Origin of the sequence: Mesorhizobium sp. WSM4906, assembly GCF_029674625.1 — a bacterium.
Taxonomy (GTDB): Bacteria; Pseudomonadota; Alphaproteobacteria; order Rhizobiales; family Rhizobiaceae; genus Mesorhizobium.
Map to the genome: position 1 here is coordinate 4,749,704 of NZ_CP121355.1, position 114,439 is coordinate 4,864,142.

A 114,439-nucleotide genomic window follows, 5' to 3' on the forward strand; every position below is an offset into this window, starting at 1 on the left:
ACGACGGTGTCGTAGCCGCCGCTCTTCGACAAGATGAAGTCCTGCGCGGCGGCGGCATTGGCTGCGGCGTGGACCTCGTCATTGCTCGCATCGGCGCGGCCGACACGGATGTTGTCCTCGATCGAGCGGTTGAGCAGGCCGGCGTCCTGGAAGACGGTGGCGATCGAGTGGCGCAGCGACTTGCGGGTCACCGTGCGGGTGTCGATGCCGTCGATCAGGATGCGGCCGCTGGCCGGCGTGAAGACGCGCTGCAGAAGGTTGATGAGCGTCGTCTTGCCGGCGCCGGTCGGGCCGACGATGGCGACCGTCTTGCCGGCCGGAACCTCGAAGGACACGTCCTCGATGCCGTGGCCCGAGTTGGCGAACTCGAAGCTGACGTTCTCGAAGCGCACATGGCCGGTGACGTTGGTAAGCTCGCGCAGGCCATCGGGCTCGGCGGCGTCGGCGGCTGAGTCCTCGAGGCGATAGAAGTCCTCGAGCTTGGCGCGCGCCTCCGATATCTGGTTGGCGAAGGCCGACATCTGGTCGAGGCGGGCGATCAAAAGCGTGGCGAAGCCGGTGAAAGCGATCACGTCGCCGACGCGCAGCTGGCCGTGGGTGACCAGATAGGCGCCGATCAGGAGCACGATCATCATCGAGATGGTCGAGGACAGCCGATGCAGCGCATTGGCGACCGCCCACCAGTCGAGCACGGGGTTCTGCGCGTCGAGCAGATTTTTGACGTAGCGCTTCAGCGTCGCGGTCTCGTGGCCGATGCGGTTGTAGCTCTGCAGCACGGCGACGTTGCTGACGGAGTCGGTCACATGGGCGAACACGGTGTGATAGTGGCGCTCGACGGCCGCCTGCCCCGCCTTGGTGCGGCGCATGACGAGCCGGCCGATGCCGAGATAAAGCGCGCCGAGGCCGAGCAGCACCATCGACATGCGGATGTCCATGGAAAGCGCGGTCGGGATCAGCAATGCCAGCGCGACGGCCGTCGACAGATGCTGACGCATGAATTCGAGCCAAAGGCTGAACAGCGTCTCGACGGCGCGCAGCAGCGTGTGTAGCGAATTGGAGGTGCCGCGCTGGTGGTGCCAGGCGAGCGGCATGGTGATGACGCGCTCGAAGGACTCGCAGAGCACTTCCGAACGGCGGGCATGGGCAAAACGGTCGGCGCCGCGCGCCACGAGCACGAAGGCGACGATGTTGAAGGCGCCAAGCGCGGCCCAGACGGCAAGCGTGGAGAACACCGAGCCGTGGCTCGAGATGGCGTCGATCACCCGGCCGAACAGGATCGGCTCGACGATGGCGATCATGGCAAGAGCGATGTTGGCGCCGCAGATGACCGCGACGCGCTTCTTGTCGGCTGCCAGATAACCCAGCGCTCTCAAGTAGATCTGCAGAAGTGTCACTTCAGCTACTCCGCCAAACTCTTTAGTCGTGCTCAATCCCGGTTTTGTGCACTGCACCATTTTTTGACACGTACCGGTTAACGCGTCGCAAAACAATGCCCGTCTATCGCTTCCGTTCCCATTTAGCGAACAAAAGATGACGACGGTGCGAAATCTGGCGTGATCACCTAACGGTTTGAGATAAAAGGTGAAATGTGAGCCTTGCGGCAAAATAATGGCACGTGCCCCGCACTGCCACATTTTTAATCACAAGGCGCTTGCTTAGCCGGTTCTAAAGGAGCCCGGGACACGCGGTGCAGGATCATCGCCAAGTAAAACGCCGAGCTTGGCCGCGCATCCCATAGGATGCGCGGCCTGTCAGCCAAGCCGTTGATTTTACGCAGGTATCTTGACGACGACCTCGGTCTTCTCGCCGGCCTTCGGCTCGAAAGATCCCGATTTCGTCTTCGAACCATTGACTTCGAGCGAGATCGACTTGGTCTTTTTGTCGCGGGTGACGCGAACCTTGATTTCGCCATCGAACATCTTGAGCGTGGCGGCGTAGCCATCCCAGTGTCCAGGCAGCTTCGGCCTAAACGTGATCTGCTTGCCGCGCCGCTCGATGCCAAGGATGCCCTCCACCGCGGCGCGATAAAGCCAGCCGGCCGAGCCCGTGTACCAGGTCCAGCCGCCGCGGCCGCCTTTTCCTTCGCCGGCGTAGATATCGGCCGCCACCACGTAGGGCTCGACGCGGTAGTGCTCGGCCGCCGCTTCGTCCGATGCATGGTTGACCGGGTTCAGCATCGAGAAGCAGCGATAGGCCTCGTCGGTGCGCCCCATCTCGGCCAGCGCGATGACGAACCAGGTCGCGGCGTGCGTGTATTGGCCGCCATTCTCGCGCACGCCCGGCGGATAGCTCTTGATGTAGCCGGGATCGTTGTGGCTGTTCGAGAAGGGCGGCGTGAACAGCTTGACGATCTTGAGCTCGTCATCGACGAGCATCTTCGTCGCCTGTTCCATGGCCGTGGTCGATCGCGCCGGATCCCCCTCGCCCGAAAGCACGCTCCAGGACTGGGCGATGGAGTCGATCTTGCACTCGTCCGAGTTGTGAGAGCCGAGCGGCGTGCCGTCGTCGAAGCTGCCGCGCCGATACCACTGGCCGTCCCAGGCCGTGCTTTCCAGCGCCCGCTTCAGGAGGTCCGCGTGCTTCGTCCAGGCCTGGGCGCGCTTGCCGTCACCCTGCCCCTTGGCGACGGGGGCGAAGTCGCCCAGCGTCTTCAAGAGGAACCAGCCCAGCCACACGCTCTCGCCCTTGCCGCCCTCGCCGACACGGTTCATGCCGTCGTTCCAGTCACCGCCGAGGATCAGCGGCAGGCCGGCCGGGCTGCTGCGCTTGATGGCGAGATCGAGCGCCCTTGCGCAGTGGTCGTAGAGCGAGGCGGTGGTCTTGGTGATCTCGGGCGTGAAGAAGGCGTCGTGCTCGCCCTCGCCGAGCTCCTGCCCGTCGATGAAGGGGATCTGCTCCTTGAGGATCGCAGAATCGCCCGTCACCTCCACGTAGCGGGCGGTGGCGTGCGCCAGCCAAACCACGTCGTCGGAGATCATGGTGCGCACGCCGGCATCGGTGCGCGGCAGCCACCAGTGCTGCACGTCGCCTTCCGGAAACTGCCGGCGAGCGGCATTGAGGATCTGGTCGCGCGCCAGCTTCGGATCGTGCGCCAGCAAGGCCAGCGTGTCCTGCAGCTGGTCGCGGAAGCCGAAGGCTCCGCTCGCCTGGTAGAAGGCCGAGCGCGCGCGGATGCGGCAGGCCAGGCTCTGGTAGGGCAGCCAGTGGTTGACCATGGCGTTGAGCGCCTTGTCCGGCGTCTCGACCTGAATAGTGTCGAGGAAGCCGCGCCAGACGCGTTCGTTGTCGGCCAGACGCTGGTCGAAATCCTTGCCGCGATGGGTTTGGACCAAGGCGCTCGCCTCGGCGGCGGTCGCCGCATCGCCGAGCAGCCAGAATAGCGTCACGTCGCCGCTGGCCGGGATGTCGATGTCGCTGGCGATCACCGCGCACGGATCGTCGCCCGCCTCGACCCGGCCGGACAAGCCGACCCCGCCAAGCACGGCCTGCGGATATTCGGTCGTGCCGTGCCTGCCGATGAACTCTGCGCGGTCGGCGGTCACCGAATGGACCGGCGCCGTCGCGGCAAGGAAGGCCACCCGCTCGCCGAAGTCGAGCCCATAGGGGTTCTGGGCCAGCATGGCGCCGGTCGCCGCGTCCCGCGTCGGCACGATGGTCGCCGCTGTGCGCGAGCGATGGCCGCCGAGCACCCACTCGGCAAAGGCATAGACGCGCAGCCTTGCTGGTGCCGAACCGGTGTTCTGGATGCGCAGCCGGGTGATCTTCACCGGATCCACCGGGTCGACCACCTGCGTCAGGTCCATCGACAGCGGCCCGCGCTTCGAGCGGAAGGTGGAGAAGCCCTGGCCGTGCCAGGTCTCGTAGATCATCGAAGGGTCGCGCACCACCGCGGCCATCGGCGAGAACGCCTTGCCGCTCAACTGATCGTGGATATAGAAGCCCTCGCCCGGCCGGTTCGACACCGGATCGTTCGACCACGGCGTCAGCTGATAGTCGCGGCTGTTGCGGCTCCAGGTGAAGCCCGCGCCTTCGGCCGAAACATGGAAGCCGAAGGAAGCGTTGGAGATGACGTTGATCCAGGGCTGCGGCGTCGTGCGGCGCCCAGTCAGCCGCGTCACATAGTGGCGGCCGTCGCCGTCGAAGCCGCCGAAGCCGTTCCAGAGGCTGAGGCCGGTGCCGTCGGCGGCGATATCGGCGCCCTGGCTTGCCGGCGCCGGCTCAGGCAAAGGCGGCGACAGCTGGCGGGCCGGAGCGCCTTCCGCCTGCAGCAAGGCGTCGCGAGCCTGCAATGCCGCCGTCTCGGCCCGCTCGAGCTGGTCGAAGATGGTGCCGTTGCGGGTGTGGAGCGCGACGCGCGCGACCGACAGCAGGGTCTTGTAGGTCGGCTCGTCCATCAGATCGCGGCGCACCGCGAAGATGTGCTGGCGAGGCCCTAGCTCGCGTCCGCGCAGGCGGCTGTTCTCGCACAGCGTCTCCACCGCGCGCTGCAGGTCCTGCACATAGGAAGACGCCTGCTCGTTGACGACGACGAAGTCGATCATCATGCCGCGGGCGCGCATATATTCCTGGAAGCGCAGCGCCTGGGCGACGATCTCGAGGTCGGCGACGTCGCCGATGCGCACGAGGAAAATCGGGAAGTCGCCCGAGATGCTGGTCGGCCAGAGGCTCGACTGGCGGCCAAGGCCCGAGGCGATCGATTCCGCGGGCAGGCGCAGGAACGGATCGGGATAGATGAGGTAACGCGCCAGCTTCTGCACGTTGGCCGCATCTGTCAGGCTGAGGCCGAGATGGCGCGTCTGCACCTGGCTGCGCGTCCAGGCGAGCATCGCCTGGCGAGCGAAGCTCTCCTGATGGTCGAGGCGGCCGATCGCCTCGTCGAGCTCGCCGCGATTGGCGCCGACGACGGTCCAGAAGGTCAGCGAGATCTTCTTGTTCGCCGGCACGCGCACCTGGCGGCGCAGCGCCGCGACCGGATCGAGCGTGAAACCCTGGCCGCCGCCGAGTCTGACGCCGGGATCGAAAGCGACGGCGTTGGCGATGGTACGGCCGCGGCCGATGAAGGCGCGCCGGTCGGTTTCGGCCTCGGCATCGCGCGACGGACCCGACGGATCGGTGACGAAATGCACCATGGTGAGGTCGGGCTCGCTCTTCTCGCGCTTGCGCCTAGTGGCGAAGATCGCGCCGTTGTTTGGCGCGATCTCGGTCTCGACGAACATCTTCGAGAACGCCGGATGGGCGTTGTCCGAGGCTTCGTTGCCCAGCACCAGTTCGGCGAAGGACGTCACCTCGATGTGCCGGTCGGTTGGACCGTCATTGTAGAGCGTGATGCGGCGGCCTTCGCCGTTGCCTTCGGAAATGACGATGCATTCGACTTCTGAGCGCAGAGACCCAACCGACTTGGTGAAGCTCGCCTTGTCGTCGGCAAACAGCGTCTGGACGCGCTCGTTCTCAGCCCGCTTCGGCTCGGCGGTGGCCGACCACCAGTCGCCGGTCGCGGTGTCGCGCAGGAAGATGTAGGAGCCGAGGCGATCCTCGCTCGGATCCGGCTGCCAGCGGGTGACGGCAAGCTCGCCGAAGCGGCTGTAGCCGGAACCGGTGGCGGTGACCATGACCGAGTAGCGGCCATTGGACATGACGCTGGTCGCGCGCAGCGCCTTGATCGGATCGAGGATGATGCGGGTGTCCGGGCTCTCGGTCTCGGTTTCGTCCTTGGCGCGCTCGTCGGCCTCGGTCCTGACGGTGGCGGTCGGGATGTCGCGCGGCGCCTTCTCCTGCAGGAGCAGCTCGGCCGATTCGATCACCGGATCGCTGTGGAAGCGCTCGCGCAGCCGGCCCTCGAAGATGGCATCCGCCACGGCAGCGATCGACATGCCGGAATGGTGCGCCATGTAGTTCTGGACGACGGCGTGATCGGTGCCTTCCGGCACGCGCTGTGGCGTGAAATCGACCGCGTCGTAGTAGCCGTGGCGGCCCATGGCGCCGATCGCGCGCAGCCGCATCAGGTTCTGCACCGCCTCGCGCGGGTTGAACTGCGCCGCCAGGATGGTGGCGTAAGGAGCGATCACGGTGTTCTGGCCGAGGCCGCGCTTCAGGCCGAGCCCTGGCACGCCGAAATTGGTGTACTGGTAGGTGAGCTCGCGGTCGCGGGCATTGTAGGCCGCTTCCGAGATGCCCCAGGGCACGTTCTTCGAGCGCGCATACTGCATCTGGCGCTTGATGATGAGCTTGCTGGTCTGGTTGAGGATGGAGCCGTGCGGCTCCTTCATCACCAGCGGCGGCATCAAATATTCGAACATCGAGCCCGACCAGGACATCAGCGCGCCCTTGAAGCCGATCTCGACGATCGGCCGGCCGAGCCGGAACCAGTGCTCCGTCGGCAGGTCGCCCTTGGCGATGGCGAACAGGCTGGTCAGCCGCGCCTCGGAAGCGAGCAGGTCGTAGCAGCTCTCGTCGAGCTGGTGCTCCTCGACGCGGTAGCCGATCGACAGAAGCTTGCGCTCCTGCCGCATCAGGAAGGAGAAATCCATCTCGAAGGCGTAGCGGCGGCAGCGTCCGCGCAGCGCGAGCAGCTTGGTGCGCAGCGCCGAGACCGCGCTTTCGTCATTGTGCGAATCGTGCACATGCGCCTCGCAGGTCGCCTCCAGCCGAGCCGCCCAGTCGGCGATGACGTCGCTCTTCGGCGACGCCGCCTCGGTGTGGATCGCAGTGGCGAGCTTACGGATCTCGCCGGCGAGCACGGCGAGGTTGATTGTGCGGATCGAGGCCATCTCGGGCTGCGCCTTGATGGTCATCACCGCGCGGCGCATGCCGTCTAGCCGATCGGCGAGACGCTGGCGCAGTGGCCTCAGCTGCCGGCGGTCGTCGGGCAGTTCCTCCAGGCTCTCGTCGAGGATGGTGACGGTGTCGAGGATGCCCTCGAAATCGCCCTGCAGGTGGACGGACGGCGCCTCGGCCCATTCGGCGCACGCCGCGGCCACCGCGACCAGATGGCCGGCAAGATTGCCGCTGTCGACCGCCGAGATATAGAGCGGATAAAGCGGCTTCAGCGTCGTCGTGTCGTACCAGTTGTAGAGATGCCCGCGATCGCGCGGCATGTTCTCGATGGTCGTCATCGTGGCGTCGATGCGGGTGATGGCATCCGCCAGACTGATCCAGCCGAAGTCGCGCGCCGACACCACCGAGAGCAGATAAACGCCGATATTGGTCGGCGAGGTGCGCGGCGCCACCACCGGCGCTGGGCTTTCCTGGAAATTGTCGGGCGGCAGATGATGATGCTCCGCCGTCACGAAGGTCTCGAAATAGTGCCAGGTGCGGCGCGCCACGGTGCGCAGCGCATGGATGTCGGACGCCGAAATGCGCAGCCGGTCCTCGGTCTCGGCGGAGCGGCTGATCCAGCAGGCAACCGCCGGCGAGCCGATCCAGAAAATGGCGAAAAAGAAGGCGACGAACGCGCCGGTGGAATCGGCGAGCACCGGAATGGCAAGGCCGATGACGCCGATGATCACGGCGCCGTACATCATGCTGTAATAGGCACCCAGATCGCTGCCGCCGCTCTTATGCGCCTGCGAGGCGGTGCGCCACTCCAGGAGGTTCTGGCGGCTGACGAAGAGCCGGTAGAGCGTGCGGATGATGGCGTCGCCCATCATCCAGGCAAGATGCGCCATCAGCAGCACCTTCAGCGCCACCAGCGCCGTGCCGAAGACGGTGTCGCGCGCTAGCGCCGAGAAGTGGCCGCGCGGCGTCTGGTCGCCGCTCTTCGGCAGGATGCCGTTCACGATGTCGAAGGTAGGGGCCATGAACAGGCTGAGGATCAACAGCGCCTGCCACTGCGCGGCCTGGGTGAAAGGCAGCAGCGTCCAGCCGGCGACGCAGGCCATCACCCAGAAGATCGGGGTGAGCGAGCGGCGGAGGTTATCGACCATCTTCCAGCGCGACAGCGCGGGCACGCCGGAGCGCGGGTCGAACATGAAGCCGAGCAATTGCCAGTCGCCGCGCGCCCAGCGGTGGTGGCGCGAAGCGTCGACGGAGTAGCGGGTCGGATAGTCCTCGACCAGCTCGACGTCGGTGACGAGCGCGGCGCGCGCCAAGGCGCCTTCGAGCAGATCGTGGCTGAGGATGGTGTTTTCCTCGATGCGGTTCTTCAGCGCCGTCTCGAAGGCATCGATATGGTAGAGGCCCTTGCCGGTGAAGGAGCCGTCGCCGAAGACGTCCTGGTAGACGTCGGAGACGGCGAAAACGTATGGGTCGAGGCCGCGATTGGCCGAGAAGACGCGCTGGAAGAAGGAGGCGTCGTCGCCGCTGGTGAGCGAGGCGGTGATGCGCGGCTGCAGGATGGTGTAGCCGGCGGTGACGACGCGCTTGGCCGGGTCGAAATGCGGACGGTTCAGCGGATGCGCGAGCTTGCCGACCAGCGTCGAGACCGCGTCGCGCGTGGTACGCGTGTCGGCGTCGAGCGTCATCACATAGGTGACCTTTTCCGGCAGCGGCACGTCGAGCGGCAGGAAGGTGGTGTCGCTGTCGCCGCGCAGCAGCAGGTTGAGCTCGTGCAGCTTGCCGCGCTTGCGCTCCCAGCCCATCCAGCAGCCTTGCGCCTGATTGTAGAGGCGGCGGCGGTGCAGGAGGTAGAAGCGCGGCGCGCCTTCGGACGGGTAGCGGGCGTTCAGCCTGGCGATCTCGTCGCGGGCATATTGCAGGATCTCGATGTCGGCTGCGTCGATCTCGGTCTTGGAATCCGGCCAGTCGGACAAGAGCGCGAAATGGATTTCTTCCGCCGTGTTGGCGAGGTGATGCACCTCGATGTTGCGGATGTTTTCCTCGACGTCGTCGCGCGAGCCGATCAGCGAGGGCACCACGACCAGGGTGCGCGCCTCGGCAGGGATGCCGTGCTTGAAGTCATAGCCGACAAGCCTTGTCGGCTTCAGGAACAGCGAGACGACGGTGTTGAAGAAGGCCAGCGCGCCTTCGCTGGCGGGCACGGCAAACAGCGCCAGCATCAGCGTGATCGACGGCACGGAGAGGCCGAGATTGGCAAGCGCCTTGCCCGAAAGGAGGAGCAGCAGCGCTGTCAAAAGGAAAACCGGCACGACAATGCCGAGCCAGCCGGTGGCCGCGAAGGCCCGCTTGAACGTCACATAGAACGGAGCCCGGTAGCCGATTGCCTCTTCCAGCTCTTGCCGACGCGGCCCGACCAGGAAAAAGCCGACATCGGTATGCACAGCGGGATCGGCAGTCTCCGGCACGCCGGACGCATCGGTGACCCCAGGGGTGTGGCCCGCAAGCTCGATCGCCTTTTCGGCGACGCGGTATTCGGAGAGGTCGGAGCGGCGCGCAAGCTGCTCGATCGCGGTGCGGTACTGGTCGCGCGAGAAGAAATCGAGCGCGGCGAAATCGGTGCGTTCGCGCAGCAGCGTGTCGATACGGCTGACGCCTTCGAACCAGACCGTCCAGTCGACGTCGTTGATGAGGCGCAGGCCGCGGATGATGTTGCCGGTGGTGACGTTGCCGCTGGAGAGCGTCTGATGCTCGGAGATGATGATCTCCTCGGCGTCTGAGCCCGTCTTCTCCAGTTCGCCCTCGAGCCATTCCAGCGCGCGGCCGGCGTTCTGCGAGCCGTCGCGCAGGCGATAGAGGAGCTGGGTGGCGAAAGTCGTGTCCTGCGCATGCGCGGCGTAGGTCGACAGGATCCTGGTCCGATCGGCATTGTCGTCGGTCGCGAGCACGCGATCGGCGACCTCGTTGGCTATATGGCGCATCTTACGTGTGCGCTCGACCCGCACCGCGATACGGCGCAGGTTTTCGATCAGCACGAAGCGCAGCAGCGACGGCAGCGCCCAGAGCTCGCCGATCTTCAGCGGCTCGACCGACTGGAAGCCCTCGACGATCGCCTTGAACATGGTCGCCGAGACGGCGCTGTCGGAATGCTCGACATAGCTCCAGGCGACGGCGAAGGCGCGCGGCAACGCGGTGCCGTCGGCAAGCTTGAGCGTCGGCAACTGGCGGTAGAAACGGCGCGGCAGGTCGCGCTTGACCTGAAAGATGGTCTCCTCGACCAGATAATTGTTGTCGAGCAGCCATTGCGCCGCCGGCGTGATCGTCTCGCCCTTGGCCTGGGCGGCATTGGTCGAGCGGTAGACTTCGAGAATCCTCCTGGCGCTGTCGCGGATGCGGGCCTGGAATTCGAACGGCGAGAGCCCGAACAGGTCCCTGACCTCGCCCTTGGCCAGCGCGGCACCAAGCACGCGCAGCCGGTCTTCAGGCAGGAAATTGGAGCGTATCGGCGCTTCCGTGACGGTCGGGAGGCCGGTGCTTGTCTGTTCGATCTTGGTGGGGTTCGTCTGAATGTTCATTGATTATTCCGTAAGGCGGGCGCGATGCGGCGTCACCGCCACGGCAATGGCCCTAAAACCGGTTCAAATGCAATTGGTTGCATGTCAGGTTCGGCCGAAAGTTTTTTTGCGCTCCATGACAGGGGCGTCCCCTTTCGACAACTCAAGGGCGAACGCCCCACGCTTCCTTGCCCGGGTTCGATCAGGGGAAGGATTCAGGCTTTTTCGTGATACATGCAAGGGGCCGGGCGATATTTCGCCGACGCCGCGATCATGTTTGGCAACAGCCGTTAACCGTTGGCGGCCAGACCCAGGAGCCTGATGACGAAGACATGCCCCTGCCCTTCAGGCTCGAGGCGCAGTTCCGGGTTCGTCCGAGCGAGGATGAGCGCATCGAGCGGTCCCAACAACGAGACGCTATCCATCGGGACTTTGATGCTGCCGCCAACCGGCAAAACAATCGTCGTGCCGTCGCCCGGCACGATTTCCACCTGACCTTGGAGCGGCAAGCGCTCGACCGCATGACTGAAGCGCCCGCGCCGGGTCATGACGTTGAGATCGGTGATCGGGCCGCCGATCAGGGCGGCACCGGTCCGCACGTCGCCCGGAAAGGAAAGCGGCGCCGAAGCTGCCGTCAGCCGCGCCGGCGGCCGGCCGGCGATGTCGAGCACGATGCCGTCCCCTTCCAGCACCGCTAGCGTGCGATCGACCCCGACAAAGCTGGAGAACGGCCCACCGGTCTCGACGCGCGCCATCGAGATGCGCCAGTCGAAATCGTCGAGACCGGCGCCGTCGGGCGAGATGGCAATCTCGGCAGTCGTGCCGCCGCCATTCTTCCACGGCATGACGCGGTAGCCGGCGGCACGAAGAATGCGCATCGCGTCAGCCCAGGATGCCCGGCAGGTTGAGTTGGTGCTCTTTCGCGCATTGGATGGCGATGTCGTAGCCGGCATCGGCATGGCGCATGACGCCGGTCGCCGGGTCGTTCCACAGCACGCGTTCCAGCCGCCTTGCCGCGTCAGGCGTGCCGTCGGCCACGATCACCATACCGGCATGTTGCGAAAAGCCCATGCCGACGCCGCCGCCGTGATGCAGCGACACCCAGGTGGCGCCGGACGCGGTGTTGAGCAGCGCGTTGAGCAGCGGCCAGTCGGAAACGGCGTCCGAGCCGTCCTTCATCGACTCTGTCTCGCGGTTCGGCGAGGCGACCGAGCCGGAATCGAGATGGTCGCGGCCGATGACGACCGGCGCCTTGAGCTCGCCCCTGGCGACCATCTCGTTGAAGGCGAGGCCGAGGCGATGGCGGTCGCCGAGGCCGACCCAGCAGATGCGCGCCGGAAGCCCCTGGAACGAGATGCGCTGGCGTGCCATGTCGAGCCAATTGTGCAGATGCGTGTTGCCGGGCGTAAGCTCGCGCACCTTGGCGTCGGTCTTGTAGATGTCTTCCGGATCGCCCGAGAGCGCTGCCCAGCGGAACGGGCCGATGCCGCGGCAGAACAGCGGCCGGATGTAGGCCGGCACGAAGCCCGGGAAGGCGAAGGCGTTCTCGAAACCTTCATCCTTGGCCACCTGGCGGATGTTGTTGCCATAGTCGAGCGTCGGAACGCCGGCATTCCAGAACGCCACCATCGCCTCGACATGCTCGCGCATCGACGCGCGGGCGGCCTTTTCGACGGCCTTCGGGTCGGATGTGCGCTTCTCGCGCCATTCGGCCATGGTCCATCCTTTGGGCAGATAGCCGTTGATGGGATCATGCGCCGAGGTCTGGTCGGTGAGAATATCCGGGCGGATGCCGCGCCTGAGCATCTCCGGCACGATCTCGGCCGCGTTGCCGAGCAGCCCGACCGACTTCGCCTCGCCGGCCTTGGTCCAGCGCTCGATCATCTCCATGGCCTCGTCCAGCGTCTCGGCCTTCTCGTCGAGATAGCGGGTGCGCAAACGGAAATCGATCGAGTCCGGATTGCATTCGATGGCGAGGCAGCAGGCGCCGGCCATGACGGCCGCCAGAGGCTGGGCGCCGCCCATGCCGCCGAGGCCGGCGGTCAGGATCCACTTGCCCTCGAGATTGCCGCCATAGTGCTGGCGGCCCGCCTCGACAAAAGTCTCGTAGGTGCCCTGAACGATGCCTTGCGTGCCGATATAGATCCACGAGCCGGCCGTCATCTGGCCGTACATCATCAGGCCTTTTCGATCGAGCTCGTTGAATTTCTCCCAGGTCGCCCAGTGCGGCACGATGTTGGAATTGGCGATCAGGACGCGCGGCGCATCCTTGTGGGTGCGGAAGACGCCGACCGGCTTGCCGGACTGCACCAGCAGCGTCTCGTCCTCGCCGAGCGTCTTCAGCGAAGCGGCGATACGGTCGAAATCGTTCCAGGTGCGCGCCGCCCGGCCGATGCCGCCATAGACGACCAGCTCGTTCGGGTTCTCGGCGACCTGCGGGTCGAGATTGTTCATCAGCATGCGCAGCGGCGCCTCGGTCGTCCAATAGCGGGCGTTGAGCTTGTCGCCGCGCGGGGCACGCACTTCGCGGATGTTGTGGCGGGGATCGGTCATATGGTCACTTCCCTTTCGATGAGGTGCGGCGGGCGCGTCAGCGCGCGGCCCAGGCAATCGCGGTTTCGAGAATGGTCTTCAGCGTGGCGCGGATCGGCGCGGCGTAGCTCGGGTCGTAAGGCACCGGCCAGTTTTCCGGCGCTCCCTTTTCATTGGGCTCGCGCATGTAGCCGCGGTTGGAGAGTTCCATCTGCAGCGCGTGGATGCCGTTCTGCGGCTGGCCGAAGCTGCGCGTGATCCAGCCACCCTTGAAGCGGCCGTTGACCACCCAGCTCTCGCCGGTCGCGGCGAGAATCGCGGCCACCTCTTCCTGCAGCGACGGATCGGTGCTCTTGCCGTCATTGGTGCCGAGATTGAAGACGGGCAGCGTGCCTTCGAACAGGCGCGGCAGCACCGAGCGGATCGAGTGGCAGTCATAGAGCACGATCTTTTCGTGCATGCCGCGCAGCCGGCCGATCTCGGCCTGCAGGGCGGCATGATACGGTACGAAATAAGTTTCGCGGCGCTGGTCGATCTCGGATGGCGTCGGCTCCTCGCCCATGCGGTAGAGCGGGTCACCATCGAAAGTGTCTGTCGGGCAGAGCGTGGTCGTCGCCTGTCCCGGATAGAGCGAGACGCCGGAAGGATCGCGGTTGACGTCGATGACGGTGCGCGAGATGGCGGTGTGCACGACGGTCGCACCGAGGTCGGCGGCGAAGTCGTAGAGCCTGTCGATCCACCAGTCGCAGTCGCGGCGCCCGAGCCAGGTCGAGACCAGCCGGCTGTCGAGCCCTGCAAGGTCGATGCCGGTGTGCGGGATCGAGACCAGCAGCGGCGCGGTGCCGCGCGTGATGGTGAGCCAGGAAGGGGTGGTCATAGAAAATCTCCCTGCGCTGGAGTTCTACGGCGCCCCCCTCTGCCCTGCCGGGCATCTCCCCCATTTGGGGGGAGATTGGCTGTCACCTTGGCTTTCGCCAATCGCCGACGTCGAAGAATTGAGTGGGGCGCCGAAACCGCTGATCTCCCCCCTTGTGGGGGAGATGTCCGGCAGGACAGAGGGGGGCGCGAAGGAACTCGACCTCTCATGGCGTGAAGCCTCACGATGCAATCCCCGGCAGCTTCACCGCACTCGCCGCTTTCACCGCGGCACCGCTGCGCACCAGGGCGATCGCCTTTTCCATGTCGGGGTGGAAATGCCGGTCGTTGTCGAGATGCGGCACTTCGGTCCGGACCAGCTTGCGCACGGCTTCCAGCGCATCGCTGGACGCCAGCGGTGCATGGAAATCGCAGCCCTGGGCCGCCGCGAGCAGCTCGATGCCGATGACGGCCGTCGCGTTCTCGATCATGCCGAGCAGCCGGCGCGCGCCGTGGGCGGCCATCGAGACATGGTCTTCCTGGTTGGCCGAGGTCGGAATGGAATCGACGCTCGCCGGATAGGCCTTCTGCTTGTTTTCCGAAACGAGCGCGGCCGCCGTCACCTGCGGGATCATGAAACCGGAATTCAGGCCTGGCTTCGGCGTCAAAAAGGCCGGCATGCCGGAGAGCGCCGGATCGACCAGCATGGCGATGCGCCGCTCCGACAGCGAGCCGATCTCGCAGACGGCAAGCGCGATCATGTCGGCGGCGAAGGCAACAGGCTCGGCATGAAAATTGCCGCCCGAAAGCGCCGTGTCGTCCTCGGCGAAGATCAGCGGATTGTCGGTGACGCCATTGGCTTCGTTCTCGAGCGTGTCGGCCGCCTTGCGCAGGACATCGAGCGCGGCGCCCATCACCTGCGGCTGGCAGCGCAGGCAATACGGGTCCTGCACGCGCTCGTCGCCGACGCGGTGCGATTCACGGATGGCGCTGCCGGCCATCAGGTTGCGCAGCGCATCGGCCGTCTCGATCTGGCCGCGATGTTTCCTCAACAGATGGATGCGCGGATCGAAGGGCGCGTCCGAGCCGCGGGCGGCGTCGGTCGACAGCGCGCCGGCGACCAGCGCCGACTGGTAAAGCGTCTCGGCCTCGAACAGGCCGGCGAGCGCAAAGGCGGTCGAGAACTGCGTGCCGTTGAGCAGCGCGAGACCCTCCTTGGCGCCGAGTGTCACCGGCTCCAGCCCATGCGAGACGAAAGCCACCTTGGCCGGGAAGCGGCCATGTGGCGTGAAGCATTCGCCGACGCCGATCATGACCGCAGTCATATGCGAGAGCGGCGCGAGATCGCCGGAGGCACCGACCGAGCCCTGCGCCGGCACCACCGGGATGACGTCATTGGCAAGCATCCCTTGAAGCAGGTCGATAGTCTCGGCCCTTACACCGGACGCGCCCTGGGCGAGGCTCGCAAGCTTCAGCGCCATCATCAGCCGCACCACCGCGACCGGCATCGGCTCGCCGACGCCGGCGGCATGCGAGAGCACGATGTTGCGCTGGAGCGTTTCGAGATCGTTTGCCGGAATGCGGACGCTGGCCAATTTGCCGAAGCCGGTGTTGATGCCATAGACCGGTTCGCCCTTGGCGACGATGCGGGCGACCGCTTCGGCGCTGGCCTTGATCTTCGGCCGGCAGGCATCATCAAGCTTCGGCACGGCGCCCCGATAGATGGCGCGCCAGTCGGCAAGCGTCGCGCTGCCGGGCTTCAGGATCAGTTCGGTCATTGTCCTCTCCAGATGCGGGCATGGAGCGGGTTGAAGCCCATGCGGTAGACGAGTTCGGCCGGGCGCTCGATGTTCCAGATGGCAAGGTCGGCCGACTTGCCGGCTTCCAGCGTGCCGGTTTTGCCCAGAAGCCCCAGCGCACGCGCCGCCTCGCGGGTGACGCCGGCGAGGCATTCGTCGACAGTCATGCCGAAGAGCGTCGCTGCCATATTCATGGTGAGCAGCAGCGAGGTGAGCGGCGAGGTGCCGGGGTTGCTATCGGTCGCCACCGCCATCTTTACGCCGTGCTGGCGGAACAGATCGACCGGCGGCTTCTTGGTCTCGCGGATGAAGTAGTAGGCGCCGGGCAGGATCGTCGCGACGGTGCCGGCCTTGGCCATCGCCGCGGCGCCCTCCTCGTCGGTGTATTCCAGATGATCGGCCGATAGCGCGCTATAGCGGGCGGCAAGTGCTGCGCCATGCAGGTTGGAGAGCTGGTCGGCGTGGAGCTTTACCGGCAGGCCGAGCGCCTCCGCCTTGTCGAAGACGCGCGCGATCTGCTCCGGCGAGAAGGCGATGCCCTCGCAAAAACCATCGACGGCGTCGGCGAGCCTTTCGGCGGCGACTTCCGGCAAAATCGTATCCGCGACGAGATCGATGAAAGCGTCCTTGTCGCCCTTGGCTTCCGGCGGCAGCGCGTGGGCGGCGAGGCAGGTCGTGCGGACCGTGACCGGGCGCTCACTGGCCAGCCGGCGGGCGGCGCGCAGCGACTTCTTCTCATTGTCGGCATCGAGACCGTAGCCTGATTTGACCTCGACGGTTGTCACGCCCTCGGCGATCAACGCATCGAGGCGCGGCAGCGTCTCCGCGACGAGCTCATCCTCGCTGGCGGCACGCAGCGACTTGACCGAGGAGACGATGCCGCCCCCAGCGCGAGCCACTTCTTCATAAGTGGCGCCGGCCAGCCGCATTTCGAACTCGTTGGCGCGGTTGCCGGCATAGACGAGATGCGTGTGGCAGTCGATCAGGCCGGGCGTGATCCAGCGGTCCGCGCAATCGATGTTCTCGGCGCCCTGCCCGAGCGCCACCGGCAAATCGGCCTCGGCGCCGGCGTAGACAATGAGCCCGTCGCGAGCGGCGACGGCACCTTTTTCGACGATGCCCAGGCCTGCCGCGCCTTCGGCCATTGTCGCCAGGCGCGCGTTGCGCCACAGACGAAGGCCGCTCTTCCCGTTTTCTCCACCCATCGTCTTTTCCATTTGAAAGGATGGCAATTATGTATATACATATTGAAACGCGACGCAAGTGGTAATGTCGCTCGGACATTCAGATTCGGGAGTTGGGACGTGACGGCGATCTTTGCGGAACGGGCGCTGCTGCCTGAGGGCTGGCGAGGCAATGTGAGGATCGCTTTCACTGCCGGCCGCATCACTGCGGTGGAGGCCGGCGCCTCCCCGCAGGCCGGCGACGAGCGGCACGCCATCCTGTTGCCCGGCATGCCCAATCTGCACAGCCACGCCTTCCAGCGCGGCATGGCGGGGCTGGCCGAACTGCGGGGGCTTTCCGCCGACAGTTTCTGGAGTTGGCGCGAGGTGATGTACCGCTTCGCGTTGTCGATGACGCCGGACCAGGTCGAGGCGGTCGCCGCGCAGCTTTATGTCGAGATGCTGGAGGCCGGTTTTTCGCGTGTCGGCGAGTTCCACTATCTCCACCACGACCGCGACGGAAAGCCTTATGCCAACATCGCCGAGATGGCCGAGCGCATCGCGGCGGCAGCCGGAGAGACGGGTATCGGGCTGACGCTGCTGCCGGTCTTCTACGCCCATTCCGCTTTCGGCGGTGCCACGCCGAACGAAGGCCAGCGACGATTCCTCAATGATGTCGAGCGGTTCGGGAGCCTGCTTGAGAAAAGCCGCGAAAGCGCATCGCAGTTGGAACGGGCAGTCGTCGGCGTCGCGCCGCACAGCCTGCGCGCCGTGACGCCGAACGAGCTTACGGCGGTCGCGGCGATGGCGCCGAACGGCCCGATTCACATCCATGTCGCCGAACAGGTAAAGGAAGTGGAGGATTGCGTGGCCTGGTCGGGCAAGCGGCCCGTCGAGTTCCTGCTGTCCAAGGCGGACGTGGACAAGCGCTGGTGCCTGATCCACGCCACGCATATGACCGAGGCCGAAACCTCCGCCATGGCGAAGAGCGGCGCGATTGCCGGGCTGTGCCCGATCACCGAGGCCAATCTCGGCGACGGCACCTTCGCCGCGCCGCTGTTCATCGAGCATGGCGGTCGCTTCGGCGTCGGCTCGGACTCCAACGTACTGATCGGCCTTCCGGACGAGCTCCGGCAGCTCGAATATTCGCAGCGCCTCGCCCACCGCGCACGCAACGTGCTGGCACGCGCAGGCGGCTCCACGGCGCGCGCGCTATTCGATGCCGCGCTCGACGGCGGCAGCCAGGCACTCGGCGCCGACCCATCACGGATTGCCGCCGGCGGTCCGGCCGACTTCGTCTCGCTCGACGCTGGTCATCCCTCGCTTGCCGGCAAGACGGACGACGCGATCCTCGACGCCTGGATCTTCGCCAATGGCAGCAAGGTTGATTGCGTTTGGGTGCACGGGAAAAAGCAGGTCAGCGGCGGCAGGCATGCCAAACGCGAGGCCGTCGCCGAGCGGTTCCGCAAAGTGATGACGACGCTTTCCGAGGGCTGATCCCGATGAGCATGGCCGCAACGGCAGAGATGGAGGACGGCGAGATCCTCTCGCTGCACCAGCGCATCCTCTCCGACATCCGCGAAAAGATCCTGTCCGGCGCTTGGGCGCCCGGCCATCGCATCCCGTTCGAGCACGAGCTGACGGCGGAATACAAATGCTCGCGCATGACGGTGAACAAGGCGCTGTCGCAGCTTGCCAAGGCCGGGCTGATCGAGCGCCGCCGCCGTTCCGGCAGCTTCGTGCGCCAACCGCAATCGCAGGCGGCGGTGCTGGAACTGCACGACATCAGGATCGAGGTCGAAGCGCTCGGCCTGCCCTATCGCTACGAGCGGCTGGAGCGCCTGAGGCGGCGCAGCAATGCCGAGGACCGCGCGTTGCTCGGGCTCTCCGGCCCAGGTCCGGTGCTTTGGCTGGAAAGCCTGCATTTTGCCGGCGAACGGCCGTTCGCGCTCGAGCAGCGGCTGATCAATCTTTCAGCCGTGACCGGGGCCGGCGAGGAAGAATTCCTGGAAATCGCGCCCGGCCCCTGGCTGATCGGCCGCGTGCCGTGGAGCGAGGCCGAGCACCGCATCCGCGCCATGGCCGCCGACGACACAATCGCCGATGCGCTCGACATCGATCCCGGCGCGCCCTGCCTGGTGGTCGAGCGACGAACATGGAGCGCGGAACACCCGGTCACGCATGTGCGCTTCATCTACCCGGCGGAAAGCCACACGCTGGTGGCAAGGTTTACCCCGTCGCAGGGGTAGCGCCAACGCCCCTTCTCCCCTTGTGGGAGAAGGTGGATCGGCGCGCAGCGCCGAGACGGATGAGGGGTGCTGGAAGAAATGAGGCGTCGAAAGGTTGAATGATTACAGGCGCCTAGCTCGCCCGAACTCGCGATCCTTCCAACACCCCTCATCCGGCCGCTTCGCGGCCACCTTCTCCCACAAGGGGAGAAGGGAACGCCGCGCTAAATCGCCGCCGTAATAATGATCTCGACCAGATATTCCGGGCCGGCGAGCTTGGCTTCGCCGGTGGCGCGGGCGGGCGTGTGGCCCTTCGGCACCCACTTGTCCCATTCGGAATTCATCTCGGCGAAGGTGCTCATATCGGCCAGCCAGATGATCGCCTGCACGATCTTGGTCTTGTCGGTGCCGGCCTTGGCCAGCAGTTCGTCGATGGTCTTCAGGATGTCGCGGGTCTGCGAGGCGACGTTGCCGCTGGGCTCGCCGACCTGGCCAGCCAGATAGACGGTGTTGCCGTGGATGACGATCTGGCTCATGCGCGGGCCGACATCGATGCGACGAATGCTCATGCGAGGTTCCTTCCTTATGGGAGTCGTGCTTCTTTAGAGTCCGTGCCGGCTCCGGGCAAGGCCGCCGGACGCGAAACCAATTGAGCCAATTGTCCGACTTCCACCTCTCTCGGCTACACGGCGAGTTGACCGGCCGAGAGACGGTTCCGCCGATCTGTCTTGTTGACTAATGTAATAACATCACATATCGACAAAGCCCCTAAGATTTGCGGCCCGACCCGGAAGCCTGATGACCAATGCCTGCCTGACCTTCAGCGACCTGACGCTCGGCTACAACAGCCATCCGGCCATTCACCACCTCAACGGCATCGTCCGCAAAGGTTCGCTGACCGCCGTTGTCGGCGCCAACGGCTCGGGCAAGTCGACCCTGATGAAGGGCATCGTCGGCGTGCTGAAGCCGATGGAAGGCAAAGTGGCGCGCGCGCCCGGCATGCGCACCGCCTATCTGCCGCAGCAGTCGGAGCTCGACCGCAGCTTTCCCGCGCGGGTCGTCGACCTGGTGTCGCTCGGCCTGTGGCCCAAGCGCGGCATGCTCGGCCGCTACACCAAAGAGGATCGCGAGTCCGTCAGCAAGGCGCTGATGGCTGTCGGCCTCGGCGGCTTCGAGAAGCGGCCGATCGACACGCTGTCCGGCGGCCAGCTGCAGCGCACGCTGTTTGCCCGCGTGCTGTTGCAGGACGCCGATTTGATCCTGCTCGACGAGCCGTTCAACGCGGTCGACCACAAGACCGTAGGCGACCTCATCCAGCTGATAAAGCGCTGGCATGGCGAGGAGCGCACGATCATGGTCGTCGTGCACGACCTCGAACTCGTCCGGCAGAATTTTCCGGAGACCCTGCTGCTTGCCCGCCAGCCCGTCGCCTGGGGCGACACGAAAGAAACGCTGCGGCCGGAGAACCTGCTCAAGGCACGGCGCTTCCACGAGGCCTGGGAAGAGAATGCGCCCTGGTGCGAGCCCTCCGAACACGATCATGGCCACGACCACGCGCATGGCGACCATGCCCATGCGCACGATCACCATCATGACCATCAGCACGGTACCGGACCGAGGGCGGCGTGATGGATTTCCTATACGGCCTGTTCATCGCGCCTTTTGCCGATTTCGCCTTCATGCAACGGGCGCTGTTCGGCTCGCTGATGCTGTCGCTCGGCGCCTGTCCGGTCGGCGTCTTCCTGATGCTGCGGCGCATGAGCCTTTCGGGCGACGCGATGGCGCATGCCATCCTGCCGGGTGCGGCCGCCGGCTTCCTGCTCTATGGCCTCGAGATCCTGCCGATGACTGTCGGCGGCCTGATCGCCGGCATCATCGTGGCGCTCGGCGCCGGCGCCGTCTCGCGCTTCACCATCCAGCGCGAGGACGCCTCGATGGCGGCCTTCTATCTCATTTCGCTCGCCGTCGGCGTGCTGATGGTGTCGATCCGCGGCTCCAGCGTCGACCTGATGCATGTGCTGTTCGGCACCGTGCTGGCGCTCAACAATGAGGCGCTGGCGCTGATCGGCGGCATCGTGGTGGTGACGCTCGCCAGCCTCGCCATCTTCTGGCGCGCGCTGGTCGCCGAATGCCTCGATCCGCTGTTCCTGCGCTCGGTGAGCCGCATGGGCAGCCCGGTGCATTTCGTATTCCTCGGCCTCGTCGTGCTCAACCTCGTCGGCGGCTTCCAGGCGTTGGGCACGCTGCTGTCGGTTGGGCTGATGATGCTGCCGGCCGCCGCCGCGCGCTTCTGGACGGTGCGCGTCGAGCCGATGTGCGGGCTGGCGGTGCTGATCGGCTTTGCTTCCTGCATCGCCGGGTTGCTGCTCTCCTATCACGCATCGCTGCCCTCCGGCCCGGCGATCATCCTTTCGGCCGGCGTCGTCTATTTCTTCTCGATCGTGTTCGGCTCGCGCGGCGCGTTGCGCGCCCGCATCGTGCATCACCGCCACCGGACCGCCTGAGCTCAAACCCAAGCAAGGAGACCTTCACAATGCTGAAATCCGTCCGCGCCGTCCTAGCGATGAGCGTTATAACATTAAGCACCTTCGCAAGCGCGTCGGCCTTCGCGGCACCGCTGAAGGTGGTGGCGAGCTTCACGGTGATTGCCGACTTCGCCAAAAATGTCGGAGGCGACCGCGTCGACATCACCACCATTGTCGGGCCGGACGGCGACGCGCATGTCTACGAGCCGAGCCCGGCCGATGCAGTGGCGATGGCGAAGGCCGATGTCGTGCTGGTCAACGGCCTGCATTTCGAAGGTTTCCTGCAGCGGCTGGTCGACGCCAGCGCCACCAAGGCTTCGATCGTCACCTTGACCAAGGGTATCACGCCGATCGACTTCAAGCCGGAATTCGCCGATGCGGACGCTGCCGAAGGAGCCGGCACCGGCGGCGGCAAGACGGTTACCGACCCGCACGCCTTCCAGTCGATCGACAATGCCAAGATCTATGTGAAGAATATCGCCGATGCCTTTTGCACAGCGGATAGCGAGGGTTGCGACAGCTACAAGGCCAATGCGGCCGGCTATACCACCAAGCTCGATGCCCTGGAGGCCGAAGTGAAGGCGGCGATCCAGTCGATCCCGGAAGCGAAGCGCGTGGTCATCACCTCGCACGACGCCTTCGGCTATTTCGAGCACGAATATGGCCTGACCTTCCTGGCGCCGCAGGGAATCTCGACCGATTCCGAACCGTCGGCCGCCGACGTCGCCAAGCTGGTCGAGCAGATCAAGCAGGACAAGGCGGCGGCAATCTTCATCGAGAACATCACCAATCCGCGGCTGATCGAGCAGATCGCCGGCGAGACCGGCATCAAGGTCGGCGGCACGCTCTATTCCGACGCGCTGTCGCAGCCCAACGGCCCGGCAGCGACCTATATCGACATGATGCACAACAACATTACACAGATCAAAGGCGCCATCCTCGGCAGCTGAGCTGTCTAGGATCCAACCGGGCCGGGAGCGGCCTGGTTGGATTTTCCGGCTCGCACTCTCTATTTGGCAGAGAAATCCGCTGGCACGGATTGCCGCCCTTGTCCCAGGGTGGCATGACTGCGGCCAAAGATTGCGAGGACAAGACGATGGAATACCGCCAGATCAGTGACGACTATTCGGTCTCCGGCCAGATCCAGCCCGAGGATATCGCCGCCATCAAGGACGCCGGCTTCAGAAGCGTGATCTGCAACCGGCCGGACAACGAGCAGCCGGGCCAGCCTTCGGCCGACAGCATCAAGGCGGCGGCTGAAGCCGCCGGCCTTGCCTTCCGCTACATCCCCGTCATCAGCGGCCAGATCACCATCGACAATGTCGAGGATCAGGCCGAGGCGCTCGACGAGCTCGAAGGCCCCGTGTTTGCCTATTGCCGTTCAGGCGCGCGCTGCACCAACCTCTATGGGCTGATCCAGCAGCAGCGGGGTTGAAGGCTTCCCGATAAGCCAATTCCGCAGGTTGGCGATCCTTCGCGCCCTCCCTCTGGCCTGGCGGCCATCTCCCCCGCTTGGGGGGAGATCGGCAACTCCGGCGCCTCGCTCGCCCTGCACCGTCTGAGATTGGCGAAAGCCAGCGTGACGTCTGATCTCCCCGTTGTGGGGGAGATGTCCGGCAGGACAGAGGGGGCGCTGTCCCGCCGACGTATCCATAAATCAGCGAAAACTAAATCGGCAGCGCGCCGGTCTCCTTCAGCGTCTCCAGCACGATCGCCGTCTTCACATGCTGCACCGATTCATGCGGCAGCAGCACACCGTTGACGAACTCCGACAGTGATTTGAGATCGGGCGTCACCACCTTCAAAATGTAGTCCATCTCGCCGGTCAGCGCATGCGCCTCCTGCACCTCGGGCAGCCGCGCCACCAACTCACCGAAGCGGCGGGCATTATCGCGGTTATGGGTGGCCAGGGTCACCGAGATCACATTGACCAGCGAAAAGCCGAGACGATCGCGGTCGAGCACGGCGCGGTAACCTCTGATGTAGCCATCCTCCTCCAGCCGCTGGCGGCGGCGCGAGCATTGCGAGGCCGACAGGTTCACGCGCTCCGACAGGTCGTTGTTGGTGAGCCGTGCATCGCCCTGCAGAAGCGCCAGTATCTTGCGGTCAAACTGATCAAGACGCGCGTCATCCATGGATTTTCCTAAAAATGTGCATGACTTGCGCATAATTCGAGCATTTCAAGCGGTTGAATGCAAGCACTGTGCGACCGCTTCGCGCTAAAATGGATGAGGATGAAAATTGGTCGGCCGCAACAGCCTTGGAGAATTGCCATGGGTCCCTTCCCGCATGACGCACCGCCCGCCAAGATCAGCAAGCAAAATCCCGCCGGCACCGACGGCTTCGAGTTCGTCGAGTTCGCGCATCCGGAGCCGGCAAAACTCGCCGAGCTCTTCACCCGCATGGGCTATGTCGCGGTGGCCAAGCACCGCACCAAGGACATCACCGTCTGGCGCCAGGGCGACATCAATTATGTCGTCAATGCCGAGCCCGGCTCGCATGCGATGAAGTTCGTCGATAAGCACGGCCCCTGCGCCGCCTCGATGGCCTGGCGCGTGGTCGATGCCAAGCACGCCTTCGACCATGCCGTGTCGAAAGGCGCGACACCTTACGAGGGCACCGACAAGGCGCTCGACGTGCCGGCCATCGTCGGCATCGGCGGTTCGCTGCTCTATTTCATCGAGGCTTATGGCGAGAAGGGCTCGGCCTATGACGCCGAGTTCGAGTGGCTTGGCGAGCGCGACCCGAAGCCCGAAGGCGTCGGCTTCTATTATCTCGACCACCTCACCCACAATGTCTATCGCGGCAACATGGACAAGTGGTGGGACTTCTACCGCGACCTGTTCGGCTTCAAGCAGATCCACTTCTTCGACATCGACGGCCGGATCACCGGGCTGGTCAGCCGCGCCATCACCTCGCCCTGCGGCAAGATCCGCATTCCGCTCAACGAATCCAAGGACGAGACCAGCCAGATCGCCGAATACCTGAAGAAGTACAATGGCGAAGGTATTCAGCATATCGCCGTCGGCACCGATGCGATCTACAATGCCACCGACAAGCTCGCCGCCAATGGGCTGAAATTCATGCCCGGCCCGCCCGACACCTATTACGAGATGTCGCACGAGCGCGTGCACGGCCATGACGAGCCGATCGAACGGATGAAGAAGCACGGCATCCTGATCGACGGCGAAGGCGTCGTCGACGGCGGCATGACCAAGATCCTGCTGCAGATCTTCTCCAAAACCGTGATCGGCCCGATCTTCTTCGAGTTCATCCAGAGGAAGGGCGACGAAGGCTTTGGCGAAGGCAATTTCCGGGCGCTGTTCGAGTCGATCGAGCAGGACCAGATCAAGCGCGGTGTGATCAAGCTGGACGGCAAGGCGGCGTAGCCAGCCGATCTGGATATCTTGCGGCTCGATCAATTATGACCTAAATTATGGTCATAAAGGATCGAGCCCATGAATGTTTCCATTGCCGAGGCCAAGGCCAAATTGTCGGAACTTGTAAGCCGCGCGGAAGCCGGTGAAGAGATCGTGCTTACGCGCCATGGGAAGGTTGCCGCGCGTATCGTACCTCCGGCAGTGGTGGAACCACTGCCACGTATCGGAGCCTTAAAGGGCAAGATCTGGATCGCGGACGATTTTGACGAACTCGGTCCTGGATGGGACCAGTACGTGAAATGACGACCGGCCCGTTTCTCGCCGACACCCACATTATTCTCTGGTCGATTTCGGATGATCGACGTCTCAGCGATCACCACCGCGCAATCTTGGAATCGGACGCGGTGGTTTTCGCGAGCGCGGCAAGTGTTTGGGAAATTTCGATCAAACGATCAATCCGAAAGCTTCATGCGCCAGACGATCTGCCAGCATTGCTTCCAAGAATGCGATTTCAGCCGCTCACCGTGACTCTTCAGCACGCCCACGCGGTCGGCGATCTGCCTCCTCACCATGGCGATCCGTTCGACCGGTTGCTGATCGCGCAGGCGCAAATAGAAAACCTGACTATCCTGACATCAGACCCGCATTTTGCCCGATATGAGGTCGCGCTGGCCTGACCGCCATGCGATCAAAGGCCGGCGGCTTTCCGCAAAATGTCGTTGATGCGGCTCTGCCAGCCGGGTCCGCCGGCGCGGAAGCGGGCGATGACGTCGCTATCGAGACGCAGCGTCACTTGTTTCTTCGGATTGTCGAGCGCCGGCCGGCCGCGCGAACGGCGAATGCTGTCGGCAAGATCCGGAAACACCTCGGCGAAGGGACGAGCATTCCGAAAGTCCTCCTCGGTCCATTCGGGATTGTCTGAAACCGCATCCCAGTCTTCCCTGGTGAAGCCCTTGCCTGACTCGAATTCCTTGTCGGGCTTCTTGATGCGTAGCTTAGACTTTGCCATCGAACAATCTCCTTTCCGCCTGGTTGGCCGGCCGCATCGAAATGATCGAAATGCCCTCGGAGCCAAGTCGGGCAAAGACCACTGCAACAACGCCGCCGACTATCCAACCAATCGCCATGAACCGACCGGCCTTGGCCGCCCGGATCGTCGACGCAAGGAAAAACTCCTCGTCCAACGCCGCGAAATCCAAGCCGTGTTTGTCGATGTTAGCCAACCGTTTCGGTTCATCCCAAACGATCTTCATCGGAATTTATGTACCTACAATAATTAAGTCAACAATTTTCGTAACTACGATAATTCTCGAGGGCATACTCGCTCGTTCACAACCCCAGCCGTTCGACCTCGTCCTTCCTCAGCTTGATGTCGTAATCGAGCAGGAATTCATCCAATTGTGGCGGCGCCACCGAGGTGCCCGAAAGCATGGCATGCACCTGGCCGCGATGATGGATGTCGTGCAGGAAGACATGGGCGAGGATGTCGCCGATGCGTTCGGGGATCATGCCGTCCTCACGCCTGTCGGTGATGACACGGCGGTCGAGATCGGCTTCGGACAGACGATCGCAGAAGGCAATCAGCTTGCGATCGAAATCAGCCTGTGCCGCCGCGAGGCTCGCCACATCGTCGAACGGGACGAAGGTGTCGTAGGCCGCGGCGCCGAGGCCGCCATCGGTCAGGAAATCGAGATAGAGACGATCGACCGCGATGACGTGGTTGAGCGTCTCCTTGATCGAGGGGAAGAAGCTGGTGCGCCTGGCCTCGAACTCGCCGGGCTGGAGCGCCAGCACGGCGCGGTAGAGCCGGTCGTTCGACCACAGATTGTTGCCCGCCATGCGGCGCAGGTGCTCGATCAGGGTCACCTTTTCAGGTTCCTTTCTCCCCCTCGTATTTCTCGACCTTCTGTTCGATCGCGCCGAAGATCGAATGGCCGGCCCTGTCCTTCATCTCGATGCGCACCGTGTCGCCGAAACGCAGGAAAGGCGTCTTCGGTTCGCCGGTCTCGATGGTCTCGATCATGCGCAGCTCGGCAATGCAGGAATAGCCGGCGCCGCCGGCCGAAATCGGCTTGCCCGGCCCGCCATCCAGTTTGTTGGAAACGGTGCCCGAACCGATGATGGTGCCGGCGGCAAGCGGCCGCGTTTTTGCCGCATGCACGATCAGCGCCGGGAAGTCGAAGGTCATGTCGATGCCGGCATTGGCGCGGCCGAACGGCTTGCCGTTGAGGTCGACCAGCAACGCAAGGTTGACCTTGCCGCCGTCCCAGGCCTCGCCCAGTTCATCCGGCGTGACCGCGACCGGCGAGAAAGCCGACGACGGTTTCGACTGGAAGAAGCCGAACCCTTTTGCGAGCTCCGGCCCGGTGATGGCGCGCAGCGTCACGTCGTTGACCAGCATGACGAGGCGGATCGCGTCCCTCGCCTCGGCCAGCCCGGCGCCCATCGGCACGTCGTCGACGACGACGGCGACCTCCGCCTCCATGTCGATGCCGAAGGCCTCGTCCGCCATGCGGATCGGATCGCGCGGCGCAATGAAGGAATCGGAACCGCCCTGGTAGATCAGCGGATCGGTCCAGAAGCTCGCCGGCATCTCGGCGCCGCGCGCCTTCCGCACCAGCTCGACATGGTTCACATAGGCCGAGCCGTCCGCCCACTGATAGGCGCGCGGCAGCGGCGAATGCGCGTCATGCTCATGGAAGCGCGCCGAGGGCACCGCGTTGCTCTCCAGCGATTCCGCCATGGCCGCCAGATGCGGCGCAATCCGCCGCCAGTCGTCGAGCGCCGCCTGCAGGGTCGGCACCAGGAAGGAAGCATCGGTGAACCGCGTCAGGTCGCGCGAGACCACGACCAGCTTTCCGTCGCGCGTCCCGTTCTTCAATGTAGCAAGCTTCATGCGGTTTCCTCTCTTGGCGCGGCCTGGTCGCCGCTTAGCCGTACAACAAGGCCGTCGCGGGCGATCGTCAAGTCACCGGCCCATGTTTTCCTGACAGCAGCGGTCCAGTCGGCTTCGCCGATCAAAGGATCGTCGGCTGGAATGAGATGGTTGAGTACCAGCTGCTTCACGCCGGCATCAGTGGCGATGCTTCCTGCCTCTTCGGCTAAGCTGTGGCTGGCGAACAGATGCTCGCGCAGCCGCGCGCCGTTGCTGGTCCTGGCGACCAGCCTCTCGACGCCCGCTTCCAGCATGGCTTCATGGACGAGAATGTCGGCGTCGCGCGCAAACTCGGCCAGCGGTGGGAAGAACGCCGTGTCGGCCGAGAACACGACGCTTCTGCCGCCATGCTCAAAGCGCAGCGCAAAGCAGTCGGTCACCGGCGGATGGTCTACGCGGAGCGCCGCCACCATCAGACCACGCTCCTCCAGCACCAGCCCTTCGCCGAACTCCTCGACCGAGACCAGTTCGCGGATGTCCGGCCGGCCTTCGTCGACGATGCGGATTTCGATGTCGAACTCCATCGCCTGGCAGAAATGCCGCCAGCAATTGGCGGTGCCCGGCGGCCCGTAGACAATCACCGGCGTTGCCAGCCCAGCCGTCCAGGCGGTGTGGATCAACGGCCCGAGTTCCAGCACGTGATCGGAATGGAGATGCGTGATGAAGACCAGGTCGAGTGTCTTCAGGCTGACGCCTGCATCGGTCAAGGCGCGCGTGACGCCCAGCCCGCAGTCGACGACGATTACTCGCCCGCCGATCTCGATCAATGACGAGCTCGGCCAGGGACCGCCCGGCCGCAAGGCCGGGCCGCCCTTGGAGCCGAGAAGGACGAGGCGCTCCGACGTCTCCCCGGCGCTCAAGACCAGTCGCCCTCGGGCGTGCCGTTGAAACGCTTCTTCAGCTCGGCCCAGCAGTCGATGTAGTTCTCCTGCAAGGTGTCGAGCTCGGCGGCATAGCGGGTCAGCATCTGGGGAAAACGCGTCTCGAACATGAAGGCCATGGTGTTGTCGAGCTTGACCGGTTTCAAGTCGGCGCGGGTGGCTTTCTCAAAACCTGACGCGTCCGGCCCATGCGCCAGCATCTGGTTGTGCAGGCTGATGCCGCCGGGGACAAAACCCTCTTCCTTGGCGTCGTACTGGCCGTGGATCAGGCCCATGAACTCGCTCATGATGTTGCGGTGGTACCAGGGCGGGCGGAAAGTGTTTTCCGCCACCAGCCAGCGCGGCGGGAAGATGACGAAGTCGACATTGGCCGTGCCCTCCTCGCCGCTCGGCGCGGTCAGCACGGTGAAGATCGACGGATCGGGATGGTCGAACAGGATGGCGCCGACCGGCGAAAAGGTTGCGAGATCATATTTGTAGGGCGCGTAGTTGCCATGCCAGGCGACCACGTCGAGCGGCGAGTGGCCGAGTTCTGTGACATGGAAGGAGCCGCACCATTTGACGATCAGCCGGCAGGGCGTCTCCTTCTCTTCGAACCAGGCGCAGGGCGTCTTGAAGTCGCGCGGGTTGGCGAGGCAATTGGCGCCGATCGGGCCACGATCGGGCATGGTGAACTTCGCGCCGTAGTTCTCGCAGACATAGCCGCGCGCCTCCTTGTCGGCGAGCTCGACCTTGAAGACGAGGCCGCGCGGCAGCACGGCGATCTCGCCGGGGCGAAGCTCGATGACGCCCATCTCGGTGACGAGGCGCAGCGCGCCGACCTGCGGCACGATCATGAGCTCGCCGTCGGCGTTGAAGAAATGGTCGTCGACCATCGAGCGGTTGGCGACATAGACATGCGCCGCCATACCGGACTGGCCGACCGCGTCGCCGGCCGTGGTCATGGTGCGCATGCCTGAGATGAAATCGGTCGGCTCGGCGGGCATCGGCACCGGGTTCCAGCGATACTGGCCGAGCGCCAGCTCATGGTCGCCGATGTTGGGCGCGGTCTTCCATAGAGGGAAGCTCATGCCCTTGAAGCGGCCGGTGTGCCGGACGCTCGGGCGGATGCGATAGAGCCAGGAGCGCTCATTGGTGCCGCGCGGCGCGGTGAAGGGCGAGCCCGAAAGCTGCTCGGCGTAGAGGCCGTAGGCCGGCCGCTGCGGCGAGTTGCGACCCTGCGGCAGCGAGCCTGGCAGCGTCTCGGTCTCGAAATCGTTGCCAAAACCCGGCATGTAGGAAAAGGCCATCGCTTCCTCCTCGCGGATTGTCCGCCAGCCGCATCATCCATGCGGCTTCGCGGATGTTGACCAAACTGGTTTCATTTGTAACCATTGAAAATGTAACTATCAACGCCGAAGGCCGCATCGATGGTGGTTTTGATGGAACCGGAAGTCCTCGAGCTCGAAAGCTTCCTGCCGTACCGGCTCTACCGGCTGGCCGACACCGTCAGCCGCGAGTTCTCGCGCGTCTACAAGGAACGCCACGGCTTGACGCGGCCGGAATGGCGCACGCTGTCGGGCCTCGGCCAGCGCGGGACGATGACGGCGACGGAGCTCGGCGAACAGTCGGCGATGCACAAAACCAAGGTGTCGAGGGCAGTGGCCGAGCTCGAACGGCGGCGATGGTTGACGCGCGCGCCCGACGAGAACGACCGCCGCCTCGAGCACCTGACGCTGACCAAGGCGGGGCTCGCCGCCTATCGCGAGATGGTGCCACTGGCGAAGGCGTTTGAAAGAGAGTTGCTGGCGAGACTTGGTGTGGAAGAGCGGGCGGCGATCGCAGACGGGCTGGCCGCGCTCGAAGCCAGTCTGACCCCGGGCAACAGCCGAGTTAAGGCTCGCTCATCCTGAACGACCAAGGCCGTGTGAAACAAGCCTCGGTCCCAGCTCGGGATTTCCTGCTGAGCGTGATTTTGGCGGTCAAGCCGACTATAGTTGCCGCAGCATCGGCGGGAGGACTGCATCGAAGGGAGGACTTATCATGCGCATTCGCACATTGACTCTCCTGACGACGTTGCTTGCTGGCGTATCCGCACATGCCCAGCAGGCAAAGCAGCCGTCAATCGAGGTGTTTCCTTTTGAACTGGAAGACAAGAGCGCCGGGGCGGGGATAATTCCTCCGGATGAACACGACAGGCGCTATCTGTCCGAGTCGGCACAAGTCGCGAAGGACATGCTCTCTAAATCCGGGCGTTTTGCGGTAATCGACCAACCAGCCCGGAATGAACAGCCAGCTGCGCCGCACGGACTGCGCAATTGCGGCGGCTGCGAAGGCAAAATCGCGAGAGAACACGGCGCATCTCTGGCGTTGCTTGGTGTCGTGACACGCGTCAACCGAACAGAACATACCATGTTCATCCGCATCCTCGACGCCGAGACCGGGAAACCTGTCTCACAGGGCTTCACCGATCTTCGCATGGGTGCGAACTACGCGTGGCCCCGCTCCGTGAAATGGCTGATGACAAACAGAATTCTGCGGTAAGGCGGCCTACCAATCCATCACCACCTTGCCCGAACTCCCGCTCCGCATCGCATCGAACCCGACCTGGAAATCATCGATGCCTATCCGGTGCGTAATGAGCCCCGAAACATCCAGCGGCCCCTGCACCAGAGCGATCATCTTGTACCAGGTCTCGAACATCTCGCGCCCGTAGATGCCCTTCAAATGCAGCATTTTGAAAATGACCTTGTTCCAGTCGATCTCGAAGCCGGTGGGCGCTATCCCGAGGATCGCGATCTTGCCGCCGTTGTTCATGGTGTCGATCATGTCGCGGAAGGCCGGCGCCGCGCCCGACATCTCCAGCCCGACGTCGAAACCCTCGGTCATGCCGATCGATGGCATGACGTCGCGCAGCTTCTCCTTCGAGGCGTCGACGACATGCTGGACGCCGAGCTTGCGCGCCAGATCCAGCCGGACCGGATTGATGTCGGTGATGACGACCTTTCTGGCGCCGACGCACTGAGCCACCAGCGCGCCCATGATGCCGATCGGGCCGGCGCCGGTGACCAGCACGTCCTCTCCCACCAGATCGAAGGACAAGGCGGTGTGGACCGCATTGCCCAACGGATCGAAGATGGCGGCGATCTCGTCGGGCACGTCGTCGGGGATCGGCACGACATTGTGCTGCGGGATCACCATGTACTCGCCGAAGGCGCCGGGCCGGTTGACGCCGACGCCAAGCGTGTTGCGGCAGAGATGCCCTCGCCCGGCGCGGCAGTTGCGGCAGTGGCCGCAGACGATGTGGCCCTCGCCGGAGACGCGCTGGCCGACCTTGTACTCGGTGACCGCCGCGCCGTAATCGGCGACCGTGCCGACGAATTCGTGGCCGGTAACCATCGGCACCGGCACGGTTTTCTGCGCCCACTGGTCCCAATTGTAGATGTGGACGTCGGTGCCGCAGATCGCGGTCTTTTTCACCTTGATCAGCACGTCGTTCGGGCCGACCTCCGGCACCGGCACCTGTTCCATCCAGATGCCCGGCTCGGCCTTGGCCTTCACCAGCGCCTTCATCATGTTGGACATCAGGTTCTCCCAGTGTTTCGGAGGCTTGCGTTCTGTCGCGCCCCCCTCTGTCCTGCCGGACATCTCCCCCACAAGGGCGGAGATCGATCATCGCGTTTGCCTTCGCCAATCGCTAACGTCGCAAGATAGACGCCGCGCCGAAACTGCCAATCTCCCCCCAAGTGGGGGAGATGTCCGGCAGGACAGAGGGGGGCGCCGTAGAGCATGAACATTCGCGATTATTTAACTATGCCGAGCTCGCGCCCGACCTCGCCGAACGCCTCGACCGCCCGATCGATATCGGCGCTGGAGTGGGCTGCCGACATCTGCGTGCGGATACGCGCCTGGCCCTTGGGCACCACCGGGAAGGAGAAGCCGATGACATAGATGCCGCGCTTCAGCATGCGCTGCGCCATCTCCTGCGCAAGTGCGGCGTCGCCCAGCATCACCGGGATGATCGGGTGATCCGCCCCGGCAAGTGTAAAGCCGTGCTTACCCATTTGAGAGCGGAAGCGTTGCGCATTGGCATATAGGCGCTCGCGCAGCGCACCGCCATTGCGGATCAGCTCGAAGACTTTCAGCGAGGCGCCGGCGATTGCCGGCATCAGCGTGTTGGAGAAGAGGTAGGGCCGCGAGCGCTGGCGCAGCCAGTCGACCACTTGGCTTTTTCCCGACGTGTAGCCACCCGACGCGCCGCCGAGCGCCTTGCCGAGCGTGCCGGTGATGATGTCCACCCTGCCCTCGACACCGCAATGCTCGGCCGAGCCGCGGCCGTTCTTGCCGACGAAGCCGACCGCATGGCTGTCGTCGACCATGACCATGGCATCGTATTTCTCGGCGAGATCGCACACCCCCTGGAGGTTGGCGATAATGCCGTCCATCGAGAAGACGCCGTCGGTGGCGATCAGGCGGAACCGGCAGTCCTTCGCCTCCTTCAGCCGCGCCTCGAGATCGGCCATGTCGTTGTTGGCGTAGCGGAAGCGCTTTGCCTTGGAGAGCCGGACGCCATCGATAATGGAGGCGTGGTTCAGCGCGTCCGAGATGACGGCGTCCTCCTCGCCGAGCAGCGTCTCGAACAGGCCGCCATTGGCGTCGAAGCAGGAGCCGTAGAGGATGGTGTCCTCCATGCCGAGGAAGGACGAGATCGTTGCTTCGAGCTGCTTGTGCTCTTCCTGCGTGCCGCAGATGAAGCGCACCGAGGCCATGCCGTAGCCGTAGCGGTCGAGCGCCTGTTTCGCGGCCTCGCGCAATTCGGGGCTGTCGGCGAGGCCCAGATAATTGTTGGCGCAGAAATTCAGCACCTTCTGGCCGGCTACCTCGATCTCGGCCGACTGCATCGAGGAGATGACCCGCTCGGACTTGTAGAGTCCGGCCGATTTCAGGCCCTGAAGCTCGTTGTCGATGTGGGAGAGGAACGCTGCGCTCATTGTCTGGCCCTGTTCGTTTGACGCGGACTGTCGCGCCGCGGGCAAGAAAAATCCATCGCAAAAACGACCGCTTCGGTGGCGCTGCGAAAGACGCGCCGCAATCCCCTCACCGCATCGGAACGAGGATGCATTCAAATGTCGGCGATGCCCGAAAGGACGTGATAACCATTTTGCGAGCTTTGTCGCGCGGCCGGGCCCGGCGCCGCGCCCGCTTGCCAAGCTGTTAACCCTTTCAGGTCAAGGGTCTTCCCGCCACGAATCCATGGCAGGAATCCGTCGACCGGAGGGGTCACCGAGTTATGTCGCAGCAGCCAGTGCAGAGCGTTTCGCGCAAGCTGATTCTGCTCATCAAGACCGGTTACTGGCTGGCGCTCACCATCATTGCCGCCATGGTGATGGCCTCCTTCATTCTCCTGCAGCAGCTGATGGCACAGCAGCGGCACAATGATGCGCTGCTCGATATCGTTTCCACGCAGAAGGCGCTGTCGCAGCGCATCGTCTTCCTGGCCAGCGCCACCGGCGCCGCCTCGCGCGACAAGCAGCCGGCGCTGGTCACGGCGCTCAAGCAGGCAACGGGCGAGTTCGAGACCAACTACGACCGGCTGCTCAAGGAGACCGGCGCCGATCCGCTGTCGCCGGCCCGCAACGATCCGAAATCGATCGAATACGTGCTGTTCAGCAAGCCGTTCCACCTCGATTATTTCTCGGTCGGCCTCGTCGCCAACGGCGACAGGCTGGTATCGTCCTTCGAATCCCAGCTCGGCATGAAAAGCGACGGCTACAAGGCCGGCGGCGAACGCGCCGGCCTCGATGCCTCGGTCGCCAATGCGACACTGTCCGGCTATGCTGCGCTCGGCCAGCGTATCAGCGCCTTTGCCGACGAGCGGTCGGGCAACATGCTCGACCTGCACCGCACGCTGTTCTTCGCCACCATCGGCGTCATCGTGCTGGTGGCGCTGTTCATCTTCCGGCCGATGTCGAAGGCCATCCTGCGCAAGACGCATGAGCTGGTCGATGCCCGCAATTCCATGGCCTTCATCGCCGTGCATGACGGCTTGACCGGCCTGCACAACCGCACCTTTCTCACCGATCATTTCGACACGCTGATCAAGGGAGCGCACCGGCGCCGCGAGCGGCTGGCGGTGATCCAGTTCGACCTCGACCGCTTCAAGCAGATCAACGACACGCTGGGGCACGCAGCCGGCGACTATGTGCTTGTCGTCACCGCCCAGCGCATGCGCGATTCCTGCCGCGCGTCGGATCTTTGCGCCCGCCTTGGCGGCGACGAGTTCGTGATGATCCTCAACGGCGCCGGCTCCACAGAGGACATCCACGCGCTGGCCAAGCGCATCCTCGGCGAAATCAACGAGCCGATCACCTTCCAGGGCACGACCATCATGCCCGGCGCCAGTGCCGGCATCGCCGTCTATCCGGTCGACGCCGACAGCGCGCAGGATCTGCTCGTCCATGCCGATCTCGCGCTCTATTCGGCCAAGAAGCTCGGCGGCGGAAGCTTCTCCTTCTTCTCCGAGGAGCTTCGGCGCGAACTCGACTACCGCAAGCAGCTCGAACAGGACATCCGCATCGCGATCGCGGAAAAGACCTTCGAGGTCTATTTCCAGCCGCAGGTGTCGCTCACCAGCGGCAAGATCAGCGGCATCGAGGCGCTGGTGCGCTGGAAGCACGCCACGCGCGGCATGATTTCGCCCGGCGAATTCATTCCCGTGGCGGAGAAATGCGGCTTCATGCCGGACATCGGCCGCATCGTCATCACCAAGGCGATCAACGAGGCGGCCGAATGGGACCGCGCCGGCATCGATTTCGGGCGCATCGCCGTCAATGTCTCGGGCACCGAGCTGCGCGAGACGGATTTCGACACGTTCCTGTTCTCGACGCTTGAGCGGGCCGGGCTCGCGCCGCAGAAGCTGTCGCTGGAAATCGTCGAATCCGTCATCCTCGACGACGAGAAGACCGGCATCGCCGCCAAGCTCAGGCACATCCGCGCCGCCGGCGTCCACCTCGAGCTCGACGATTTCGGCACCGGCTACGCATCGCTCAGCCACGTCAATCCGAACGAGATCGACCGGCTGAAGATCGACCGCCGCTTCGTCCAGAACATCAACGAGAACGGCGACAACACCAAGATCGTACGCGCCATCACCGAGCTTGCCCGCGGGCTCGGCATCTCGATCGTTGCCGAGGGCGCGGAAACCGAGGCCGAGCTCGACTCGCTGATGGCGATCGGCTGCGACCAGGTGCAGGGCTATTCGATCGCCTTCCCGATGCCGCAGGACAAGGCGCGCGAATGGCTGACGGCGCGCAGCCCCAAGAAGGCGAGGCTGAAGGTGCTGCGGGGCAGCCTCGCATAGCGCGATCGGCCGGCAAGCTTGACAAGCGCGGACAGGCATGGCGGCCTGTCGCGATTGCAACCGGAACTTGCGGATGCCGCTGCTTCGACTCCTTCTACAGACGCTGTTGCTCGTGGCGTCTCCAGCGCTTGCCGCCGACCGGACCATCTATCTCACCTTCGACGACGGTCCGCTCGCCGGCACAGCCAATATCCTCGACGTGCTGCAGGCCGAGCAGGTGCCGGCAACATTGTTCATGGTCGGCATGCATGCCGAGGCCAATGCGGCCAACCGGGCGCTGCTGCAGCGGGCGAAGTCGATGCCGCTGGTGACGATCGGCAATCACAGCTACAGCCATGCCTACAACCACTACCGGCATTTCTACGGCGACACCGAAGGCGTGGTTGCCGATATGCTGAGGGCGAACGCCGTGCTCGGCCTTAAGCCCGCCGTGCATGCGCGGCTGCCGGGGCGCGACGTGTTCCGGCTGCCGTCGATGTCGAAGGACGACAACTCGCTTGGGCTGGCGCAGGCCGGCCGCGAGGACCCGGACTACGAGTTCGTCGCCGCGTCGGGATTCTGGCTCTACGGCTGGGATCATGAATGGGTGCATGAGGACAGCGGCAAGCCGGTGCAGAGCGTCGACCATCTGGTGAGCGAGATCGACCATCTGTTCGGCTACGGCCATTTCGCCAAGCCGGGCAGGCTGATCCTTCTGATGCATGACGAGATGTTCCAGGACGCCTTCGACGGCAAGGCGAAGCTCACGGCACTGATTGCGGCGCTCAAGCTGCGCCGCTACGCCTTTGGCGCCATTCCCACCTACGATTGAGCCGGTTAACCGCCGGCATTGGCCCGCAGCGCCGCAAGCACCTGCGCGAACTCCGCCAGCCGTTCGTCCGGTAATCCGGTCCGCAGCCGCTTGTCGAAGTCAAGCGCGGCCTTGCGCAGCCTTTCGAACAGCGCCTCGCCGGCCTCGGTCAGCGCCACCTGATGCACCCTGCGGTTTTCCGGATCGCGGCGGCGCGTCAGCAACCCTTGCGCCTCCATGGCGTTGAGATGATGGGTCAGCGTCGCGCCCTGGATGCCGATCATACCGGCAAGCTCGCGCTGGTTGGCAAGTTCCTTCGACTTGACCGAGAGCAAGGTCAGCCAGACCGGCAGCGTGCCGCCGGCCTCCACCAGGGCAGCGTCGAAGGCTTGCGCGACCACCTTGGCGGTGCGGGCGAGGTTCATGCCGACTGGCGGGCGATCAAACGGCGTCATGGCCGGACACTAGAACAAGCAGTTGCTGGACGAAACAATATGCCATGCATTGACATCTAACCGTTAGATATCTAACTTTGTCTTATTGATGACGTCGCATCATGCTGCGACGCGCGGCGGCGGGCGGAAGAGAGGAATGCGGTCATGCAATATGTCTACATCGTCGTGATCGGCCTGCATGTCATGGCCGGCGTCTTCTGGGCCGGCACGACCATCGCGGTTGCGCGCGATCCGGAGATCAAGGCGGAGCACTTCATCCGGCCGCAGCTCGGCGCCTCCGGCCTGGTGTTTCTGACCGGCCTGCTGCTCTGGTATTTCTTTCATCAGGGTGTTTTCGGCTCGATGGAGATGGTGCTCGCGCTGGGTATCGCGACGGCGCTGATCGCCGCGGGCGTGCAGGGCGCCGTTGTGGCCTCCGCCAGCAGGCAATTGGCCGCCGCCGATGGGGCAACGCAAACCCAACTGCGCGCGAAGATGACGAGGGGCGAGCGCATCGCCGGCGGGCTGCTGGTCATCACCGTGCTGTGCATGGCGACCGCCAGGATGTTTTGAGAAATCGCACGTCGCCGGCACCAGGCCGGCGCCATGCGCGGCGCGCAACCGATCGAAGCGGCAGGTGGCTCTCCTTGCTAAGGCCGGTTGCGCGCCACCGATGGAGCTCCATTCCGATCTTATCGGAATGCGGCTCCATCTTTTTGTTTGATCATGATCTTTTCCGCACCAAAGGTCAGCGCAGCGAAAACCGGTTTCCACTTTTGCTTCGCTGATCTTCGGTTCGGGATCATGCTCCACGCTTCAGATCCGGATCCCGAACCTGATGCCGTCATAGATGGCGGCGTGAATGTTGCGCGAGGCGACCGCGTCGCCGATGCGGAACAGGACGAAGCCGCCCTCCGGATTGCGCGCCGGAAAGATGTCGCCGCCGCTCACCAGCCGCTCGTAGTCGACCGCGCCACCATTCTTCGACAGCGGCTTCAGCGCAAGGTAAAGATCGTCGAGCGGCGCCGTGCCGTGCTCGACCACCACCTGGTCGACGCGCCGCTCGCCGCGCCAGCCGTCGGCGAAGTCCGACGCCAGCTCGGCGATGAGCTGATTGCCCTCGCGCCGCACCGAGCGCAGGCGGGTATTGATGGTGACGGTGACGCCTTTCTCGTGGAAGGCGCGCATATAGGGCACGTGGTTCAGACCGCCCATTTCCGGCGCGAAGAAGCGTTCGGGCGAAACCAGCTCCAGTTTGGAGCCGCTGTTGGCAATGAGTTCCGCCGCGCCCATGCCCTGATGGCCGCCATTGTCGTCATAGAGCAGAACATTCTCGGCCGGCTTGACGCTGCCGGCCATGATGTCCCAGCTCGAGGTGACGAGATCGCCGCCCGCGGTCAGCGGCGGGTTCTGCGGCAGACCGCCCGTGGCGACGATCACCACATCCGGCGACAGCGCCAGAACATCGCCCTTCTCGGCCCAGGTATCGTAGCGGATTTCGACGCCGAGCCGGTCGAGCTCGGCCAGCCGCCAGTCGATGATGCCGATCAACTCCTTGCGGCGTGGGTTCTGCGTCGCGAGCCGCACTTGGCCGCCTGCCTGGCTCGACGCTTCGAGCACCGTCACCCGATGGCCGCGTTCGGCCGCGACGCGAGCGGCTTCCAGGCCACCGGCGCCTGCGCCTACAACGACCACGCGCTTGCTCGGCCCGTCGCTCTTTTGGATGACGTGCGGGATATCAGCCTCGCGGCCCGTCGCGGCATTGTGGACGCAGAGCGCCTCGCCGCCCTCATAGATGCGGTCGAGGCAATAGGTTGCACCGACGCAAGGGCGGATCTCATGCTCGCGCCCTTCCATCACCTTCTTGACGATGTAGGGATCGGCGATATGGGCGCGCGTCATGCCGACCATGTCGAGCTTGCCGGTGGCGATCGCATGGCGTGCGGTAGCGACATCGGAAATGCGTGCCGCATGGAAAGTCGGGAACTTCGTCGCCGCCCTCACCTCGCCGGCGAAGTCGAGATGCGGCGACGAGCGCATGCCGGTCACAGGGATGACCTTGGTCAGCGCCGCATCGGTTTCGATCGAGCCGCGGATGATGTTGAGGAAATCGACCTTGCCGGAATTGGCCATGCGCCGGGCGATCTCGACGCCCTCCTCCTTCGACAGGCCCTTTTCGAAATCCTCGTCGGCGACCATGCGGATGCCGACGACGAATTTTTCCCCGACCGCCGCGCGAACCGCGTCCAGCACCATATTGGTGAAGCGCAGCCGGTTGTCGAGCGAGCCGCCGAAATCGTCGTCGCGCTGGTTGGTGGCGGGCGACCAGAATCCGTCCATCAGATGGCCGTAGGATTCGAACTCGATGCCGTCGAGGCCGGCGGCCTGGCAGCGCTGCGCGGCGGAAGCATAGTCGGCGACGATGCGCTCGATGTCCCAATCCTCGATGGTCTTGGGGAAGGCGCGATGCGCCGGCTCGCGCACCGGCGAGGCCGAAAGCACCGGAAGCCAGTCGGCCTTGTTCCAGCCAGTGCGGCGGCCAAGGTGGGTGATCTGGATCATCACCTTGCAGTCATGCTCATGGCAGGCGTCCGCCAGCTCTGCCAGCCACGGCACGATGCGGTCGTCATAGACGTGCAGGTTGCCGAAGGCGGCCGGGCTGTCGCGCGACACGACCGCCGAGCCCGCCGTCATGGTCAGCGCCATGCCGCCCTTGGCTTTCTCGGCATGGTAGAGCCGGTAGCGCTCCTTCGGCATGCCGTCCTCGGAATAGGCCGGCTCATGGCTGGTCGACATCACCCGGTTCTTCAGCGTCAGATGCTTGAGCTGGTAAGGTTGGAGAAGCGGGTCGTTGCTGGTCATCGTCTTCCTGCCGTTTCAAATTGTGCTAATGAGCGGTCAAACGCGCTGCGCCCGAGAGGACCGCAACGCTTCTTTCAACCTTCGTTTCGTGCCCGTCGCCGTTGAACTGCGCTTCCAGCGGCTGGGAGCAAGGAGCCGCCCATGACCGATGCAAGAAACCTCACCCAGCTCGGCAAGCACGTCGAGACGCCACAGAGCCCCGAACAGGCGGTCCTGGAGACCGTGCCGTTCAATCGCGGCGACGGACCGCCGGCGATCGTGCGCTTCACCTGCCCGGAATTCACCTCGCTCTGTCCGGTCACCGGCCAGCCCGACTTCGCCCACATCGTCATCGATTACGCGCCGGACAAGACGCTGGTGGAATCGAAGTCGCTGAAACTGTTCATGACCTCGTTCCGCAATCACGGCGCCTTCCACGAGGAATGCACCGTCATGATCGGCCGCCGCATCGTCGAGGCGACCAAGCCGCTGTGGCTGCGCGTCGGCGGCTACTGGTTCCCGCGCGGCGGCATCCCGATCGACGTCTTCTGGCAGACCGGCGCGCCGCCCGAAGGTGCCTGGCTGCCCGACACCGGCGTGGCGCCCTATCGCGGGCGCGGTTGAAATCTGTTGCGAAAGGCTGGCGGGACAGCGCCCCCCTCTGTCCTGCCCGTCCTGCGCAGCAGCTGCGCTGCAGCTGCGGAGGGTGGACCGGACATCTCCCCCACAAGGGGGGAGATTGGCAGCTTCGGCGCCCCGCCTATCCTGCACCGTCGGAGATTGGCGAAAGCCGGCGTGACATCTGATCTCCCCCCGAGTGGGGGAGATGTCCGGCAGGACAGAGGGGGGCGCGAAGGATCGCTGTTGCTGATTTTTAAGCACTGTCATTCGCACTGGTACTGGCTCAGCGCCCATTCGCCGGTGACCGACAGAAAGTCGGAGATCTTCCAGTCGCCGCCGACCTTCTTCAGCTTCCATTCCAGACGGTGCTGGTGGCCTTCGACGACGAAGGCCACAACCACCTTGGCATCGTCGCCATTGACGGCCTCGATGGTGCGCAGGCTCTTGTCGATGGCGAGCTTGTCGTAATCGGCATTGTCGAGCGCCATGTTGGGATCGAGGCATTCGCCCTGGCCCGAGGCGCGCAGCGCATCGCTCTTGTCGAGCACGCTCTTCGCGGGATCGATGAAGTTCTTGCGCTGAGCCGGGTCCAATTCCAGCCCGAGATGCTCATAGAAGGGCCTTACCACCGCCGTTGGCGATCCGGGCAGGATGGGAGCGGCGGGTGCCGGCGGCGACTTGTCGACCGCAGGCGGCGACTTGTCGACCGCAGGCGCATTAACGCCCGCGGACGCGTTCGGCGGCGGCGAACCGAACAGTCCCTGGGCGCAAGCGCCGCCGTTCAGCCCCGCGGCCAGCATCGACAGGCTCGACAGCGCGAGGACGAGACGGCGCAGCAAGGCATCACTCCGTCGAGGCGCCGCATCCCAGCGCGCTGAGCGTCCAGCTGCTGGTCTTGGAGGTGATGTCGGCGATCTTCCACTTGCCGTCCACTTTCTTCAGCGACCACACCATTTCGCGTTTGGAGTCATCGCCTTCCGGGAAAAGATTGAAGTTTGCCGTTACCTCGGCGGTGTCGCCATTGACGGTCTCGGCAAGCTTAAGCGTCTTCGATACCGTCTTCTGATCGAAATCCTGGGCGTCGAGGCCCGGGTCGAAATCGATGCAGGATACCTCGTCGGGCTTCTCCTTCTGCGCCTTGTCGTTGGCCTCGAAGAGCTTGGTGACCGGCGTGGTGAAGCGGTCGCGGTATTTCGCGTCCGCCTCGAACTTCACTTCAGGCACATAGAAGAACTTCACGGCCTTGGACGCCGGCCCGGCAAGTGCCGCGGCGGGCAAGGCGATCGACATGGCGGCGGCCAGCACTATCGGTCTCATGCAGGATCTCCGGATGTTCGGCGGCGTGGCGGCAGGATCACCACCACGCATCCTGCATATCGGCTTTTTCGCGGCGCATGAAGTCCTTGCGCCGCCGTCTCAGGCTTCAAGCCAGACGTTCTGGAAGTCCATTTCGTAGGTCTGATGCATGGCGTAGTTCTTCACCTTCTTGTTCATGTGGCAGTAGAGCTTCTGCCAGAACGGCTGGATGATGACGCCGGAGTCCTGCAGGATCTGCTCGACGTCCTTCATCACCTCCTTGCGCTTGGCGACGTCGATCTGCGACAAGGCCTCCTTGAGCTTGGCGTCGAAATCCGGGTTGGAATAAGCCGTCTCATTCCAGGCCTCGCCGGTGCGGTAGCCCAGCGCCAGGACCTGGACGCCGAGCGGTCGCATGTACCAGATGGTCATGGAATAAGGGTATTTCGTCCAGTCGTTCCAGAAGGTCGAGCCCGGCAGCACCGTGCGCTTCACCTTGATGCCGGCATCGCGCAACTGGCCGGCGATCGCGTCGCCTGTGTTCTTCTGCCACTCGTCCTCGACGGTGATCAGCTCGTGCTCGAAGTCGGCCTGGCCGGCTTCGGCCATCAGCTTCTTGGCCCCGGCCGCGTCCCGCTCCTTCTTGGGCAGCGGATAGTATTCGGGATGGATCGGGCTGACATGATGGTTCTCGCCGACCGTGCCGCGGCCATTATAGCCGAGCTGCATGACCTGGTTGTTGTCGACGGCCATCTGCAGCGCGTTGCGCACCCGTTTGTCGTCGTAGGGCTTGTGCGTGATGTTGGTGCGGGCGACGAGCGTGGTCGCCGTTGCGACCTCTGATTTCACCAGATCCATCTTGTCGAGCGGGTCGATGAAGTCGGCCGGCGTTTCGAAATCGAGGTCGATCTCGCCGGAATCGAAGGCATTCAGCGTGGCGTTGAAGTCGGTGCCGTAATCGATGAACTCGACCCCGTCGAGCGGCGCTTCGCCACCCCACCACTTGCCGTTCTCGCGGCGCTTGACGACCGCCTTCTGGCCGACCGCGTAGGAGACCAGCTCGAAAGCTCCGGTACCGATCGGCTTCTTGATCGGGTCGGCGCCATCCTTGTCGAAGTCGCGATGCACGATCAGCGCCGGATAGTCGGTGAAGCCCGGTATGATCGCGATATCGGCTTCGGAAAGCTTCAGCTTGACCGTATGGTCGTCGACCTTGGTGATGGCGCCGTCCTTCGCCTTGCCGGTCTTGGCATCGACCAGCGCGCCGACGCGTGCCGCCATGGAATTGCCGGAAGCCCCCTTCTCGCACCAGCGGTTCAGGTTGAAGACCACGTCATCGGCGTTGAAGGCATCACCATTGTTCCAGGTCACGCCCTTGCGCAGATGCAGCGTGTATTCGGTGGCATCGTCGTTGACGTCCCAGCTTTCGAGCAGCACCGGCTCGAAAGTGAACTGATGCGTGTAGCGCACGAGCGGCTCCAGCCAGGTGCGGGTGACATTTGCCATCTCCGTCCAGTCATAGGTGCGCGGATCCTTCTGCGCCTTGACGGACATCGCGACATGCAGCGTTCCGCCTTTCTTCGGCTCGTCTGCCAGGGCCTTTGTCGGCGCGGCGAGGCCGATCATGCCATAGGCGAAAGCCGTCGATGCGCCGAAAGCGCTCGCCAGCGCCAGGAATTCGCGGCGGTCGACACGACCCGCCCGCGCCTCCTCCGCCATCGCCTCGATGGCGGCGGGGACCCGGTCGCCATTGCTTCTGAAAAGTGTCATTCTCGTTCTCCCATTGATTTCTTCAGGTCTTCGCCCGGTTTGTTTCAACTGTCGTTGATATGCATCAACTAATGCTGTCCGGCAGCTTTTCCTCACGCCGCGCGATCAAATCCGCGAGACCCTCGGCGATGCCCTCGTCGAGTTTCGGCTCCTGGTAGTCGGCGAGCATGGCGCGCGCCTTTTCCCGGCCGCGCGTGTCATGATCCTTGGCGCCTTCGGCGCTCCACTGCTCGAAGGAATTGAAGTCCATGATGTTCGGCATGAAGAAGGCGCGCTCGAAATGCTCCAGCGTGTGCTGGGTTCCGAGGAAATGCCCTTGCGGACCGACCTCGCGGATCGCGGCCATGGCGTCCTTGAAATCGTCGAAGGGAACGCCGCCGGCATATTTGTACCAGCCGACCAGCTGCTCGCAGTCCGTGGCGAATTTCGAATAGCCGCAGGTGAGGCCTGCTTCGAGCCAGCCGGCCGAGTGCCAGATATAGTTGGCGCCGGCGAGGATCGCGGCATGCATGAGCATGTTCGCCTCATAGCCGGCCTGGGCGTCGTTGAGCTTGGAGCCGACATGGAAGCCGGAGGTGCGCCAAGGCAGCTTGTACTTCCTGGCCAGCGCGCCCATCAGATACATCATCTGGGCGGCCTCCGGCGTGCCGCCCATCGGGGCGCCGGTCTTCATGTCGACCGTCACCATGAACTGGCCGTATATCTGCGGCGAGCCGGGACGGATGAGCTGGGTGAAGGCAACGCCCGCAAGCGCCTCGGCGTTGACCTGCGCGACCGCGCCGACGGCGGAGGCGGACGTCGAGGCGCCGCAGAGCGCGAAGGGCGCCAGGATCAGCGGCTGGTTGTGGCGGGCATAGACCCGCATGGCGTCGAGCATGGTGGCGTCCCACACCAGCGGCGAATTGCAGTTGGTGATCGCCACCAGCACCGGATTGTCGCGCACGAACTCCTCGCCGAAGACGATCGCAGCCATCGCCATGGTGTCCTCGGCCCTCTCCTTCGACGTCACGACGCCCATGAACGGCTTGTCGGAGTGCTTGAGCGCCGAATGGATGATGTGAAGATGCCGCTTCGGCACCGGGATCTCCATCGGCTCGCAGATGATCGAGCTCGACGAATGCAGCGCCGGCGCCATGTAGGCGAGCTTGTGGAAATTGTTGAGGTCGGCGAGCGTGCCGTAGCGCCGCTTGTTGTCGAGGTCGCGCACATAGGGCGCGCCATACATCGGCACGAAGATCGAGTTCTTGCCGCCGACGCGGACCGTGCGCTCGGGATTGCGCGCGTTGAGCGTGAATTCCGGCGGGACCTTCGAGACGAGTTCCATCAGCAGCGCGCGGTCGATGCGCACACGCGTTTCCCTGACGTCGGCGCCCGCCGCTTTCCAAAGCGCGATTGCCTCGTCGTCACGGAATTCGCAGCCCACTTCCTCGAGGATCTTGAGCGACTCTTCGTGGATCAGTTCCACCGCCTCGTCGGGCACGATCTCGTAGACGGGGATCTGCCGGACCAGCGTCGGAAAGGACGCAACCGGGGCGCTTCTGAGCGCCTTGCGCCCAAGGCGGCCGCCGCCGCGACGATGGGTCGGTTCAGTCAATTCAGCGGCCAGTGCGTTCATGGAGCCTCCTTCTTCCCGCCTGCCCAAGTTAGCGAGACGAAATATGGATGTGACGCTGGAAAATCCTGATCTCTTGTATAAGCTGCACTTATGCGAAGCCTACGCCACCTCCTCCCTTCCGCCGGCAGCCTCGTCGTCTTCGAGGCGGCGGGCCGGCTGTCCAGCTTCACCGCGGCCGGGCGCGAGCTCGGCATGACGCAGGCGGCCGTCTCCTATGCGGTGCGCGGGCTGGAGGAACAGCTCGGCGCAAAGCTCTTCCAGCGCCGCCATCGCCAGGTGCTGCTGACGGAGGCCGGCGAGCGCTTCCACGCCGACGTCTCGCTCGGCCTGTCGCATATCCGCAAATCGGCCGAGGATCTTCGGCTGCAGGCGACCGGCGGGCACGTGACTTTAGCCGCCTCGACTGCCTTCGGCTCGTTCTGGATGATGCCGCGGCTGCAGCAGTTCCGCGACGAGCTGCCGGGCGTCGACCTGCGCATCCAGACCGCCGACCGCGACCTCGACATCATCGCCGAGGGCATTCCGCTCGGGGTGCGCGGGGGGATGCCCCGCGACTGGCCGGACTATCATTCCCTGTCGCTCTCCGACGAAGAGATCTTCCCCGTCGCCGGGCCTAGCTATCTCGCCAAATTCGGCATGCCGAAGACCGTCGCGGAACTGGCAACGCACAGGCTCATCCATCTCGAGGAGCCCTATCGCGAGGCCCCGAACTGGGACGAATGGTTCGCGTCTGCCGGAACCAGCCTGCGCAATGCCGAGCGCGGGTTGCGCATCAACGACTATGCGCTGGTGATCCAGGCGGTGATGGAGGGGCAAGGCATTTCGCTCGGCTGGCGGCATCTGGTCGAGCGGCTCGTGGCGTCGGGCCTGCTCGTGCCGGTGACCGACCATGTGATGCGGACCGGCATCGGCTTCCACGTCATCTGGCCGAAGAACCGCGAGCTCAGCGACAATGCGCGCAAAGTGAGGGACTGGCTGGTGGCGCAGGCGTGAACTAGCCCCTCCCCCACCCGGTTCGAATCCGCCTATAATCGGCGCATGCCCATTCGCCAGCTTTCAGAAACAATGATCAACCAGATCGCCGCCGGCGAGGTGATCGAGCGCCCGGCGAGCGTGGTGAAGGAATTGGTCGAGAACGCGCTCGACGCCGGCGCGAGCAGGGTCGAGATCGTCACCGGCGGCGGCGGGCTTTCTCTCATCCGGGTCACCGACGACGGCTCGGGCATTCCCGAAAACGAACTGTCATTGGCGGTCGCCCGGCATTGCACCTCGAAGCTCTCCAACGACATCCACGACATCCGTTCACTGGGTTTTCGCGGCGAGGCGCTGCCCTCGATCGGCTCGGTGGCCAGGCTTTCGATCCGCTCGCGCACGGAAAGCGGCGACGCCGCGGCCGAGATCGGCATCGACGGCGGCCGGGTTTCTGCCGTCAAGCCGGCGGCCGCAAACCGCGGCACGACGGTCGAGGTGCGCGACCTCTTCTTCGCCACGCCGGCACGGCTCAAATTCATGAAGGGCGAGCGCGCCGAAAGCTCGGCCACCAGCGATGTGGTGAGGCGGATCGCGATAGCCTTCCCGGCCGTGCGCTTCACCCTTGCCGGCTCCGACCGTTCGACGCTCGAATTGCCGGCGACCAGCGACACGCCGGAGGGCCGGCTTGCTCGCGTCGCGCAGGTGATGGGCAAGGATTTCCCCGACAATGCCATTGCCATCGATGCCATGCGCGACGGGGTGCATCTTGCCGGCCACGTCTCGATCCCTTCCTACACGCGCGCCAACGCGTTGCAGCAATATGCCTATGTCAACGGCAGGCCGGTGCGCGACAAGCTGATCGCCGGCGCGATCCGCGGCGCCTTCGCCGACGTCCTGCCGCGCGACCGGCATGCGGTCACGGTACTGTTCCTGACGCTCGATCCGGCGACCGTCGACGTCAACGTGCATCCGGCCAAGGCCGATGTGCGCTTCCGCGATCCGGGCCTGGTGCGCGGGCTGATCGTCGGCGCCATCCGCGAGGCTTTGGCCGGCGCCGGCATCCGGGCGGCAACCACGGGCGCCGCCGGCATGATGGCGGCGTTCCGGCCGGGCGCGGCGCCATACGCGCATCCCGGCCCGACCAGCGGCCACCGCAGCTACGAGGCCGCCTACCATGCCTCAGGCTCCAGCGGTTTCGACCCCTCGCGCTCGCCGCACCGACCGCTCGATATGGGCCATGGCGGGGCGTGGCCGCCGCGAAACGGCTTCGCCGAGAACGAGCAAGCCGCTTTCGACACCGGACCGCTTGCCAGCGCCGACGCGCGGGCGGGCACTGCCGAACCGACTGAGGCGTTGCTCGGCATGGCGCTGGGCGCGGCGCGGGCGCAGGTGCACGAGAACTACATCGTCGCCCAGACCAGGGATTCGCTCATCATCGTCGACCAGCATGCCGCGCATGAGCGGCTGGTCTACGAGGCGCTGAAGAACGCGCTGCATTCGCGCGCGGTGCCGTCACAGATGCTGCTCTTGCCTGAAATCGTCGACCTGCCCGAGGAGGACGCCGAGCGGCTGGCGATGCATTCTGAGACGCTCGCCAAATTTGGCCTCGGCCTTGAGCGCTTCGGTCCGGGCGCGGTGGCGGTGCGCGAGACGCCGTCGATGCTCGGCGAGACCAATGTGCAGCAATTGGTGCGCGACCTTGCCGACGAGATCGCCGACAACGATACGGTCGAGACGCTGAAGGAGCGGCTGGACAAGATCGCGGCGACCATGGCCTGTCACGGCTCGGTGCGCTCGGGCCGACTGCTCAAGGCCGAGGAGATGAACGCGCTGCTGCGCCAGATGGAGGCGACGCCTGGCTCCGGCACCTGCAACCACGGCCGCCCGACCTATATCGAATTGAAGCTCGCCGACATCGAAAGGCTATTCGGGCGACGGTGAATAATCGCATAGGGCGCAGACCCCCACCCCGCCGCTTCGCGGCGACCCTCCCCACAAGGGGGAGGGTAAGGGCGCGGCGCCCTACCTCCCCCTTGTGGGGAGGTCGGACCGAAGGTCCGGGTGGGGGGCCAAGAAAAGAGCCGCTCGAAGCGGCTCTTTTCTTGAGTCGGGAAACGGCTTCAACCCTCTGACTTACCGCTTCAAATTCACCACGATCACGCCACCCAGCGCGAGCGCGCCGCCGAGGATGCCGAGCAGGCTCGGCACTTCGCCCAGCCAGAAGAAGCCGATCAAGGCGGAGGTCGGCGAGACGAGATAAAGGAAGTTCGAAGCGCGCGCGGCAGGCAGGCGCGACAGCGCGATCGCCCAGGCGGCGTAGGCGATCATTGAGGGCACGATGCCGAGATAGATGACGGCGCCGAGGCCGGCGGTGTCGGCAACTGCGGCCTGCGAAAACGCTTCCGGCAGGAAGGGCGACAGGCAGAGCGCGCCGAGCACCATGTTGGAAGCGGCGATCGTCAGCGGATGATGGCGGGCAAAGAGCGGCTTCTGGACGATGGTGTTGACGGCCGAGCAAAGGGCTGAGCCCAACACCAGGAGCGCGCCGGCGTTGAAATGCAGGCCGTGCCCGTCCGCCACCGCGATGATGCCGATGCCAGTGAACGAGATGACCGTGCCGAGCCATGCCAGGCCGGAAAACCGCTCGCCGAGCAGCGCCATCGCCATGATCGCCGTGAAGATCGGGCTGACATTGATGATGAAGCCGGCGGCGCCCGCAGAGACGGTCAGCTCGCCGAAATTGAGCATTGCGGTGTAGAGCGCGACGAAGATGGCGCCGCCGAAGCCGAAGCGCCAGAGCTCGTCGACCCGGGGCAGAGCCGGGCGCTTGACGGCGAGGAAGATGGCCGCCGGCACGGCCGCGATGGCAAAGCGCAGCGCCCCCAACTCCAGCGGCTGGAAAGCGGCAAGGCCGGCGCGAATCGCCGGGAAGGCTGAAGCCCAGCCGGCCACGGTCAGCGCCACCGCTATGGCAGCGGTGGTGTCCATGCGCTGTGTCTCATTCAACGTGCCGGTGTAAGCGCTCATCGCCGTATCCTCGTCTTCCAGTGCCATGGGATGAGAAAATCCCATTGCCGGCCGATTGACAAACGAGCAATTCGAGGGTCAGCTGTGAGCATGGATCACAGCTCGAACCAGATGCTGCCGCTCGAAACCTTGCGCGCCTTCGACGCGGCGGCGCGCACCGGAAGCTTCTCGGCGGCGGCCGAAAAGCTAAACCTCACCCATGGCGCGGTGAGCCGCCAGATCGCCAAACTGGAGGGCTGGCTTGGCCTCAAGGTGTTCGAACGCAACGCGCGCGGCGTGACGCTGACCAATGAAGGCAACCGGCTGCATCTTAGAACCACCGAAGCCTTCGCGCTGATCTCGGTCAACTCCGACCGCTGGGTCGAGCCACGCGGCGCCGCGGTGGTGCGGCTGGCCTCGATCCCTTCGGTCAGCGGTCTCTGGCTGATGCCGCGCATGGCGGCGCTGGAAAACAGCCCGACGCGGCTGCGCATCGTGCTCGACGTCGACAACCGCCAGGCCGACCTTGCCGACGAAGGCATCGACCTTTCGGTGCGCTGCGGGCGCGGCCGCATTCCGGGCCGCGTCTCGGTGCAGCTGTTCGAGGAGCATATTTTTCCGATCGCATCGCCGGAACTGGCGAAGAAGATCGGCCAGGGCGACCCGGCCCGGCTGCTCAAATTCCCGCTGATCAACGATTCAGACGCCTCCGGCTGGCGCGCCTGGTTCGCGGCGCAGGACGTGGACTATCGCCCTCGCCCGCAGGACCGGCGCTTCGAGGACTACAATCTGGTGCTCGACGCGGCGGCGTACGGGCTGGGCATTGCGCTGGCGCGGCCGCCGCTGACGCAGGATCAGGTGAAGTCGGGCCGGATCGTCGCCGTCGACGAGCGCGTCGCGCTCAATCCGGTGTCCTACTGGCTCGATCGCCCGGTTGGCCGGCCGCGCGCCGCCGCCGCCGATCTTGCCCGGCGCATCGGCGAGCAGGCCGGGCTGGCGCCGGCGAAGCTCGAAGCCTTCCTGCAGGACGACGACTGAGACTCGTCAGCGAAGCAGCATCAGCACGATTGTCGTGGTCGCGGCCGAGACGATGGCCGTCACGACCGATATCGCCCACAGCGGCGTCTGGCCGGGTTCGGATCGCGGCGCATGACCCGCAGGGCGGGCTGCCGCGCCCCGTGGTTGCGGCGCGTTGGCATTGGCCGCGACCAGCACCGCTGAAGCGAGAGCCGGCGAGAATGAAGACGGTGGCGGCGTTGGTGCGGCCCTTGCCGCGCTGTCTTCGGCCGGCGGCTGCGCCCGGGTGACCGATGGCTGGTCGACGTCGGCCGCCGGCCTGCGCGCCTGAGCCCTTGCCGAAGCATCATCGGTGCCGGGATCCGGCTCCATGACGGCTCTGTAGGCACTTTCGATCTCGGCCGAGGACAAGCGCTGCGATGCTTGCGCGGGCGGCTTGGCCAAGGAACCGTTCAGCGCCTGCGCGGCGAACTGAGCCGACTGCACCGTTTCGGGCGCCGGCGGCTGGACGAGCGCCTTGACCAGCGCTGCTGTCGCCGGATCGGGCCCGGCCGACGGCACCGGCTGCGGGGTGAGCGCCTCCCTCAGCAGAGACGCCTTGCTGGCATTGGCGATGTCCATGGCGCTTCCAGTCTACCGCTTCCTGTCTATCATTGTGCCATGCAGCAATATTACATGAGCGTTGCGCCAAGCTTGACCTTGCCCACGATTTGTGGCGATTGAACCCATATGAACCCAAGCGTCATTTCATGATGAACCGTTTTGAAGGCCCCGGCGGCAAGGAAGCGCGCATCCGCTATCTCGACGGCGACTTCCAAGTGACCAGCCCCGGCGCGTTCGTGCGCTGCGCGGTGACCGGCGAGAGCATTCCGCTGGACGAGCTCAAATATTGGAGCGTTGCCAGGCAGGAGCCTTATGTGAGCGCCGCCGCGTCGCTGCGGCGTGAGATCGAGATGCATCCGGAGATGAGAAGCCGGCGGTAGGCCCTCACCTTCGTCATCCCCTCAACTTACGCTGCCGCCACGCATCCAGCGTCTCACCGACGATGCGCTCCGGCACGTGCTCGATCTCGAACACCGCATCGATCTCCAGCACGTCGAGCTGATCGAGGAAGCCGGCGGGTGCGGCGCCGTGGCGGAGCCGCGCGGCGTCCTTGGCGGTGGTGACGAGGCGCAGCCTTTCGCGTTTGGCGAGCGCAGCAAGGTCGGCGAGCTCGTCCGCGGCGTAGAAATGATGGTCGGGGAAGGCGCGCGACAGCGCGACCTCGCCGCCGGCCCCGCGCAGCGTGTCGAAGAATTTCTCGGGATGGCCGATGCCGGCAAAGGCAAGAAAGCGGCCGCCGGCAAAGCGCGCCGGGTTCGCCGGCTCGACATGCGCCAGGAAGATCGGACGGCCGGCGCGCGCCGCCTGGCGCACCACCGTATCGGCGCCACTCCCCTCGCCCATCTTCAGCAGGCCGCTGGTGAAGACCAGCTGGTCGACGACCTTGGCCCTGAGCGGCCCGCCCGGAATGACGCGGCCGTTGCCGATGCCGAAGCGCGCGTCGACCACGACCAGCGCGTAGTCGATATGAATGCGCGCCGACTGGAAGCCGTCATCCATGATCAGGAAGTCGCAGCCATGCTCTTCCAGCAGCAGCCTGGCGCCGGCGGCGCGGTTGGGCGTCACCGCCACCGGCGCATGTTCGGCAAGCAACAGCGGCTCGTCGCCGACATGCTTGGCGGCGTCGTGATGCGCGTCGACGACATGCGGCTTGGCGAAGGAGCCGCCATGGCCGCGCGACAGGAAGCCCGGCGTGAGCTGCATGCGCCTGGCCTGTTTGGCAAGAGCGATGGCGACCGGCGTCTTGCCGCTGCCGCCGACGGTGAGATTGCCGATGCAGAGCACGGGCGCTGAGACCTTCTCGCGCGGCGCATGGCGCATGCGGCGGCCAGCCACCATTCCGTAGACAGCCGACGCCGGCGACAACGCCAGCACCCGCCAGTCCGGCTTTTCCCACCAGAAGGGGGGCGCTTCGCTGGTCATGGCGCCTGCCCCACGCGCCCTATTCCTGCGCATGATCCTTGCCAAAAATCGGGTCCGATTTTTGGGATCATGCGCTAACGCCCGTTGGCGCCTTTCAGGCGCGCCTTGACGACCAGCGGCTGGATGTAGGGCTCGAGCGATTTCAGCGTGCGGGCGAGCGCGCCGCGCATCTCGTCGACGGTCGCGGCGCCCGCCGCCATCATCTCGTGGCGTGCGGCTTCATTGGTCAAAAGGAAATTGACGGCGCCGGCCAGCATGTCGCGGTCGCGCACCAGCTTGGCGCCGCCGCGGTCGAGCAGGCGCTGATAGGTCTCGCGGAAATTCTGCACGTTGCGGCCTGCAAGCACGGCCGTGTCGAGCATCGCCGGCTCCAGCGGATTCTGGCCGCCCTGCGAGGTCAGCGAGCGGCCGACGAAGGCGATCTCGGTCAGCCTGAGATAGAGCCCCATCTCGCCGATGGTGTCGCCGAGCAGGATATCGGTGTCCGGTGAGATCCGGTCGCCCTTGCTGCGCCTCGCCACCGTCAGTCCCATGCCGGAAATCTGCGCGGCAAGCGTGTCGGCGCGGTCCGGATGGCGCGGCACGACGATGGTCAAGAGGCCATGATGGCGCTTGTGCAAGGTCGCATGAACTTCCGCCGCGACGACCTCCTCGCCGTCATGGGTCGAGATCGCCGCCCAGGTCGGCCGCGCGCCGATCTGGCGCTGCAGCGTCGCCAGCGCCCGCTCGTCGACCGGCGGCGGGTTGGTGTCCACCTTGAGATTGCCGGAGACGGTGACGGGACGGGCGCCCAGCGCCCGGAAACGCTCGCCGTCGACATCGGACTGGGCAACGACATGGGCAAGGTTCTCGAACAGCGCCTCGGCGACGCTGGAACGCTTCTTCCACGACCGGAAGGAGCGGTCCGACAGCCGGCCATTGACCAGAACCTGCGGCACGTTGCGCGCGCCAAGCTCCAGGATGGTCATCGGCCAGATCTCCGATTCGGCGATGATGGCCAATTCCGGCTGCCAGTGATCGAGGAAGCGGCTGACCGCGGGCTTGAGGTCGAGCGGCACATACTGGTGGATGATGCGGCTGCCGAGCCGCTCGTCGGCGACCTTCGCCGAGGTCACGGTGCCGGTCGTGAGCACGACATTGACGCCATAGTCGAGGATGCACTCGACCAGCGGCACGACGGCGATCGTCTCGCCGACGCTCGCGGCATGGATCCAGATCACCGGGCCTTCCGGGCGCGGCCGGCCGGCGACGCCGTAGCGCTCGCGGCGGCGGACGCGATCTTCCTTGCCGCGCGAGGCGCGCCAAGCGACATAGGGCCCGATCAGAGGATAGGCGACGGCCCCCGCGTAGCGGTAGGCGGTCAGGGCAGCGCGCGCCCAGCGCTCGCTCATTTGGCGCCGTCCACGAGGCGGTAGGCCTCGGCGGTCGCTGCATTGAGCGAGGCGGTGACCTCCTGGCGCTTGCGCTCCATCTCGGCGTCGTCGGCGTCGGCCGGCACGAAGACGGGTGTTCCGACGATGACCGCGGACCGGCCGAAAGGCAGGTTGATGGTTGTCTTGTCCCAGCTTTTTTCCAGCACCTTGCGGCGGCTGGTGGCGATCGCCGAAGGCAGGATAGGCCGGCCGGACAGCCGTGCCAGCAGCACGATGCCCAGCCCAGCGTCGCGCGGGGTGCCGTGCGGGATGTCAGCGATCATGGCGACATTCTTGCCGGCGACCAGCGATTTCTTGAGCGCGATCAAGGCTTTGGCGCCGCCTTTGTCGAGATGCCTCGAACTGTCGCGGCCGCCCGAGCCGCGCACCGCCTCGATGCCGAATTTCTCGATCATCAGCGCGTTGAGCTCGGCATCGGCACTGCGCGAGACCATGGCGACCAGCGGCCGACCCTTGGGATAGTAGGCGGGCGTCAGCAGATGCTGGCCGTGCCACAGCGCGATGATGCCGGGCTCGAGATGCGCATAGGCACCGCCGGCAACCTGCGTCGATCCCTTGACCAGCGGGCTGGTGATGCGAATCAGGCGCACGAACCAGGCGAACAGGCTGGCGATGAAATTCTTGACGAATCGCGACTGGGCGAGCGGCTCGCGGATGCGGCGCCACAACGTGCGCGTCCCGCCTCGCCTGGCGGCGCGCCCGGCCGCCCCTTTCACCGCTTCATGCTCCATAGATGTCAACCGGTTGCCTTCGTCTCTGGGTCGAGCAACCGATGCAGGTGAACGACGAAATAACGCATATGGGCATTGTCGACGCTGGCCTGCGCCTTCGCCTTCCATGCGGCGTGCGCGGATTGATAGTCGGGGTAGATGCCGACGATGTCGAGCGCATCCAGGTCACGAAACTCGGTTCCACCCAGCTTTTTCAGCTCGCCGCCGAACACAAGGTGCAAAAGCTGCTTCTTTCCGTCTTCCACGGCCATGCCGATCCTTCGCAGATTCATGAGTTTTGTGAAACGTTTAGACCAAAGCGGCCGATTTTGGAACTGTGGGCCGACTCACCCTTCGTCAGGTCCGGCGATGACGCCGGCAAGGACGTCCAGCAGTTCGCCGCTGCCGGCGGCGAGCGCGCCGTGGTTGATCACCTCGCCGGCGTAACGCGGCGGTTGTCCGCCGCGGTCGAGCAAGGCGCCGCCCGCCTCGGCGAGGATGAGGTCGGCGGCGGCGATGTCCCAATCATGCGCATTGGGCTTGACGAAGGTCGCGTCGATCTTGCCGTTGGCGATCATCGCCAGCCGGTAGGCGAGAGAAGGGATATAGGCTACGCGGCGCATCCGGCCCTGCCAGGCCTCGGGCATGCGGTCGACCAGCGGCTTGGGCCCGCCGATATCGACGGTCTCGCCCGGCGCGCGCACATGGATGCGCTTGCCGTTGAGGAAAGCGCCCTCGCCCGGCAACGCCCAGTAGGTTTCGTCCTTGGCCGGGCATTCGAGCACGCCGGCCAGCGAGCAGCCGTCCTCGACCACGGCGACGCTGACGCACCAGGAATGCAAGCCGTTGAGAAAGCCCCGCGTGCCATCGATCGGGTCGACGACGAAGGTGCGGCGGGCCGAAAGCCTGGCATGATCGTCGGCGGTCTCCTCCGACAGCCAGCCGTAGTCCGGCCGCGCTTTGAGCAGGGTCTCGCGCAGATAGGCGTCGGCGGCATGGTCGGCCTCGCTGACGGGCGAGGTGCCGCCCTTCATCCACACCTGCGGGTTGTTGCCGAAATAGCGCATCGCGATCGCCCCAGCCTCGCGGGCGGCGTCGCGCAGCAATGCAAGGTCGTCGCGCGCTTCGCTCATGGCAAGCTGGTCAAGCACCGGCAAGGGTCATCCCCTCGATCAGAAGTGTCGGCGCCGCAGTGCCGAAATTGCGATCGAGGTCGCTTGCCGGCACCATGTTGAGGAACATGGTCTTCAGGTTCGAAGCGATCGTCACCTCGGCCACCGGATAGGCGAGCGCGCCGTTCTCGATCCAGAAGCCGGAGGCGCCGCGGCTGTACTCGCCGGTCACCATGTCGACACCTTGGCCGAAGACCTCGGTGACATAGAAGCCGCGCTTCAGCGAGGCGATCAACTCCTCCGGCGTGCGCTCGCCGGGCTCGATGGCGAGATTGGTCGAGGACGGCGAGACCGAAGAGCCGCTGCGCGAACCGCGACCGTTGGTGGTAAGACCGAGCTCGCGCGCGGCCGACGTCGACAGAAACCAGTGGTTGAGCACCCCCTTGTCGACCATCAATAGCTTCTCGCCCTCGACGCCTTCACCATCGAAGGGGCGCGAGGCCTGGCCGCGACGCCGCAGCGGCTCGTCGGTGACGGTGATCGCGGCGGCGGCTACCTGCTTTCCCATCATGTCGCGCAGGAAGCTGGTCTTGCGCGCCACGGCGGCGCCGTTGATGGCGCCGGCGAGATGGCCGGCAATGCCGCGCGCCACGCGCGGCTCGAACACGACATCGACCGGGCCGGTCGCCGCCTTGCGGGCGCCGAGGCGGCGCACCGTGCGTTCACCGGCCTTGCGGCCGATGTCTTCCGGCGCGTCGAGATCGGCGAAATGCTGGCGGGAGGAAAATTCATAGTCGCGCTCCATCGCCGTGCCCTCGCCGGCAATGACGCTGGTCGATCGCGAGAAGCGCGAGGCGACATACTGGCCGAGGAAGCCATGCGACGTGGCGAGCACCAGGCCGCCGAGCCCGGCGCTGGCGCCGCTGCCGGCGGAATTGGTGACGCCCTTGACGGCAAGGGCCGCCGCCTCCGCCGCAAGCGCCGTTTCCTTCAACTGATCGGCCGACACCTCGGTCGGATCGAAGAGGTCGAGATCGCGCAAGTCGCGGGCAAGCAGCGCCGGATCGGCGAGGCCTTGGTAAGGATCCTCGGGCGAGACTTTCGCCATGGCGACGGCGCGCTCGGCGAGCGCCTTCGGGTCGGAGGCAGCGGTGGCGGAAACGCTCGCCACGCGCTGGCCGACGAAGACGCGCAGCGAGACATCCTCGCTTTCCGACGATTCGGTGCCTTCGACCTTGCCCAGCCGCACCGACACGCCGGCCGAACGGCCGCGCACCGCGACCGCGTCGGCGGCGTCCGCTCCGGCGCCTTTGGCCGCTTCGACAAGCGCCGCGACGCGGTCGGTCAGTTTCGCTGCGTCGAGCGTGTCGGTCATGCGGTTGGTCCTGTCTGTTCAAGCTGTCCTGGAGGGCAGACGCTGCAGCACTGTCTGGGTGCTGACGTGCCAATTGGATGCTGATGCACCATCTATTGTTCCATGCTCGCTTGTGCAATGGGCGAAGGCCAATCAGGATGCCGCGACCAAATCGCCCCAAAGCCGCAGACATAGCCGCCCGCGGCACCCTTGCCTGTCCGGAGTTCTCGCATGACGCCTTTCCACCTCGCCTTCCCGGTCCGTGATCTCGACGAAACCCGCGCTTTCTATGGCGAGGTGCTAGGCTGCGCGATCGGCCGCTCGTCCGCGACCTGGGTCGATTTCGACCTCTATGGCCACCAGATGTCGGCGCATTTGCGGCCGCAGGCGACCGAAGCGGCCCGCGACGGCAAGGTCGACGGTGTGGCCGTGCCGATCCCGCATTTCGGCGCGGTGCTTCTGATGGACGAATGGGAGCGGCTTGCCGCGCGGCTGGAGGCCCGCTCCGACATAGACTGGCTGGAACGGCCGATGGTGCGCTTCAAGGGCGAGCCCGGCGAGCAGGCGACGCTGTTCATCCGCGATCCATCTGGCAACGCGCTCGAATTCAAGGGTTTCCGCTCGCTGGAGCAGGTGTTCGCGCATTGAGCAGATCGCCAACGTCGGCGCTGCCCCTCACCCTTACCCTCTCCCCGTGAAGGACGGGGAGAAGGGGCCACCAGCGCTGGAGCACATCCCTTCTCCCCGTTCTTCACGGGGAGAAGGTGCCGGCAGGCGGATGGGGGCAGCGCGGTTCACGACGCCACCGGCGCCCAGATCACATCCTCGATTTTCTGCGCTCCCGTCGCCAGCATCACCAGCCGGTCGAAGCCGAGGGCCGAGCCGCTCGCCTGCGGCATGATGGCGAGGGCGGCGAGAAAATCCTCGTCGAGCGGATAGCGCTCGCCGTAGACGCGCTCCTTCTCGTCCATCTCGGCGACGAAGCGGCGGCGTTGCTCGGCCGGATCGGTGAGCTCGCCGAAGGCGTTGGCGAGCTCGACGCCGCAGCAATAAAGCTCGAAGCGCTCCGCGACACGCGGATCCTCCGCGCTCGGCCGGGCAAGGGCGGCCTCCGATACCGGATAGCCGTAGAGGATGGTCGCGCGGCCCTGCCCCAGCGCCGGCTCGACCTTTTCCACCATCACCCGGCTGAACAGGTCGGCCCAATTGTCGTCGAGCGCCGTGCGCAGACCGGCGCGGACCAGCGCCGCGTGGAACGCGTCGCGATCGGTGCTGCCGTCGGCTGCGACGGTCGCCAGCAGGTCGATGCCGGCATACGCCAGGAAGGCTTCGGCCACGCTCAGCCGCTCCGGCTCGGCGAAAGGATCGGCCTCGCGGCCGCGAAAGCGGAAGCTTTTGGCGCCGGCCTTTTCAGCGGCGAGCGCCAGGAATTCGGCGCAGTCGGCCATCAGGCTCTCAACTGTATCGCCGACGCGGTACCATTCGAGCATGGTGAATTCGGGATGGTGCAGCGGGCCGCGCTCGCGGTTGCGCCAGACCGCGCCGAGGCTGAAGATGCGCTTCTCGCCGGCGGCAAGCAGCTTCTTGCAGGCGAATTCCGGCGAGGTGTGGAGATAGAGCGGCTGCCGCGACGCGTCGGGCGCGACCGCCTCGGTGGCGAAGGCCGCAAGATGCGCCTCGTTGCCGGGCGAGACCTGCAGTGCGGCCGTCGTCACCTCGACGAAATCGCGCGTCGCGAACCAGCCGCGCAGGGCATTCGCGATGGCGTTGCGCGCCATCAGCCTTGGCCGGCGATCGGCATGAATATGCGGCATCCACCAGGGCGAAGCGGCGGTCATGGACAGGAAAATCGCGTGGAAGGCTGGCGGTTCGGCGCAAGATGCGCTAGGGCGCACGCGATGGCCGCCGTCGCCGCCTCATGGCAATCGACGCTTGCAGGCCGAAAAACTCGAATGGGATCGAATACCGTGGTCAAGGTCATCGCCAGTTCCTTACGCAAAGGCAACGTCGTCGATAAGGACGGCAAGCTCTATGTCATCCTCTTTGCCGAAAACATCCACCCTGGCAAGGGCACGCCGGTGACGCAGCTCGATATGCGCCGCATCGGCGACGGGGTGAAGGTTTCGGAGCGCTACCGCACGACCGAGATGGTCGAGCGCGCCTATGTCGAGGAGCGCGAGCACACTTTCCTCTATTCCGACGGCGAAGGCTTCCATTTCATGAATCCGGAAAGCTACGACCAGGTCGTGGCCTCCGAAAGCGTGGTCGGCGACATGGCTCCCTACCTGCAGGAAGGCATGGCCGTGCAACTGGCGCAGTTCAACGGCGTGCCGATCTCGCTGACGCTGCCGCAGCGCGCCGTCTTCGAGGTCGTCGACACCGAGCCGGTCACCAAGGGCCAGACGGCGTCTTCGTCCTACAAGCCGGCCGTGCTTTCCAACGGCGTGCGCACGGCCGTCCCGCCGCACATCACCGCCGGCACGCGCGTGGTGGTGATGACCGCCGACGGCTCCTACGTCGAGCGCGCGAAAGACTAGAGCGTTTCACCGTCTCACGGAAACGGCGAACCGCTTACGGCAGCTTTGTCACGGCTCGCCTGCGATCAGGCGAGCCCACCGTCGGCACCAGTCCTCCACCGGCCAAGGTGGCCTTGATCCGTAACCGATCGGTTCGCGCGCAAGGAACGGCAGCGTTGGGCCCGATGCCAGTCATTGGTGCTTCCTCGCCGTCCAGTTTGCTGTTCAGCGTGTGCCTTGCCGGAGCTGCCGCTGATTGCCTCATTGGCCAACGCCAAGAGCCGCGTGCCGCCCGCAGATATCGCGCCTTAACGCTTTGAAACCCGTCTGCCTCATCCTGCTCTTTCCGCTTGAAACACCTTTCCAATCGAATCCAAACGCCGCTGCAGGCGCGGCGCGACGAACTCGAGAAAAGCCCGCAACTTGAGCGGCTGATGCTGCCGGGCGGCGTGCACGATCTGTACGGGCATTGACGCCGGCGCCCACGCATCGAGGATCGAGCGGAGTGCGCCCGCACGGATGCTCTCAGCCGCCTGGTACGACATGACACAAGCGATCCCCAGGCCAGCGACGGCGCCGGCGATCACTGCGTCCGCCGTATTTACCGAATATCGCGGGCGGATGACGACTGTCTTCTCGCCATTGGTGCCGGCGAAGGACCAATCCCGCCAGGGTTCGAGCCCCTCGAAGGCGATGCACTCATGGTCCGGCAACTCATTCGGAGAGACGGGTACGCCGCGTCGCTCCAGGTAGGCAGCGCTCGCGCAGGTCACCCACCGCACCTCGCCGACGCGGCGTGCAAGCAGTGCGCTGTCTGGCAGCTTCCCTATCCTGACCGCGACATCGATGTGGGACTCGGCCAAATCCATAACCTTGTCGGACAGGACAAGACGAACCGTGACCTCGGGGTAGGCACTGAGAAACTCATGGACGATCGGCGCGACGTGCATCTTGCCGAACATGATCGGCGCAGTGACCAGTAGCTCACCACGCGGCGTGCGGTATTCGCCGGCTGCCGCCCGTTCAGCCTCGGCCAATTCTTCCAGTACACGGCGCGCCGAGGCGACATAGGCCGCACCGGCCTCGGTCGGCAGGAGCTTGCGGCTGGTTCGCACCACCAATTGCGATCCGAGGAGCGCTTCGAGGTCCGCCACTCTGCGGCTGACGGTTGGTAGCGGAATGCTCAACATTCGGGATGCGGCAGACAGACTGCCGCCGTCGACCGCAGCGACAAGGGTGCGCATCGCCTCAAATCGATCCATTTTCCCTCTCGTATTGCCGAAGTCTAGCTTTCAGAGATAGTGTCTTCTACCATTTTTCGGAAGGGAATACTTACACTCCTCGAAAGGCCGATTGGCGGTGAGAAGGATCCGTTCTTCATTCCGACTGGCGCCGAGGCGTTCAAGCGGGACGTGCCATCGGCCGATGTTCGTTTCGTCGACAGCGGTCACTTCGCGCTGGAGACCCACGCCCGCGAGACCGTGGCAGCCATGCGCGAGTTTCTCGCCAAGCACGTCGGCTGATGCGGTGGTCCGGGCGCCGCGTGCGGCCGGACTTCTCCCGTTTCACTGGTAACCGCCCCCCTTGCACGCAGTTGGACCCGCGCGAAGGACTGAGGGGGCCGGAGTTTCAGCAGCCACACCACCGGGACACTGCGCTGTACTAACGCTTCGGCCGGCAAAGGCCGGAAGCGCAGGGAAACCGTCGTTTGCAGGCCGGCCTCAACCGAATATCAACAGGGCCCTAGTCGACCCACTTGGCCGGTCCACGGAACTCGATCCCATAGCGGCCTGCAAGTTCCGCCACTTCCGCTATCTGGTCGGGAATGCGCAGTTCGCGTGCGGCCGCCTCCACGAAGAATTCCTCCAGCCCGCCGGGCGTCAGGATCGTAAGGTTGCGGCCCGGCGCGGCACTCGCGACGCGGAACGTGTGCGGCACGCCGCGGGGCAGGAAGATCGACGCGCCTGGCCGCACCGCCATGACCTGATCATCGAGCCAGAATTCGTATTCCCCTTCAATCACATGGATCACCTCGTCCTCATTGTGGTGCACGTGAACCGGCGGGCCGCCCCGCGAAGGTACGGTCGATTCGAAGACACCGACGATGCCGCCGCTCTGGTATCTGCCGACATTGATCCTGTAGACCGTGTCCATCCATTTGACGGCGCGCGCCGAGCCTGTGGCGATGTTCATCGCGTTTCCCTTTCCATGTTCGGTCAGTTAGGTTCGGTGCTGCAGCGCCGTTTGCATCGTTAGGGCAATGATCCGACTGGCGGAAATCGAATGATAGTATTCGGGATATTGGCGCCGTGAATTTGGCCGCGTTCGATCTCAACCTGCTGCGCGTATTCGATGCCATGATGCTGGAGCTGAGCACGGTACGTGCCGGCGAACGGGTCGGCCTGTCGCAGCCGGCGGTCAGCTCGGCGCTCGGGCGCCTGCGCGCCATCCTCGGCGACGAGCTTTTCGTGCGCGACGGCAACCGCATGATGCCGACACCGCGCGCGCTCCAGCTGAAGGAACCGGTGCGCCAGGCGCTGGTGCAGATCGAGGAGGCCCTTGCGGCAAGCGCTGCCTTTGATGCTCAGACGTCGACGCGATCCTTCATGCTGATTGGCTCGGACTATTTCTCGACATTGCTGATGCCGAAACTGGCGGCGAGGGTCACGCCGACCGCGCCTTCGATCGTCCTCCAGATGATGGACTACCCATCGGCCGACGTTTTCGGCCTGCTGAGCGACGGTAAGGCCGACATCGTCCTGGACAGGGCGTTGGAGACCCCGGAGTGGATCGCCAGCCGGAGGCTGTTCCGTTCATGGCTTGTCTGCATCGCCCGCCGCGGGCACCCCTTGATCAGCGCAACGGAGATCCGGCCAGGGGAGGCCCTTCCAACCGACGTCTTCTGCGCCATCCCGCAGGTGTTGCGCTCGGCCGACGGGAGCAGGTCCGGTACCATCGATCCGGCGCTCCAGAAGCTCGGCCTGTCGCGCAAGGTCGCCATCACCGTTCCGCATTTCCAGGCCGTTGCGCTTGCCGTGGCGAACAGCGACCTGCTCGGCAGCATCCCGGTTCACTTTGCGCGCCTGGTGGCCGAACACCTCGAACTGGATATTTTCATGCCGCCGATGGAATCGCCGGCGATGGACGTCACAATGTACTGGCATCGCCGGTTCGACCGCGACGCCGGCAACGCTTGGCTGCGCGAGCAGCTTGGGGCGGTCGCTTCGTTCGAACCGTAGGCCCACGCGATCGAGCGAGCAAGGATGACGGTTTGGCGGGCTACGTCGCGAACACCCGGTCGACTTCCGCAAGGGTGTGCTGGTAGGCGCTCTCAGCGGGAAGGTCAGCCAAGCTACTCTCCGGAGAGCGACGATATCAGCACATATCCGCGGGTCCTGTTCTGGTTGTCGCTGTCGACCGTGTTCATCGCCCCGAACAGGTCGACCGTTTTCACCCACACCGGCGGGTATTTGTAACGAGCGACATCGAGGATCAGGAACCTGTCCGCCTTCTCGTCGTAAGCGGCCAGCGGGGATATATGACCGCCCTTCTCCTGGCCTATCGCCTTGCGCAGATAGTTGACGATGACGAAGTGTCCGGGTTTGGAAAGGAATGAACTGGCCTGGGTCCGGAACTGCTCGGGGCTTGCGTCCGAAGCATGGCGGACTTCGGCCTTGATCGGCTGCGTGGAAAGAATGGCCCCGATCTGGTCGAGCGTCATTCCCTGCTTGTCCAGGACCTGGCGAGGAAGAATGGCCTCTGTGCGCTCATTGAGGACATTGTCCTGCGTGAACGTCCTGTAGGGTTCGTATTCCGGCACAGAAGGTGCGGGAAGGTTGAGTGCATTCAGCACCATGACGATGCTTGCCACACCACAATAGGCCTGCGTCTTTTGCGTAAGAAAGTTGCTCGCGAGAGGGAAATAGGCTTCCTTCGCTGTGCTCTCGACCAGAAAGCCCTCTCCGGATGGGGAACTGAATCCGGTCAGGTTGTCCGGAAGCTTCAGCGTCTCCGAGAAGGCGCCGGATGCAGCCAAAAGAAATATCAGCAAGAGCGAATACAAACGCGCAGACATGGTGGTCCTCCGCCCGGTTAAAGGAAGCGTCGAGGAATATACCAGCTTGTCGATACGGTGGCACGTTCGAGTTCGATGCTGCCGGCACGCCGCCACAAGCCTCGCAACCCACTCCCGACGCTGATGCCGGCGTCGGGTCAAGTCCGCAAGAGGCTGCGCAGGCGAAGCCGCAGCCGGGGGCGATCGACTGGCGGTTCGGCACCCGTCTCATTGGATGTCTGCTCGCTGGGTGGCAGCAGGTAGAGCCAGGCCAGCATCTCATTGGCCTCGCCACAGCAAGGCCCCGCAATGCCGGCCGAAAGGAGGCTCAGCGCTTCCCCCCGCGAAAGTATCGTGGGTGCAATCGACGTGCCGGTCCTCGCATGCATGATTAGCCTCCATAATTGGCGGTGGCAGCGACACGCAGGTTTTTCGAGCGACGCGAGACAGGTGGCGAACCTCATCTCATGGACATCAGGTCCGTCATGAGGCCGACCCCTACCCTGACGACGAACTTCGGCGCGAGGGGCTCCAGACAGCCGATATCATTCAGCTGATCGGGCGTCAGGTCTGCCAACGCCCTGCGTGCTGCAACGGCCCGCCGCCAGGCCGTGAAGGCAGCGAGCGCTGCCGCCACGCTTTTCGACATTGCACCGAGTAGCCGCTGTTTCGGTGCGCGGGTCTTCGCGTGAGTTTCCGTGTGAGCCATTTCGCTCTCCCGTTCCAGACTGATGCCGGAGCGTGTCACGGAGGCGATTTGCGCTTGTTCAGCCAAGCGTGAACCGTCGAGGAAAGGCCATCGGATCGCCGTTAAATCCGCGTTAAATCGACCAGCGAAGATGTTATTGTGCCGGTGCGTTCGAAATTCGGAGGGCAGTCGTGCGCATCCGGTTGCTTGGCGGTCTCGAGGTGACTTCCGCAGATGGCCAGCCCATCCGCTTCGCGACGCGCAAATCCGGGCTTCTCTTTGCCGCTCTCGTCCTGGCGGGGCGCCGCGGCCACCATCGCGAACGGCTTGCCGAAGGGTTTTGGCCGGGACGAGGCGACGCGCAGTCGCGCAACAGCCTGCGCCAGGCTCTTGCGGATATCCGGCGATGGTTTCCTGCCGCCGGCAGTGCGGCCATTTCCGTCGAGGGAGATCAAGAAGCGGTAGCGCTGACGGCCGGCCCGGACGAAGCGGATATCTGGCTCTTCGAGCGCAAGCTCGCCGAAGGCGGCGCGGCGGACCTCGCCTTCGCCGCCGAGCTCTATCGTGGTGACGTGCTTGCGGGCGAAGCCATTCCGGACGGTCTGGATGAATGGTTCGGTCCGCATCAGGTCCGGTACCGGCAGAAAGCGCTGCAACTGGTGGAACGCCTGAGCCTCGCGCTGCCTGAAGCCGGAACCGAGGATGACGCGGCCTGCGAGCGGCTCGCCGAAAGGCTGCTCGCCTCGGATCCGACCGCGGAGGCGGCACATCGGGCATTGATGCGGGTCCACGCCGCCAGGGGCCACGAAAACGCGGCCCTGCGCCAGTTCGAATCCTGCCGCGCGCTGCTGAGGAAGCACCTGGACGTCGAGCCCGAGGCACAGACCAACGCATTGGCGGCGGCGCTGCAAACACGCGGTGGAAATCGGCTGTCCTCGTCGGCGCACGAGCCGCATCAGCCTGTCTCCACGGCGGCGAGGCCGCATGACCAGCCCTCGGTGGCGGTGATGGCCTTCGACAATCTCGGCGGGGCGGACGACGAGTATTTCGCCGACGGCGTCGTCGAGGAGATCACCGCCGCGCTTTCGCGAATCCGGGACTTCTTCGTCATCGCGCGCCAATCCGCCTTCACCTACAAGGGACGCTTCGTCGACGTGCGCGAGGTCGGCAGGGAACTCGGCGTCAACTATGTGGTCGAAGGCACGGTTCGGCGGGGCGGCGACCGGCTGCGCATTTCCGTGCAGCTGGTCGATGCCGAGACGCGGGCGCAGCTATGGTCCGAGCGCTACGAGGGCGCGATCGAAGACGTTTTCGAGTTCCAGGACAGGATCGCGGCGCAGGTAGCGGGCGCCATCCATCCGGCCATCCGTGGTGCCGAGATCGAGCTGGCCAAGCGCAAGCCGCCGACCAGCCTGCGGGCCTATGATTTCGTCATGCGCGCCTATCCGAACATTTGGGGCCGCCGCAAGGACACCAACGACCAGGCCATAGAGCTGCTGAAGAAAGCGATCGCAGTCGATCCGGCCTATGGCCGCGCCCATGCGCTCCTGGCTTGGTGCCACGCCTCGAATGCCGCATATCTGTGGGCCGAGCACCCGGAAAGCGAGTTGGAAAGGGCGCGCGCGGCGGTCGAGGCCGCGGGCTCGATCGGCGACGATCCTACCGCTCTGGCCGCCGCCGGCTCGGCATTGAGCATGTGCGGCGACCAGGAGCGCGCCGCCACCTTCATCGAAAAGGCGCTCAAGCTCGATCCGAACAATGCTTGGGCATGGGCACGCCATGGCTGGATCGCGATCTACAAGGACGACGCAGCCCACGCGCCGGAACGGTTCCAGCGAGCGATGATGCTGAGCCCGATGGATCCTTTCGCGTTCAACATGAGACTGGGAATGGCCACCGCCATGGCCAAGACAGGTTCTCTCACCCAGGCTGTCGCGATCGCCCGCGAGGTGATCGCCGCCCATCCCGACATAATCATGTCCTATCGGTACCTCACCGCCTGGGCAGCGATGAGCGGCGACATGGAGACCGCCCGCTGGGCCGCGCAGAAGCTGCTCGCCGCCCAGCCGGGCTTCACGATCGAGCGATACCGGTCGCTGCCTATCTTCCGCAACACCCCGGAATGGGCGGACCGGGTGGTCGAAGCCTTGAAGCAGGCGGGGCTTCCCGAGCGCTGATCAGGCGGCCATTTCCACCGGCAGGCCGGCGGCCTTCCACTCCGGCATGCCGTCCTCGAGACGACGCGCGGAATGGCCGAGCGAGCGCAGCGCGGCCACTGCTTCGAACGACATCACGCACCAGGGACCGCGGCAGTAGGCGACGATCTCCCGGTTCGTATCGGCGCTTTGGGACCAGGCCTTGATTTCGCCGAGTGGGACATTGATCGCACCGGACACATGGCCGAGTGCGAACTCGTCCGGCGGGCGGACATCGATCAGCGTCACCAGCCCATCGCGCATCAGCGCCTGGAGTTCCTCGCGCCCGACGGGCCGCATGCCGTCTCGCGCCGCGAAATAGCCGCGCACGATGCGGTCGACTTCAGCGAGATGCCGCTCGGCAACGGCGCGCACTGACGCGAAGGCGGAAAGCACGCTCTCATCCGCAAGCGCATAGCGGACGAACTTGCCGTCGCGCACGGCCGAGACAATGCCGGCTCGACGCAGTGCCTGCAGATGCTGGGAGACGTTGGCTATCGGCTGGCCGAGCTTCCCGGCGAGAGCCTCGACGCTGCGCGCGCCTTGCGCGAGATGCTCGATCATTTCCAGGCGCAGCGGGTGGCCGAGCGCCTTGGCGACGATCGCGAACTGTTCGTAGAGCGCCTGTTTCGGATTGCGGATTGACATCGTCCTTTCAGCGACGCATCGTCATTCAATAAAATAATTGAATGACGCTTTCGACCATTGCTGTCAAGCCGGACAGTCCACCCGGAGCAGTCGGCCGTTCGGAGGAAAAGCGATGATTCTCAGGCAGTTCCTGCATACCGACCCGGTTGCCGCCTCCTATCTGTTCGGCTGCGGCGGCAAGGCTTCGGCGGCCGTCGTCGATCCGGTCGGCGACATTGCGTCTTATGTCGAGGCGGCACGCGCGACCGGCATGCGCATCCTCTATGTCGTCGATACGCATATTCATGCCGACCACATCTCGGCCGGACGGACGCTCGCCGAGGCGACCGGCGCCGAATACGTGCTGTTCGAAGGCGCCGAGGCAGGCTTCCCGTTCCGCCGCGTGAAGGACGGCGAGGTGCTCGAGCTTGGCAACGTCACGGCGACCGTCATGCATACGCCGGGCCACACGCCGGAGCATCTAAGCCTTTTGGTCACCGACCGGACCCGGTCGGCCGAGCCCTGGTTCGTGCTCACCGGACACACGCTGATGGTCGGCGATCTCGGCCGCACCGAACTTGCGTCCAGCGCCGAGGACGGGGCACGCGCGCTCTATGCCAGCGTGCGCCGGCTGAAGGAATTGCCCGACCACATCGAAGTGCTGCCGGGCGCCTATTCCGGCTCGGTCTGCGGCCGCTCGCTGAGCGGCAAGCCGACATCGACCATCGGCTTCGAGCGGCGTTTCAACAAGGCCTTCCGCATCGAGGACGAAGGCGAGTTCGTCACCGCCATGACTGGCGACATCCCTCCCCCGCCGCCGGACGCCGCCCGCACAAGGGCCGCGAATGCCGGGGCTCGGTCTTGAGCGCAGCCGCATCGGCCGTCGCGCTCGGCCTCAAGGCCAACTGGAAACAGTTCGCGCTCCTGGTGCTGATCAACGCCTTCGTCGGCGGCATGGTCGGCATCGAGCGGACCGTGGTGCCGCTGATCGGCGCGGAGGAATTCGGCGTCGCCTCCACCACGCTCGTCACCTCCTTCATCGTCAGCTTCGGTGTGGTCAAGGCCTGCGCCAACCTCGTCTCCGGCCAGCTTGCCGACAGATGGGGCCGCAAGCGGGTGCTGATCCTCGGCTGGCTGTTCGGCCTGCCGGTGCCCTTCATCATCATCTGGGCACCGAGCTGGAGCTGGATCGTCGCCGCCAATGCGCTGCTCGGCATCAACCAGGGGCTCGCCTGGTCGATGACCGTCATCATGAAGGTCGATCTCGTGGGGCCGAAATCGCGCGGGCTTGCGGTCGGCCTCAACGAGTTCGCAGGCTACCTGGCCGTCGGGGTCACCGCCTTCCTCACCGGCTATCTGGCGAGCCGCTACGGGCTGCGCCCGGTGCCGATCTATCTCGGCGTCGGCTATGCGATCCTGGGCGCCGCGCTGTCGATCCTTTTGGTGCGCGACACGCGCGAGCATGTGCGGCTGGAACTGGCCAACCATCCGAAAGCCGCTTCGCCGCTCGGCTTCCGCGAGATCTTCATGCTGACCTCGTTTGGCGACCGCAACCTGTTCGCGGCCTCGCAGGCCGGCCTGGTCAACAATCTGAACGACGGCATGAGCTGGGGGCTGTTCCCGCTCTTCTTCGTCGCGAACAGGCTTGGCGTCGAGCGGATCGGCATCCTCAAGGCGGTCTATCCGGCCGTCTGGGGCGTCCTCCAGGTCGCAACCGGACCATTGAGCGACCGCTGGGGCCGCAAGGGCCTGATCGTCGCCGGCATGTGGGTGCAGGCGGTGGGGCTCCTGCTTACCGCCATGACGCGCGATTTCGGCTGGTGGCTGCTGGCGAGCCTGCTGCTCGGCCTCGGCACGGCGATGGTCTATCCGAGCCTGATCGCGGCGGTGTCGGACGCCTCGCATCCGTCCTGGCGGGCGCGCTCGCTCAGCGTCTACCGCTTCTGGCGCGATCTCGGCTACGCAATCGGAGCGTTGTCGGCGGGCCTCATCGCCGACTTCTTCGGCTTCGTCGCGGCAATCGCGGCGATCGCGGCGCTGACATTTCTCTCGGGCGCGATCGTGGCCGTGGCGATGCGGGAGACGGCGCGCTGACCCGGAGCGAGGCGACTGGTCGGCAGCGTCGCGTTTACGATATCCGAAGCTTCGTGCTGCCACGGACGCGCCTGTCCGGTACTATGGCGCCGGGTGCATTCTCGGGGTCGTTCATGAACAACTCGACGCGCATGCCGTGGGTCGACACGGCAAAAGGTCTTTCGATCATCCTAGTGGTGATGATGTATTCCGCCTACAATACCGGTGAATATACCGGCGGCGTCGGCTTCCTGCATTATGTCATCGGCTTCGCGACACCCTTCCGGATGCCCGAGTTTTTCCTGATTTCCGGGCTGTTCCTGTCGCAGGTGATCGAGCGGCCGTGGCGGCGCTATATCGACCGGCGCGTCGTCCATTATCTCTATTTCTACGTGCTGTGGGCGATCATCTCGATCGGGCTGAAGATCGGCATCTTCAGCCGCGATCCGGCCGGCATGCTGCATGACCTCGCAATGGCCGTCGTCCAGCCCTATGGCGTGCTGTGGTTCATCTACATGCTGGCGATGTTCGGCCTCGTCGCGCGCATCCTGCGCGAACTCGGCGCGCCGCACTGGATCGTCATTGCGGCCGCCGCGGTGCTGCAGATTTGGGCGCCGCATTCGGAGAGCTACGCGCTTACGCAATTCGCCGCCTATTTCGTGTTCTTCTATCTCGGCTTCGTCATGGCGCCGCTGGTGTTCCGGCTGGTCGCGTGGACGCAAGCGCGGCCGGCGATCACCGTCGCGGGCCTGGCCGCATGGGCGGTCGTCAACGGCCTGCTCGTCTATTCGCCGGGTTATGCCGTTCAGCCGGTCGGCATGCAGATGGGCCTGGCGGCATGGCCGCCGCTGCATCTTGCGCTCGCCGTCGCCGGCGCGGTGGCGCTCTGCGTCGCCGGCGGCTTCCTGTCGAAATTCGCCGCGATGGAATGGCTGCGCTGGCTCGGCGAGCATTCGCTGGTCGTCTATGTCGCCTTCACCATCCCGATGTCGATCTTCCGCGGCGCGGCGCTTGCGAGCGGCCTTCTGACCGACACCGGCTGGCTCAGCCTCGCGGTGCTGCTCGTTTCGACGATCAGCCCGGTCATTCTCTATTTCATCGTCAAGCGCACCGGCTTCGGAAACTTCCTGTTCGAGCGGCCGGCCTGGGCGCATATCGACAGGCCGGCTGCCGGCCAGATTTCCAACAAGGGCGTTGCCCGGCCGGCGCGCGAGGCGGCCTGAGGCCAGTTGGTTCGTCGGCAAGCCGCAGTCCTGCCGGCTATTTGCCGACAGTCGAGGGACGGCGCACGGCCTTGATCTTGCCGCTGCTGCCGCCACCGCAGAAAAAGCAGTCGCCACCGTCGGATTCCAGCCCCGACACGCCGGAGGGCATCGCCACCTCCTGCAGCACGTCGCCCGTCTCGGGATCGATGCGCAAGAGGTCGCCCTCCTCGCCTTCCCAGGTGGCATGCCAGAGCTCGCCGTCGACCCAGGTGACGCCGGTGACGACGCGCTTCGATTCGATGGTGCGGATCACCTTGCCCGTCTCTGGATCGATCTGATGGATCTTGTGCGCCCTGTATTCGCCGACCCAGAGCGAACCTTCGGCCCAGGCCATGCCCGAGTCACCACCATTGCCGGGGGCCGGAATGGTGGCGACGACCTCGCCGGTCTTCGGATCGACCTTGTGGATGCGATCCTCGCCGATCTGGTAAAGGTGCTCGCCGTCAAAGGCGGTTCCCGCATGCGAGGCGACGTCGACCGATCGCACGATCGCGCCGCTGTCCGGATCAAGCGCTTTCAGCTTGTCGCCGGTGGCGAACCAGACATTCTTGCCGTCATAGGTGACGCCGTTGATGCGCTCGGCGTCCGGGAAGGGTCCATATTCCCGCAGGACCTCGGCGGCTCGTTTCATTTTCGATCTCCATCTGAACAATGGCCGCAGACTAGTCGCTCGGCAGCGGACCCGGGAGTAACAAGACAGTCGGGAATCCGGTCATCGGCGGCGTCATCCAGCGACGCGCCCTGCCGCGCCCGACCGCTCGCACCTTGTCCTGCGTGGAAAGCGCCTCCAGCGCGCGCTGCACGGTGCGCGGGCTGGCGCCAAGCGCGATCGCCAGCGCCGAGCTCGACCACGACTCGCCATCGGCCAGGAAGGCGAGCACTGCCCCATGCTCCTCCTCGACAGGCGGAGCGAGCACCACGACTTCGCTGGCACTCATCGGCGTGAGCGTAAAACCGGCCGCCGTCGCGTTGATTTCAGCCAGCGCGCTGAGTTCAGCGCGCAGCCGTCCCATCTCGACCCGGAGCCGAGCGCGATGCGATTCGTCCGCGTGCCTGGCCCTGAAGGCGCGCCTCAGCAGCACCTCCCGCGGCGCATCCGCGGGCCACGCTTCGGCAAGCGTGCGCGCCAATGCAAACAGCACCGGCCGCGTCGCCAGCGAGACCGCCGTACCGGCCTGGCGCACGACATTGCGGCAGGCGTCGATGACGAGCGCGCCGGATGCGAGCAGCGCTTCGACCTCGTCGAGTTGGAGCGGCTTTTCCAAGCCCTTCGATATGAGCCGCGCGACGGGCGTGTTCAACACCAGCGTTGCGCTTTCGACCTCCGCCCTCAGCGCCGGGATGTTGGCTTGGTAGGCCGCAAGCGCCGCCCGGCCGAGCGCCGCGCGCGCAGCTTTCGTCCGCAAACGCCTGACCGCGATGCCCGCGGCCGCGAGCTCATGCGCGACGCGCGCGACCGGTGGCAGCGGCGCCGGATCGAAGCCGGCAAGCAGGCGCTCGGCCTCGTCGATACGGCCGATCAGGATCAGCCGACGCGCCTCAAGGCTTCCTGCATAGGCCGCATTCACGCGATCGCCATGCGATACAAGTGTCGTCCTTGCGGTTCGCAACGCCTTCTCCGGCCAGCCGAGATCGCGCGAGACGAGCGCGATCTCGGCCTCGGCGACGACACAGCGGGCCCGCGCCACTGCCTCCTTCGGGCTGAAGGCGCGGGCCGCGCTCTTCAGCAGCGCCTTGGCCTTGGCGAAGTCGCCGAGCTGAGCCATCGCGATGCCGCGCAGCGCCAGCGCCGGCGCGTCGTCGCGCAGCGCGACGCGCTTCAAGGCGCCGAGCGGGTCACCCGCGGCAAGCGCGCGGCCGGCGGCATTGATCAGCGAGTCCATGCAATGCCCGTCTTAGGGTCCGCCGGATCAAATCGCGCCACACTTGTAACTCTCACCATCGCGCCGTCCGGCCCTATGTCTGTCCGCGTCACCCTCAACCAAACCGAAAGAATGAGCAATGACCCAGCAAATGCACACACCACCGGTCGTTTCGCCAGAGGCCTGGGAAGGCGCGTATGACGAGATGCTGGTGAAGGAAAAAGCCCTTACCCGCGCCCGCGACGCTTTAGCCGCCGAGCGCCGCCGCATGCCGTGGATGCTCGTCGTGAAGGATTATGTGTTCAAAGGCCCGAACGGCAAGGCAAGCCTGCTCGATCTTTTCGAAGGCCGCCGGCAGCTGATCATCTACCGCGCCTTCTTCGAGCCGGGCGTCTATGGCTGGCCGGAGCATGCCTGCCGCGGCTGCTCGCTCGGCGCCGACCAGGTCGGCAACCTTGCCCATCTCAACGCCCGCGACACCACGCTTGCCTATGCCTCGCGCGCGCCGCAGGCCGACATTCAGCGGCTGAAGCAGCGGATGGATTGGAAGATGCCCTGGTACACCATCACCGACAGCTGGGATAAGGATTTCGGCGTCGACGAATGGCACGGCCACAACGTCTTCATCCACGACGGCGACCGCATCTTCCGCACCTACTTCGTCAACAACCGCGGCGACGAGGCGTTCGGCACGGTGTGGAGCTATCTCGACGTCACCCCGCTCGGCCGCCAGGAGGTGTGGGAGGATTCGCCCAAGGGCTATCCGCAGACCCAGACCTACAAATGGTGGAACTGGCACGACAACTACGAAGCGGGCGCCGCCCCCGACCAGAGATGGGTCGAGGTGTCGGATGCCGGCGAAGCGGCGTTCCGCAATAAGGACGCCTGAACGTGACACGACTTCGGCGGCGCGAACCGCGCCGCCGAAGCCGATCCCCGCATCTCTCCGAATTTTGAAATCCCGACCGCTTCGGGAAGGTGAATATCATGAGCATCGACAATTCCGCCCCTCGCCCAACCGGCTTGAGCAGCTTCGGCCTTGCCGACTGGCTTTGCCTCGCCGCCGCGCCGACCTTCGCCATGATGGCGCTGCTGACCGCCGGCTATGACGGCCACGACATGATGTGCATGTCAGGCTCAGGCGCCTCGATCCTTAGCGGCATGGCGCCGATGTATCTGCTGATGGCCGGCTTCCATCTGACGCCATGGTTGAGGCTGATGGCAAGGCGCGGGTGAGATCTCCACTGAGCGCCACCTGGATTGCGCAGGCTGCGATATCAGGCGCTCGCCGGCTCATGGGACCTCGTCGCCATGTTCGACGTGCTCGAGCACGTTCCGAGCCTTCCTTTCCTTTCCCGCCTTCAGACCAGTCATCTGGCCGTCGCCGTCCCAATGGCGGACTACTCCGCCCAGGCGAGCTCGCCCAGATGGCGACGGACCCAGTTCATCTCTTCAGAAGCCGTGCGCCCAAAATGCCGCTTGAAGTCGCGGCTGAACTGAGCCGCGCTCGCATAGCCGACCGAAGCCGCGACCTGAGCGATCCTGCCCGTGCGCGCGATCGCCAGCCTTGCCTCATGCAGCCGCATCGCTTTCACGTACTGCATGGGGCTGCTTCCGGTCATCTCCTTGAAATGGACGTGGTAGGAAGGCACGCTCATGCCCGCTTCTCTCGCCAGATCGGCGACCGAGATTTCGCAGCTGTAGTTTTCCCGCAGCCATGCGAGGCTCCGCACGATCCTTCCCGACCGGCCCCTCTGCTGCAGGGCCGCGATCATTGCGCCGCCTTGCGGGCCAATAAGCACCCGGTAATGCAGCTCGCGCAGCAGGCTTGATCCAAGAACGGCGGTCTCGGCAGGGCTGCGAAGCGCCTTCAGCAGGCGCAGCAAGACGTCCTCGATGTCGGTGCCTATCCTGCTTGATACGAGACTTCGCGGCTTACCGCTTGCGGGAACGGAATGCGTCTCCAGCTGCGCTGCAATCTCGGCCGCCAGCCGCATGTCGAACTCGACATAGACCGCAAGCAACGGACGATCGGGGCTGGCCATCGACTCCATTCGAAACGGAACCGGCACCGACACCGCCAAATAGTGTTCTTCGTCGTAGAGGTAGACCTCCTGTTCGAGGATGCCTCGCTTGCTTCCCTGCAGGACGAACACCGCGCCGGGTTCATAAAGCACCGGGACGTCATGAAGCACAGCCTCCGTCCGGAGCACCCGCACGCTCTCGAGTGCGGTGGCGTTGTATCCAATGCGTTCGGCGAGAGCTCCAGCCAGGTCGACCAGTTGCCGTCTTCGTCCGGCGTCCGTTCCAATAGGATTTGGCAAGTTATTCATAGGAATCGCGATCGAAGACACCATCGCCAAATACTATTTGCCAAGGCGCACTCCATCAACAAAGGACCGCAGACCATGGCGAAAAAGACCTTCTTCATCACCGGCGCCAATTCCGGCTTTGGCCTCGCCATCGCTTCCGCCGCCATCCAAACAGGCCATACGGTCATTGGCACCGTACGGTCCGAGACGTCGCGCGCGGCACTCGGCAGATCCCTGCCCGCGATCCGAACGGTCATGTGCGATGTCACGGAGTTCGACCGCGTGCCGGACGTCGTCGCGCAGGCGGAGGAAGAGCACGGGCCCGTCGATGTCCTGATCAACAATGCCGGCTATGGCCATGAGGGGGTGCTTGAGGAGTCGCCGCTCGAAGAGATGCGGCGTCAGTTCGACGTGAACGTCTTCGGCGCCGTGGCGGTCGCCAAGGCGTTTCTTCCGAGGTTCCGCGAGCGGCGCCAGGGCTTCATCGTCAATGTCACCTCGATGGGCGGCATGATCACGATGCCGGGCATTGCTTACTATTGCGGCAGCAAGTTCGCGCTCCAGGGCATATCGGAAGTGATGCGTTCGGAAATGGCCCCGTTCGGCATACACGTTACGGCGGTCTGCCCCGGCTCCTTCCGGACGGACTGGGCCGGGCGCTCCATGGTCCGGACCGAAAGGTCCATCGCGGATTACGATGCGCTGTTCGATCCGATCCGGGAAGCTCGGCAGGCGAAAAGCGGCAGGCAGCTTGGCGACCCCGGCAAGCTTGCCAAGGCCGTGTTGGCTTTGGTGGAATCCGAAGCTCCGCCGCCGCAGCTCCTGCTTGGCAGCGACGCTCTCAAGCTCGTGTCCGAGCGTATCGAGCGCCTCCAGCAAGAGATCGAAACCTGGAGGGCTGTGACCATCTCGACCGATGGCTGAATGAGCGCGGGAATAGCCTCACTGCATTGCCTTCCGCGCCGGCCCGAACAATAGTCGGGCGATGTTCGAGGCGATAGCGAGTCACTGGTCTACGCTTATTCTTCTCCTGTCGTTGGCTATGGCGGCGGTCGGCATCGTCCATGCCATCATGACGAAGGAGGACGTGCGCGCCGCCACCGGCTGGGTCGGCGTGATGCTTTTGTCGCCTTTCCTCGGCGCCATCATCTATGCCATCGCCGGCATCAACCGCATCCGCCGCGCGACGATCAGCGCCCTGCGGCCCGTCACCGGCGAGGCCGCCGAGGCCAGGCACGACCCCGACGTGGCTGTGGAGGCGCTGATCGAAGCTCAGTACGGCCAGCGCTTCATCGGGTTGAAGACGCTCGGCGACAGGGTGGCGCGGCGGCCGCTGACTTCGGGAAACGCGATCGCCGTGCTCGAGACCGGCGACGAGGCCTATGCGGCGATGTGCAAGGCCATCGACGGCGCGCAAAAGAGCGTGCTGCTCGAGACCTATATTTTCGACAACGACGCCGTCGGGCAGATGTTCGTCCATTCGCTGGCCGGCGCCGTCAAACGCGGCGTCGCGGTGCGGGTGCTGATCGACGCCGTCGGCGTGCGCTATTCCGTGCCGAGCATTCTCCACCAGCTCAAGGAAGCCGACGTCGCCGTCGACCTCTTCAACGGCAAGATCGTCATGGGCTTGAGACTTCCCTATGCCAATCTCAGGACCCACAGGAAGATCCTGGTCGTCGACGGCACGGTGGCGTTCACTGGAGGCATGAACATCCGCAAGGGATTCTCGGCCGAATTCGCTGGCTCCGACAGCTCCAGGGACACGCATTTCGAGGTCACCGGGCCGGTGGTGGCCGACCTGTTCTCGGTCGCCGCCGAGGACTGGCGCTTCGCCGGCAATGAGGCGCTGAAGGGCGATATCTGGCCAGTCGAACGCGGCGCGCCGCCGCCCGGCCAGCCAATGCTGGTCAGGGCCGTGGCGACAGGCCCGGATGCCTCGAACGAAACCAACCACAAATTGCTGATGGGAGCGTTTTCGGTCGCGCGCAAATCGATCCGCATCATGTCGCCCTATTTCCTGCCGGACCGCGAGCTGATCAGCGCGCTGACCACGGCCGGCCGTCGCGGCGTCGAAATCGACATCGTGGTGCCGGCGGTGAACAATCTTTTCCTGGTCGATCATGCGATGACGGCGCAGTTCGACCAGGTGCTGAAGCATTATTGCCGCGTCTGGCGCCACGAAGGCCCGTTCGACCATTCCAAGCTGATGGCCATCGACGGCGTGTGGGCGTATGTCGGCTCGTCAAACCTCGACGCCCGCTCGCTGAGGCTGAATTTCGAGATCGACATGGAGATCCTGGACGCCAATTTCGCCGCCGAGATCGATGCCCGCATCGGCGCCGCGATCGCGTACGCGCAAGAGGTGACACTGCAGACGCTGAAGGCGCGGCCGTTCGTCATTCGCGTTTTCGACCGATTGCTGTGGCTGGGATCGCCCTATCTATAGACGAGGAAGACGAGCAGCAGACCCATGGAGAGAAACGGACGCAGCCTTCCAGAGACCGTGCTCCTGTCGATCCGCGGCAGAAAGATGCGCAAGGCGATGTCGACGCCGCGCAAGCGGATAGAGGGCGCCGAGATGGTGGTCGCCTCCTACAACGTCCACAAATGCATCGGCACCGACCGCAAATTCGACCCCGAACGGACCGCGCGCGTCATCCGCGAGATCGGTCCTGACGTGATCGCGCTGCAGGAGGCCGACAACCGGTTCGGCGATCGCGCCGGTCTGCTCGACCTCAACCGTCTCGAAATCGAAACGGGACTGGTGCCGGTGCCGATCAGCGGAAACGGCAAGGCGCATGGCTGGCGCGGCAACGTGCTTCTGTTCAAGCGCGGCACCGTGCGCGACGTTCACCAGATCAAGCTGCCGGGCCTGGAGCCGCGCGGGGCGCTGATCGCCGAGATCGATCTCGACGAGAACCGGACGCTACGCGTGATCGCCGCCCATCTCGGCCTGCTGCGCCGCTCGCGCTCGGAACAGGCCCGCGTCGTGCTCGACATCATGAGCAGCGCCGATGAAAGGCCGACGCTGTTGCTCGGCGACCTCAATGAATGGCGGCTCGGCAACCGATCGGCGCTGAACACGCTGCACACGACCTTCGGCCACGCGCCGCCGGCCGTGCCCACCTTTCCCTCCGGCTTGCCGGTGCTGGCGCTCGACCGGATCATGGGCAACCGGCACGGCATGGTGTCAGCCGTCGAAGCGCATGACACGCCGCTGTCGCGGGTCGCCTCCGATCATCTGCCGCTGACGGCTTACGTGCATCTGTAGCCGAGAGCGGCCCAAGGCGAGGCACTGTCGGTGTGGGCGGCCAACGCACTTGTGCGGGCAGCGCTCGAAGACGAGCGCGATGCCGGCGCTCCGGTGCCGGGAGGTTAGGCTTCCGGAAGGCCGGCCCGCGCCAGCATTTCCAGGAACCGGGCGTGATGATCATCCCGCACATAGCGCGGCAAAAAGCCTGGGCAGACATTTTCCAGGTTGAGATGCGGAAGCTGCGACAAGCAATGATGGATGGCGCGTGAGGCTTCGTCATTGTTGCCGGTCGCCGAAGCAGCGGCCGCCCAGTAAAGGGCGCCGCGAACGAAACCCGGCTTTGTCCTGACCACCTTGCGGGCGACTTCGAGCGCCCGGCGGTCGTCGCCGCCGGCGAACAGCGCGACCGCCAGTCCATGATGACGCCAGAAGTCGATGACGTCGTGCGTGCCGAGGCGGATCGCTTCATTGGCCGAGCGCAGCGCTTCGCTCACCTGGCCGCGCAGGCCGTAAAGTTCGCCGAGATCGCCGTGGCCACTCGGATAGCTCGGGTTGAGGCTGACCGCGTGGCGGCATTCGACAATCGCCTCGTCGATCCGGCCGTCACACAAATAGGCGAAAGACAGGATGCAGCGGGCGATTTCATCGTCCGGCACAGCCCGCACCGAATCTTCGGCAAGCCGGATCGCGTTGGCGACATGCTCCGGTTTGCCAGGCAGCGCGCCGAATGCGAGCCCCATGGTCGTCGCGATGGACAGCGTCCGCTTTGCCCGAGCATTTTCCGGCGCAATCAAAAGCGCCTTCTCGGCGAGTTCCTTCGACTCCAGCAGCGAGTCCCTGGTCATCTCGAAGTACTTCATCAGCGCTTCATTCACCAACCAGCGCACCTCAGGAACGCCTGCAGGGCTCTTGTCACGAACCTTCCAGTTGGTCAGTTGAAGTTCGAGGCTGACCGCCAGCACAACCGACTGTGCGATCCTGTCCTGGAATTCGAGCGCGTTCTCCGAATGGCCGTCGAATTTCTGGGCCCAGACATTGTGACCTCCGGCGGCGTCGACGAGCTGGACGTTCACCCTCAGTTCATCCCCGGACCTCTGGATGCTGCCGTTGAGCGTATAGCGGGCGCGCAGCGTGGTCGGCGCCTTGGAATCCTCGCCGCTCTCCAAGTGCGGGAGCCCCGAGAGAACGACATAGTTGGCCACCTCGGAGAGGGCCGTGGTGATGTCATGAACGAGACCCTTGGCGAAGAAGTCGTCGCCTCGCTCTCCCGTCAAATTGGCGAAGTCGCCGACACTGATGGATGGACGCCCGAGGCGCTGGCCGGCCGGAACCGCATTTGCAGGCTGCTGACCTGGCGACGTATCGGCGGAAGAAAGGGATTGCCAAAGCGCCCGGGTCTCCGGGCTGACGTCGACACCGAACTCCTTCTTCAACATGCTTCTGCAAGCTTCGAAGGTTCGCAGGGCCTTGTCCCGCTGACCGCAGGCAATGAGCAGCTCCATCTTCAGCCGATAGGATTCTTCCCGGGTCGGCTCCATGGCCAGAATTCGATCCGCCACGACCAGACCGCTTTCGGCATCCACGAGGCGCGCGAGCCTCTCGAAGGACTCAAGAGCACGGCTCAGCAGCCTTTCACGTTCCGAAGCCGCCCAATCATCGAAAGCATTGCTGCCCAGGTAGAACCCGTCGAGAAACGGCCCGGTGTAAAGCGCCAGCGCCGTTTGGAGTTCCTGAGCGGAACGGGCTGAAAGACCGGTTTCAAAATCCTCCACGTCAACCCGCACCGCATCCGGTGCAAGGCCGATCAATTCCTTGTGGGAATGGACGATATCCATGCCGGCTCGCGACAGATCCCGGCGCAGGATGCTCAGCGTCTGCCGCAAACTGTTGCGCGAGTGCTCGCTATCGCTATCGCTCCACAAGAGGTCGGCCAGCCGTTCCCGAGGCGCGGCCATGCCCGGACAGCGGGCCAGATAGGCGAGGATCGCCGGGCCTCGCTTTCCGGTCAGCCAAACCGGACCGCCAGCTTCCCTTTCAATCTGGAAACCGCCGAAGAGTGAGACTTTGCTGCCGGCTACGCCCGCCCCATTTCGCATTTGCTTGAACAGCTTCTCAGAATGACGAAATTCTAACTCAAAACTAACGCTGCGGAAACTGCGCAGCCCCACCTCCAAGCGCTGCCGTGACGGTATGTGATTTAGGCTTCGCTGAATTAGCTGTCACTTGTTTCCCGCCGAGGGGTGCGGCGAATGTCAAAGCTCACAGCCAACGTACTGCTCCTGTTTGCCGGGCCGCGGGAGCGTGCCCATTCCTTGCTGAGATTGGCGGCGCTGGCCGCCACGGCGTTTTGGCCGCCGACCGTGCATGCGGCCAATGCCGATGGTGCGGTGCTGAACGTCGACGTCGCGGTCGTCTTCGCGGTGGACTTCTCCTCTTCGATCGACCCCAAGATCGCCGATCTGCAGCGTGAGGGCCATGCCGCGGCGCTCACCTCGCCCGAGATCATCCGGGCCATCTCCCAGAATTACATCGGCTGCATCGGCGTGGCTTATTTCGAATGGTCGAGTCCCGGCTACTCGCACACGGTGCTGCCGTGGACACGTATCTGCGGCCTGGAAGACGCCAAGGCGGCCGCGTCGGAGATCAGGAAGCACGGCGACACCGGCCATTTCCGCCGGGGCCGCGGCGGAACGTCGGTTTCGACGGCCATCGATGTCGGAAGCCTTCTGCTCGACCGGTTTCCGGGCAATGCGATGAAGAAGGTGATCGATATCTCTTCCAACGGCGAGAACAATGACGGGCTGCCCGTTCAGCCGAGCCGGCAGAACGCCATTGCCAAGGGATACACGATCAACGCGATCGCCATTCCAGCGGACGACGAGGCCCCCGGACAATCGCTGGCGTCCTATTTTGCGCAGTCCGTCATCGGCGGCTCCCAGGCCTTCGTGGTTTCGTCGGCCGGACCGCGCGACTACATCACGGCGCTGCGCCGCAAGCTGGTGACGGAAGTCAGCATGAACGACCCGCGCCTTGCGGCAACGGACATTCCTTAGGCCTGCACGGCCGCGCCGTGCCTGGCGGCCATCTCCCGGCAACGGGCGATAGGCTATTCGACGCGCGCCGAGTCCCACCATCCCGGCATGGTCGTCCATGCGCCGACGAAGGGCGGCGTCATCACGCAAGACCGCTGCTCGACCGCTTCGCGGCACAACCGTTCGGCCAAGGTGTCGATCCCGATCTCTTCGGCGGTCGCGATGCCCAGGCGCTCGGCCATCGGCAGCAGGCTGCGCAAGGTCTGCGAGATATAGTTGTAGAGCGGCGAAGCAGGCCCGCTGCCGGCAAGGCCGGCGGAAATCATCTGCGGCGCCGGGAGCCCCGCGGCAGCGAAGGTCATCGGCAGCCTGCTGCCCATGTCGATCTCGAACCCGGCGCGCTCGATGGTGTCGGAGATCCAGCCGACGCACCGGCTGAACAACGGCCCCTCGGGAAAGCAGCGCGTGAGCGGCATGGCCAGTTCCTGGAAGGCGACGATGCCGCCCGGCCTGACATGGCCGGCAAGCCGCCTGAGTGTCGCGGACGGATCGGGCAGATACATCAGGACGAGCCGGCCGATCACGGCATCGAAGGTTTCGTCACAAGCGAAAGCGTCGAGATCCTGCGTGGCAAACCTGGTCCAGTAGCATCGCCCGGTTTCGATGGCGCGACGCTCCGCCATCGCTGTGGCGTCCGCCGAACGGTCGACGCCAAGCACCATGCCGCGAGGGCCGACCAGCTTTGCGGCCAGCAGCGACACATCGCCTACGCCGCAGCCGACGTCGAGCACGCGCATGCCCGGCCGAATTCCGGCCCGGCGCAGCATATCTTCGGTGAAGTCGCGGATCAACGCGCCCTGCAGCTCCAGCCGCTGCAGTTCGTGGCTGGAGTAGCCCAGCGCATAGGGGCGCGGGTCGGTTGCGGGCGCATCGGCACTCACGACAGGATTGGCAAGTCTCTTTGCCATGAAACTTCTCCTCTTCGCTGAGAAAGTCTGATCGGTGTTCGTCGACCGGCCGGCGGACACTGGTCATTTGATCCCGACGATGATCGAGGTGGGGCCGGCGAGATGCTCGCAACGGACATCGGCAAAACCGGCTTCCTTGACCCAGCCGACGCCCTCGGCGCAGGTGTAGTCGAAGCCGCCATTGGTATTGACCAGCATGTTGAGGCTCATCAGCAGCCCTGCGGCATTCTCCCGCCGCTCGTCATCGATGATCTGGTCGTAGACGATGAGCGCGCCGCCCTTCGGCAGCGCCGACCAAGCCTTGGCAAGCAGCCCGCGCTTCACCTCCAGGTTCCAGTCGTGGAGGATGTGTCCCATCACCAGCACTTCCGCGGAAGGCAGCGGCCCGGCGAGGAAGTCGCCGGAGTAGAAGCTCAGCCTGTCCGCCAGCGCATGCCGCTCGACATAGGCCTCGAACACCGGCCGCATCGGCGGCAGGTCGAAGCCGCCACCGGTGAGATGCGAATGGAGGCGGCCGACCTCGACCGGAAGCCTGCCTTCGGCCGTACCGATGTCGATGAAGGTGTCGTAGTTCGCCCAGGGAAACCGGCGGGCGAGCGCTTCCGCAGCCTGCAGGCTGCCGCCGCTCATCGCCTTGGCGAACATCTCCACCTTCTCCGGGTCCGAAAACAGCATCTCGAAGAGGTCCTCGCCGTCTGCGGTGCCGTTTTGCGGCTTGCCGGTCCTGAGCGCTTCGGTGAGCAAGCCCCAGTTCGCGTAGAGCCGCTGCGCTGCCCCGGCGAGCATGCCGCCGACATAAGTCGACTTGTTGCGGTCGAGGTAGCAATCGGTCGCCTCGGTGTTGCGGTAGGCGCCGCCGTCGCGCTCCAGCATGCGCAGCGCGACCAGCGCATCGAAGAAATCGCGCGCGCCGCGCTCGTGCAATCCAAGACGCTGTCGCAGCGTCTCCCCGTCGAGCGGGCCGGCGGCCAGCTCGGTGAACAGGCCTAGCTCGGCGGCGCTCAGCAACGTCTTCGAGGCCCAGAAGCCGAGACCCAGCTGCAAGATGCCTTCGGGCGAGAGCTCCGTGGCGTCCTTCGCCCCCGCCATCGCTTTCGTCGCCTCGGTGATGCGTGTGTCCATGACAATCCTCCTGGCTCCGGAGCCTGACCCATTGAACTAGGATAGGGCTCCATCCGATTGATCAGCCGCGATCTTTCCGGGTCATAAGGTTTGGATCGCGGCCCAGGTCGCCGCAGGACTGTCGCGGAAGCCCGCTACGGGCTGATTTCAGGAGGCGAGAATTTGGTTACAATCGTAACGGGGTCATCGGCCGGCCAGCATCGGCGTCAGTGCAGATGACGAGCCAGGCATTGCGCGACCGCGGCCGACAGCAGCGGCTTCTTGATGACTTCGCTTATGCCGGCCGCCGTCAGCTGGCGCGATCTCGGCGACCGGCCGTAACCGGTCATCAGCACGACCGGCAATTCCGGCCGGATCCGATGCAATTGGCCGGAGAGCTCGATGCCGGTCATGTCGGGCATCACCTCGTCGGTCAGCACGAGGTCGAAGCGCTCGGGATCCGTGCGGAATGCGCTGAGGGCAGCGGGGGTCCGGTCAAATCCGACCGGCTCGTAGCCGAGCGCGGCCAGCATCTCTTCGGCAAGCTGCATGAGCGGCGTGTCGTCGTCGACGACAAGGATCGTCTCGCCGCTGCCGTACCGGATCGGCACGTCGGCGGTCTCACCCCCGTCCACGTCCTCGGCGGCGCGCTCGATCCGCGGAAAATAGATCTCGAATGTCGTGCCTTCGCCGACCTTGCTCCGCACATCCACCGCGCCCCCGTGAGCCGCGACGATGCCGTGCGCCGTCGACAGGCCGAGCCCCGTGCCCTGCCCCGCCGGCTTGGTGGTGAAGAACGGTTCGAAGATGCGCTCGAGCGTCGCCTGATCCATGCCGCTGCCGCCGTCGCTGACGGCGAGGCGGATATAGCGGCCGGGCGGCAGATTGCCATGCGACAGCATGCTGGCCTCCACAGGGGCCGTCGTGTCGAGATAGACCCGCATGACGCCGCGATTGTTCATCGCGTGCCCGGCGTTTGCGCCGAGATTCATGACCACCTGCTGAAGCTCGGTCGGGTCGCCCATCATCACGGCATCGGCGGCGGCAAGATGCGTCTCCACTGAAAGCGTAGCGGGAAACGAGGCGCGCAATAGGTCGACAGCCTCCGCAACCACGGGCTGCGCCCTGAGCGCGTGATGCCGCCGCTCGCGGCGGCGGCCAAAGGCAAGGATCTGCTCGGTGACGTCCTGCGCCCGCTCGCCTGCTTTCATGATCTGCTGGACATAGCGCCGCGCGCGGGACTCCTTGAGCAGCACCGCCAGCGCCATCTCGCCATAGCCGAGGATCGCGCCGAGAATGTTGTTGAACTCGTGCGCTATGCCGCCGGCCAGCGTTCCGATCGCTTCCAGCCGCTGCGACTGGTTGAGCCTGGCCTGCAGCGCCTCGCGTTCGCGTTCGCTCCGCTCGCGTGCGATGGCATTGGCGAAAATCTCCGCGGCGGTGCGCAGGAGGGCGATGTCGTCGTCCGCCCAATGCTTCTCATGCGTCACGGCATCGAGAGCCAGGAAGCCCAGCCGCTCGCCGGTGTGCCATAGCGGTATGCACAGCCAGGATCGAAGCCGCCAGTCCTGGAGGCGCGCCTTCTCCGGGCCGTCCGGCAGCTCGCCGACACGAGGGACCGAGATGCAGCCCTGCTGCTCGTTGTCCGCGAGCGACCAGCGCGAAGCGAGCTCGATCATGTCGGTCGCCGGACGCGCCGGCATGTCCACGCCCTCGCGGCGATGGGCATAGCCGCCGGCCGGGCCGGCGTCGCCCGCGCGGGTGACGACGATCTGCGCACCGTCGAGCCCGGACTGTGCCACCAGACGGGCAAGACCCTCGGCGATATCGGAGCGGATGCGATCGCGCGGCAGGTTGATGAACTGGGACGAGATCGATGCGATCAGGCCCTCGAATTGCAGCCGCTCGCGCAGGATCTGCGCGTTGCGGCGCAGGCGCGCGAGCAGATAGGCCACGTAGCCGACGAGGACCAGCGCGGCGACGTAGAGCATCGCCTGGAACAGCGCCGCCCTCGCCGCCAGGCGCCCATGCGCCGCGAGATAGGCGTCCTGGAGTTCGCGGGCCCGCTCGCCCGTCGGCGCGGCCTGCAGGCGCGAGACGAGATCGTCGACCTCGGGGAGCCTCGAAACGATAAGCCGGCCGTGGGAGGCCAGCGACCGGACATCGCCCGCGCGCGCAGTGTCGAGCGACGGGCTTTCCAGCCGATCGAGCGCGGCGGTGACGGCCTTGGCCTCTTCCGGCTGGGGATCGCCGATGAACCGCGACATGGCGATGGTCAGGGCTCCGATCTCCACCGTGCGAAGGCCGTTGCCCTCGGACGCAAGCCGACCGCTCATGTAGTTGAAATAGTTCAGGGAATTCTGCAGCAGCGCGTTGGCCGACTTGAACGCCTCGACAATCGTCTCCTCGTCGCGCACCGCGGCGACGACCCCTGCCACGCGACGGTCGATGTCCGCCCGCGCCTCGCCGCTGGCGACGTCGCGGGCGACCGGCAGGGCCAGCGTCGCCTCGTCCAGCCTGCCGATCGAGCGGACGAGCGGGTCGTAGTCGCGCAGTAGGCCCGTCCGCGCCCTCAGCACATCGCGCTGGAGGGCGGCGTTATAGAGAATGACGGTCCTGAGGGCGTCGAGGGTGCGCTCGTGGCGCGCGGCATCGGGTGCGGCGCCCTGCACGAGAAGATAGGTAAGCACAATGAGCAGGCAGGCGACGACCGGCGCCAGGATGGGGAGCGATTTCATGGCTGCGGATGCTCGGCTGCGCTGGTCAATAGGCGGCCGCGATAGCGGCCGGTCAACGTGCCGAGGAATTCGACGATGAGATCGGCGTCATGCTGATCGAGTTCCCGGCCAAGCTGGTTGCGCGCCATGATCCTCACCGCTTCGCCAAGGGAGGCGGTGCTGCCGTCATGAAAGTACGGAGCCGTCACCGCGACATTGCGCAGGCTCGGAACGCGAAACACGTGGCGGTCGGCTTCGATGCCGGTGACGGCGAAGCGGCCGAGATCGGCCGTGGTGACGGTTTTCTGGCCGGCGAAGGGATCCTGGAAGATGCCGAACTTCTGAAACAGGTTGCCGCCGATATTGACGCCCTGATGGCAGGCGATGCAGCCATAGGCCTTGAACAGCCGGTAGCCCTGCTCCTCGTCGCCCGAGATGGCGCCGCGCTCGCCCTTGAGATAGCGGTCGAAACGGGCATCGGGCGTGATCAGCGAGCGCTGAAAGACGGCGAGCGCGTCGAGCACGCCCGTCCGTCCGGGCGCGGCGCCGTAGAGCTTCGCGAACCGCCCGGAATAGTCCGGATCGGCGCGCAGCTTCGCCAGCAGTTCCTCCCAGCTCGTATTCATCAATCTCTTGTCGAGCAAGGCTGCCTCGTTCTGCTCCTCGAAGGAGTGGAAATTGCCGCGCCAATTCAGCCGGAAATCGAGTGTGGCGTTGAAGACCGTCGGCGCGTTGAAATCGAGCCGCCCGCTATCCGCCGCCACGGAGCGAACCTGGCCGTCGTCGCCACCGCGATCGAGCCGGTGACAGGAACTGCAAGCGAACAGGTCGCCATGCGAGAGCCGGGGATCGTTGAACAGGCTTTCGCCGAGCGCGACCCTGGCCGGGTCGGCGGCGCGGGCCTCCGCCAGCGGAGCGATCGGCTCGGCCGTCTCGGGAGCAGGCCGGCCGACCTCAACCAGTGCAAAAGGGGCGACCATTACCAGGCAAAACGGAACAAAAAACCCCGCCAGAACCTTACCAGTCTGCTCATGCGCCATCGAGTGAGCCTTTGGGCCGGCCAAGTAGTTCATCGGCGCTTACCAATAAATCGCCGAAAATCGATGTTTAATGATGCTCTATAAAAGCAACGGCCAGGCCATGGGTTCCATGCTTGCGGACGGTGCGACATGCCAGCCGAACGGAACACGCGCCTCGAAGAACAGGCGGAAGGCAGGATGAAGTCGGGGTCGGCGGGAAAGCATATCCTCGTCGTCGACGACGACCCCGATATGCGCGCCATGCTTGCCAACTACCTCGAGGGCGAGAACTTCAGGGTCAGCGCCGTCGCCGACGGCCGGGCCATGGCCCGCGTCTTCAACGAACGCACGGTGGACCTGATGATCCTCGACATGCGGCTTGCGGACGAGGACGGGTTCGACATCATGCGGCGGCTGGGCAGCCCGCCGGAGGCGCCCATCATCATCATCACCGGCCACAGGCGCGAGGAGACGGACCGCATCGTCGGCCTGGAGCTCGGCGCCGACGACTACATAACCAAGCCCTTCAGCCTCCGGGAGCTTTTGGCGCGCGTGCGCGCCGTGCTGAGGCGGGCGGGCGCGGCGCAGCGGCGTCCGCAGCGCAAAAGGCACACGCGCTACCGCTTTGCCGGCTGGGAGCTCGACCAGCGCAGCAGAAGCCTCAAATCGCCGGACGGCGAAGCGACGCCGCTGACCGCGGGCGAGTTCAACCTGTTGGTGGCGTTGCTGAGATCGCCACGGCAGATCCTGAGCCGCGAGCAGCTTCTTGCGGCGAGCAGAATGCACGACGAAGAAGTGTTCGACCGCAGCATCGACGTGCAGATCCTGCGGCTGCGCCGCAAGCTCGAGGCCAACCCGAGCGAACCGAAGCTCATCGTCACCGAACGCGGCGCCGGCTATGTGTTCACGGCGGCAGTGGAGGTGGTGTGAGAGGCTGGCGGGGAGGATAACGGTCGAAGCAGCGATCCTTCGCGCCCCACCTCTAGGCTAATGCAGCGCTGGTCGACCCCCACTCCGTCTCGGCTTCGCCGAGCCACCTCTCCCCCGATCGACGGGGTAGAGGAAAGGCGCCAGGCTTTTTGCCGTCGATGCTCATCCAGCAGCGCCCCCTTCCTTTCCCTCCGGAGGGGGGAAAGGTGGCGCTGCGAAGCAGCGACGGATTGGGGGAACCACGTGGCAATCAAGCCTCAGGTCGCTCATCCCTCCCTCAGCCACACCAGCATCTCGCCGGGGTCGCGGTTGTCCCAGGCGAAATAGGGAACGGCCTTGAGCGTCGTTTGCTCCGTCGCCGGCGGCTCGGAGCGGTAGAGGTCGCTGCCCCAGTTCTCCGTTTCGGCCCGGCTGCCGATGGCGGAGAGGGTGACGATGCCGCCGAGCAGGTTCGGCTCGCGATGTGCCTCGAGCTTCGCCTCGCGCGGCAGTGCGATGCGGTGCAGCCCGCCGCCATTGTCGGTCTCCTCGACGCAGTAGATCAGCGGGCCGCGCGCCAGCGCCACGCGGCCGATATCCTGGCGCACTTCCGGATTGGCGAAGAGGCGTGCCATCGACATTTCGAGGTCGAGCTCGACCCGGTCGCCCTTTTGCCATTCGCGGCGGATCGCGGCATAGCCGTCGCTGGTCGCGGCGCCGAGATCGACCATCTTGCCGTTCACCTTGAGCGCCGCGTTGCGGCACCAGGCGGGTATGCGCAGGTGAAGCGTGAACGCAATCGGCGCCTCCGCCTCGACCTCGATCGCGACCGCGCCGTCCCAGGGATAGTTGCTGGTCTGGACGAGGCTGACCGGCCGGCCGGCGATCTCGAAGCGGGCGGTCGAGTCGCCATAGAGATGCACGGCAAGCGCGTCGTCGGCGAGGCCGTAGAAATAGCTGCCGATGGAAGCCACCATGCGGCCGATATTGGGCGGGCAGCACGGGCAGCGGTGCCACTTCCAGCGATGATGGCCGCCCCGGCTCTCCAGCGGGTTCTCGTAGAAGAACAGCGAGCCGTCGAGCGACAGGCCCGAGATCGAGCCGTTGTAAAGCGCGCGCTCCATCATGTCGGCGTAGCGGGCGTTCGGCCCCATACCGAGCATGCGGCTCGCCCAGAACACCAGGCCGACGGAAGCGCAGGTCTCGGCATAGGCGGTCTCGTTGGGCAGGTCGTAGTCGCTGGTGAAGCCTTCATTGTGCGCCGACGGGCCGATGCCGCCGGTGACGTAGAGGCTCTTCGTCGTCAGATCGTCCCACAGCCGGTCGAGCGCCGCGCGCAGGCTGTCGTCGCCATATTCGGTGGCGATATCGGCCATGCCCGAGAAGAGGTACATCGCCCGGACCGCGTGGCCGACGACCTTGTCCTGCTCGCGCACCGGCTTGTGCGACTGGTTGTACTCGTAAGTCTTGAAATGGTAGGCCTTCGGGTCGGCGCCGCGGGCGCGCGCCTCCTCGTCGAAATAATGCGGCTGCTGGCCGCGCTGGTCGATGAAATACTTGGCGAGATCCATGTATTTTTTCTCGCCCGTCACGCGCGCGAGCTTGACCAGCGCCAGCTCGATCTCCTCATGGCCGCAATAGCCTTTCTTCTTGCCGGGCTCCGGGCCGAACATCGAGGCGATGTGGTCGGCGTATCGGCACATGATGTCGAGCAGCTTGCGCTTTCCCGTCGCCTGAAAGTAGGCGACCGCGCCCTCGATCAGATGGCCGGCACAGTAGAGCTCGTGGCAGTCGCGCAGGTTCGTCCAGCGCAGGCCGGGCTGGATGCGCTGGTACCAGCTCGACAGATAGCCGTCGGGCTGCTGCAATTTTGCGTACATGTCGATGACGGCATCGATCTTCTTCTCCAGCTCCGGATTGCGGCGCCGGTAGAGCGAATAGGCGGCGGTCTCGATGGTCTTGCCCCAGTCGGAATCCCAGAACATCTGCGTCGTGACCGTCGAGCCGGTGAACTCGGCGCCCTGGGTGTTCGCCTCGTCCGGCGACGGCGAGTGGAACGGGATGACGACGCCGGGCGACGGCCGGTCCGGATCGATCTGCTCCAGCATGCGCGCCTCGACGCAGCGGTCGTAGAGGATGCCGGCGGTTCTGCTTGCCACCGCATCGACGCGGTCGCCCCAGAAGCCGCGTACATCGACCTGCGGCACCGGCAGCGGCCGGAAGGCGAGCTTCGGCCTGGCGGTGTCGGTTGCGGCGGCGGGCTGCGATGCGGTCATGAACTTCACTCCATTCGAATTATTTGACGGCCCCGGCCATCAGGCCGCGGATGTAGAAGCGCTGCAGCGCCAGGAAGAGGATCAGGCAGGGCACCATCATCACCGTGACGCCCGCCTGCACCGCGCCCCAGTCGATGGCGCCGAAACGGCCGGACTGGAGCGCGGTCATCATCACCGGCAGGGTGAATTTGGACTGGTCGGTCATCAGCACCAGCGCCGCCAGGAACTCGTTCCAGGCGCCGAGGAAGGCGAAGAGCGCGATGGTGACGACGCCCGGCCAGACCAGCGGCAGCATCACCTTGACCAGCATGGTGACGTTGTTGGCGCCGTCCATGCGCGCGGCCTCCTCGATCTCGCGCGGCACGGCGTCGAAGGCGTTGCGCATCATGAAGATCGAGAAGGGAAGCTGCAGCGTGACGTAGACGCAGACCAGCCCCGTCAGCGTGTTGTGGAGGCCGAGCCTCGTCAGCACCAGGAAGATCGGCGTCAGGATCGACTGGAACGGGATCATGATCGTCGACAGGATGAGGACGAAGAAAAAATCCCGGAACGGAAAGCGGAAGCGCGAGAAGCCGTAGCCGGCGAGCACGCTGACCAGCACCGAGAGCAGCACCGTCATCGCCGAGACGTAGATGCTGTTCTGCGCCGAGGCCCAGAGGCCGTCGCCGAAGGTGTTCAGCGTCTGATAATTCTCGACCGAGAAGCCGGTGGTCGGCCAGGGCGGCAGCGGCGGCTGGCGCGCTTCCTGCGCCGGCTTGAAGGTGGAAAGCACCGTCCACACGATCGGCGCAAGGAACAGCACCGAGGCGATCATGCCGGTGGAATGCCTGGCGAGGCTGAAGGCGACTTTCCGGTTTTGCGACATCGCCTCGGCCATCAGTCGAGCCCCTCGGGCTTGCGCAGCAGCCAGAGCTGGATGAGGCTGAGCGCCACCAGGATGACCAGCAGCACCATGGAAAGTGCCGCGCCGTAACCCAGCTTGAACGAGACGAAGGACTGGTTGAAGATCCAGTAAACCGCCGTCAGCGTCTGGTTACGCGGGCCGCCGCGCAGGATGATGTAGAACTGGTCGAAGGCGAGGATCGAGCCCGCCACCGACAGGATCAGCGCCAGCGCCAAAGTGCGGCGCATCAGCGGCAAGGTGATCGACCTGAAGCGGGCAAACGGGCCGGCGCCATCGATGACGGCGGCCTCCTGCAGATCCTGCGGGATCGACTGCAGGCCGGTCATCAGGATGATCATGGTGAAGCCGGCGACCTTCCACACCACCATGGCGATGATCGACCAGAAGGCCGGCTGGAAGGTGGCGAGAAGATTGACCTTCCTCTCTGTCAGGCCGAGGTCGAAGGCGGCCGGGCTGAACAGGCCGGAATCGACGTTCAAGAGCCACGACCACAGAAGGCTCGCCGAAGCGAAGCCCACCACCGCCGGCATGAAGAAGGCGGTGCGATAGAGATTGGTGAGCGGCCGCGGCCGCTCGATGAAGATCGCCAGCGGAAAGGCGACGGCGAAGATCGCGATGGTGACGATCACGGTATAGTAGAAGGTGAATTTGAGCGCGTTCCAGAAGCGGGTGTCGCGCAGGATGGCGAAATAATTGTCGAGGCCGACAAAGGCATGCTCGCCCATCAGCGGCCAGTTGTTGAGCGACATCCACGCCGTCATGCCGAGCGGGATGACGAAGAAGACGACGACGAAGGCGACGGCCGGCAGGACGTAGAGCAGGCCCACCCATTGCCGGCGGCTGACGAAGGCTCGTGTCCGGGCGGGTGCGGAGGCGGCGGCGATGGCGGTCATGGCCGGGCTCCCCCTTCTCCCCTTGTGGGGTGAGCAGCCGGTTCACCGAAGGTGAATTCATCGTGCCAGTGGCACGATGAAAGGCCGGCGAACGCCGGGACGCTGCGAAGCAGCGGGGACCCGGCCGGGGGTGGATCGGCCACCGCCCGGCCCTTCGCAGGCTCAGGGCGTTCGAAGCTCGAAAAGCCAAGCAATTGGCTTTTCGTCCGCTGCGCGGACCGCTTCTCACCCCACAAGGGGAGAAGGGGGCGCGAAGCTCGCGGCGCCCTCGAATTGACGATGCTGATGAGAGTGAATTGTCTCAACGCGATAGTCCTGCTGTTAGCGCGGTCGTCCCCCTCCCTCTCGAGGGGGAGGGTCCGGCCGAAGGCCGGGGTGGGGTCGCCGGCGACGGGCGCCGACGGGGAGATAGCGTCGGCGCGCTTCACAGCCGACCCCACCCGGACCTTCGGTCCGACCTCCCCTCGAGGGGAGGGAGGCGCCAGCCTACTTGTTCGGCGCCTGGTCGATGATCGACTGCATCGTCTCCTGCGCATTGGCGATGGCGCCGTCGACATCGTCGCCGAAGAACACCTCGTTGACCATCTGCGTCCACGGGCCGTTGGCGGAGTTGATCAGGTCGTTGAACACCACCGTGTAGGGCGTGCGGCCCTTGGCCATCGCCTCGGCCGCCACCTGGTAGCGCGGATCGAGATCCTTGAGCGCGTCCTTGGCGATGTCGCCGCGCACCGGCAGGCTGCCATATTTGGCAAGAATGGTCTGGCCTTCCAGCGAGTAGGCGAAGTCCAAAAACTCCTTCACCACGGCGATCTTCTTGGTGCCCTTGGTGACGACGAAATTGTCGCCGCCGGCGAAGGACGACCAGCCGCCGTCCTTGCCGGGCAGGAAGGTGATGCCGTAGTCGATGTCGGGATATTGCGTGTTGAGCGCGCCGATGGCGAAGGCGCCGGACGGCGAGATGCCGATCTTGCCGCCGGCGAAGGCGGCGAAGAAGTTGGCGCCGGTGTCGGTCTGCGCGCCCTCGGGCACCAGCCCCTTCTTCACCATCGAGCGGTAGAGGTCGATCGCGCCGCGCAGCTGCGGGCTGTCCAGCGTCGCCTTGGAGCCGTCCTCGGAGAGGATGTCGCCGCCCGAGGCCCAGATCAGCGGCGTGAAGGTGAAGATGTTGCAGCCGCCGCAATTGCCGGAGAAGTAGAAGCCCTTGATGTCGCCGCCGAGCGCGTTGACCTTCTCGGCGTCGGCCTCGATCTCGGCCCAGGTCTTCGGCCCCTTCTCAGGATCGAGCCCGGCCTGCTTGAACAGCTTCTTGTTCCAGATCAGCACCGAGGAATCGGCCGAGAACGGCAGGCCGTAGACGCGGCCCTTGTAGGTGCCGGTCTTCACATGCGCCGGCGAGAGGCTGGAAAAATAGGGCAAGGATTTCGCCCAGTCGGTGATGTCCTCGAGCTGGCCGGCGGCGGCGAAGGACGGCGTGTAGATCAGGTCGAGCGACAGCGCGTCGGGCGCGGTGCCGCCGGCGGCGGCTGCGCCATATTTCGGGATGATCTCGGCATTGGGGATGATGTCGAGCTTGATCTGGTCCTTATGCGCCTTGTTGAAGGCGTCGACGATGCGCGGCATGAAGTTCGAGCCGTCGGCGCGCACCCAGATGTTGGCGGTCTCGGCGGACGCCGCCTGCAGCCCGCCGCCGATCACGGCCGCGGCCAAGGCCAGCTTGGCAATCAAGGTCTTCACGTTATTCCTCCTCATGGTTCTCCTCCCGGTTTGGCCGTTGCGCGACGGCCGTTTCGTTCGATGCCTCAGCCGCCCGGCGGACGGCCGCATGACTGACGCACCACCAGCCGGCACGGCAGTTTCCTGATGCCCGGCGCGGCCGGCTGGCCGCCCACGAGCGAAAGCAGCGCGAGCCCGGCCTCGCGGCCGAGCGTCGAAAGGTTCATGTCGACCGAGGTGAGCGGCGGGCGCGTCGCCTCGGCCACGATCTCCCAATTGTCGAAGCCGATGACGCCGACATCGTCGGGCACGCGGATGCCGCGTTCGCGCAGCGCGTCGATGACGCCGCGGGCGATCTGGTCGTTGCCGCAGAAGACCGCGTCGGGCCAGCCTTCCCTGCCCGCCTTGGCGAACAGTTTTGCCACCGCCTCGTGGCCCCAGCCTTCCGACCAGGCGCCAAGCAGCGGCTCGGCCGTGGGCAGGCCGTGCTCCTCGAGCACGTCCCGGTAAGCCTCAGCCCGCGCGTGCACCACCGCGAAGCTCGCCGGGCCGCTGACATGGGCGATGCGGCGGCGCCCGAGCCGCAAAAAGTGCTCGACCGCCAGCCGCGCGCCGCCGGCATCGTCGGAGACGAGGCCGACCGCGCCGGGGTCGGGCTGGGTGAAGGCGTAGACCACGGGCACGCGCAGGTTGGAGAGGTCGACCGGCAGATGGCGGTCGATGCGCTTTCCGGTGGCGATGATGCCGTCGACGCGCTTGTCGAGCATGGCCTCGACATGCAACTGGCCGAGCCGCGTGTCGTCCTCGACATTGCACAGGAACACCGAGACGCCATTGTCGACCAGCGCATCCGAAACGCCGGCCATCAGCGGCAGCGAGAAGCGGCCATAGGTATCGTTGGTGAGAAGCCCGACGGTGAAGGAGCGTTTTCGCAGCAGGCTCTGCGCCAGGCTGTTCGGCCGGAAGCCGAGCAGCCTGGCCGTCTCGCGGATGCGCTCGCGCGTCTCCGCCGTCATCCGCCCCTGCCCGTTCAGCGCCTTGGACGCCGTCGCCACGCTGACGCCGGCCGCCGCCGCCACCTCGCGCAGCGTGACCGGGGTCTTGGCGGAAACTGGCGCTGGCTCGGCGTCGGCGGACATGGGCGCGGCGGATTCCCCTAGCTGGGAAAAGGTTTTCTCTTACCGCCCTGCGCGGTGATGACGGGTGAGGTCAGCGGGCGCGGAGCGATTTGGGAAAAGGTTTTCTCAGGGGAGATTAGGGGAAGGTGAGGAGGTTGGCAAGGGGGATGAGCTACATAGGCGGCGGCTGTTCCTGAATGGTCGCCCGAGTCGACCCGAATTAGCCGAAAGCGGTTGGTCGGTATCTCGCAACAGTCGTTCCGGAGGCCAAGTGGATTTCTAGCGATGACTCGGTTAGCCGACCAATTGCCACGCGGAGATAATAGCTAACCGCAACGCAAGTTTGCGCAATTTTATAGGTCAATATAGCTGAAGTACCTAGAAGGCATCATTGAAGTGCATTAGGAGATAGCCGACCAAGATGGAGCCAGTAACGGATTCTCAGGTCGGGTGGAGGGATGTGCAGCCGTGTATATCAGCCGTATCGTTATCAGGAACTTTCGTTCGTTTGAGCTGCTAGACGTGACTATCGGCCAAGGCACGACATGTGTCATTGGCGAGAACAACACAGGCAAGTCGAATCTCCTCCACGCGGTGAGACTCTGCTTGGACGCGACTCTATCTTCGGCCTATCGATCGCTCTTGCCGAGCGACATCCACTCCAAAATCGATCTCGCTCATCCAGAGCAAGTCCTAGTCGCCATCGAAGTCACCGACTTCAAGGGTAAGATAAACGAGGAGGCGCTCGTTGGCGCGTGGCAGTTCAAGCCGGGCTACTCACGCCTGATTTACCGCTACCGTCCAAAACTTGGCATTCGGGAGGACCTTGAAACCGGCGACATCAAACCGGGCCAACTCACGCGCGAGGACTATCAGTGGGAAATCGTTGGCGGCGGCGATCCGGCCCACAATCCAGCGAAATTGAGCTGGAAAGACGATGTGGGATCGTCGATCCGATTCAGCGACCTCCAGTCATTCCTAGTCGTCTTTCTCCCGGCGCTCCGCGATGTCGAGAGCGACCTTCGCCAGTATCGAAATTCGCCGCTGGCTCGCCTAGTCGATGCGATGAAGATTGATTTGGCTGAACAGAAGACCTTGCTCGACGCACTTCGCAAGGCCAATGACCAAATTGCCCACGCTCCCAGTATCGACGCGATCGCCAAAGCCATTGACGAATCTCTCAAGAAGGTGACCGGGCCGGCGTTCAGCATGGATATCGACCTCGGACTGGCGGAGCCATCCTTTCAGGCTATCGTCCGTGCTCTTCGTATTCTTCTTACGAACACCGCAATGGAGAATTTCGACCCTTCGTCTAACGGGCTGGGCCTGAATAATATTCTCTACGTCTCGATCCTGATCGAGTATTTCCATAGGCGGATCGCTCAGAAGAAATCCGCAGGACAAATTATTCTCTTTGAGGAGCCTGAAGCCCACCTGCACCCGCAACTGCAGCTGACACTCTACAAGGCTCTGAGCGCGCTACCCTTCCAGTCGATCCTTACGACTCACAGCACACACATAACGGCAAGTGCCGACCTGGCCTCCTACGTGGTTCTTACTCAAACTGGCACACCCGCGACGGCTTCAGCTGCGCCGGCGAGCGATGCTGGTCTAGAGGAAGATGCAATGCTTGATCTCGAGCGCTACCTGGATGCGACGCGATCCAACCTGCTCTTTGCGCGCAAAGTCATGCTCGTCGAGGGTCCCGCAGAACTCTTCCTGATCCCTGCGCTCCTCAAGAAGGTCAAGAAGATCGACCTCGATCGCCTGGGAATTTCTGTGATTCCAATTTACGGCGTTCATTTCGATGTCTACGCGAAGTTGTTTTCTGCGAAGGCCCTGCCAAAGCGATGCGCGATCGTCACTGACGGCGATCTAAAGCCGAGTGACGCGATTCCGGGGATCGACGGGGAGGATGCGCTCCCGGCTCCCCCGGACCTGAAGGCGCTAGAAGGCGACTATGTGCGGGCCTTTACCTGCAAGACGACGTTTGAGCGCGCCCTTGTTTTCCAAGGGACGCTGGAAATGTTCGCCAGGGCAGCTGACGACATCGGTGCGCCAACGGTTGCAAAGCGACTTCGCAAAGGTGCGAAAGAACTTTTGGAGGAGGATCTAGACGAAAATGCGCGCACCGCCATTCTGAATCCCCTCAGAGCAGCAGTGCTAAGCACCGCAAAGCGCTTCGGGAAGGCTCGATTTGCTCAAATAGCCGCAAGGCATGTCGATCAAGCCACGATCTTGCCGACCTACCTCGTCGACGCTGCAAACTGGCTTACCGCGCCATGAGTCTGACAGATGAGCAAAGAAATGCCGTCCTTTGCGATGACGATTTGATGCTGACGGCCTGTCCGGGCAGCGGCAAAACACGCGTGATTATTTCGAAGCTATCACGTGTGATTGAAGAGGTGCGCGACACCCCGCGCGCCGTCGCGTGCATCACCTATACCAACGCCGCTGTTCAGGAAATCGAGACCCGTTTGCGGCATCACATCCAGCCAGGCGACGACACCTACTACGACATCTGTACTATACACTCGTTCTGCCTCAATCATATCTTCAGGCCCTTTTGCCATCTGATCAACGGCTATAAGCAGGGCTTCAAAGTGCTCACGCCCGAAAGCCCGGAGTTTGAAAAGCACGTCAAAGCTGTATGTGCCCAGAGCAATAGATACAACCTGACCTTTAAGGACTACGAGGACTTTACGCAGCTCCGGGTCAGTCTTGAGGGAAAGCCTGTTGGCGCAGGTATCGAACGTGGGGCCCTTACGCCAGCGGTTGCCTCAGCTTACTGGAAGCGCATCCGCGAATCTGGGTTCGTTGATTTTGCCAATATCATCTATTACTCGCTGCTCCTTCTTAGAAGGCGACCAGAAATCCTCGACTACGTGTCTGCGAAGTTCGCCTGGATACTCGTGGATGAGTTTCAGGATACGACGGACCTTCAGGTTGAAATCCTCGCGCTGATTGCTGAAACAAAGCGGACCCGATTTCTGCTCGTCGGCGATCCATTCCAGTCCATCTTTCGCTTCGCAGGAGCAAGGCCAGACCTCGCCGAGCAGTTCGCAACGCGCATCAAGGCGCGTACGGACAAGCATTTGTCGGGTAACTTCCGGTGCAGCCCGCCGATTGTGAGACATGGCAACCTACTGTTTGCCAGAACGCCCACAATGATGTCAGTGGGAAAGAGCAAGAAATACACGCAACAGCCGGTCTGGAAGCACGGTGCGTCCGCCTTCAACGTTCTGACCGATTATTTTCTGCCTGCGATCGAAGAACTAGGTATACCCCTTGGACAATCAGCCATTCTGGCGCCAACCTGGTTTTCGCTCTTCCCTTTGGGACGGCGTTTGCGAGAGTATGGGGTCAGCATCGTAGGTCCAGGTGCGCGACCCTATCGGCGCAATCGGCAGTTTGCGCCACTTGCCGAGCAGACTTGCGGCTATTTGATGGAACCCAGGCCGGAAGCGATTCCATCGATCGAACGAACCCTGTTTAACACGTTGCTGGATGTTACTGGGCACGCATTCTTCGATATCTACTCATACGAAGGGCGGACAACGGTCTTCCAGCTTCTTGGACACGCACGCGAGCTTCATCAACAGCAGATGGGCGCAATCGCTTGGCTGGAGGCCGCTGCCCGAACGTTCGCCGAGACATTGGTGGAAGCCGACTATCTCACGCCAGCTTCGCGGGACGTTTTCCCGCTGTCGGTTGAAGAGATGAAATCCGATATGCGCAACAACAAGGTCGATTTGGATAATCTAACGATCGAGGACTTAGGCGTGTATGCGAGTCCGGAAGCGGCATTGAAGCTCGTCACCCTACACAATTCGAAGGGGCGCGAATATGAAGCGGTCGCGATGATCGACCTCCATGAAGGCAGGATTCCGTTTTACCAAGCGCAGTCCGCCGAAGACTTGGCCGAAGCGAAACGTCTCTTCTATGTCGGGGTCACCCGCGCGAAGCGATTCCTAATGTACGTCACCGACAGTGCGAATTCCCGGAACCAGGTTACGCGATTTCTCAAAACGGGCTCGGGTGTCGGGGCGGCGCCCTAAGCGCCGGCCGCACATGTTGCCAAATATCTATTGCGACTCTCATTCGAGGCAGCTGTACTGCAGTTGGTCTGCTTCCGTCATTGCAATTGCCGGCTTCCAACGACTGAAATGCGGCGCAAACTGCCAATCGCGCTTACATCAGCGTTTACTCGCCCGTTGCGCCGATTAGTTCGCGACGTGAATACCATCGCGCATGAGGCCTCTTGCCCGACCCACCTCGGCGAGCGCCGATGAAAACTCGCCTACCGCCTCCTGAAAAACCCCGACAAGATATTAGGACCCGCCTCCCCAGGTCTCAGCCTAATCCCGTCCTCGAAGCAATTCAGTGTCACGCATTCGAAGCCGTTGTGCGCGAGCAGCGCCACCAGCGAGTCGCGGTCGAAGTGGTGCAGGTGCTCGTTGGGGAGGCGCATGCGCCAGGTTTGGAACCAGGCGTCGCCGTCGGCGCCGAGCTCGCGCCAGCGGCAGTATGGGACGGCGACGGCGAGGTGCCGGGTCTTGAGGCTGGCGAGGAAACCGAGATCCGGGATATGTTCGAGCACGTCGAACATGGCGACGAGATCCCACGAGCTTGCGAGCGCCTCGTCCCAACCGACGAAGCGGACGCCCTTCGGGCAGCGGAAACTCGGCGATGTCATAGCCGGCGCAGTCGGCGACGCCGGTTATCCTGGCGGCTTCGATGAAGGTGCCGGTGCCGTATCCGATTTCCAGCACGGACCGCGGAATCTCGCCGGTCACTCCCAGCACCCAGCCAAGCCGCTGATAGCCGAGCTTGATGGTCCGGTCGCTCAGGTCCTCGTAATAGGAGATATACTGCTTGTCGTACTTGATCGGCGTGAAGTCGATCTGGTGGATCACGCCAAACCGGTCCACCTCGTAATTGTCCAGCATCGCCCTGCCGCCCTCCGGAACCCGCATTGTTACATGGCGGAGCTAAACGCAGCGTAACCGGCGGGTCTCCGACAAGGGCCGGTCTAAAGCGCGTCGCGATCTTTCAGATTCGCTCCATGCGCTTTAGGTTTTTGATTTTACGCATGTCTTTCTCCCGAAACCGGTTCCCACTTTCGGGAGACATGCGTTAGCCCCTGAACGGATGAGGCCACCAGCACATAGCCTTAATTGAGTGACCACCGATGCGGTTGTAGATTCACCAGCGCGGGGCAACCCGCACGGGCCGGCGAACATGCTTCACCCGGCCCCTCCTGCACCCGTCGCCGACTGCGGATGTACCAGCGGCGACGGGAGCTACCCTTTCAGCAAATGCGCTGCGGCTTCTAGATGACGGGGCAGTTGCGGACGGAGGCGGCGACCGATCGGCATGCCGACCTGACCATTTCTGGGTGCATCGCCCGGATCTGCCTGTTTTTACGCCAGTTTGCCCACCGGTGTGGCATTTCTGCCACCACTCATTTCGACAACCCCTGCTAGAAACGCGCCGGGTTTTTAAACGGGGTTTGGGCTAATGCTTACGCGCTTTTCAGTGAAATCTATTCTTTTGTCTGCCGTTTCGGCGGTCGCTTTGATGTCCGCCGCTCAGGCGGCCGATGTCGTGCAGGAGCAGGCGGCGCCGGGCTTCAACTGGAGCGGCCTCTATGTCGGCTTCGGCGTCGGCACCGGTGCCACCGTGCACCAGCTCAGCGTCCCGGGCTTGAGCTTCAACGGCATCGGCGGCAATGGCGTGTTCGGCGAGCTGACCGCCGGCTACGACCATATGGTCAGCGAGCGCGTCCTGCTCGGCGGCTTCATCGATGCGACCTACGGCAATATCGGGCCTTCGCTCAGCGCATCGGGCTTTGCCAGCGCCGACCTCCAGAACGTTTACGGCTTCGATGTCGGCGTGCGTGCCGGCTATCTGCTCAACCCGAACACGCTCGGCTATGTGCTCGGCGGGTACAGCTGGCAGCATTTCAAGCTCGACGGCGACCTCGGCGGCGGCGGATTCGACTTCACCCAGAACCGCGGCGGCTATGTGCTCGGCGTCGGCATGGAAACCGTGCTGAGCGGCAACTGGACGCTGAAGACCGAGTACCGCTATGCCGATTACGGCGACAAGTCGGTGCTCGATCTGGGCCCCGGCGCCTCGCTGAACATCGAGCCGTCCACGCACACCTTCCATATCGGCGCCAACTATCGCTTCGGCGCCCAGAATGGCGGCGGCGCTTCGTTTGCCGCTCCGAGCTACAACTGGACGGGCTTCTATGCCGGCGGCGCGCTCGGCGCGGGCACCCAGGTGCACGACCTGTCGCTGGCGGGAGCCGCGGAATTGGACGGCATCGGCGGCGAAGGCGTGTTTGGCGAGGCAAGCGTCGGTTACGACCAGGACTTCGGTGCCTGGGTGGCGGGCCTGCAGTTCGACGCCCGGTATTCGGGCATCCGCTCCAAGCTCGACATTGCCGGGGTCTCGATCAAGGGCGATGCCGATTATGGTTTCGATGCGCTGGCGCGTGTCGGCGCCAAGGTCAACGAATCGACCTTGGCCTATGTCATCGGCGGCTACAGTTGGCAGCACTTCAAGCTGCATGCCTCCGCAGGCGGCGCCAGCGCCGACATCTATGATTGGGGCTCCAGCGGCTTCTCGGTCGGCGGCGGTCTGGAAACGGCCGTTTCCAACAACATGACGGTCGGCCTCGAATATCGCTATTCCCAGTACGAGAAGGAAGATTTCGGCTCCGGCGGCTTCCTCGAGGATACGCCTCGGATCCAGACGGTGCGCCTCGGCGCCAAGTACAAGTTCAACTAAGCCCTCCAGGCATAACTTCAAAAGCCCGCCCAACGGCGGGCTTTGTTTGTCGGAAACGCGCCGGCCTGCGCGTCCTATGGTGCGACCCTGACCAATGGAGAGCACCATGAGACAACTCATCGTCACCGAGTTCATCAGCGTCGACGGCATCGCCGAGGTCGAAAAGCTGCCGGGCGTGACCTGGAACGACGAGATGCAAGCGTTCAAGGAGGACGAGCTTGCCGACAGCGGCGCCATGCTTCTCGGCCGCACGACCTACGAGATCTTTGCCGGCTCATGGCCTTCCGAAACCGGAGATTTCGCCGATCGCTTCAACGCACTGCCGAAATATGTCGCCTCGACGAGCCTGAAGGCGCTCGAATGGCAGCCGGCGGAACTGCTCGAAGGCCCCCTGCCGGAAGCGGTCGCCAGGCTAAAGCAAGGCAGCGGCGGCAACATCTATGTGCATGGCAGTCTCAGCATCGCAAGGCAGCTGCTCGGCCACGGCCTCGTCGACCGCCTCCGGCTGCTCGCCTATCCGGGCGCCGTCGGCCAGGGCAAGGCGCTGTTCCCGTCCGACAAGCCGCTTGCGCTGGAGCTGGTCTCGGCCGCGCCGTTCAGCAACGGCGTGGTGGCGCTGGAGTACAGGCCCACAGGGCCGAGGAGCTGACTCGAGGCCTTCAGTCCGGGCGCTATTTCTGCCGGAACGCCGTATGCAGGGATGTCGTCAGCGGCCCCAGAATGTAGTCCAGCGCGGTGCGTTCCTCGGTCACGATCATGACCTGCGCCGGCATTCCGGGATACAGCTGGATCTGCGGAGCGGCGGCGAGTTCCTGCTGATCCACCGCAATGTCGGCGACATAATAGGGAAAGCCGGTCTTGGCATCGGTGACACGGTCGGCCGAGATGCGGGTGACGCGGCCGTGGATGACCGGCGTCGTGCGCTGCTTGTAAGAGGTGAAGCGCACCTCGGCAGTCATGTCGGCGCGCAGGCTGGATATATCCTCGACCCTGACCTGCGCCTGGACGATGAGCGAATTCCTGGTCGGCACGATGTCGAGGATGGTCTGGCCGGGAGCGACGATCGCGCCGGTCGAGAAGACGCTGAGGCCCATCACCTGGCCGTCATAGGGCGCACGCACCTCGGCGCGGTCGACCGTGGCCTGCGCGGCGAACATCTTCGGCACCAGGTCGGCGAGGTTCGACTGGGTGTCGATCAGCATGGCCGAGAGTTTTGCGCGGCGCTCGTTGGCGAGCTGCGCAATCTGGCTTTCGAGCTCGGCCTTGCTCTGGCGGTTTCCCGCGATCTCGCCCAGAGCCTGGTCGATCAGGCCCTGCAGGTCGGAGGCGGAGCGGTCGAGCTCCAGGATACGCGGCTTCGTCGTCAGCCCGGCCTTCAGCAGCTTGTTGAGACCAGCCTTCTCGTCGATCGTCGACTTGAGCTGCGCGCGAAAAGATTCGACGCGCGCCTGCTTGCCGTCGATTTGCTCGTCGAGCTCGGCTATCCGCTTCTCAAGGATCTGCCTGGCGCCGGCCATCGAGGCGCGCTGGCTCTCGAGGTCGGCAATCTGGTTGGCCATCGCATCCTGCAGATAGGCCTGGTGTTCGGCGGTGATATCCTTCGGAAAGGCGACGTCCTCATGACCGTCGAGCTCCGCACGGATGCGGGCATCGGTGGCGCGCAGCAGCGCATATTGCTGCGAATAGAGGTTGAATTCGGACCGGGCGCGGGTGTCGTCCAGCACCACCAGCACATCGCCTGCCTTGACGATGTCCCCGTCCTTGACCCGGATTTCCTTCACCGTGCCGCCGTCGAAATGCTGGACGCTCTTGCGGTTGCCCTCGACCTTGACCACCGCGTCGGCAAGCACCGCGCCATTGAGCGGCGCGATAGCCGCCCAGCCGCCGAACACGCCGAAGAAGCCAACGATGATGAGCACGCCGATCCAAACCGGGACACGGATCGAATCCGGGTTGGTGCCCGCGTCTTCGGCGCCGGACAGGCTCCGATAGGTTGCGGCGATGTCGGTCATTGGGTCGCCACCGTGATTGGCGCCGCGCGCTGGTTGAGCAGCGCCACGATCTCGTTCCTCATGCCGAAGGCTTCGACCGCGCCGTCCCTGAGAAGCAGGATCTTGTCGACATTGGCCAAGGTCGAGGGCCGATGCGAGACGATGATCACCGTGCTGCCGCGGCGCTTCAGCTCCAGCGCGCACTCGGCGAGCGCGCGATCGCCGTCGGCATCGAGATTGGAGCTCGGCTCATCGAGCACGATCAGGTTCGGCGTGCCGAACACGGCGCGGGCAAGCGCGATGCGCTGCCGGTAGCCGCCGGACAGCACCGCCCCGCCCTCTCCGATCTGCGTCTCGTAGCCCTGCGGCAGGCGGATGATCATCTCATGCACGCCGGCGAGCCGTGCGGCCTCGATGACCTCGCGGTCGGCATCGGTCTTGAAGCGGCCGATATTGGCGGCCACGGTGTCTGAGAACAGCTCGATGTCCTGCGGCAGGTAGCCGATATGATCGCCGAGCGCCTCCCTTCCCCATTGCGTCAGGTCGGCGCCATCCAGCCTGACGGTGCCGCGGCTCGGCTGCATGATACCGGCGAGATGACGCGCCAGGGTCGACTTGCCGGCGCCGGATGGGCCGACGATGCCAAGCGCCTCGCCTGCCTCGAGCCGAAACGACACATCACGCAGCAGCACTTTCTGCAGGCTGGGGATGGCGAAACTCAACTGCTCGACGGCGATCTTGCCGGTAGGCTTCGGCAGATTGAACGAGCGTTCGCCCTGCGCGCCGCCGTCCAATAGCTTCTCGACCCTGCCAAGGGCGGCCCGCGCCAGGATTAGGCTGCGCCAGAGGCCGACGATCTGCTCGACCGGCTGCAATCCCCTGCCCAGCAACAGGCTGGCCGCAAACATCGAGCCGCCGGTGATCTGCCGCTCGATGACCAGATAGGCGCCGAGGCCGAGGATCAGCGATTGCATGGTAAGGCGCAGGAAGCGGATCAGCCCCGACATGAGCGCCGCGCGGTCGCTGGCCTGCCCCTGCCGGCGGAGTGCAAGGCCACGGTCGCTCCCCCAGCGGCGGACGAGGCCGTCGATCATGCCCATGGCGCGAATGACTTCGGCGTTCCTCAGGCTCATCTCGGTGAAATTGTAGTTGGCCGTGGCAAGGTCGTTGGCCTGCTTCAGCGGCGCCCGCACCATATATTCGTTGAGCACCGCCATGGCGATCAACAGCAACGAGGAGCCCAGCGCGAAAAAGCCCAGCCAGGGATGCAGCAGGAAGATGATGCCGATGTAGATCGGCGACCAAGGCAGGTCGAACAATGCATGGATGCCGCTGCCGGTGATCACCTGCCGGAACGTGTCGAAATCGCGAATGGGCTGACTTTGCGCAGTGCCCTGCGACGGCGTCTCGACCGACGCCGCCAGGATCCTGGCCGAGAGCAACCGGTCGAGCCGCGCGCTGGCCCGCGTCAGGATCGCGGCGCGCACCAGGTCGAGACCGGCGAGCGTCAGGAAAGCCGCAAGCAGCACCAGGGTCAGCATCACCAGCGTCGTCTCGCTGCCGCTGGTGACCACCCGGTCGTAGATCTGCAGCATGTAGAGCGGGGACGCCAGGTAAAGCAGATTGATCGCCAGGCTGAACACCGCCGCGAAGAGGAAATAGCCGCGGCAGGCGCGAAGCGCTTCCCTCACGATCTTGGATTTCTTGTCGAAATTCACATCCCCAGCGGAGAACCGCCCCCTTGTCCAAACTGCGTGCCCGGAACCGATATTACTCCCGAGCCACGCGACCCGTTCGTAAACCTGCCGTAAACCTTAATTCGTAAGCTGAATCCTCGACCCATATGAGACGAGGTGGGCCGCGCGTGGCCGCAGGCCCACCTCTGGTCACACTACCAAGTCCGTCACGGCACGAAGTCGCTGGCCGTCAGGCCGAGGTTGACGCCGGTCAGCGTGATCTGGAAGTCGGCCGTCGTATTGCCGGTCACATCGACGTGGACGATGGTATTGCCGCCGCTTTCGGACCAGGTGATGCTGTTCGCAACGGTGGCTGCATTCTGCCCGCCAAACAGGAAAGCCTGATCGCCACCGCTGACCGTGTTGGCGTCGATCGAGGACAAATCGATCTTGTCGACGCCATGTACGAAGTCGGTGATGGTGTCGAAATTGCCTGCGCCCGGTGCCGAATCCGAGACGTTCGGGCCGTAGTAGAACGTGTCGGCGCCGGCGCCTCCGGTGAGCGTGTCGGCGCCCACACCGCCGACGAGCCGGTCATTGCCATCGCCGCCATTCAGCGTGTCATTGCCACCTTGGCCAAAAAGCGTGTCGTTGCCGGCCAAGCCGAAGATCTGGTCCGCTCCGCCGTTGCCGTAGAGGACGTCATCTCCGCCATTGGCGCCGTTGAGACCATCCGAGGAATTGCCGTTGCTTCCGGTGATGACCTGGAACGTCTCTGAGTATTGGTAGGCAGGCCCAACCGGGTCACCGGCCTGCGTCGCTTGCACGGTGATGGAATACGCCTTGCTGGGCGAAAGATCTCCCGAACTCAGCGTGCTGCCGCTGATCGAGAACACCCCCGCATCCGATTGCGAGGTGATGCTGTAGACAAAGCTGCCGGGATCCGGATCGGTCGCGGCCAGCGTGCCAGTGAACCAGAAGGAACTGAAGTTCACATTGTCCGTCGTAGTGCTGGGCGTGAGTTGAATGTCGGTCGGCGCAAAGCGCGGCGGCCCATCATCGGTGCCGAGGACGTCGATGGCGACCGAGGTGTGGGTTCCGTCGGCACTGACCACGTCGAAGCTGTCGGTGTAGTGCTGGCCGGCGACGAACTCGTCATGCGCCGAGCTTGCCGTGTAGGACCAGGCGCCGTCGGCATCGATCGAGAACGAGCCGTAGGTTCCGGCCGTGCCGGCCTGCGCGACGAAGTGCGGGTCGCTGTCGATGTCCGAGATGGTGAGCTGGCCGCTGGTCGAGATGGCGGCAGCCGTGTTTCCTTCGGTCAGCCCAACCGAGGCCGAGGACAGCACCGCCGCATCGTTGGTGGCGAGGATGTCGATGGCGACCGAGGTGTGGGTGCCGTCGGCGCTCACCACATCGAAGGTGTCGGTATAGTGCTGGCCGGCGACGAACTCGTCATGCGCCGAGCTTGCCGTGTAGGTCCAGGCGCCGTCGGCGTCGATCGAGAACGAACCGTAGCTTCCGGCCGTGCCGGCCTGGGCGACGAAGTGCGGATCGCTGTCGACGTCGGAGATGGTGAGCTGGCCGCTGGTCGAGATGGCGGCAGCCGTGTCGGCTTCGGTCAGCCCGACCGAGGCCGAGGACAGCACTGCGGCATCGTTGGTGCCGAGGATGTCGATGGCGACCGAGGTGTGGGTGCCGTCGGCGCTGACCACATCGAAGGTGTCGGTGTAGTGCTGGCCGGCGACGAACTCGTCATGCGCCGAGCTTGCCGTGTAGGTCCAGGCGCCGTCGGCGTCGATCGAGAACGAGCCGTAGGTTCCGGCCGTGCCGGCCTGGGCGACGAAGTGCGGATCGCTGTCGACGTCGGAGATGGTGAGCTGGCCGCTGGTCGAGATGGCGGCAGCCGTGTCGGCTTCGGTCAGCCCGACCGAGGCCGAGGACAGCACTGCGGCATCGTTGGTGCCGAGGATGTCGATGGCGACCGAGGTGTGGGTGCCGTCGGCGCTCACCACATCGAAGCTCTCGGTGTAGTGCTGACCGACGACGAACTCGTCATGCGCCGAGGACGCCGTGTAGGTCCAGGCGCCGTCGGCATCGATCGAGAACGAGCCGTAGGTTCCGGCCGTGTCGGCCTGGGCGACGAAGTGCGGATCGCTGTCGACGTCGGAGATGGTGAGCTGGCCGCTGGTCGAGATGGCGGCAGCCGTGTCGCCCTCGGTCAGCCCGACCGAGGCCGAGGACAGAACCGCCGCATCGTTGGTGCCGAGGATGTCGATGGCGACCGAGGTGTGGGTGCCGTCGGCGCTGACCACATCGAAGCTCTCGGTGTAGTGCTGACCGGCGATGAACTCGTCATGCGCCGAGGACGCCGTGTAGGTCCAGGCGCCGGCTGCATCGATGGCGAAGGTGCCGTAGCTGCCGGCGGTGCCGGCCTGCGCGACGAAGTGCGGATCGCTGTCGACGTCCGAGATGGTGAGCTGGCCGCTGGTCGAGATGGCGGCAGCCGTGTCGGCTTCGGTCAGGTCGACCGAGGCCGAGGACAGCACTGCGGCATCGTTGGTGCCGAGGATGTCGATGGCGACCGAGGTGTGGGTGCCGTCGGCGCTCACCACGTCGAAGCTCTCGGTGTAGTGCTGGCCGGCGACAAACTCGTTGTGCGCGGACGAGGCCGTGTAGGACCAGGCGCCGTCGGCGTCGATGACGAAGGTGCCGTAGTTGCCGACGGTGCCGGCCTGGGCGACGAAGGTCGCCGGGCTGTCGACGTCGGAGATGGTCAGCGTGCCCGAGGTCGAGATGGCGGCAGCCGTGTCGGCTTCGGTCAGGCCGACCGAGGCCGAGGACAGAACCGCAGCATCGTTGGTGCCGAGGATGTCGATGGCGACCGAGGTGTGGGTGCCGTCAGCGCTGACCACGTCGAAGGTGTCGGTGTAGTGCTGACCGGCAGCGAACTCGTTGTGCGCCGAGCTTGCCGTGTAGGACCAGGCGCCCGCCGCGTCGATGGCGAAGGTGCCGTAGCTGCCGGCGGTGCCGGCCTGCGCGACGAAGTGCGGATCGCTGTCGACGTCGGAGATGGTGAGCTGGCCCGAGGTCGAGATGGCGGCCGCCGTGTCGCCCTCGGTCAGGCCGACCGAGGCCGAGGACAGCACCGCCGCATCGTTGGTGCCGAGGATGTCGATGGCGACCGAGGTGTGGGTGCCGTCGGCGCTGACCACGTCGAAGGTGTCGGTGTAGTGCTGGCCGGCCACAAACTCGTCATGCGCCGAGCTTGCCGTGTAGGTCCAGGCGCCGTCGGCATCGATCGAGAACGAGCCGTAGGTTCCGGCCGTGTCGGCCTGGGCGACGAAGTGCGGATCGCTGTCGACGTCGGAGATGGTGAGCTGGCCCGAGGTCGAGATCGCCGCCGCCGTGTCGGCTTCGGTCAGGTCGACCGAGGCCGAGGACAGCACTGCGGCATCGTTGGTGCCGAGGATGTCGATGGCGACCGAGGTGTGGGTGCCGTCGGCGCTCACCACATCGAAGCTCTCGGTATAGTGCTGGCCGGCCACAAACTCGTCATGCGCCGAGCTTGCCGTGTAGGTCCAGGCGCCGTCGGCATCGATCGAGAACGAGCCGTAGGTTCCGGCCGTCCCGGCCTGGGCGACGAAGTGCGGATCGCTGTCGACGTCGGAGATGGTGAGCTGGCCCGAGGTCGAGATCGCCGCCGCCGTGTCGCCTTCGGTCAGGTTGACCGAGGCCGAGGACAGCACCGCCGCATCGTTGGTGCCGAGGATGTCGATGGCGACCGAGGTGTGGGTGCCGTCGGCGCTCACCACATCGAAGCTCTCGGTGTAGTGCTGGCCGGCCACAAACTCGTCATGCGCCGAGCTTGCCGTGTAGGTCCAGGCGCCGTCGGCATCGATCGAGAACGAGCCGTAGGTTCCGGCCGTGCCGGCCTGGGCGACGAAGTGCGGATCGCTGTCGACGTCGGAGATGGTGAGCTGGCCGCTGGTCGAGATCGCCGCCGCCGTGTCGCCCTCGGTCAGCCCGACCGAGGCCGAGGACAGCACCGCAGCATCGTTGGTGCCGAGGATGTCGATGGCGACCGAGCTGTGGGTGCCGTCAGCGCTGACCACATCGAAGCTCTCGGTGTAGTGCTGACCGGCGACGAACTCGTCATGCGCCGAGCTTGCCGTGTAGGACCAGGCGCCGGTCGCATCGATCGAGAACGAGCCGTAGCTGCCGGCGGTGTCGGTCTGCGCGACGAAGTGCGGATCGCTGTCGACGTCGGAGATGGTCAACGTGCCCGAGGTCGAGATCGCGGCAGCCGTGTCGCCCTCTGTCAGGCCGACCGAGGCCGAGGACAGCACCGCCGCATCGTTGGTGCCGGTTATATTGACGACAATGTTGTAATTCGCCGTCCCATCGGCCGACGTCACGGTCAAAGTATCAGTGACATGCTGGCCCTGTGTCAGCGGGTCGGCTAACGCCTGGTTGAGCGCATAGGTCCAGGCCCCGGTCGCCGCGTCGAAGGTGAAGGTGCCGTAGGTGCCGTTCAGGCTCGCCGGCGCCTGGAAGTGGTTCTGGCCGGCATCAACGTCCGAAACGATCAGTTGCCCGGAGGCATTGGGGTCGCCAGGCGTACCGTTGGCGACGCCACCGGCCTCCACCACGGCGTTGTCCACGACAGGCGCCGCAGTAATCGTCGCACCGTCGTTGCTGCCTTGAATGTTGACCGAGACGCTTGCCCAGCTCAGCGTTCCGTTTCCGAGCTTGATCGCATAAGTGAAGGTCTCGTTGATATGGTCGTTCGCGCCGAGTGCCTGCAGGCTGGAGAAGCCGTGCGCCGTCAGATAGGCGCTAAGGTCCATCTCGACCTTGCCGTTGTTAATGCGGATCAAGACCCCGTCGGCGATGCTTTCCCACGCGGAGATACCGCTTGCCTGCACGTCCTGGGTCGTCAGGTCGATCGGTGCGTATTGCTTCGTAGATGTCGATGCGGACTGACCGTCGTCAATCGAATAGAGGGTCTTGGCATTCCCGCCCAAATCATTCGCCAAAACGTCCAGCAGGATGATGGACTGGCTGGGGGATACGATGACAACGGTGTCCTCGGTGTAATTGAAGACGTCATTCTGCGCCTGCGGCGTGTTGGAGAACGACGTCGTGGTGCCGCCCGCGCCGGCGACTTGCTGAGTGGCCATTTTTACCCCCTGTCGGCAGATGTCGACGCATCCGCCTTGGCCGTCCGAGACGGCTGACAAACCCCATGCCGAAACGTGGTTGACGTTCGGCGCCCAATTACGTGAGGCGGGAAGATCCGTGCACCAAGCCGCGACCCCTCGCTCCCGGCCGCGAACGGTCCGCACAGGTGCGGCTATTCACGGACAGGTGGTGGCTCAATGGTGACGACAACAGCGGCCGAGACGGCCGCGTTCGCAATTTCCCCTACCCCAGTAGCGCCGCGACTCGTTGTTGCCCGTCGAGCGGCCTTTTACGCTACTCGTACATTAGGATATTATTAACTCTACCGCGTCAACGGGCAATTTGATGAAGAGTTAATGACAAAATATAAACTTAAACTAAAATGTGACCATACTGCACCAAGGACAGTTCATATTTCTCTGCGGGGTCCAAACTGCGCAGGACCTATGCGACGACCTGTCAGACTTTGGTCGCCAGACCTTAGTCGCCATCGCGCGCAGAATGCGCGCAGAATGGTTGAGAGGCAACGCGCGGTTCCCGACATGATTCGCGCCGCCCTCTTGCCGCGTTAGCCGCCATGCTCCGCAACCGCCTTCTCGACCGCGCGCTTCAGCTCGTCCTTGATCTCGGCGGTGTCGGCCATCAGCGTCTCGATCTTCAGGAAGTCGAGCACGCGATATTTCGAGACGGCCGGGCGGATGAGGATGTCCGGCGGGTGCTGCCGCAGCTTGTTGGCGATGATCGACTGCATCATCAATTGCGTCGCGCCATACATCAGGTCGACCGTGGTCGGATGCTTGCGCTCGGCATCGCTCGGCGCTCCCACCACGTCGATGGCGATGATGATGTCGGCATCCTTCTCGACGAGATCGAAGGGCACGGGGTTGTAGATGCCGCCGTCGATCAGCACGCGGCCGTCGCGCGTCACCGGGCGGAACACCGCCGGAATGGCGGCCGACGCCGCCAGCGCCGATTGCAGGTCGCCCTCCGCGAAGACCGCGAGCTTGTGGCCGAAGTAATCGGTCGCCGTCACCTTGAGCGGGATTTTCAGCTCTTCGAAAGTCGCGGGGATGGCGTCGGGCAAAAAGGCTTTCAGGATGCGCTCGACATTGAACTGGCCGACGCGGATGCCGCCCTGCATGGCTTCGGCGATCGTGCCCGGCCGCGAGCGCCACATGCGCGCGGCCACCTCGGCGCGGCTGCCGAGGATCGAGCGGGCATAGAAGTGGATCTCCGCACCTCGCATGCCGGCAGCCATGCCGGCGCCCATGATGGCGCCGATGGAGGAGCCGGCGATCGCCACCGGCCTGACGCCGAGCTCGTCCAGCGCCTCGATGGCATGGATATGCGCCAGTCCCCGCGCGCCGCCGCCGCCGAAGGCAACCGCGAAGGTCGGGCTCATCCCTTGTGGGCTCCCGCCACCTGCACCAGCGGCGGACCGATGACCATCACAGCCGGATCGGCTGAGAGGAGCTTCCTCGCCTCGGCTTTGACGTCTGCAAGCGTCACCGCGCCGATCAGCGCGGCGCGGCGCTTGATGTAGTCGATGCCGAGATTGTCGAGCTGCAGCTCGACCAGCGTCGCGGCGATGGACGTGGAGGAATCCAAGTTGTTAATGGCATAGGCGCCGATTATGTATTTCTTGGTCGCCGCAAGCTCCTCCTCGGTCGGACCCTTCTCCGCCATCTCCTTCACCACCTTGCGCACAATCGCGAGCGTTTCGGCGGCGCGGTCGGAGCGCGTCGCCGTCGTGATCAGCAGCGCGTTGGAATGCTCGTGATCGACGAGATCGGAGCTGACGCCATAAGCAAGGCCGCGCTTCTCGCGCACCTCCTCGTAAAGCCGCGACGTGAATGTCGAGCCGCCGAGAATCTCGTTCATCAGCACGGCGGCGTAGAAATCGGGATCGCTCCGTTTCACGCCAGGCCAAGCAAGCTGCAGGGAGGTTTGCGGCAGGTCGTAATTCACTTCGAGCTGCTGGCCGAGTTTCGGTGTCACGTCGCTCACCCGGGCCAGCGTCTGCTTGTCCGGCAGATCGCCGAACACCTCGTCCAGTTTGGCGCTCAGCGTCGCGGCGTCGATGTCGCCCACCACCGCTACGTGCAGGCCGCCGCGTGCGAAATTCGCCCTGTGGAAGGCCTTGATATCCGCGGCCGTGATGGTGGCCAGGCTCTCCCTGGTGCCCTGATCCGGCCGCGCATAGGGATGTTCGCCATAGATCGCGCGCAGCCAGCGCTGCTGGCCGATCGTGTTCGGATCGCGCTCATTGGCGAGGATGCCTGAGAGCACCTGGGCGCGGATGCGCTCGATCGGCGCCTGGTCGAAGCGCGGGCTGTTCACCGCCAGCTTCAGTAGGCCGAAGGCCTCGTCCTTCTGTTCGGACAGCATGCGCATCGAGCCATAGGTGCCGTCGCGCGCCGCCTGAAAACTCATCTCGGCGCCGGCGTCGTCGAGTTTCGACTGGAAGGCCTCGCTGTCGAGGTCGCCGGCACCCTCGTCGAACAAGCCGGTCATCAGGTTGACCAGCCCTTCCTTGCCGGCGGGGTCCTGCGCGGTGCCGCCGTCGAAGACGAAGCGGATGGCAACCAGCGGGATCGAATGGTCTTCCACCAGCCAGGCGGTGATCCCCTTTTTCGACTTCACCTCCTGGATGTTCATCTCCGCGCGGGCAGCAAGCGCCGGCAGCAGCAGGAAGAACATGGCAAAGCAGAGGGTGGCGAAGATGCGGTAGGGCCCTCCTTCTCCCCTTGTTGGAGCCTTCCCTTCTCCCCTTGTGGGAGAAGGTGGATCGGCGCGCAGCGCCGAGACGGTTGAGGGGTGTTGGACGGATCGCCGTCTTTGCCAAGCTGGAGCACCCCTCATCCGACCTCGCTTCGCGAGGCCAACGCCCGGGGGCGAGCCACGGGTCTCGCCCCGCCCTTCGGACCCCACAAGGGGAGAAGGGAAGGATGGGCGGCGCTTACGCATCAGGCCAAGGCTCATCATCAATTTCCCGCCTGTTGCTGCGGCAGGAGGTAGCCGGTCGTCGAGCGGTCGAGCACGAGGTAGCGGGTTGCCGCTGCCTTGACCTCTGCGGCCGTCACCTTGCGAATGCGGTCGGGCCATTCCTGGACATCTTTCACGTTGCCGCCAGTGGCGAGGGTCGAGCCGTACATATTGGCCATGTCGTCCTGCTTGTCGCGGGTGAAAATCATGGAGCGGACATAGCGTGTCTTGGCCCGCTCCAGCTCGTCGTCGGTCACGCCGTCCTTGGCGATGCGGGCGATCTCGGCGTCGACGGCGGCTTCGACCTCGGAAAGCTTGGCGTCGCCGCGCGGCGAACCATAGACGGTGAAGTTGGTGGCGTCGAGCATGGTGCCCTGGAAGAAGGCGCCGGCCTCGGAGGCGATGCCGTCTCTGACCACCAGCTGCTGGTATAGCCGACTGCGATTGTCGCCACCCAGGATCTCGGCCAGAAGGTCGAGCGCCTCCGCCTCGCCGGGCCTGGCGGTATGATAGGACGGCACTACCCATTGCGTGGAAAAGCTCGGCACCGAGACGCGCGCGTCGGTCAGCGTGACGGTACGCCGTGTGTTCTGCTCCGGCTCGACCGGGCGGATGCGCGGCCGCAGATCCGGCCCGCGCGCCACCTTCCCGTAGGTCCTTTCGGCCATCGCCTTCACCGCGTCCGGATCGACATCGCCGGCGACAATCACCACGGCGTTGTTCGGCCGGTAGAAGGTGTCGTAAAAGGCCTTGGCATCCTCGCGATTCAGCTTTTCCATCTCCTGCATCCAGCCGATCACCGGAATGCGGTAGGGCTGGTTCTGCCAGAGCGTCGCGTCGACCTCCTCGTCGAGCACCGCTTGCGGATTGCCGTCGATGCGCGAGCGGCGCTCCTCCAGGATCACATCGCGCTCGGTCTTGATGACGTCGTCGGTGAGGACGAGGTTGCGCATGCGGTCGGCCTCGAATCCCATCATCTGCTCGAGCGCCGAGGGCGGCACCGTCTCATGAAAGGCGGTGTAGTCATAAGAGGTGAAAGCGTTGTTCGAGCCGCCGATGTCGGCAACGGCCCGGTCGAACTCCCCGGCAGCGTGGTTGCTTGTCGCCTTGAACATCAGATGCTCGAAGAAATGCGCGATGCCGGACTTGCCGGGCGGCTCGTCGGCGCTGCCGATCTTGTACCACACCATATGGGTGACGATGGGCGCGCGATGGTCCGGGATCACCACCACTTCCATGCCGTTGTCGAGCAGGAAGTCCTTGACCTCCGCGTCGACCGCGGCACGCGCCGGCGCCTGTAGAGCTAGTGCCAATGCGCCGGCAAGGAATGCTGCGCGCAGCCCTATTGTGGT

At 64.8% G+C, this 114,439-nt stretch carries 95 protein-coding genes and 1 pseudogene (2 of these 96 cut by a window edge); 39 read left to right on the forward strand and 57 right to left on the reverse strand.

Annotated elements, in window-relative coordinates; translation table 11 throughout:
- From QAZ22_RS22900 to hutI, 7 genes are all read right to left on the reverse strand, one after another.
- Positions 1-1,394: the 5' portion of a glucan ABC transporter ATP-binding protein/ permease gene (locus QAZ22_RS22900; RefSeq protein ID WP_278202975.1), read on the reverse strand. It extends 376 nt beyond the left edge of the window; 1,394 of the gene's 1,770 nt are visible here — the first part of the coding sequence; its start codon is at positions 1,392-1,394; its stop codon lies beyond the left edge, outside the window.
- A gap of 375 nt (positions 1,395-1,769) precedes the next feature.
- Positions 1,770-10,346, reverse strand: coding sequence for a glucoamylase family protein (locus QAZ22_RS22905; RefSeq protein ID WP_278202976.1), 8,577 nt, complete (start codon positions 10,344-10,346; stop codon positions 1,770-1,772).
- Between the two features lie 269 nt (positions 10,347-10,615).
- On the reverse strand, positions 10,616-11,203 hold the full coding sequence (locus QAZ22_RS22910; RefSeq protein WP_278202978.1) for a HutD family protein: 588 nt from the start codon (positions 11,201-11,203) through the stop codon (positions 10,616-10,618).
- Between the two features lie 4 nt (positions 11,204-11,207).
- Positions 11,208-12,878: a urocanate hydratase gene (gene hutU / locus QAZ22_RS22915; protein ID WP_278202979.1), complete on the reverse strand. Its 1,671-nt coding sequence runs from the start codon at positions 12,876-12,878 to the stop codon at positions 11,208-11,210.
- Between the two features lie 37 nt (positions 12,879-12,915).
- Entirely contained in the window at positions 12,916-13,734 is an 819-nt protein-coding gene (hutG, locus tag QAZ22_RS22920; protein ID WP_278202980.1) for an N-formylglutamate deformylase, read from the reverse strand.
- A 220-nt stretch (positions 13,735-13,954) separates the two neighbouring features.
- Positions 13,955-15,490 (reverse strand): histidine ammonia-lyase, encoded by a 1,536-nt coding sequence (hutH, locus tag QAZ22_RS22925; protein ID WP_278202982.1) that lies wholly within the window; start codon positions 15,488-15,490, stop codon positions 13,955-13,957.
- Positions 15,487-16,716, reverse strand: a complete 1,230-nt coding sequence (hutI, locus tag QAZ22_RS22930) for an imidazolonepropionase (RefSeq protein ID WP_278202983.1) — start codon at positions 16,714-16,716, stop codon at positions 15,487-15,489. Before hutI ends, hutH begins: the two co-directional genes overlap by 4 nt.
- Before the next feature lie 99 nt (positions 16,717-16,815).
- Here hutI and QAZ22_RS22935 point away from each other — a divergent pair, with 99 nt between their 5' ends.
- Together QAZ22_RS22935 and hutC are read left to right on the forward strand one after the other, a co-directional pair.
- Positions 16,816-18,171: a formimidoylglutamate deiminase gene (locus QAZ22_RS22935; protein WP_278207911.1), complete on the forward strand. Its 1,356-nt coding sequence runs from the start codon at positions 16,816-16,818 to the stop codon at positions 18,169-18,171.
- An 11-nt stretch (positions 18,172-18,182) separates the two neighbouring features.
- The gene (gene hutC, locus QAZ22_RS22940; protein WP_278207912.1) at positions 18,183-18,923 is read left to right on the forward strand and encodes a histidine utilization repressor; all 741 of its coding nucleotides are present in this window, start codon (positions 18,183-18,185) and stop codon (positions 18,921-18,923) included.
- A 203-nt stretch (positions 18,924-19,126) separates the two neighbouring features.
- On the opposite strand, the gene QAZ22_RS22945 is transcribed toward hutC, so the two are convergent.
- Complete coding sequence (locus QAZ22_RS22945) at positions 19,127-19,471, reverse strand: RidA family protein (RefSeq protein ID WP_278202984.1); 345 nt, start codon at positions 19,469-19,471, stop codon at positions 19,127-19,129.
- A 229-nt stretch (positions 19,472-19,700) separates the two neighbouring features.
- On the opposite strand from QAZ22_RS22945, the gene aztA reads away from it, so the two are divergent.
- The 4 genes from aztA to QAZ22_RS22965 all read left to right on the forward strand — a co-directional run bounded on the left by aztA (position 19,701) and on the right by QAZ22_RS22965 (position 22,862).
- On the forward strand, positions 19,701-20,531 hold the full coding sequence (gene aztA / locus QAZ22_RS22950; protein WP_278202985.1) for a zinc ABC transporter ATP-binding protein AztA: 831 nt from the start codon (positions 19,701-19,703) through the stop codon (positions 20,529-20,531).
- Positions 20,531-21,406 carry a zinc ABC transporter permease AztB gene (gene aztB, locus QAZ22_RS22955; protein WP_278207913.1) on the forward strand — a complete coding sequence of 292 codons (876 nt, stop codon included), beginning with the start codon at positions 20,531-20,533 and terminating at the stop codon, positions 21,404-21,406. The genes aztA and aztB overlap by 1 nt, the downstream gene beginning before the upstream one ends.
- Positions 21,407-21,435: 29 nt before the next feature.
- Complete coding sequence (gene aztC / locus QAZ22_RS22960) at positions 21,436-22,377, forward strand: zinc ABC transporter substrate-binding protein AztC (protein WP_278202986.1); 942 nt, start codon at positions 21,436-21,438, stop codon at positions 22,375-22,377.
- A gap of 146 nt (positions 22,378-22,523) precedes the next feature.
- Positions 22,524-22,862, forward strand: a complete 339-nt coding sequence (locus tag QAZ22_RS22965; RefSeq protein WP_278207914.1) for a TIGR01244 family sulfur transferase — start codon at positions 22,524-22,526, stop codon at positions 22,860-22,862.
- 232 nt (positions 22,863-23,094) lie between these two features.
- On the opposite strand, the gene QAZ22_RS22970 is transcribed toward QAZ22_RS22965, so the two are convergent.
- Entirely contained in the window at positions 23,095-23,562 is a 468-nt protein-coding gene (locus tag QAZ22_RS22970) for an Lrp/AsnC family transcriptional regulator (RefSeq protein WP_059187534.1), read from the reverse strand.
- Between the two features lie 138 nt (positions 23,563-23,700).
- Between QAZ22_RS22970 and hppD the strand changes: the two genes are divergently transcribed.
- The 3 genes from hppD to QAZ22_RS22985 all read left to right on the forward strand — a co-directional run bounded on the left by hppD (position 23,701) and on the right by QAZ22_RS22985 (position 25,484).
- Positions 23,701-24,816, forward strand: a complete 1,116-nt coding sequence (hppD, locus tag QAZ22_RS22975; protein WP_278202987.1) for a 4-hydroxyphenylpyruvate dioxygenase — start codon at positions 23,701-23,703, stop codon at positions 24,814-24,816.
- A 69-nt stretch (positions 24,817-24,885) separates the two neighbouring features.
- Complete coding sequence (locus QAZ22_RS22980) at positions 24,886-25,110, forward strand: type II toxin-antitoxin system prevent-host-death family antitoxin (RefSeq protein ID WP_278202988.1); 225 nt, start codon at positions 24,886-24,888, stop codon at positions 25,108-25,110.
- The gene (locus QAZ22_RS22985) at positions 25,107-25,484 is read left to right on the forward strand and encodes a type II toxin-antitoxin system VapC family toxin (RefSeq protein ID WP_278202989.1); all 378 of its coding nucleotides are present in this window, start codon (positions 25,107-25,109) and stop codon (positions 25,482-25,484) included. The genes QAZ22_RS22980 and QAZ22_RS22985 overlap by 4 nt, the downstream gene beginning before the upstream one ends.
- Before the next feature lie 11 nt (positions 25,485-25,495).
- Here QAZ22_RS22985 and QAZ22_RS22990 read toward each other — a convergent pair whose 3' ends face one another.
- The 6 genes from QAZ22_RS22990 to hmgA form a co-directional block, all read right to left on the reverse strand.
- Positions 25,496-25,816: a BrnA antitoxin family protein gene (locus QAZ22_RS22990; protein ID WP_278202990.1), complete on the reverse strand. Its 321-nt coding sequence runs from the start codon at positions 25,814-25,816 to the stop codon at positions 25,496-25,498.
- Complete coding sequence (locus tag QAZ22_RS22995) at positions 25,803-26,060, reverse strand: BrnT family toxin (protein ID WP_278202991.1); 258 nt, start codon at positions 26,058-26,060, stop codon at positions 25,803-25,805. The genes QAZ22_RS22990 and QAZ22_RS22995 overlap by 14 nt, the downstream gene beginning before the upstream one ends.
- 76 nt (positions 26,061-26,136) lie before the next feature.
- The gene (locus QAZ22_RS23000; protein ID WP_278202992.1) at positions 26,137-26,673 is read right to left on the reverse strand and encodes a DinB family protein; all 537 of its coding nucleotides are present in this window, start codon (positions 26,671-26,673) and stop codon (positions 26,137-26,139) included.
- Between the two features lie 4 nt (positions 26,674-26,677).
- Entirely contained in the window at positions 26,678-27,703 is a 1,026-nt protein-coding gene (locus QAZ22_RS23005) for a fumarylacetoacetate hydrolase family protein (RefSeq protein WP_278202993.1), read from the reverse strand.
- Entirely contained in the window at positions 27,700-28,602 is a 903-nt protein-coding gene (locus tag QAZ22_RS23010; protein WP_278202994.1) for an MBL fold metallo-hydrolase, read from the reverse strand. Before QAZ22_RS23010 ends, QAZ22_RS23005 begins: the two co-directional genes overlap by 4 nt.
- Entirely contained in the window at positions 28,599-29,912 is a 1,314-nt protein-coding gene (hmgA, locus tag QAZ22_RS23015) for a homogentisate 1,2-dioxygenase (RefSeq protein ID WP_278202995.1), read from the reverse strand. The genes QAZ22_RS23010 and hmgA overlap by 4 nt, the downstream gene beginning before the upstream one ends.
- 132 nt (positions 29,913-30,044) lie before the next feature.
- Between hmgA and QAZ22_RS23020 the strand changes: the two genes are divergently transcribed.
- Both QAZ22_RS23020 and QAZ22_RS23025 read left to right on the forward strand, forming a co-directional pair.
- Positions 30,045-30,515 carry a MarR family transcriptional regulator gene (locus QAZ22_RS23020; protein WP_278202996.1) on the forward strand — a complete coding sequence of 157 codons (471 nt, stop codon included), beginning with the start codon at positions 30,045-30,047 and terminating at the stop codon, positions 30,513-30,515.
- Between the two features lie 130 nt (positions 30,516-30,645).
- Positions 30,646-31,146: a DUF3280 domain-containing protein gene (locus QAZ22_RS23025; protein ID WP_278202997.1), complete on the forward strand. Its 501-nt coding sequence runs from the start codon at positions 30,646-30,648 to the stop codon at positions 31,144-31,146.
- Between the two features lie 6 nt (positions 31,147-31,152).
- Here the strand turns inward: QAZ22_RS23025 and tdh are convergent, their stop codons facing one another.
- Together tdh and QAZ22_RS23035 are read right to left on the reverse strand one after the other, a co-directional pair.
- The gene (gene tdh / locus QAZ22_RS23030; RefSeq protein ID WP_278202998.1) at positions 31,153-32,187 is read right to left on the reverse strand and encodes an L-threonine 3-dehydrogenase; all 1,035 of its coding nucleotides are present in this window, start codon (positions 32,185-32,187) and stop codon (positions 31,153-31,155) included.
- Positions 32,188-32,405: 218 nt separating this feature from the next.
- Positions 32,406-33,593: a glycine C-acetyltransferase gene (locus QAZ22_RS23035; RefSeq protein WP_278202999.1), complete on the reverse strand. Its 1,188-nt coding sequence runs from the start codon at positions 33,591-33,593 to the stop codon at positions 32,406-32,408.
- A gap of 299 nt (positions 33,594-33,892) precedes the next feature.
- Between QAZ22_RS23035 and QAZ22_RS23040 the strand changes: the two genes are divergently transcribed.
- Both QAZ22_RS23040 and QAZ22_RS23045 read left to right on the forward strand, forming a co-directional pair.
- The gene (locus QAZ22_RS23040) at positions 33,893-35,962 is read left to right on the forward strand and encodes an EAL domain-containing protein (protein ID WP_278203000.1); all 2,070 of its coding nucleotides are present in this window, start codon (positions 33,893-33,895) and stop codon (positions 35,960-35,962) included.
- Between the two features lie 73 nt (positions 35,963-36,035).
- Positions 36,036-36,773 carry a polysaccharide deacetylase family protein gene (locus QAZ22_RS23045; protein WP_278203001.1) on the forward strand — a complete coding sequence of 246 codons (738 nt, stop codon included), beginning with the start codon at positions 36,036-36,038 and terminating at the stop codon, positions 36,771-36,773.
- 5 nt (positions 36,774-36,778) lie between these two features.
- Here the strand turns inward: QAZ22_RS23045 and QAZ22_RS23050 are convergent, their stop codons facing one another.
- Positions 36,779-37,207: a MarR family winged helix-turn-helix transcriptional regulator gene (locus tag QAZ22_RS23050; RefSeq protein WP_278203002.1), complete on the reverse strand. Its 429-nt coding sequence runs from the start codon at positions 37,205-37,207 to the stop codon at positions 36,779-36,781.
- 144 nt (positions 37,208-37,351) lie between these two features.
- Here QAZ22_RS23050 and QAZ22_RS23055 point away from each other — a divergent pair, with 144 nt between their 5' ends.
- The gene (locus QAZ22_RS23055; RefSeq protein ID WP_278203003.1) at positions 37,352-37,759 is read left to right on the forward strand and encodes a hypothetical protein; all 408 of its coding nucleotides are present in this window, start codon (positions 37,352-37,354) and stop codon (positions 37,757-37,759) included.
- A 243-nt stretch (positions 37,760-38,002) separates the two neighbouring features.
- Here the strand turns inward: QAZ22_RS23055 and QAZ22_RS23060 are convergent, their stop codons facing one another.
- Positions 38,003-40,048 carry an NADH:flavin oxidoreductase gene (locus QAZ22_RS23060; protein ID WP_278203004.1) on the reverse strand — a complete coding sequence of 682 codons (2,046 nt, stop codon included), beginning with the start codon at positions 40,046-40,048 and terminating at the stop codon, positions 38,003-38,005.
- On the opposite strand from QAZ22_RS23060, the gene QAZ22_RS23065 reads away from it, so the two are divergent.
- Together QAZ22_RS23065 and queF are read left to right on the forward strand one after the other, a co-directional pair.
- Entirely contained in the window at positions 40,038-40,193 is a 156-nt protein-coding gene (locus QAZ22_RS23065) for a hypothetical protein (RefSeq protein ID WP_278203005.1), read from the forward strand. The two genes, QAZ22_RS23060 and QAZ22_RS23065, sit on opposite strands and share 11 nt — an antisense overlap.
- On the forward strand, positions 40,190-40,651 hold the full coding sequence (gene queF / locus QAZ22_RS23070; protein ID WP_278203006.1) for a preQ(1) synthase: 462 nt from the start codon (positions 40,190-40,192) through the stop codon (positions 40,649-40,651). The genes QAZ22_RS23065 and queF overlap by 4 nt, the downstream gene beginning before the upstream one ends.
- A 260-nt stretch (positions 40,652-40,911) precedes the next feature.
- On the opposite strand, the gene QAZ22_RS23075 is transcribed toward queF, so the two are convergent.
- The 4 genes from QAZ22_RS23075 to QAZ22_RS23090 form a co-directional block, all read right to left on the reverse strand.
- Positions 40,912-41,487, reverse strand: a complete 576-nt coding sequence (locus QAZ22_RS23075) for a hypothetical protein (RefSeq protein WP_278203007.1) — start codon at positions 41,485-41,487, stop codon at positions 40,912-40,914.
- A gap of 4 nt (positions 41,488-41,491) precedes the next feature.
- On the reverse strand, positions 41,492-41,965 hold the full coding sequence (locus QAZ22_RS23080; RefSeq protein ID WP_278203008.1) for a DUF3828 domain-containing protein: 474 nt from the start codon (positions 41,963-41,965) through the stop codon (positions 41,492-41,494).
- Positions 41,966-42,064: 99 nt separating this feature from the next.
- A complete protein-coding gene (locus QAZ22_RS23085) occupies positions 42,065-43,714 on the reverse strand; it encodes an ABC transporter substrate-binding protein (RefSeq protein ID WP_278203009.1) in 1,650 nt (549 codons plus the stop codon).
- 64 nt (positions 43,715-43,778) lie between these two features.
- The gene (locus QAZ22_RS23090; protein ID WP_278203010.1) at positions 43,779-45,329 is read right to left on the reverse strand and encodes a trimethylamine methyltransferase family protein; all 1,551 of its coding nucleotides are present in this window, start codon (positions 45,327-45,329) and stop codon (positions 43,779-43,781) included.
- Positions 45,330-45,419: 90 nt separating this feature from the next.
- Between QAZ22_RS23090 and QAZ22_RS23095 the strand changes: the two genes are divergently transcribed.
- Complete coding sequence (locus QAZ22_RS23095) at positions 45,420-46,322, forward strand: LysR substrate-binding domain-containing protein (RefSeq protein WP_278203011.1); 903 nt, start codon at positions 45,420-45,422, stop codon at positions 46,320-46,322.
- A gap of 45 nt (positions 46,323-46,367) precedes the next feature.
- Positions 46,368-48,242 (forward strand): DNA mismatch repair endonuclease MutL, encoded by a 1,875-nt coding sequence (gene mutL / locus QAZ22_RS23100; RefSeq protein WP_278203012.1) that lies wholly within the window; start codon positions 46,368-46,370, stop codon positions 48,240-48,242.
- A gap of 192 nt (positions 48,243-48,434) precedes the next feature.
- On the opposite strand, the gene QAZ22_RS23105 is transcribed toward mutL, so the two are convergent.
- A complete protein-coding gene (locus QAZ22_RS23105) occupies positions 48,435-49,328 on the reverse strand; it encodes a DMT family transporter (RefSeq protein WP_278207915.1) in 894 nt (297 codons plus the stop codon).
- Between the two features lie 90 nt (positions 49,329-49,418).
- Here QAZ22_RS23105 and QAZ22_RS23110 point away from each other — a divergent pair, with 90 nt between their 5' ends.
- Positions 49,419-50,345, forward strand: coding sequence for a LysR substrate-binding domain-containing protein (locus QAZ22_RS23110; RefSeq protein WP_278203014.1), 927 nt, complete (start codon positions 49,419-49,421; stop codon positions 50,343-50,345).
- Between the two features lie 6 nt (positions 50,346-50,351).
- On the opposite strand, the gene QAZ22_RS23115 is transcribed toward QAZ22_RS23110, so the two are convergent.
- Positions 50,352-50,945, reverse strand: a complete 594-nt coding sequence (locus QAZ22_RS23115; RefSeq protein ID WP_278203015.1) for a hypothetical protein — start codon at positions 50,943-50,945, stop codon at positions 50,352-50,354.
- A gap of 128 nt (positions 50,946-51,073) precedes the next feature.
- On the opposite strand from QAZ22_RS23115, the gene QAZ22_RS23120 reads away from it, so the two are divergent.
- Positions 51,074-51,307, forward strand: a complete 234-nt coding sequence (locus QAZ22_RS23120) for a DUF2093 domain-containing protein (protein WP_278078145.1) — start codon at positions 51,074-51,076, stop codon at positions 51,305-51,307.
- A gap of 13 nt (positions 51,308-51,320) precedes the next feature.
- Here QAZ22_RS23120 and lpxK read toward each other — a convergent pair whose 3' ends face one another.
- From lpxK to QAZ22_RS23150, 6 genes are all read right to left on the reverse strand, one after another.
- Positions 51,321-52,349, reverse strand: coding sequence for a tetraacyldisaccharide 4'-kinase (gene lpxK / locus QAZ22_RS23125; protein ID WP_278203016.1), 1,029 nt, complete (start codon positions 52,347-52,349; stop codon positions 51,321-51,323).
- 74 nt (positions 52,350-52,423) lie between these two features.
- Positions 52,424-53,740: a lipid IV(A) 3-deoxy-D-manno-octulosonic acid transferase gene (gene waaA / locus QAZ22_RS23130; protein ID WP_278203017.1), complete on the reverse strand. Its 1,317-nt coding sequence runs from the start codon at positions 53,738-53,740 to the stop codon at positions 52,424-52,426.
- Positions 53,737-54,513: a lysophospholipid acyltransferase family protein gene (locus tag QAZ22_RS23135; protein ID WP_278207916.1), complete on the reverse strand. Its 777-nt coding sequence runs from the start codon at positions 54,511-54,513 to the stop codon at positions 53,737-53,739. Before QAZ22_RS23135 ends, waaA begins: the two co-directional genes overlap by 4 nt.
- A 5-nt stretch (positions 54,514-54,518) precedes the next feature.
- Positions 54,519-54,764, reverse strand: coding sequence for a DUF4170 domain-containing protein (locus tag QAZ22_RS23140; RefSeq protein ID WP_278078142.1), 246 nt, complete (start codon positions 54,762-54,764; stop codon positions 54,519-54,521).
- A 75-nt stretch (positions 54,765-54,839) separates the two neighbouring features.
- Entirely contained in the window at positions 54,840-55,625 is a 786-nt protein-coding gene (locus QAZ22_RS23145; RefSeq protein ID WP_278207917.1) for a 3'(2'),5'-bisphosphate nucleotidase CysQ, read from the reverse strand.
- 10 nt (positions 55,626-55,635) lie between these two features.
- Positions 55,636-56,979, reverse strand: coding sequence for a TldD/PmbA family protein (locus QAZ22_RS23150; RefSeq protein ID WP_278203018.1), 1,344 nt, complete (start codon positions 56,977-56,979; stop codon positions 55,636-55,638).
- Positions 56,980-57,189: 210 nt separating this feature from the next.
- On the opposite strand from QAZ22_RS23150, the gene QAZ22_RS23155 reads away from it, so the two are divergent.
- Complete coding sequence (locus QAZ22_RS23155) at positions 57,190-57,606, forward strand: VOC family protein (RefSeq protein ID WP_278078140.1); 417 nt, start codon at positions 57,190-57,192, stop codon at positions 57,604-57,606.
- Positions 57,607-57,752: 146 nt separating this feature from the next.
- On the opposite strand, the gene epmA is transcribed toward QAZ22_RS23155, so the two are convergent.
- The gene (gene epmA / locus QAZ22_RS23160; RefSeq protein WP_278203019.1) at positions 57,753-58,796 is read right to left on the reverse strand and encodes an EF-P lysine aminoacylase EpmA; all 1,044 of its coding nucleotides are present in this window, start codon (positions 58,794-58,796) and stop codon (positions 57,753-57,755) included.
- A gap of 129 nt (positions 58,797-58,925) precedes the next feature.
- On the opposite strand from epmA, the gene efp reads away from it, so the two are divergent.
- The gene (gene efp, locus QAZ22_RS23165) at positions 58,926-59,495 is read left to right on the forward strand and encodes an elongation factor P (protein ID WP_040974006.1); all 570 of its coding nucleotides are present in this window, start codon (positions 58,926-58,928) and stop codon (positions 59,493-59,495) included.
- A 311-nt stretch (positions 59,496-59,806) separates the two neighbouring features.
- Here the strand turns inward: efp and QAZ22_RS23170 are convergent, their stop codons facing one another.
- Positions 59,807-60,736 (reverse strand): LysR family transcriptional regulator, encoded by a 930-nt coding sequence (locus tag QAZ22_RS23170; RefSeq protein ID WP_278203020.1) that lies wholly within the window; start codon positions 60,734-60,736, stop codon positions 59,807-59,809.
- Positions 60,737-60,826: 90 nt separating this feature from the next.
- On the opposite strand from QAZ22_RS23170, the pseudogene QAZ22_RS23175 reads away from it, so the two are divergent.
- A pseudogene (locus QAZ22_RS23175) lies at positions 60,827-60,997 on the forward strand (alpha/beta hydrolase); the annotation flags it as partial.
- 220 nt (positions 60,998-61,217) lie between these two features.
- Here the strand turns inward: QAZ22_RS23175 and QAZ22_RS23180 are convergent.
- Positions 61,218-61,667, reverse strand: a complete 450-nt coding sequence (locus tag QAZ22_RS23180; protein WP_278203021.1) for a cupin domain-containing protein — start codon at positions 61,665-61,667, stop codon at positions 61,218-61,220.
- A gap of 116 nt (positions 61,668-61,783) precedes the next feature.
- Between QAZ22_RS23180 and QAZ22_RS23185 the strand changes: the two genes are divergently transcribed.
- Positions 61,784-62,713, forward strand: coding sequence for a LysR family transcriptional regulator (locus QAZ22_RS23185; RefSeq protein ID WP_278203022.1), 930 nt, complete (start codon positions 61,784-61,786; stop codon positions 62,711-62,713).
- A gap of 113 nt (positions 62,714-62,826) precedes the next feature.
- Here the strand turns inward: QAZ22_RS23185 and QAZ22_RS23190 are convergent, their stop codons facing one another.
- Entirely contained in the window at positions 62,827-63,549 is a 723-nt protein-coding gene (locus QAZ22_RS23190; RefSeq protein ID WP_278203023.1) for a phytochelatin synthase family protein, read from the reverse strand.
- A 439-nt stretch (positions 63,550-63,988) separates the two neighbouring features.
- A complete protein-coding gene (locus tag QAZ22_RS23195; RefSeq protein WP_278203024.1) occupies positions 63,989-64,237 on the reverse strand; it encodes a DUF1127 domain-containing protein in 249 nt (82 codons plus the stop codon).
- 170 nt (positions 64,238-64,407) lie between these two features.
- Between QAZ22_RS23195 and QAZ22_RS23200 the strand changes: the two genes are divergently transcribed.
- A complete protein-coding gene (locus QAZ22_RS23200; protein ID WP_278203025.1) occupies positions 64,408-66,393 on the forward strand; it encodes a BTAD domain-containing putative transcriptional regulator in 1,986 nt (661 codons plus the stop codon).
- On the opposite strand, the gene QAZ22_RS23205 is transcribed toward QAZ22_RS23200, so the two are convergent.
- The gene (locus QAZ22_RS23205; protein WP_278203026.1) at positions 66,394-67,059 is read right to left on the reverse strand and encodes a metalloregulator ArsR/SmtB family transcription factor; all 666 of its coding nucleotides are present in this window, start codon (positions 67,057-67,059) and stop codon (positions 66,394-66,396) included.
- Positions 67,060-67,171: 112 nt separating this feature from the next.
- Between QAZ22_RS23205 and QAZ22_RS23210 the strand changes: the two genes are divergently transcribed.
- From QAZ22_RS23210 to QAZ22_RS23220, 3 genes are all read left to right on the forward strand, one after another.
- Complete coding sequence (locus QAZ22_RS23210) at positions 67,172-67,903, forward strand: MBL fold metallo-hydrolase (RefSeq protein ID WP_278203027.1); 732 nt, start codon at positions 67,172-67,174, stop codon at positions 67,901-67,903.
- On the forward strand, positions 67,900-69,132 hold the full coding sequence (locus tag QAZ22_RS23215) for an MFS transporter (RefSeq protein ID WP_278203028.1): 1,233 nt from the start codon (positions 67,900-67,902) through the stop codon (positions 69,130-69,132). The genes QAZ22_RS23210 and QAZ22_RS23215 overlap by 4 nt, the downstream gene beginning before the upstream one ends.
- Before the next feature lie 113 nt (positions 69,133-69,245).
- Positions 69,246-70,334, forward strand: coding sequence for an acyltransferase family protein (locus QAZ22_RS23220; protein WP_278203029.1), 1,089 nt, complete (start codon positions 69,246-69,248; stop codon positions 70,332-70,334).
- Between the two features lie 37 nt (positions 70,335-70,371).
- Here the strand turns inward: QAZ22_RS23220 and QAZ22_RS23225 are convergent, their stop codons facing one another.
- Positions 70,372-71,007 (reverse strand): DUF5074 domain-containing protein, encoded by a 636-nt coding sequence (locus QAZ22_RS23225; protein ID WP_278203031.1) that lies wholly within the window; start codon positions 71,005-71,007, stop codon positions 70,372-70,374.
- Positions 71,008-71,038: 31 nt separating this feature from the next.
- On the reverse strand, positions 71,039-72,259 hold the full coding sequence (locus QAZ22_RS23230; RefSeq protein WP_278203032.1) for a helix-turn-helix domain-containing protein: 1,221 nt from the start codon (positions 72,257-72,259) through the stop codon (positions 71,039-71,041).
- 118 nt (positions 72,260-72,377) lie between these two features.
- Between QAZ22_RS23230 and QAZ22_RS23235 the strand changes: the two genes are divergently transcribed.
- Entirely contained in the window at positions 72,378-73,127 is a 750-nt protein-coding gene (locus tag QAZ22_RS23235) for a DUF899 family protein (protein WP_278203034.1), read from the forward strand.
- Between the two features lie 98 nt (positions 73,128-73,225).
- Complete coding sequence (locus QAZ22_RS23240; RefSeq protein WP_278203035.1) at positions 73,226-73,474, forward strand: hypothetical protein; 249 nt, start codon at positions 73,226-73,228, stop codon at positions 73,472-73,474.
- A 164-nt stretch (positions 73,475-73,638) separates the two neighbouring features.
- On the opposite strand, the gene QAZ22_RS23245 is transcribed toward QAZ22_RS23240, so the two are convergent.
- On the reverse strand, positions 73,639-74,595 hold the full coding sequence (locus QAZ22_RS23245; protein WP_278203037.1) for an AraC family transcriptional regulator: 957 nt from the start codon (positions 74,593-74,595) through the stop codon (positions 73,639-73,641).
- Positions 74,596-74,646: 51 nt separating this feature from the next.
- On the opposite strand from QAZ22_RS23245, the gene QAZ22_RS23250 reads away from it, so the two are divergent.
- From QAZ22_RS23250 to QAZ22_RS23260, 3 genes are all read left to right on the forward strand, one after another.
- Positions 74,647-75,474, forward strand: coding sequence for an oxidoreductase (locus tag QAZ22_RS23250; RefSeq protein ID WP_278203038.1), 828 nt, complete (start codon positions 74,647-74,649; stop codon positions 75,472-75,474).
- A gap of 61 nt (positions 75,475-75,535) precedes the next feature.
- Positions 75,536-76,996: a phospholipase D-like domain-containing protein gene (locus QAZ22_RS23255; RefSeq protein WP_278203039.1), complete on the forward strand. Its 1,461-nt coding sequence runs from the start codon at positions 75,536-75,538 to the stop codon at positions 76,994-76,996.
- A 24-nt stretch (positions 76,997-77,020) separates the two neighbouring features.
- Positions 77,021-77,821: an endonuclease/exonuclease/phosphatase family protein gene (locus tag QAZ22_RS23260; protein WP_278203041.1), complete on the forward strand. Its 801-nt coding sequence runs from the start codon at positions 77,021-77,023 to the stop codon at positions 77,819-77,821.
- A 104-nt stretch (positions 77,822-77,925) separates the two neighbouring features.
- Here QAZ22_RS23260 and QAZ22_RS23265 read toward each other — a convergent pair whose 3' ends face one another.
- Positions 77,926-79,899 carry a BTAD domain-containing putative transcriptional regulator gene (locus QAZ22_RS23265; protein WP_278207918.1) on the reverse strand — a complete coding sequence of 658 codons (1,974 nt, stop codon included), beginning with the start codon at positions 79,897-79,899 and terminating at the stop codon, positions 77,926-77,928.
- A gap of 153 nt (positions 79,900-80,052) precedes the next feature.
- Here QAZ22_RS23265 and QAZ22_RS23270 point away from each other — a divergent pair, with 153 nt between their 5' ends.
- Positions 80,053-80,856: a DUF1194 domain-containing protein gene (locus tag QAZ22_RS23270; RefSeq protein ID WP_278203042.1), complete on the forward strand. Its 804-nt coding sequence runs from the start codon at positions 80,053-80,055 to the stop codon at positions 80,854-80,856.
- A 53-nt stretch (positions 80,857-80,909) separates the two neighbouring features.
- On the opposite strand, the gene QAZ22_RS23275 is transcribed toward QAZ22_RS23270, so the two are convergent.
- From QAZ22_RS23275 to QAZ22_RS23290, 4 genes are all read right to left on the reverse strand, one after another.
- Positions 80,910-81,803: a methyltransferase domain-containing protein gene (locus QAZ22_RS23275; protein ID WP_278203043.1), complete on the reverse strand. Its 894-nt coding sequence runs from the start codon at positions 81,801-81,803 to the stop codon at positions 80,910-80,912.
- A 63-nt stretch (positions 81,804-81,866) separates the two neighbouring features.
- The gene (locus QAZ22_RS23280) at positions 81,867-82,925 is read right to left on the reverse strand and encodes a methyltransferase (protein WP_278203044.1); all 1,059 of its coding nucleotides are present in this window, start codon (positions 82,923-82,925) and stop codon (positions 81,867-81,869) included.
- A gap of 206 nt (positions 82,926-83,131) precedes the next feature.
- Positions 83,132-85,642, reverse strand: coding sequence for a two-component system VirA-like sensor kinase (locus QAZ22_RS23285; protein ID WP_278203045.1), 2,511 nt, complete (start codon positions 85,640-85,642; stop codon positions 83,132-83,134).
- Positions 85,639-86,601: a cytochrome c peroxidase gene (locus QAZ22_RS23290; protein ID WP_278203047.1), complete on the reverse strand. Its 963-nt coding sequence runs from the start codon at positions 86,599-86,601 to the stop codon at positions 85,639-85,641. The genes QAZ22_RS23285 and QAZ22_RS23290 overlap by 4 nt, the downstream gene beginning before the upstream one ends.
- A 189-nt stretch (positions 86,602-86,790) precedes the next feature.
- Here QAZ22_RS23290 and QAZ22_RS23295 point away from each other — a divergent pair, with 189 nt between their 5' ends.
- Positions 86,791-87,570 carry a response regulator gene (locus QAZ22_RS23295; RefSeq protein ID WP_278203048.1) on the forward strand — a complete coding sequence of 260 codons (780 nt, stop codon included), beginning with the start codon at positions 86,791-86,793 and terminating at the stop codon, positions 87,568-87,570.
- Positions 87,571-87,836: 266 nt separating this feature from the next.
- On the opposite strand, the gene QAZ22_RS23300 is transcribed toward QAZ22_RS23295, so the two are convergent.
- The 5 genes from QAZ22_RS23300 to QAZ22_RS23320 form a co-directional block, all read right to left on the reverse strand.
- The gene (locus tag QAZ22_RS23300; protein WP_278203049.1) at positions 87,837-89,825 is read right to left on the reverse strand and encodes a glycoside hydrolase family 127 protein; all 1,989 of its coding nucleotides are present in this window, start codon (positions 89,823-89,825) and stop codon (positions 87,837-87,839) included.
- Positions 89,826-89,844: 19 nt separating this feature from the next.
- Positions 89,845-90,702, reverse strand: coding sequence for a carbohydrate ABC transporter permease (locus QAZ22_RS23305; RefSeq protein ID WP_278203051.1), 858 nt, complete (start codon positions 90,700-90,702; stop codon positions 89,845-89,847).
- Positions 90,702-91,622 (reverse strand): sugar ABC transporter permease, encoded by a 921-nt coding sequence (locus QAZ22_RS23310; protein WP_278203052.1) that lies wholly within the window; start codon positions 91,620-91,622, stop codon positions 90,702-90,704. The genes QAZ22_RS23305 and QAZ22_RS23310 overlap by 1 nt, the downstream gene beginning before the upstream one ends.
- A 486-nt stretch (positions 91,623-92,108) precedes the next feature.
- Entirely contained in the window at positions 92,109-93,356 is a 1,248-nt protein-coding gene (locus QAZ22_RS23315) for a sugar ABC transporter substrate-binding protein (protein WP_278203053.1), read from the reverse strand.
- A 65-nt stretch (positions 93,357-93,421) separates the two neighbouring features.
- A complete protein-coding gene (locus tag QAZ22_RS23320) occupies positions 93,422-94,474 on the reverse strand; it encodes a LacI family DNA-binding transcriptional regulator (RefSeq protein WP_278203054.1) in 1,053 nt (350 codons plus the stop codon).
- Positions 94,475-94,921: 447 nt separating this feature from the next.
- Between QAZ22_RS23320 and QAZ22_RS23325 the strand changes: the two genes are divergently transcribed.
- Positions 94,922-96,739, forward strand: a complete 1,818-nt coding sequence (locus QAZ22_RS23325) for an ATP-dependent endonuclease (protein ID WP_278203055.1) — start codon at positions 94,922-94,924, stop codon at positions 96,737-96,739.
- On the forward strand, positions 96,736-98,511 hold the full coding sequence (locus QAZ22_RS23330) for an ATP-dependent helicase (RefSeq protein WP_278203056.1): 1,776 nt from the start codon (positions 96,736-96,738) through the stop codon (positions 98,509-98,511). The genes QAZ22_RS23325 and QAZ22_RS23330 overlap by 4 nt, the downstream gene beginning before the upstream one ends.
- A 242-nt stretch (positions 98,512-98,753) precedes the next feature.
- Here QAZ22_RS23330 and QAZ22_RS23335 read toward each other — a convergent pair whose 3' ends face one another.
- Entirely contained in the window at positions 98,754-99,149 is a 396-nt protein-coding gene (locus QAZ22_RS23335; RefSeq protein WP_278203057.1) for a methyltransferase domain-containing protein, read from the reverse strand.
- A gap of 884 nt (positions 99,150-100,033) precedes the next feature.
- Between QAZ22_RS23335 and QAZ22_RS23340 the strand changes: the two genes are divergently transcribed.
- Positions 100,034-101,251 (forward strand): outer membrane beta-barrel protein, encoded by a 1,218-nt coding sequence (locus tag QAZ22_RS23340; protein WP_278203058.1) that lies wholly within the window; start codon positions 100,034-100,036, stop codon positions 101,249-101,251.
- 106 nt (positions 101,252-101,357) lie between these two features.
- On the forward strand, positions 101,358-101,900 hold the full coding sequence (locus QAZ22_RS23345) for a dihydrofolate reductase family protein (protein ID WP_278203059.1): 543 nt from the start codon (positions 101,358-101,360) through the stop codon (positions 101,898-101,900).
- Between the two features lie 22 nt (positions 101,901-101,922).
- Here the strand turns inward: QAZ22_RS23345 and QAZ22_RS23350 are convergent, their stop codons facing one another.
- The 6 genes from QAZ22_RS23350 to QAZ22_RS23375 form a co-directional block, all read right to left on the reverse strand.
- A complete protein-coding gene (locus QAZ22_RS23350) occupies positions 101,923-103,263 on the reverse strand; it encodes an HlyD family type I secretion periplasmic adaptor subunit (protein WP_278203061.1) in 1,341 nt (446 codons plus the stop codon).
- Positions 103,260-104,933, reverse strand: coding sequence for a type I secretion system permease/ATPase (locus QAZ22_RS23355; RefSeq protein ID WP_278203062.1), 1,674 nt, complete (start codon positions 104,931-104,933; stop codon positions 103,260-103,262). The genes QAZ22_RS23350 and QAZ22_RS23355 overlap by 4 nt, the downstream gene beginning before the upstream one ends.
- A 212-nt stretch (positions 104,934-105,145) precedes the next feature.
- A complete protein-coding gene (locus tag QAZ22_RS23360) occupies positions 105,146-110,101 on the reverse strand; it encodes a VCBS domain-containing protein (protein WP_278203064.1) in 4,956 nt (1,651 codons plus the stop codon).
- A gap of 569 nt (positions 110,102-110,670) precedes the next feature.
- The gene (locus QAZ22_RS23365) at positions 110,671-111,504 is read right to left on the reverse strand and encodes a patatin-like phospholipase family protein (protein WP_278203065.1); all 834 of its coding nucleotides are present in this window, start codon (positions 111,502-111,504) and stop codon (positions 110,671-110,673) included.
- Positions 111,501-112,802 (reverse strand): pitrilysin family protein, encoded by a 1,302-nt coding sequence (locus QAZ22_RS23370; RefSeq protein WP_278203068.1) that lies wholly within the window; start codon positions 112,800-112,802, stop codon positions 111,501-111,503. Before QAZ22_RS23370 ends, QAZ22_RS23365 begins: the two co-directional genes overlap by 4 nt.
- Before the next feature lie 284 nt (positions 112,803-113,086).
- On the reverse strand, positions 113,087-114,439 hold the 3' portion of the coding sequence (locus QAZ22_RS23375) for a pitrilysin family protein (protein ID WP_278203070.1). Its footprint extends 9 nt past the window's final position; the window shows 1,353 of its 1,362 coding nt (coding positions 10-1,362); its start codon lies beyond the right edge, outside the window; the stop codon is at positions 113,087-113,089.

What these genes read in the sequence shown, in the direction of transcription:
- QAZ22_RS22905 (WP_278202976.1), bottom strand. Translation starts at nt 10,346, where the DNA reads ATGAACATTCAGACGAACCCCACCAAGATCGAACAGACAAGCACCGGC.
- QAZ22_RS22910 (WP_278202978.1), bottom strand. Translation starts at nt 11,203, where the DNA reads ATGCGCATTCTTCGTGCCGCCGGCTACCGCGTCATGCCGTGGAAGAAT.
- hutU (WP_278202979.1), bottom strand. Translation starts at nt 12,878, where the DNA reads ATGACCGATCCCCGCCACAACATCCGCGAAGTGCGTGCCCCGCGCGGC.
- hutG (WP_278202980.1), bottom strand. Translation starts at nt 13,734, where the DNA reads ATGACCACCCCTTCCTGGCTCACCATCACGCGCGGCACCGCGCCGCTG.
- hutH (WP_278202982.1), bottom strand. Translation starts at nt 15,490, where the DNA reads ATGACCGAACTGATCCTGAAGCCCGGCAGCGCGACGCTTGCCGACTGG.
- hutI (WP_278202983.1), bottom strand. Translation starts at nt 16,716, where the DNA reads ATGGGTGGAGAAAACGGGAAGAGCGGCCTTCGTCTGTGGCGCAACGCG.
- hutC (WP_278207912.1), top strand. Translation starts at nt 18,183, where the DNA reads ATGGCCGCAACGGCAGAGATGGAGGACGGCGAGATCCTCTCGCTGCAC.
- QAZ22_RS22945 (WP_278202984.1), bottom strand. Translation starts at nt 19,471, where the DNA reads ATGAGCATTCGTCGCATCGATGTCGGCCCGCGCATGAGCCAGATCGTC.
- aztA (WP_278202985.1), top strand. Translation starts at nt 19,701, where the DNA reads ATGACCAATGCCTGCCTGACCTTCAGCGACCTGACGCTCGGCTACAAC.
- aztB (WP_278207913.1), top strand. Translation starts at nt 20,531, where the DNA reads ATGGATTTCCTATACGGCCTGTTCATCGCGCCTTTTGCCGATTTCGCC.
- aztC (WP_278202986.1), top strand. Translation starts at nt 21,436, where the DNA reads ATGCTGAAATCCGTCCGCGCCGTCCTAGCGATGAGCGTTATAACATTA.
- QAZ22_RS22965 (WP_278207914.1), top strand. Translation starts at nt 22,524, where the DNA reads ATGGAATACCGCCAGATCAGTGACGACTATTCGGTCTCCGGCCAGATC.
- QAZ22_RS22970 (WP_059187534.1), bottom strand. Translation starts at nt 23,562, where the DNA reads ATGGATGACGCGCGTCTTGATCAGTTTGACCGCAAGATACTGGCGCTT.
- hppD (WP_278202987.1), top strand. Translation starts at nt 23,701, where the DNA reads ATGGGTCCCTTCCCGCATGACGCACCGCCCGCCAAGATCAGCAAGCAA.
- QAZ22_RS22980 (WP_278202988.1), top strand. Translation starts at nt 24,886, where the DNA reads ATGAATGTTTCCATTGCCGAGGCCAAGGCCAAATTGTCGGAACTTGTA.
- QAZ22_RS22985 (WP_278202989.1), top strand. Translation starts at nt 25,107, where the DNA reads ATGACGACCGGCCCGTTTCTCGCCGACACCCACATTATTCTCTGGTCG.
- QAZ22_RS22990 (WP_278202990.1), bottom strand. Translation starts at nt 25,816, where the DNA reads ATGGCAAAGTCTAAGCTACGCATCAAGAAGCCCGACAAGGAATTCGAG.
- QAZ22_RS22995 (WP_278202991.1), bottom strand. Translation starts at nt 26,060, where the DNA reads ATGAAGATCGTTTGGGATGAACCGAAACGGTTGGCTAACATCGACAAA.
- QAZ22_RS23005 (WP_278202993.1), bottom strand. Translation starts at nt 27,703, where the DNA reads ATGAAGCTTGCTACATTGAAGAACGGGACGCGCGACGGAAAGCTGGTC.
- hmgA (WP_278202995.1), bottom strand. Translation starts at nt 29,912, where the DNA reads ATGGCCTTTTCCTACATGCCGGGTTTTGGCAACGATTTCGAGACCGAG.
- QAZ22_RS23020 (WP_278202996.1), top strand. Translation starts at nt 30,045, where the DNA reads ATGGAACCGGAAGTCCTCGAGCTCGAAAGCTTCCTGCCGTACCGGCTC.
- QAZ22_RS23025 (WP_278202997.1), top strand. Translation starts at nt 30,646, where the DNA reads ATGCGCATTCGCACATTGACTCTCCTGACGACGTTGCTTGCTGGCGTA.
- tdh (WP_278202998.1), bottom strand. Translation starts at nt 32,187, where the DNA reads ATGTCCAACATGATGAAGGCGCTGGTGAAGGCCAAGGCCGAGCCGGGC.
- QAZ22_RS23035 (WP_278202999.1), bottom strand. Translation starts at nt 33,593, where the DNA reads ATGAGCGCAGCGTTCCTCTCCCACATCGACAACGAGCTTCAGGGCCTG.
- QAZ22_RS23040 (WP_278203000.1), top strand. Translation starts at nt 33,893, where the DNA reads ATGTCGCAGCAGCCAGTGCAGAGCGTTTCGCGCAAGCTGATTCTGCTC.
- QAZ22_RS23045 (WP_278203001.1), top strand. Translation starts at nt 36,036, where the DNA reads ATGCCGCTGCTTCGACTCCTTCTACAGACGCTGTTGCTCGTGGCGTCT.
- QAZ22_RS23050 (WP_278203002.1), bottom strand. Translation starts at nt 37,207, where the DNA reads ATGACGCCGTTTGATCGCCCGCCAGTCGGCATGAACCTCGCCCGCACC.
- QAZ22_RS23055 (WP_278203003.1), top strand. Translation starts at nt 37,352, where the DNA reads ATGCAATATGTCTACATCGTCGTGATCGGCCTGCATGTCATGGCCGGC.
- QAZ22_RS23060 (WP_278203004.1), bottom strand. Translation starts at nt 40,048, where the DNA reads ATGACCAGCAACGACCCGCTTCTCCAACCTTACCAGCTCAAGCATCTG.
- queF (WP_278203006.1), top strand. Translation starts at nt 40,190, where the DNA reads ATGACCGATGCAAGAAACCTCACCCAGCTCGGCAAGCACGTCGAGACG.
- QAZ22_RS23080 (WP_278203008.1), bottom strand. Translation starts at nt 41,965, where the DNA reads ATGAGACCGATAGTGCTGGCCGCCGCCATGTCGATCGCCTTGCCCGCC.
- QAZ22_RS23085 (WP_278203009.1), bottom strand. Translation starts at nt 43,714, where the DNA reads ATGACACTTTTCAGAAGCAATGGCGACCGGGTCCCCGCCGCCATCGAG.
- QAZ22_RS23090 (WP_278203010.1), bottom strand. Translation starts at nt 45,329, where the DNA reads ATGAACGCACTGGCCGCTGAATTGACTGAACCGACCCATCGTCGCGGC.
- QAZ22_RS23095 (WP_278203011.1), top strand. Translation starts at nt 45,420, where the DNA reads ATGCGAAGCCTACGCCACCTCCTCCCTTCCGCCGGCAGCCTCGTCGTC.
- mutL (WP_278203012.1), top strand. Translation starts at nt 46,368, where the DNA reads ATGCCCATTCGCCAGCTTTCAGAAACAATGATCAACCAGATCGCCGCC.
- QAZ22_RS23105 (WP_278207915.1), bottom strand. Translation starts at nt 49,328, where the DNA reads ATGAGCGCTTACACCGGCACGTTGAATGAGACACAGCGCATGGACACC.
- QAZ22_RS23110 (WP_278203014.1), top strand. Translation starts at nt 49,419, where the DNA reads ATGGATCACAGCTCGAACCAGATGCTGCCGCTCGAAACCTTGCGCGCC.
- QAZ22_RS23115 (WP_278203015.1), bottom strand. Translation starts at nt 50,945, where the DNA reads ATGGACATCGCCAATGCCAGCAAGGCGTCTCTGCTGAGGGAGGCGCTC.
- QAZ22_RS23120 (WP_278078145.1), top strand. Translation starts at nt 51,074, where the DNA reads ATGATGAACCGTTTTGAAGGCCCCGGCGGCAAGGAAGCGCGCATCCGC.
- lpxK (WP_278203016.1), bottom strand. Translation starts at nt 52,349, where the DNA reads ATGACCAGCGAAGCGCCCCCCTTCTGGTGGGAAAAGCCGGACTGGCGG.
- waaA (WP_278203017.1), bottom strand. Translation starts at nt 53,740, where the DNA reads ATGAGCGAGCGCTGGGCGCGCGCTGCCCTGACCGCCTACCGCTACGCG.
- QAZ22_RS23135 (WP_278207916.1), bottom strand. Translation starts at nt 54,513, where the DNA reads ATGGAGCATGAAGCGGTGAAAGGGGCGGCCGGGCGCGCCGCCAGGCGA.
- QAZ22_RS23140 (WP_278078142.1), bottom strand. Translation starts at nt 54,764, where the DNA reads ATGGCCGTGGAAGACGGAAAGAAGCAGCTTTTGCACCTTGTGTTCGGC.
- QAZ22_RS23145 (WP_278207917.1), bottom strand. Translation starts at nt 55,625, where the DNA reads ATGAGCGAAGCGCGCGACGACCTTGCATTGCTGCGCGACGCCGCCCGC.
- QAZ22_RS23150 (WP_278203018.1), bottom strand. Translation starts at nt 56,979, where the DNA reads ATGACCGACACGCTCGACGCAGCGAAACTGACCGACCGCGTCGCGGCG.
- QAZ22_RS23155 (WP_278078140.1), top strand. Translation starts at nt 57,190, where the DNA reads ATGACGCCTTTCCACCTCGCCTTCCCGGTCCGTGATCTCGACGAAACC.
- epmA (WP_278203019.1), bottom strand. Translation starts at nt 58,796, where the DNA reads ATGACCGCCGCTTCGCCCTGGTGGATGCCGCATATTCATGCCGATCGC.
- QAZ22_RS23170 (WP_278203020.1), bottom strand. Translation starts at nt 60,736, where the DNA reads ATGGATCGATTTGAGGCGATGCGCACCCTTGTCGCTGCGGTCGACGGC.
- QAZ22_RS23180 (WP_278203021.1), bottom strand. Translation starts at nt 61,667, where the DNA reads ATGAACATCGCCACAGGCTCGGCGCGCGCCGTCAAATGGATGGACACG.
- QAZ22_RS23190 (WP_278203023.1), bottom strand. Translation starts at nt 63,549, where the DNA reads ATGTCTGCGCGTTTGTATTCGCTCTTGCTGATATTTCTTTTGGCTGCA.
- QAZ22_RS23195 (WP_278203024.1), bottom strand. Translation starts at nt 64,237, where the DNA reads ATGGCTCACACGGAAACTCACGCGAAGACCCGCGCACCGAAACAGCGG.
- QAZ22_RS23205 (WP_278203026.1), bottom strand. Translation starts at nt 67,059, where the DNA reads ATGTCAATCCGCAATCCGAAACAGGCGCTCTACGAACAGTTCGCGATC.
- QAZ22_RS23210 (WP_278203027.1), top strand. Translation starts at nt 67,172, where the DNA reads ATGATTCTCAGGCAGTTCCTGCATACCGACCCGGTTGCCGCCTCCTAT.
- QAZ22_RS23220 (WP_278203029.1), top strand. Translation starts at nt 69,246, where the DNA reads ATGAACAACTCGACGCGCATGCCGTGGGTCGACACGGCAAAAGGTCTT.
- QAZ22_RS23225 (WP_278203031.1), bottom strand. Translation starts at nt 71,007, where the DNA reads ATGAAACGAGCCGCCGAGGTCCTGCGGGAATATGGACCCTTCCCGGAC.
- QAZ22_RS23230 (WP_278203032.1), bottom strand. Translation starts at nt 72,259, where the DNA reads ATGGACTCGCTGATCAATGCCGCCGGCCGCGCGCTTGCCGCGGGTGAC.
- QAZ22_RS23235 (WP_278203034.1), top strand. Translation starts at nt 72,378, where the DNA reads ATGACCCAGCAAATGCACACACCACCGGTCGTTTCGCCAGAGGCCTGG.
- QAZ22_RS23240 (WP_278203035.1), top strand. Translation starts at nt 73,226, where the DNA reads ATGAGCATCGACAATTCCGCCCCTCGCCCAACCGGCTTGAGCAGCTTC.
- QAZ22_RS23245 (WP_278203037.1), bottom strand. Translation starts at nt 74,595, where the DNA reads ATGGTGTCTTCGATCGCGATTCCTATGAATAACTTGCCAAATCCTATT.
- QAZ22_RS23250 (WP_278203038.1), top strand. Translation starts at nt 74,647, where the DNA reads ATGGCGAAAAAGACCTTCTTCATCACCGGCGCCAATTCCGGCTTTGGC.
- QAZ22_RS23255 (WP_278203039.1), top strand. Translation starts at nt 75,536, where the DNA reads ATGTTCGAGGCGATAGCGAGTCACTGGTCTACGCTTATTCTTCTCCTG.
- QAZ22_RS23260 (WP_278203041.1), top strand. Translation starts at nt 77,021, where the DNA reads ATGGAGAGAAACGGACGCAGCCTTCCAGAGACCGTGCTCCTGTCGATC.
- QAZ22_RS23265 (WP_278207918.1), bottom strand. Translation starts at nt 79,899, where the DNA reads ATGCGAAATGGGGCGGGCGTAGCCGGCAGCAAAGTCTCACTCTTCGGC.
- QAZ22_RS23270 (WP_278203042.1), top strand. Translation starts at nt 80,053, where the DNA reads ATGTCAAAGCTCACAGCCAACGTACTGCTCCTGTTTGCCGGGCCGCGG.
- QAZ22_RS23275 (WP_278203043.1), bottom strand. Translation starts at nt 81,803, where the DNA reads ATGGCAAAGAGACTTGCCAATCCTGTCGTGAGTGCCGATGCGCCCGCA.
- QAZ22_RS23280 (WP_278203044.1), bottom strand. Translation starts at nt 82,925, where the DNA reads ATGGACACACGCATCACCGAGGCGACGAAAGCGATGGCGGGGGCGAAG.
- QAZ22_RS23285 (WP_278203045.1), bottom strand. Translation starts at nt 85,642, where the DNA reads ATGAAATCGCTCCCCATCCTGGCGCCGGTCGTCGCCTGCCTGCTCATT.
- QAZ22_RS23290 (WP_278203047.1), bottom strand. Translation starts at nt 86,601, where the DNA reads ATGGTCGCCCCTTTTGCACTGGTTGAGGTCGGCCGGCCTGCTCCCGAG.
- QAZ22_RS23295 (WP_278203048.1), top strand. Translation starts at nt 86,791, where the DNA reads ATGCCAGCCGAACGGAACACGCGCCTCGAAGAACAGGCGGAAGGCAGG.
- QAZ22_RS23300 (WP_278203049.1), bottom strand. Translation starts at nt 89,825, where the DNA reads ATGACCGCATCGCAGCCCGCCGCCGCAACCGACACCGCCAGGCCGAAG.
- QAZ22_RS23305 (WP_278203051.1), bottom strand. Translation starts at nt 90,702, where the DNA reads ATGGCCGAGGCGATGTCGCAAAACCGGAAAGTCGCCTTCAGCCTCGCC.
- QAZ22_RS23310 (WP_278203052.1), bottom strand. Translation starts at nt 91,622, where the DNA reads ATGACCGCCATCGCCGCCGCCTCCGCACCCGCCCGGACACGAGCCTTC.
- QAZ22_RS23320 (WP_278203054.1), bottom strand. Translation starts at nt 94,474, where the DNA reads ATGTCCGCCGACGCCGAGCCAGCGCCAGTTTCCGCCAAGACCCCGGTC.
- QAZ22_RS23330 (WP_278203056.1), top strand. Translation starts at nt 96,736, where the DNA reads ATGAGTCTGACAGATGAGCAAAGAAATGCCGTCCTTTGCGATGACGAT.
- QAZ22_RS23335 (WP_278203057.1), bottom strand. Translation starts at nt 99,149, where the DNA reads ATGACATCGCCGAGTTTCCGCTGCCCGAAGGGCGTCCGCTTCGTCGGT.
- QAZ22_RS23340 (WP_278203058.1), top strand. Translation starts at nt 100,034, where the DNA reads ATGTCCGCCGCTCAGGCGGCCGATGTCGTGCAGGAGCAGGCGGCGCCG.
- QAZ22_RS23345 (WP_278203059.1), top strand. Translation starts at nt 101,358, where the DNA reads ATGAGACAACTCATCGTCACCGAGTTCATCAGCGTCGACGGCATCGCC.
- QAZ22_RS23350 (WP_278203061.1), bottom strand. Translation starts at nt 103,263, where the DNA reads ATGACCGACATCGCCGCAACCTATCGGAGCCTGTCCGGCGCCGAAGAC.
- QAZ22_RS23360 (WP_278203064.1), bottom strand. Translation starts at nt 110,101, where the DNA reads ATGGCCACTCAGCAAGTCGCCGGCGCGGGCGGCACCACGACGTCGTTC.
- QAZ22_RS23365 (WP_278203065.1), bottom strand. Translation starts at nt 111,504, where the DNA reads ATGAGCCCGACCTTCGCGGTTGCCTTCGGCGGCGGCGGCGCGCGGGGA.
- QAZ22_RS23370 (WP_278203068.1), bottom strand. Translation starts at nt 112,802, where the DNA reads ATGTTCTTCCTGCTGCTGCCGGCGCTTGCTGCCCGCGCGGAGATGAAC.